General features: G+C 54.7%; 85 protein-coding genes and 7 pseudogenes. 34 read left to right on the forward strand and 58 right to left on the reverse strand.

What is annotated here, in order from left to right; genetic code table 11:
- Positions 1–21 precede the first annotated feature (21 nt).
- The 31 genes from ccrud_RS15470 to ccrud_RS15480 all read right to left on the reverse strand — a co-directional run bounded on the left by ccrud_RS15470 (position 22) and on the right by ccrud_RS15480 (position 23093).
- Positions 22–165, reverse strand: coding sequence for a hypothetical protein (locus tag ccrud_RS15470; protein WP_157776042.1), 144 nt, complete (start codon positions 163–165; stop codon positions 22–24).
- Positions 166–212: 47 nt separating this feature from the next.
- Positions 213–392: a hypothetical protein gene (locus tag ccrud_RS15475; protein ID WP_157776043.1), complete on the reverse strand. Its 180-nt coding sequence runs from the start codon at positions 390–392 to the stop codon at positions 213–215.
- 231 nt (positions 393–623) lie between these two features.
- Complete coding sequence (locus tag ccrud_RS14225; protein ID WP_082868842.1) at positions 624–3038, reverse strand: ATP-dependent DNA helicase RecG; 2415 nt, start codon at positions 3036–3038, stop codon at positions 624–626.
- A gap of 60 nt (positions 3039–3098) precedes the next feature.
- A complete protein-coding gene (locus ccrud_RS14230) occupies positions 3099–3488 on the reverse strand; it encodes a hypothetical protein (RefSeq protein ID WP_066570241.1) in 390 nt (129 codons plus the stop codon).
- Positions 3485–4801 (reverse strand): MinD/ParA family ATP-binding protein, encoded by a 1317-nt coding sequence (locus tag ccrud_RS14235; RefSeq protein ID WP_066570244.1) that lies wholly within the window; start codon positions 4799–4801, stop codon positions 3485–3487. The genes ccrud_RS14230 and ccrud_RS14235 overlap by 4 nt, the downstream gene beginning before the upstream one ends.
- On the reverse strand, positions 4794–5234 hold the full coding sequence (locus ccrud_RS14240; RefSeq protein ID WP_066570248.1) for a hypothetical protein: 441 nt from the start codon (positions 5232–5234) through the stop codon (positions 4794–4796). Before ccrud_RS14240 ends, ccrud_RS14235 begins: the two co-directional genes overlap by 8 nt.
- Positions 5234–6406, reverse strand: a complete 1173-nt coding sequence (locus tag ccrud_RS14245; protein WP_066570251.1) for a ParA family protein — start codon at positions 6404–6406, stop codon at positions 5234–5236. Before ccrud_RS14245 ends, ccrud_RS14240 begins: the two co-directional genes overlap by 1 nt.
- Positions 6407–6662: 256 nt before the next feature.
- The gene (locus ccrud_RS14250) at positions 6663–7007 is read right to left on the reverse strand and encodes a hypothetical protein (RefSeq protein WP_066570254.1); all 345 of its coding nucleotides are present in this window, start codon (positions 7005–7007) and stop codon (positions 6663–6665) included.
- A gap of 106 nt (positions 7008–7113) precedes the next feature.
- Positions 7114–7956 (reverse strand): hypothetical protein, encoded by an 843-nt coding sequence (locus ccrud_RS14255; RefSeq protein ID WP_066570258.1) that lies wholly within the window; start codon positions 7954–7956, stop codon positions 7114–7116.
- 168 nt (positions 7957–8124) lie between these two features.
- Positions 8125–9072, reverse strand: coding sequence for a DUF932 domain-containing protein (locus tag ccrud_RS14260; RefSeq protein WP_066570265.1), 948 nt, complete (start codon positions 9070–9072; stop codon positions 8125–8127).
- Positions 9073–9198: 126 nt separating this feature from the next.
- Positions 9199–9852, reverse strand: coding sequence for a hypothetical protein (locus ccrud_RS14265; protein WP_066570269.1), 654 nt, complete (start codon positions 9850–9852; stop codon positions 9199–9201).
- Positions 9853–10174: 322 nt separating this feature from the next.
- Positions 10175–10552 (reverse strand): hypothetical protein, encoded by a 378-nt coding sequence (locus tag ccrud_RS14270; RefSeq protein ID WP_066570273.1) that lies wholly within the window; start codon positions 10550–10552, stop codon positions 10175–10177.
- 75 nt (positions 10553–10627) lie between these two features.
- Positions 10628–11008, reverse strand: a complete 381-nt coding sequence (locus ccrud_RS14275; RefSeq protein WP_066570276.1) for a hypothetical protein — start codon at positions 11006–11008, stop codon at positions 10628–10630.
- Between the two features lie 259 nt (positions 11009–11267).
- Positions 11268–11615: a hypothetical protein gene (locus ccrud_RS14280; protein ID WP_169816490.1), complete on the reverse strand. Its 348-nt coding sequence runs from the start codon at positions 11613–11615 to the stop codon at positions 11268–11270.
- Between the two features lie 103 nt (positions 11616–11718).
- A complete protein-coding gene (locus ccrud_RS14285; RefSeq protein ID WP_066570290.1) occupies positions 11719–12126 on the reverse strand; it encodes a hypothetical protein in 408 nt (135 codons plus the stop codon).
- A 223-nt stretch (positions 12127–12349) separates the two neighbouring features.
- Positions 12350–12892, reverse strand: a complete 543-nt coding sequence (locus ccrud_RS14290; protein ID WP_157776045.1) for a hypothetical protein — start codon at positions 12890–12892, stop codon at positions 12350–12352.
- Between the two features lie 204 nt (positions 12893–13096).
- Entirely contained in the window at positions 13097–14065 is a 969-nt protein-coding gene (locus tag ccrud_RS14295; RefSeq protein WP_066570292.1) for a pentapeptide repeat-containing protein, read from the reverse strand.
- A gap of 231 nt (positions 14066–14296) precedes the next feature.
- A complete protein-coding gene (locus ccrud_RS14300; RefSeq protein WP_066570296.1) occupies positions 14297–15211 on the reverse strand; it encodes a pentapeptide repeat-containing protein in 915 nt (304 codons plus the stop codon).
- Positions 15212–15446: 235 nt separating this feature from the next.
- Positions 15447–15824: a hypothetical protein gene (locus ccrud_RS14305; RefSeq protein ID WP_066570299.1), complete on the reverse strand. Its 378-nt coding sequence runs from the start codon at positions 15822–15824 to the stop codon at positions 15447–15449.
- Complete coding sequence (locus ccrud_RS14310; protein WP_066570305.1) at positions 15817–16338, reverse strand: hypothetical protein; 522 nt, start codon at positions 16336–16338, stop codon at positions 15817–15819. Before ccrud_RS14310 ends, ccrud_RS14305 begins: the two co-directional genes overlap by 8 nt.
- A 192-nt stretch (positions 16339–16530) precedes the next feature.
- Entirely contained in the window at positions 16531–17121 is a 591-nt protein-coding gene (locus ccrud_RS14315; RefSeq protein WP_066570308.1) for a hypothetical protein, read from the reverse strand.
- 549 nt (positions 17122–17670) lie between these two features.
- Complete coding sequence (locus ccrud_RS14320) at positions 17671–17934, reverse strand: hypothetical protein (RefSeq protein WP_066570311.1); 264 nt, start codon at positions 17932–17934, stop codon at positions 17671–17673.
- 9 nt (positions 17935–17943) lie between these two features.
- On the reverse strand, positions 17944–18138 hold the full coding sequence (locus ccrud_RS14325) for a hypothetical protein (RefSeq protein WP_066570315.1): 195 nt from the start codon (positions 18136–18138) through the stop codon (positions 17944–17946).
- Positions 18139–18397: 259 nt separating this feature from the next.
- Positions 18398–18943 (reverse strand): hypothetical protein, encoded by a 546-nt coding sequence (locus ccrud_RS14330; protein ID WP_157776046.1) that lies wholly within the window; start codon positions 18941–18943, stop codon positions 18398–18400.
- Between the two features lie 179 nt (positions 18944–19122).
- The gene (locus tag ccrud_RS14335; protein ID WP_157776047.1) at positions 19123–19770 is read right to left on the reverse strand and encodes a hypothetical protein; all 648 of its coding nucleotides are present in this window, start codon (positions 19768–19770) and stop codon (positions 19123–19125) included.
- A gap of 216 nt (positions 19771–19986) precedes the next feature.
- Complete coding sequence (locus ccrud_RS14340; RefSeq protein WP_066570337.1) at positions 19987–20526, reverse strand: hypothetical protein; 540 nt, start codon at positions 20524–20526, stop codon at positions 19987–19989.
- Between the two features lie 273 nt (positions 20527–20799).
- Entirely contained in the window at positions 20800–21168 is a 369-nt protein-coding gene (locus ccrud_RS14345) for a hypothetical protein (RefSeq protein ID WP_066570339.1), read from the reverse strand.
- Positions 21169–21443: 275 nt separating this feature from the next.
- Positions 21444–21812 (reverse strand): hypothetical protein, encoded by a 369-nt coding sequence (locus tag ccrud_RS14350; RefSeq protein WP_066570342.1) that lies wholly within the window; start codon positions 21810–21812, stop codon positions 21444–21446.
- Positions 21813–22108: 296 nt separating this feature from the next.
- Positions 22109–22348 carry a hypothetical protein gene (locus ccrud_RS14355; protein WP_066570345.1) on the reverse strand — a complete coding sequence of 80 codons (240 nt, stop codon included), beginning with the start codon at positions 22346–22348 and terminating at the stop codon, positions 22109–22111.
- Between the two features lie 218 nt (positions 22349–22566).
- Positions 22567–22860 (reverse strand): hypothetical protein, encoded by a 294-nt coding sequence (locus ccrud_RS14360; RefSeq protein WP_066570347.1) that lies wholly within the window; start codon positions 22858–22860, stop codon positions 22567–22569.
- 71 nt (positions 22861–22931) lie between these two features.
- Complete coding sequence (locus tag ccrud_RS15480) at positions 22932–23093, reverse strand: hypothetical protein (RefSeq protein ID WP_157776048.1); 162 nt, start codon at positions 23091–23093, stop codon at positions 22932–22934.
- A gap of 351 nt (positions 23094–23444) precedes the next feature.
- Between ccrud_RS15480 and ccrud_RS14365 the strand changes: the two genes are divergently transcribed.
- Positions 23445–23648, forward strand: coding sequence for a hypothetical protein (locus ccrud_RS14365; protein ID WP_066570350.1), 204 nt, complete (start codon positions 23445–23447; stop codon positions 23646–23648).
- 172 nt (positions 23649–23820) lie between these two features.
- Here the strand turns inward: ccrud_RS14365 and ccrud_RS14370 are convergent, their stop codons facing one another.
- The 10 genes from ccrud_RS14370 to ccrud_RS14420 all read right to left on the reverse strand — a co-directional run bounded on the left by ccrud_RS14370 (position 23821) and on the right by ccrud_RS14420 (position 30212).
- A complete protein-coding gene (locus ccrud_RS14370) occupies positions 23821–24150 on the reverse strand; it encodes a hypothetical protein (RefSeq protein WP_066570358.1) in 330 nt (109 codons plus the stop codon).
- A gap of 65 nt (positions 24151–24215) precedes the next feature.
- The gene (locus ccrud_RS14375) at positions 24216–24413 is read right to left on the reverse strand and encodes a hypothetical protein (protein WP_066570361.1); all 198 of its coding nucleotides are present in this window, start codon (positions 24411–24413) and stop codon (positions 24216–24218) included.
- A 265-nt stretch (positions 24414–24678) separates the two neighbouring features.
- Positions 24679–25269, reverse strand: a complete 591-nt coding sequence (locus tag ccrud_RS14380) for a hypothetical protein (protein WP_066570364.1) — start codon at positions 25267–25269, stop codon at positions 24679–24681.
- Positions 25270–25340: 71 nt separating this feature from the next.
- A complete protein-coding gene (locus ccrud_RS14385) occupies positions 25341–25619 on the reverse strand; it encodes a hypothetical protein (RefSeq protein ID WP_066570366.1) in 279 nt (92 codons plus the stop codon).
- A gap of 22 nt (positions 25620–25641) precedes the next feature.
- A complete protein-coding gene (locus ccrud_RS14390) occupies positions 25642–25986 on the reverse strand; it encodes a hypothetical protein (protein WP_157776049.1) in 345 nt (114 codons plus the stop codon).
- 273 nt (positions 25987–26259) lie between these two features.
- Positions 26260–26598, reverse strand: coding sequence for a hypothetical protein (locus ccrud_RS14395; RefSeq protein WP_066570383.1), 339 nt, complete (start codon positions 26596–26598; stop codon positions 26260–26262).
- Between the two features lie 240 nt (positions 26599–26838).
- Complete coding sequence (locus ccrud_RS14400) at positions 26839–27330, reverse strand: hypothetical protein (protein ID WP_066570388.1); 492 nt, start codon at positions 27328–27330, stop codon at positions 26839–26841.
- 938 nt (positions 27331–28268) lie between these two features.
- Positions 28269–28565, reverse strand: coding sequence for a hypothetical protein (locus tag ccrud_RS14410; RefSeq protein ID WP_066570399.1), 297 nt, complete (start codon positions 28563–28565; stop codon positions 28269–28271).
- Positions 28558–29085 carry a hypothetical protein gene (locus tag ccrud_RS14415; protein WP_066570408.1) on the reverse strand — a complete coding sequence of 176 codons (528 nt, stop codon included), beginning with the start codon at positions 29083–29085 and terminating at the stop codon, positions 28558–28560. The genes ccrud_RS14410 and ccrud_RS14415 overlap by 8 nt, the downstream gene beginning before the upstream one ends.
- Before the next feature lie 251 nt (positions 29086–29336).
- A complete protein-coding gene (locus tag ccrud_RS14420; protein ID WP_066570411.1) occupies positions 29337–30212 on the reverse strand; it encodes a hypothetical protein in 876 nt (291 codons plus the stop codon).
- Between the two features lie 1931 nt (positions 30213–32143).
- Here ccrud_RS14420 and ccrud_RS14425 point away from each other — a divergent pair.
- From ccrud_RS14425 to ccrud_RS14450, 6 genes are all read left to right on the forward strand, one after another.
- Entirely contained in the window at positions 32144–33418 is a 1275-nt protein-coding gene (locus tag ccrud_RS14425; protein WP_157776050.1) for a hypothetical protein, read from the forward strand.
- 96 nt (positions 33419–33514) lie between these two features.
- The gene (locus tag ccrud_RS14430; RefSeq protein WP_066570416.1) at positions 33515–36001 is read left to right on the forward strand and encodes a type IV secretory system conjugative DNA transfer family protein; all 2487 of its coding nucleotides are present in this window, start codon (positions 33515–33517) and stop codon (positions 35999–36001) included.
- A gap of 136 nt (positions 36002–36137) precedes the next feature.
- Positions 36138–37841: a conjugal transfer protein gene (locus ccrud_RS14435; RefSeq protein ID WP_066570419.1), complete on the forward strand. Its 1704-nt coding sequence runs from the start codon at positions 36138–36140 to the stop codon at positions 37839–37841.
- Between the two features lie 83 nt (positions 37842–37924).
- Complete coding sequence (locus tag ccrud_RS14440) at positions 37925–38233, forward strand: hypothetical protein (RefSeq protein WP_066570426.1); 309 nt, start codon at positions 37925–37927, stop codon at positions 38231–38233.
- Positions 38234–38258: 25 nt separating this feature from the next.
- Complete coding sequence (locus tag ccrud_RS14445) at positions 38259–38798, forward strand: hypothetical protein (protein ID WP_066570429.1); 540 nt, start codon at positions 38259–38261, stop codon at positions 38796–38798.
- Positions 38795–41824, forward strand: coding sequence for an ATP-binding protein (locus ccrud_RS14450; protein WP_066570432.1), 3030 nt, complete (start codon positions 38795–38797; stop codon positions 41822–41824). Before ccrud_RS14445 ends, ccrud_RS14450 begins: the two co-directional genes overlap by 4 nt.
- A 93-nt stretch (positions 41825–41917) precedes the next feature.
- Here the strand turns inward: ccrud_RS14450 and ccrud_RS14455 are convergent, their stop codons facing one another.
- Positions 41918–42244 (reverse strand): helix-turn-helix domain-containing protein, encoded by a 327-nt coding sequence (locus ccrud_RS14455; RefSeq protein ID WP_066570500.1) that lies wholly within the window; start codon positions 42242–42244, stop codon positions 41918–41920.
- A gap of 177 nt (positions 42245–42421) precedes the next feature.
- On the opposite strand from ccrud_RS14455, the gene ccrud_RS14460 reads away from it, so the two are divergent.
- The 7 genes from ccrud_RS14460 (at position 42422) to ccrud_RS14490 (ending at position 51747) form a co-directional block, all read left to right on the forward strand.
- Complete coding sequence (locus ccrud_RS14460; protein WP_066570434.1) at positions 42422–45427, forward strand: hypothetical protein; 3006 nt, start codon at positions 42422–42424, stop codon at positions 45425–45427.
- Positions 45428–45430: 3 nt separating this feature from the next.
- Entirely contained in the window at positions 45431–45943 is a 513-nt protein-coding gene (locus tag ccrud_RS14465; protein WP_066570436.1) for a hypothetical protein, read from the forward strand.
- Positions 45943–46227 (forward strand): hypothetical protein, encoded by a 285-nt coding sequence (locus ccrud_RS14470; RefSeq protein ID WP_066570440.1) that lies wholly within the window; start codon positions 45943–45945, stop codon positions 46225–46227. The genes ccrud_RS14465 and ccrud_RS14470 overlap by 1 nt, the downstream gene beginning before the upstream one ends.
- 65 nt (positions 46228–46292) lie before the next feature.
- Complete coding sequence (locus ccrud_RS14475; protein WP_157776051.1) at positions 46293–46931, forward strand: hypothetical protein; 639 nt, start codon at positions 46293–46295, stop codon at positions 46929–46931.
- On the forward strand, positions 46932–49829 hold the full coding sequence (locus ccrud_RS15835) for a VldE C-terminal domain-containing protein (protein WP_066570448.1): 2898 nt from the start codon (positions 46932–46934) through the stop codon (positions 49827–49829).
- Complete coding sequence (locus ccrud_RS14485; protein ID WP_169816491.1) at positions 49826–50446, forward strand: hypothetical protein; 621 nt, start codon at positions 49826–49828, stop codon at positions 50444–50446. The genes ccrud_RS15835 and ccrud_RS14485 overlap by 4 nt, the downstream gene beginning before the upstream one ends.
- A gap of 41 nt (positions 50447–50487) precedes the next feature.
- Positions 50488–51747: a hypothetical protein gene (locus tag ccrud_RS14490; protein WP_066570455.1), complete on the forward strand. Its 1260-nt coding sequence runs from the start codon at positions 50488–50490 to the stop codon at positions 51745–51747.
- A 52-nt stretch (positions 51748–51799) separates the two neighbouring features.
- Here the strand turns inward: ccrud_RS14490 and ccrud_RS14495 are convergent, their stop codons facing one another.
- Both ccrud_RS14495 and ccrud_RS14500 read right to left on the reverse strand, forming a co-directional pair.
- Positions 51800–52678 (reverse strand): hypothetical protein, encoded by an 879-nt coding sequence (locus tag ccrud_RS14495; RefSeq protein ID WP_066570458.1) that lies wholly within the window; start codon positions 52676–52678, stop codon positions 51800–51802.
- Positions 52679–53184: 506 nt separating this feature from the next.
- Positions 53185–54153, reverse strand: coding sequence for a replication protein RepA (locus ccrud_RS14500; protein ID WP_066570461.1), 969 nt, complete (start codon positions 54151–54153; stop codon positions 53185–53187).
- Positions 54154–54423: 270 nt separating this feature from the next.
- On the opposite strand from ccrud_RS14500, the gene ccrud_RS14505 reads away from it, so the two are divergent.
- Together ccrud_RS14505 and ccrud_RS14510 are read left to right on the forward strand one after the other, a co-directional pair.
- Positions 54424–57285, forward strand: coding sequence for a DNA methyltransferase (locus ccrud_RS14505; protein WP_066570469.1), 2862 nt, complete (start codon positions 54424–54426; stop codon positions 57283–57285).
- 29 nt (positions 57286–57314) lie between these two features.
- On the forward strand, positions 57315–57551 hold the full coding sequence (locus tag ccrud_RS14510; RefSeq protein WP_066570473.1) for a hypothetical protein: 237 nt from the start codon (positions 57315–57317) through the stop codon (positions 57549–57551).
- A gap of 54 nt (positions 57552–57605) precedes the next feature.
- On the opposite strand, the gene ccrud_RS14515 is transcribed toward ccrud_RS14510, so the two are convergent.
- The 4 genes and pseudogenes from ccrud_RS14515 to ccrud_RS14525 form a co-directional block, all read right to left on the reverse strand.
- Positions 57606–57983: a hypothetical protein gene (locus tag ccrud_RS14515; protein ID WP_066570475.1), complete on the reverse strand. Its 378-nt coding sequence runs from the start codon at positions 57981–57983 to the stop codon at positions 57606–57608.
- An 83-nt stretch (positions 57984–58066) separates the two neighbouring features.
- Positions 58067–58261 carry a hypothetical protein gene (locus ccrud_RS15615; RefSeq protein WP_157776052.1) on the reverse strand — a complete coding sequence of 65 codons (195 nt, stop codon included), beginning with the start codon at positions 58259–58261 and terminating at the stop codon, positions 58067–58069.
- A 718-nt stretch (positions 58262–58979) separates the two neighbouring features.
- Positions 58980–60074, reverse strand: coding sequence for an alpha/beta hydrolase (locus tag ccrud_RS14520; protein WP_066570476.1), 1095 nt, complete (start codon positions 60072–60074; stop codon positions 58980–58982).
- Between the two features lie 97 nt (positions 60075–60171).
- Positions 60172–61671: pseudogene (locus tag ccrud_RS14525) on the reverse strand (Tn3 family transposase); the annotation flags it as partial.
- A gap of 85 nt (positions 61672–61756) precedes the next feature.
- On the opposite strand from ccrud_RS14525, the gene ccrud_RS14530 reads away from it, so the two are divergent.
- Positions 61757–62509 (forward strand): IS6 family transposase, encoded by a 753-nt coding sequence (locus ccrud_RS14530; RefSeq protein WP_000602738.1) that lies wholly within the window; start codon positions 61757–61759, stop codon positions 62507–62509.
- A gap of 110 nt (positions 62510–62619) precedes the next feature.
- Here ccrud_RS14530 and ccrud_RS15270 read toward each other — a convergent pair.
- The 3 genes and pseudogenes from ccrud_RS15270 to aac(3)-IVa all read right to left on the reverse strand — a co-directional run.
- Positions 62620–62925: pseudogene (locus tag ccrud_RS15270) on the reverse strand (AAC(3) family N-acetyltransferase); the annotation flags it as partial.
- Between the two features lie 5 nt (positions 62926–62930).
- Positions 62931–63956: an aminoglycoside O-phosphotransferase APH(4)-Ia gene (aph(4)-Ia, locus tag ccrud_RS14535; protein ID WP_000742814.1), complete on the reverse strand. Its 1026-nt coding sequence runs from the start codon at positions 63954–63956 to the stop codon at positions 62931–62933.
- 228 nt (positions 63957–64184) lie between these two features.
- Positions 64185–64961, reverse strand: coding sequence for an aminoglycoside N-acetyltransferase AAC(3)-IVa (gene aac(3)-IVa, locus ccrud_RS14545; RefSeq protein WP_001199192.1), 777 nt, complete (start codon positions 64959–64961; stop codon positions 64185–64187).
- 113 nt (positions 64962–65074) lie between these two features.
- On the opposite strand from aac(3)-IVa, the gene ccrud_RS14550 reads away from it, so the two are divergent.
- Together ccrud_RS14550 and ccrud_RS14555 are read left to right on the forward strand one after the other, a co-directional pair.
- Complete coding sequence (locus ccrud_RS14550; protein WP_001067855.1) at positions 65075–65779, forward strand: IS6-like element IS26 family transposase; 705 nt, start codon at positions 65075–65077, stop codon at positions 65777–65779.
- Positions 65780–65872: 93 nt separating this feature from the next.
- A complete protein-coding gene (locus ccrud_RS14555; RefSeq protein WP_001016278.1) occupies positions 65873–66220 on the forward strand; it encodes a LysR substrate-binding domain-containing protein in 348 nt (115 codons plus the stop codon).
- 136 nt (positions 66221–66356) lie between these two features.
- Here ccrud_RS14555 and aph(3')-Ia read toward each other — a convergent pair whose 3' ends face one another.
- Positions 66357–67172, reverse strand: coding sequence for an aminoglycoside O-phosphotransferase APH(3')-Ia (gene aph(3')-Ia / locus ccrud_RS14560; protein ID WP_000018323.1), 816 nt, complete (start codon positions 67170–67172; stop codon positions 66357–66359).
- 129 nt (positions 67173–67301) lie between these two features.
- Here aph(3')-Ia and ccrud_RS14565 point away from each other — a divergent pair, with 129 nt between their 5' ends.
- From ccrud_RS14565 to ccrud_RS14595, 7 genes and pseudogenes are all read left to right on the forward strand, one after another.
- Positions 67302–68006: an IS6-like element IS26 family transposase gene (locus ccrud_RS14565; protein WP_001067855.1), complete on the forward strand. Its 705-nt coding sequence runs from the start codon at positions 67302–67304 to the stop codon at positions 68004–68006.
- A gap of 53 nt (positions 68007–68059) precedes the next feature.
- Positions 68060–68497 (forward strand): annotated as a pseudogene (locus ccrud_RS14570) (ATP-binding protein); the annotation flags it as partial.
- A gap of 44 nt (positions 68498–68541) precedes the next feature.
- Positions 68542–69111 carry a recombinase family protein gene (locus ccrud_RS14575; RefSeq protein ID WP_050545069.1) on the forward strand — a complete coding sequence of 190 codons (570 nt, stop codon included), beginning with the start codon at positions 68542–68544 and terminating at the stop codon, positions 69109–69111.
- 65 nt (positions 69112–69176) lie between these two features.
- A complete protein-coding gene (gene aph(3'')-Ib, locus ccrud_RS14580) occupies positions 69177–69980 on the forward strand; it encodes an aminoglycoside O-phosphotransferase APH(3'')-Ib (RefSeq protein WP_001082319.1) in 804 nt (267 codons plus the stop codon).
- Positions 69980–70816 (forward strand): aminoglycoside O-phosphotransferase APH(6)-Id, encoded by an 837-nt coding sequence (locus ccrud_RS14585; RefSeq protein ID WP_000480968.1) that lies wholly within the window; start codon positions 69980–69982, stop codon positions 70814–70816. The genes aph(3'')-Ib (ccrud_RS14580) and ccrud_RS14585 overlap by 1 nt, the downstream gene beginning before the upstream one ends.
- Positions 70817–70921: 105 nt before the next feature.
- Positions 70922–71863, forward strand: a pseudogene (locus tag ccrud_RS14590) (IS91-like element ISCR2 family transposase); the annotation flags it as partial.
- 205 nt (positions 71864–72068) lie between these two features.
- The gene (locus tag ccrud_RS14595; protein WP_066570478.1) at positions 72069–72686 is read left to right on the forward strand and encodes a DUF4159 domain-containing protein; all 618 of its coding nucleotides are present in this window, start codon (positions 72069–72071) and stop codon (positions 72684–72686) included.
- A gap of 54 nt (positions 72687–72740) precedes the next feature.
- Here the strand turns inward: ccrud_RS14595 and ccrud_RS14600 are convergent, their stop codons facing one another.
- Both ccrud_RS14600 and ccrud_RS15155 read right to left on the reverse strand, forming a co-directional pair.
- A complete protein-coding gene (locus tag ccrud_RS14600; protein ID WP_066570481.1) occupies positions 72741–73256 on the reverse strand; it encodes a dihydrofolate reductase in 516 nt (171 codons plus the stop codon).
- Positions 73257–73789: 533 nt separating this feature from the next.
- A pseudogene (locus ccrud_RS15155) lies at positions 73790–73915 on the reverse strand (plasmid mobilization protein); the annotation flags it as partial.
- Positions 73916–74244: 329 nt separating this feature from the next.
- Between ccrud_RS15155 and ccrud_RS14610 the strand changes: the two are divergent.
- Positions 74245–74637 carry a TraK family protein gene (locus ccrud_RS14610; protein WP_052928019.1) on the forward strand — a complete coding sequence of 131 codons (393 nt, stop codon included), beginning with the start codon at positions 74245–74247 and terminating at the stop codon, positions 74635–74637.
- A gap of 244 nt (positions 74638–74881) precedes the next feature.
- Positions 74882–76375: an IS91-like element ISCR2 family transposase gene (locus ccrud_RS14615; protein WP_001120888.1), complete on the forward strand. Its 1494-nt coding sequence runs from the start codon at positions 74882–74884 to the stop codon at positions 76373–76375.
- Between the two features lie 235 nt (positions 76376–76610).
- On the opposite strand, the pseudogene ccrud_RS14620 reads toward ccrud_RS14615, so the two are convergent.
- Positions 76611–76853 (reverse strand): annotated as a pseudogene (locus ccrud_RS14620) (phosphoglucosamine mutase); the annotation flags it as partial.
- Between the two features lie 86 nt (positions 76854–76939).
- Positions 76940–77755, reverse strand: a complete 816-nt coding sequence (sul2, locus tag ccrud_RS14625) for a sulfonamide-resistant dihydropteroate synthase Sul2 (RefSeq protein ID WP_001043260.1) — start codon at positions 77753–77755, stop codon at positions 76940–76942.
- A gap of 79 nt (positions 77756–77834) precedes the next feature.
- Between sul2 and ccrud_RS14630 the strand changes: the two genes are divergently transcribed.
- Complete coding sequence (locus tag ccrud_RS14630; RefSeq protein ID WP_066570492.1) at positions 77835–78545, forward strand: IS6 family transposase; 711 nt, start codon at positions 77835–77837, stop codon at positions 78543–78545.
- Positions 78546–78733: 188 nt separating this feature from the next.
- On the opposite strand, the gene ccrud_RS14635 is transcribed toward ccrud_RS14630, so the two are convergent.
- A complete protein-coding gene (locus ccrud_RS14635) occupies positions 78734–79492 on the reverse strand; it encodes a S1 family peptidase (RefSeq protein WP_169003004.1) in 759 nt (252 codons plus the stop codon).
- Between the two features lie 213 nt (positions 79493–79705).
- On the opposite strand from ccrud_RS14635, the pseudogene ccrud_RS15165 reads away from it, so the two are divergent.
- Positions 79706–80263, forward strand: a pseudogene (locus ccrud_RS15165) (transposase zinc-binding domain-containing protein); the annotation flags it as partial.
- A gap of 33 nt (positions 80264–80296) precedes the next feature.
- Here the strand turns inward: ccrud_RS15165 and ccrud_RS14645 are convergent.
- Positions 80297–83182 carry a Tn3 family transposase gene (locus ccrud_RS14645; RefSeq protein WP_001138082.1) on the reverse strand — a complete coding sequence of 962 codons (2886 nt, stop codon included), beginning with the start codon at positions 83180–83182 and terminating at the stop codon, positions 80297–80299.
- Positions 83183–83307: 125 nt separating this feature from the next.
- Between ccrud_RS14645 and ccrud_RS14650 the strand changes: the two genes are divergently transcribed.
- The 4 genes from ccrud_RS14650 to ccrud_RS14670 all read left to right on the forward strand — a co-directional run bounded on the left by ccrud_RS14650 (position 83308) and on the right by ccrud_RS14670 (position 86862).
- On the forward strand, positions 83308–83922 hold the full coding sequence (locus ccrud_RS14650; RefSeq protein WP_000904906.1) for a recombinase family protein: 615 nt from the start codon (positions 83308–83310) through the stop codon (positions 83920–83922).
- A gap of 64 nt (positions 83923–83986) precedes the next feature.
- Positions 83987–85116, forward strand: a protein-coding gene (locus ccrud_RS14660) for an IS3-like element IS1133 family transposase (RefSeq protein WP_085959879.1) whose coding sequence is annotated in 2 segments (ribosomal slippage) — positions 83987–84233 and positions 84233–85116 — 1131 coding nt in all. Because the reading frame shifts where the segments join, the coding sequence is not laid out codon by codon here.
- A 106-nt stretch (positions 85117–85222) separates the two neighbouring features.
- Positions 85223–86026: an aminoglycoside O-phosphotransferase APH(3'')-Ib gene (gene aph(3'')-Ib / locus ccrud_RS14665; RefSeq protein ID WP_001082319.1), complete on the forward strand. Its 804-nt coding sequence runs from the start codon at positions 85223–85225 to the stop codon at positions 86024–86026.
- A complete protein-coding gene (locus ccrud_RS14670; protein ID WP_000480968.1) occupies positions 86026–86862 on the forward strand; it encodes an aminoglycoside O-phosphotransferase APH(6)-Id in 837 nt (278 codons plus the stop codon). The genes aph(3'')-Ib (ccrud_RS14665) and ccrud_RS14670 overlap by 1 nt, the downstream gene beginning before the upstream one ends.
- Positions 86863–86969: the final 107 nt, after the last annotated feature.

Below are 86969 nucleotides of genomic sequence, written 5' to 3' on the forward strand. Positions count from 1 at the left end.
TTGCAAACTGTGTGCCAGGTTTTAGATAGGCAGGAGAGGCAGGATGGAGCCGATGTTGCCGATTAGGGCGAGGACGCCGAGGACACCTACTGCGATGAAGCCGAGGGAGCCGAATGGGCCGTCAAGTGCGGATGATCCTGCGTCTGCGATGGAAGACAGATCCATGGATGATTCTCCTAGAAAAGGTTGATGGGTGGGTGGGGGTTGGTGGATCAGAAGAACTTGTCGAACAGCCAGCCAACCACTGGGTGCTGGGACACCTTGATGATGGTGGAGCCGGTGTTGAGCAGGGAGGAACCGGAATCGAACTCGTTGAGGCCGGTGAATTCCAGGATGGTGGAACCGAAGCCGAGTGCGCTGGAACCGACGCTGGAAAGAAGATCAGTGATCATGTGAAAACTCCTATAGAAAAAGATTTGAGATGGGGTGTGGATAGAAAAAGTGTTCTAGAAGAACGGGTTAAGCGTGGTGAAGATGTTGACTGCGAGACTGATCAGCAACGCCAGGCTGCCGAGAACTGCGCCAGCTATTAGACCCATGGTGCTTCACTCCTTTATGTGAACTCGTAGGTGCGGTGGACGAGAAACAAATTAACATTGGGGTGTTCACAAACTGCCCGATAATTAGGATTTCAGCAGGTAGTCGGCTTGATCGCCTAGTGCGAGTTGTACTTCCACCCGTAATTTCGCGTGACGTGCAAGCGAAGGATCACGTGCCAGCAACGCTTGCGCATCCTCCCGTGCAGCCATATGGATTGCTTCATCCTGAATCAGATCAGCAACGACCAAACCGGATTCTTTACCGGCCTGCGCGGTGGAAATAAGACTTCCAGGGCCACGGATTTCCAGGTCAAGGGCGGAAAGCTTGAATCCATCGTCGGTGCCACACATTGCCTCCATGCGGGCTTGTCCATCACCGACAGCTTCCCCACCAAGCCAGCATTGGCCAGCGAACTTGCCACGACCAACACGACCCCTGAGCTGGTGTAACTGCGCCAAACCAAATTTGCAGGCGTCGAGAACCACCATCACCGTGGCATTGGGAACAGACACTCCTACCTCAATGACAGTGGTGGCCACCAACACGTCCAAATCTCCGGACACGAACGCAGTCATCACAGCGGAGCGGTCTGCAGGCTTTAATTTGCCGTGCACCACCCCAATGCGAAGACCCTGCAACGCACCGTCCCGCAACTCTTCGGCGGTGGATTCTGCAGAGGCGGCCATCTTCGTTTCAGATGCTTGACCTGCAGAGTTCTGCACCAAAGGGCACACCACAAACGCTTGGCGGCCACGAGCGACCTCACCGCGGATTGCCTGCCAGCATTCCGCATCGTCATCATCGGGGGATGCTTCTGGAATCCACTGTGTGACAATGGGGCTTCGCCCAGGTGGCTTTTCATCCAGGATGGAGACATCCATGTCACCAAAAACGGTGATTGCGCTGGTACGGGGAATAGGCGTTGCGGTGGCCTGCAGTGTGTCCGGTGTTTTCCCGCCAGCGCCTTTGGTGGACAATACGGCGCGTTGATCCACACCAAAACGGTGTTGCTCGTCAATAACCACCACACCCAACTGGTGGTAGTCCACGGTGTCCTGCAACAGCGAGTGCGTGCCAACGGCGAGTTTGCAGGTGCCATCAGCAAGGTCGCGGAGCACATCTTTGCGTGGCCGTGGCAACGCTTTGGAAACCAACAGGTCTACTTGGATTCCCATGGGGGTGAGGGCTTCGCTGATTTCCTCAAAATGCTGGCGTGCCAGGATCTCTGATGGTGCGATGATGACGGCCTGGTGGCCACCCTCAACAGACATCAAGGCAGTGGCGATCAAAACGGCTGTTTTACCTGCACCCACATCACCTTGGAGAAGCCGGTTCATGGGGGCTTCGCTGTGGAGGTCTGCGCGAATATCAGCAATGGCGCGGTCTTGGGCGCCGGTCAAAGCGTAGGGAAGGGTGCGACGCCACGCATCGACAAGGGTGCCGGTGCTGCGGTGTTGGATTCCGGATTCTTTCTTCTTTGCGTGGGCGATAACCCCCAACGCTAGTTGGAGTCGGAGGAATTCGTCGTAGACGATGCGTTCACGCCCACGGGTGGCCTGAGCTGCACTTTCTGGGACGTGGATTGCTTGTAAAGCCTCTAGCCGGCCCATGACTTTTCGGCGTTCCAGCATCTCCGTGGGGATCGGATCATCAAGGCGTGGAATACGGCGTAAAGCATCGAGTGCCGCTTTGCGGAGAAGCCACGTGGTGACCTGGTGGGTGGGGGATTGCGGATAAATCGCCAACAAAGGCACGTTGGTGTCGGAAAGGCTTTCCATGATGGGGGAAGACATGGACAGAAAACCATTGAAATCGGTGACATCACCATGCACAAGAACGTTGTCGCCCTGCTTAAAACGGTGTCCCATCCACGTGGCGCGGAAAAACATGCAGCTGACATGGGTGACACCATCTGAAATGGTGAAACGCGCATACGGAGTTTTCGCGTAGTTGACGCGCTTAGAAATAACTTCCCCAATGAAGGTGACAGATTTCTGCCCCGATTGCAGTATTGACATGGGGGTTAGCTCAGAGCGGTCAAGGTAGCGGAGGGGAATTTTCATCAACAAATCCCACACGCTGCAGATGTTGGCTTTATCCAGGTTTTCCCGGTTGCTCTCCCCCACCCCATCCAAATCTGTGAGGGGAACACCACGAAGCGAATCAAGGGCGTAGTCAAACAGGATCGGTTCGCCCTGTGGCGCAAGGATTGAGGCAACGTCGCTGGTCAGCGATGCCGGGGTGGGCTTCGGCGCACCCCCAATGGTGCCAGGTTCTGGGGCGTTGGTGGGAAGCGGTGGAAGCATCGCCATATCGACACCGAGCTGCAGCGCTGTTGGGGCGTAGAAATGCACATCGGTGAGCGCCTGAACCACCAACAGTGGTGGCCAGTTTTCGCGTTTTATACCTTCATCAATAGCGGGGGTGTGGATGCCGTGAGCTGCGAGAATTGTTACAGCGCCACGTAGTCTCACATCATCTACTGGGGACAACTGCATAAAGAAAACTCCTTCGTGGAGATGATGCAACCATCTGCCATCACCACGAAGGAGTGTGAATTATTGCCCCTCTAAAACTGGTGGCAGATTGGCGACATCATCATTGAATTCGCCCTGCACGATTGAGGGAACCATCGGAATCTCTGTATCGTCCGGCTGGGTTGATTCACCAAATTTCATTCCGGCCCACACACTTGCAGCGATCAATATGACCACCACACATGTGGCACCAACCCACCACAATCTTGCTGGAAACTTACCCTTAGACTGTGCACGAACCGGGTGATGGATTGCCCGAGGTTGCGGTGCAGGTTGTGGGGTGGACACCGCTGTCTCGTCTTCGAAAGGGTTAGCGGATTCCACCACCGGTTGGGACGTGGGCGTGTTAGCCTCCCACCACTGGTCTTCTTCATCCCACTCAGTCCAACCAACGCGCTTACCTTCGGTCACCGGCCACCCTCCATGAATCCAGCGGAGTTCACAATCGCGGCACCCAACTTGATGGCAGCATCACGGGTTTCTGGGGAAATTTCATCCAACGTGAAGGCGCGACCACCCTCAAACATTTGGTCGTAGGGCAGGGAAATCGCTTCCCTAGCCACGGAGGAGAAAAACTCCATGACCTGGCCTGTATCAACATTCGTTTTGGGTGAACGGTGATTGACGACAACCACCATGTCATCGACAAGCGCGGCAAAACGATCACCATAAAGCCCCTGCGAATCCACAAGGTCATTGGCGACCTGTGTGGCTGCTTTCATACCATCGGTGCCTTCGGAAACGAGGACAAGAACGTCTGCTTCCTCCAACACTGATTCCATGAGTTCACTTTTCAGGCCTTGGGCACAGTCGGTGAGGATCACAGGGTAAAACTTGCGCAACACAGTCATCAGTTCGCGGTATTCCTGTCCGCTACTGATCGGTTTTTGCGGCTCCGAGGCCAGCACCTCCAACCCAGACTGGTCTTGGCTGGTGTGGGTACGCACATGGGAGTAACGACTTACCGAATCCAGCTGATCCAGGAGGGAACCTACCGTGCCGTTTTGTTCCCTTTCCACACGATCACCCAGTTCACCGCCCTCTGGGGAAGCATCGACAGCAATAATGCGGTCTTTGCGGTGCGATGCTAAAACCATGCCAGCAAGGGTGGTGACCAGCGTTTTACCCACACCACCTTTGCGGTTGATCATGACAATGTTGACCGAACCGTTGAGGCTGCGCTGCAAACTGTGGACAGTTTGGGTGGAGCTGGTGTCCTCTTTGAAGAATAGGGAACGCATTTTCTGCGCAAAACTCTTTTTGGGAGCTTTACCAGCCTCGGGGGCTTGCACCGCTGAACGTGGTGCAGGTGTGCGAGGAGCAGGGCGAACCGGAGCGACCGTGGGGGCTTGCGATGCCACCTGAATCGGCTCTGGCTTCGGGGTGGGCTGCGGTGGTGACTGCGGTTCCAACACCAAATTGGCATCAAAAATCAGGTCACCAGGCCCAGATGGCTGTTCCACACGACGCGCTGGCCGTGGGGATGACGCTACGGGAGCGTCACCGGCGAACTGGCGGCCACCGGATTTGTCGGGGTTGATCGGTGGTGTCCACTCCCCTGGTTCGTCTTGGTCGAAGTCGAATTCGTCTTCCACCTCACTGTCCAGGTCGTAGGCATCATCGAACAGGTTGTCGTCCTGGTCGTTGGTGGCTGCAGTGCGTGGGGTTTGGGGGCCTTTGAATGTGACTTCTTCCTCTGCGAATGGGTCACGAGCATCATTCATCTGAGACCACCACCCCGATTGAGGAAAGCAGTTCGGCGCGACGGCGGCGGTCTTTCCGAGCTTCCGCCACCATCAACTCGTTGAGGTAAAACGCCAGCGCACCACGGATAATCTCGGAGTGATTGAGTCGTACATCCTCCGTGATTTCCAGATCCTCGATGGTGTCTACCAGCGCATCGTGGAGGTCGGCGGGGAGCCTGAATGATGTGGCCACCGGCTTCGGGTTTTTTGGCCTCTTCTTTTTTGGTGGTGGTGGGCTAATCAGCGCAACACCAGCGGGAGCGTCCTGCCACGGGTCGATTTCCTCTGGCAGGACAGCTGGTGCTGACTCCTCCACTGGGGCAGGGTCTGATGCTGAACCAGCATTTTCAGGTATTGCGGTCAGGGGGTCGAGTAACCGATCCGTGTTTGTTTTCCTTTTCCTTTGTGCCATTAGCTTTGCTCCTCCGTTTTGGTGTCCGTGTCGGTGTCTTCGGTGTCATCAAGGTCGTGGGCAAGCCAGTCCGCCTTCCAGTCGATAAAGTCTGGGCCTTCGATAATCGCACGCCATTCATCGGGCATTTCCTGCGCGATTAGTGCTTCACGCATTGCCCCGATGTCATAGTTGACTCGATTTGAGGTTGTCGGGTCGTCTTCCTTGGGCAGCATTTTACTCAGGACAGTCAGTGCCGTTTTCGCCAAGGCTGCGGGAATTGTGCCGACATCTCGACGTTCAATTTGGGTGCGCGTGTAGGTGGAGATGGGGATGGCGAATTCTTGGGAGCGGGCAAAAGCTTTACGGCGCTCAATTCCTGGGGCGATTACCCCTACGCTGTCTCCGAAGGTTTCGTCCAGCCATTTGGCGGATTCTGTGATGATACGGCGCTCACCAGGGGCACGTTTCAAATTCAGTGGGATACTCGTGGGGATCGCGCCCAGGAAATTAATGGGCTTGCCGTGCGCGGATTCCCATGCGCCGATAATCTCGTCAAATTTCGCAAGCTCCTCATGTGCGAGCCATTCTGGGTAAAAAGGGAAAATGACGTGTTCAGCTGCGTGGAGCATGGAAGAAATGAGCGGGGTAAGTCTGATTCCCGGCATGTCGATAATCACCAGATCGGCATTTTCGCGTACCCATTCAGTTTCCAAGGCGTTCATGAGACGCATCTCTTCGATGCCTCCGCTTTCGGAGACCACGGAGGTGAGGTTTTCACGATCCGTTTCTGCAGCTGCGGGTGAGATGAAGATCTTTCCACCGGGGATCGCTGGCCCGCCTTTAAGCCATGGGACATTTGGATCTGGCGTCCATGCCGGGACGGGGTAAAAAGGAGCGTCTTCACCACGCCTTACTGCATCGGCCAGGCTTTTCACCTCCAAAGTCTGTCCAGTTTCTGGGTGAATGTATCGTCCTGCGAAAGTCCCGGTCACGGACGAGAAGCCACTATCCGAGTCTGCTACACAGACTGTGAGGCCTAGTCGTGCGGCTTCGTAGGCGATTGAGCTTGACAGGGTAGTTTTCGAGACCCCTCCTTTGGTATTACCAATTATGAGGGTTCGAGAGCGGACAATCGACGGCTTGCGGGTGACCCGCTCACGTGCAGTGGTTTTCTTTCGTGATGAATTCATGGTGCTCCTTGTGTGGCGAAAGAGTGAGAAAAAATCTTCATGATCGAGATTCTGGTTTTATTCTATCAGGCATGTGTTCACGAACCGGCCTTATTTCCATTAAATATGCTGGTCGTTCACTTTTTAGGTGGTTTTTTGCATTACACGATGTATGACAAATGCCGACATTTGAGAATGAAATGTACCGTAATATGTCATATGTAATATGTATTACATATGACATATTACGGTAATACAAGCGTTTTGCACTAGGTTTCTACGCTGCAAAACGCTCTGCAACCACCTCATTAACACTGTCCTCAACAAGCACGTTGGTGGCACGAGCAACCGCAACCAAATCATCGTCATCAACGGCCATGCGGGGAGCTTCAACGTCCGCCACATCCGCATCATCAACAAGCATGACGGTGTTCCAGTCGGTGGATAAAAACACGGCAAGCATCAAATGAACAAGCGCCAGGGTCGTGAAAAATGAGGTGACAGCAAAAGACGACACCTCAAACGGCGACCAAACGTGGTTCAGTACAGCCATACCAAGAAAAACTGCACCACCCAGAACAGAGTCACGGAAAAGTGGTTGGCGGTTAATGTGAGGCAACATGACAGACCTGCTTTCAAAAAAGAGTTGGGAAACGTGACGCACCCCGTTTGAGGTGATGCACTCACTTTCCCTCCCCCACCTCAACCACTGCCCGAACTCAACGCATTTACAAATCAGACCCAGCAAACAGGCACAACAGGTCACCCATCTCGGTGAGACACGAAATTTCCTTGGTGACAGGCTTGGGGAACAACCCACCATCATCAACAGGCATAACCTCCTCCACAAGCCATTCCGCAGCTACAGCCGTCTCCAAATCATCTGTCGCCAAGCAGCGGGTGGCCACATCTGACAGCAACGCATGAACCATGCGGCGGTATGGCTCGTTGACGGACAGTGCCCACGCCAGCACCGAGCTAAGCTCCCAATCGTGCAACGCGCGAACAATGACCTCCCACTGGGTGAAATTCTCCGGATCATGGATCCATAGTGAAATCGCGTCACACAATTCCATGACGTCATCTTCAATAGAAGAATTCTCGTACACCCACACTGGGCACCAATTGGGTGGGGTGTATTGCTGGGAGAGAGCAAAAATAGCATTGTAGGCCTGGTGGCTGGGGTCGCGGCCTTCCAGTACTGCAGCGACCTCATTGGGGCTGACTGTGACGCCTTCGCGCTGTAGGTCGATGGCGACTCGTGCGATGGTGCGTGCGCTGAATCGGCGTTCCAGTCGGAGGTCTCCCAGGGTGGGGAGGACGACTTCGCAGCCTCCTTCTGGGTGTGCGATGACGATGGTGTTGTCCCAGTCTGGCAGGGCGAAGTCTGGTTGGTAGAAGCCTGCAATGACGTTTACTGATTCTTGGGTTGGCCCATCTGTCCATGACAGTGCGAGGAAGTCGTCGTGGTTGGTGATGGTGAAGTGTGTGTCTGGCCAATAGGAGTTGAGGGCTTCTATTAGTAGGTGCACGGATTCGGAGTGTGACAGCTGGGTGATGGCGATGGTCATGTGGGCCTCTTTGGGGTTTGTAATAAGGTTGAAAAGAGTTTTACATACGCCTGTAAACAAAGTGGTCAGGTTGCCTTTAGTGGTGTTGTTTGTTGGCGGACAGTCCAGGGAAAAAACCTGAAAAAACCCACCCCGCCGAACATGGCGGGGTGGGTTTGTGAGTGGGGGTTAGCTCAACAAGCTAAACGCGCGGGCGCTGGTGCCGGTGCTGTCGCCGTTGAAGTTGCGGTTTGCACGGCCAGTGTCACCGTTGTTCGCCGGGCGATACCAGTCGTTGTATTCGACAATGGCGTTCCACGCTGCCCAGCGGGTGTTTCGCCCCTCCTCCTGGGTGTCGTTCTTCCTGAACAAGTCCATGAGGTCATCGCGCCTACGATTCCACGTGTTGATTCGGCGTGGGCTGTCATCTTCATCAGGGGCGATGTAGAGGGTATCAAGCAGGGCGGAGAAATCACGCTCAGAGAACTTGGAGCTAATCATCTGCTCCGCGTGGGCGCTAAACGCTTTGGCGTATGCGATGGTGTGCTTGAGGGCGTCGCGGGCCTGGTAGAGGGCGTTGTCAGCGTTGCGGGTGTGGCGAATAGACCAGCGCTGTTGTGTGCCGTCAATGTTGGCACGCATACCGTTGGTGCAGACCAGGCGGGTTCCCATGGCTTCACCGACGATGGAACCGGAACCGTCGTGGCTGGTGCGCAACACGAGGTCAAAGTTAATGAGGTCGTGACCACCGACAGCAATTTGGGCTTCTGGCAGGGACATGGTGAGGAACACTTTACGTCCGTGGTCTTGCTCACCTGCATAGGCGAATTTTGCGCCCAGCATCTTCGCGGAATCGGCCAGGGCCAGCGCATCGGCGTTGTTGACGGCGGTGTAGCGGGAACCCACCACGCCAAGGGTGGTGTGGTTGTCGGAGCGCATCAACAGGCGGTGGCCTGGGATTGACGTGGTGGTGACACCATCGTCGGTGAGGAGGGAAATGTTTTCTGCAGGGGTCTCGTTGAGTGTCCATGCAAGGTTGGCGTCGTTGAGGGCGTCGCTCAGGTTGGTGGCGGTGGAGATGTCGGTGCCGAGGACGCGGGGTGCGTAGGGGCGTTGGGTGGGGGAAAGTACAGACACGGTGGCTCCTAAGTGGCGGTGGGGATACCTCTTGTGGTGTCCCGCTGGGGTTGTCTTTGTGACAGCACTGACTTTTCCATTCGCCACTTGTGGGGTGCCCGAAGTTATTGGTGGGTGGTGTGTGGTTTAGCTGGGGTTTTGTGTTGGGGTGTGGCGGACAGTTGGGTCGTGGGGTGCGGGTTGGTTGGGCGTTTCTGGGAGTGCTTCGGGCGTGTGGTTGTCGAAGGGGAGCTGTTCAGGCGTGTGTGCTGGGGTGTTGACCACGGTTTCTTCGGTGTTGGGTGTGTCTGCGTCGATGGTTGGGGTGGCAACCTCGGAGCGTTCCTCTGAGCGTTCCTCTGAGAGGGTGGCGGACAGTGGTTCAACGTCGGCGGCCTCTGGGGTGGTGTTTGGCGTGGTGATCCACCACGGGTTGTCGGGTAGTTCGACAGTGTGGTCGTCTTTGTCGATCCACTTTTTCAGGGTGTTGGGGCTGATTCTGATGGTTTTCGCGGCGTCGCGGGGGTTAACGTCGATGGCTGTGGCTTCCGCAGCGCATGATTTGGTGACTTCATCGGCCAGCTTGGAGGCGATCATCATGGCTTCCCCGATGTTCATGAGGGTGTCGGAGTTGGCAGGGCCGTCCTGGGCCAGTGTGTTGACGGCGTTGAGGATGTCCTGGATTTGTGCGAGCGCTCCGGTGGTGGTGTATTCGAGGAATTCTTGGGTGATTTGTTCCTGAACTTGGGCACGGCGGGAGGAGAATTCGCGGTGGCGTGGGGCGGTGGTGTGTGGGGTCATTATGTCCTGCCTTGGGGGTTGTTTTGTTTGTGTCTACCGTATTCCATGGGTGTGGACGAATTCCGGACAGTTCGGTCTTTACGTCCCTTTTTTCGCGTGTGGTGTCGTATGTATTTTGTATGACATATGACAAATCACGTGGGTGGGTGCTGGCTTGTTGGGCTTGGTGTGGAGACAAGTAAGGTGCGGGGGTTGTGGCAGGGAATGTGTGTTGACCAGGCTGAAAGGCAACGCCCACTGTCGTGAAATATGGTTTCACAACAGTGGGAAATGTATGACGTAATATGTATTTTGTATTACGTCATACATATTACGCAGCGTTTTAGTGGGTGTAGCGCGGGTTAAACGGCTCCGCACCATCAAAATCAAGGGCAAGCAAAACAGCGTTCAAATCATCGGCATAGACCGTAGTTTTACGCGCATGATCAACACCCTTATTCACGGCAACAACGGTGTACGTGTCATCCCCACCCAACGCCACAAACACCTTCATCTTCGCCGGACGTGCAGCACGTTCACCGTTCTTGTTGAAGGGCAGGATTCGCGCGTCAAACATCAACGCAGACATTCCCTCGAAAATGGTGGCAATCAAACCGCTGGCACCCAAAGACATCAACACACCCCGATGAATCTGGCTGTTAATGATGGACGCAACCTCTTGCGCTCGTGCACGGTCTTCGGCGGTGGTAACAGTGGTCATGATGAAAGTCCTTTCGGATTGGGTGCCACCCCCTTGTGGAGTGGCGATAAGAACATGGTCGCAAGTGAGGTGAAACTACTGCCCGGAGTTGGTGCGCTCCCCCACCCAATCCCACGCCTTGTCAGTCAGTTCGTAGATGGCGGTTGGTCGGCCACCAATGGCGCAGCCACCGAAAGGTTCGGCCTCCAAGAAACCGCCGTCAATCATGGCTTGAACAACACTGTCGTTGATGTTGGGGTTGATGACAGCCACGTTGTCCGCATCAAACAGGATGATGTCGTCGCTGTTGATGGTGAGGTCATCGTAGAGTTCCCCGGCGTCCTCCCCCTCTGCCACGTAGAGCTGAACGGCAAGGCGGTTGTTGGTTGTGTATCGCGCAGCGGAAACATCGAGTGCGATGGCTTCGCCGTCGATGGTGGCGGTGACAGTCCAGTTTGGGGTGATGGTGTTGGTCATGTTGGTCTCCTTGGTGTGTCCGCTGTGCCGGTTGCTGTGCGGTTGTTCTGTTTAATACTTTGTCACCTGGCAGGGTGTGGGTGCCCGGAAAATGTGTGTGCGGCGTTGTTGGTTTGTGCAGGTGGTGGCATGGTTTGTTGGCGGACAGTCCGGTCTTTACGTCCGCCCCTGTGGGTGCGTATGACGTATTTTGTACGACGTAATATGTATGACGTAATACAAAATACAAGCCACTCACTGTTTGAAACGCCCACCGAACTCAGGCCAACACCGACTGACACAACCACTCCTGAGCACGAGCGGAAAGCCGGTACACCTCCACCACTTCCCCATCAACAACCTCTTGGGAGGCGGGCGCATCATCGAAAAAACCGGACTCCACAGCAACCCGCGCCACGTCCACAACGATGCCCCCATCGTCTGCCACGAAAAACACCCCACCATCACCAACCGCGTGAAGAAAAATATCCACAGCACGCCCCGGAATATGGACGTGGATAACTGGCAGGCCGTGGGAGTTGGGTAACACCAACGCTTTCAGGCAGGCTTGCCGACCGGCGATGACACCGCACATGTCCCAAAAAGCGTTGTGGGATGGTCTGGACACGATAAAACTCTCATTCATGGTTGTGGGGGATTGTTGGAGCGCCCCAAAAGGGACGTGGTGCGAAAAACGCTTTTCGCACCACGCCACAAAACATCATCACCTGTTAGCGAGCGTGACGCAGCGGGCGTTTCTGGGAGGAAATAAGGCCGTGGGCAGCGTTGAGAAACGCCAGCACCTCACTGTTGTTGAACGACTTTTCCGCAGCGCGTCCAACAAGCGCTTCAAGGACGCGATCAATGCCACCAGGCTGAACACGCTCAAAACGGTGGGAGCCAGCAAGATCACCCAAATGCAGCCCCTCAATGAGGATGCGGGACACGCGGTTGACGGTCTCAGGGGTTAGGGAACGCAGCGGTGCGCTACCTGGCCAGAAGAACAGTCCACTATCTTTGTCCGTCAGTGCGCGGTCAACGGCGGTGGGAATGGCAGTCCACGTTAAAGGCTCAAGTGGGTGGGCGGAGTCGAGAAGGTGGGTTAGAAAAGCGTTGATGTGCCAGCTGGTGATCTTCATTGTTTTCTCCTTTGCGTCTTTCTTTCTGGTGAAGTTGATAAATAAATATTCCCACCCACCGCTGTTGGGGTGCCCGGAAAACATGTTCGCGGCGTTGTTGGTTTGTGCAGGTGGTGGCGTTGTTTGTTGGCGGACAGTCCGGTCTTTACGTCCTCAATAAGGGGAGTGTATGACGTATTTTGTACGACGTAATATGTATTACGTCATACAAAATGCAAACTGGCTAGTTGTGGCACTGGCAGGTGGAACTCCCCTGTAATGCTTCCACCGCCATCTGTGAACCGATACGCAGATCCTCATACTGGGAAACCAGGAACCTCTTCCTCAAATCGTCTACAGCGACCGAAAGTAGAGCCATTCGCCCCACCCTCCCACAGTCCACGGTGAGGGATTCCACCACGGCTCGGCACCAGTACTCCCCTACTGTGGGCGCGGACTCAGCAAGACGATTCATGGATCCAACAAGATCAGCGCCACCGTGGGCGATACGACTTTGAAGGGCATAGAACAGTGCGCTGGTGCGGGCGTGTGGACTGGTGGCACGGTCAGCAATACTGATCCAAAAGTCTTCGCGCACGTTGGCGGCGACTGGAAGGAACTGGGGTGCGAGTTGGGGAATATCCATGCACAACGCAATGAAATCTTTTTCCCCCTCGTTGAGGCTCAGGTTGTAGGTGATGGCGATCCGAAGGTTGAAAACCTGGTTGGCGAATGTGCGCGGAGTCCAGGAGCTGTTGGGGTTGGCGAGTGTGCCGGAAATGTTCATGGCATAAGCATCCCAAGACATACTTACCGATTGCCCGAGGCTGCAAGTGGCAGGCCAGTAATGCGGGGAATTGTCACTGAATTTCATAAAATCCCTGGACAGTCACATGTATGACATATTTTGTACGACGTAATATGTATGACGTATTACAAAATACAAAGGTGGCAGGTCAGCCACAACAGCCAACCCACCACCCATTTCTGTTTACTTGTTAGCCCACTTTTTGGCTGCTTCCCGCGCCTGCTCAAGCGCCTGCGGATGGGTGGCGATATGCAGTTCCATCAAAGCCAGAACACCCTCAAAAATCTTCCCATTCTCAGGCGCGTCCTCAATATCGAATTCGCCCCACTTCCCTTGTGTGATGACTTTCTGCAAATCACTGAGACTGCCAAACCAGCTATCGACACGCGCCTGCCAGCCTCGCGCAGTTGGCTCCAAACCAATTTGGTGTTGGGTCAATCCGGTCACCTGCAAACCGTTCCAGCCCTCCACCCGATCCAGATTGGCACCGGCAAGAATGAGCCTAGGGGCGTATGTGTCGTGCAGATCTGCAAACCGCAACAAAACCTCACTCAAATTAGTGCCATTGAGGTTTGCGCCCTGCAGTCGGGTGCTGTGCATGTTTGAGTCATCCAACTTCGCCTTAGACAGGTTTGCCCCGCGCATGTCAGCGTCGAAAAGGTTTGCTCCGTGCATCTGCGCGCCCTGCAGGTCTGCATTTACAAATCTGCAGCACGTGAACCGTGTTTTATACGCATTCAGATTCTGCATGTTTGCGTCGTTGAACGTTGTGTATAGGCATGATGCGCCAGATAAAACAGCGTTACTCAAATCTGCCCCGTTGAGCTTTGCATCATGAAGGTTAGTTTTTCCTAGCAAAGCGTTACTCAAATTGGCATGAGACAGGTTTGCCCCAGACAGTTGCGCGTACTGCAGGTTCACCTTGGAGAGGTTTGCTTTAGAGAGGTTCGAGTTGGAGAGGTTCACTCCCCCAAGGTTGACTCCACGGAGATCGAGTCCGCTCAAATCAAGACCCGACAGGTTGGGAATCCTCGCTAATTCCCGAGCTTTCGCAAGAGCCTCATTGAGCATTTTGAGGGGAATCTGTTCATCCCCGATGCGGGTTTCCCGGATGATGTTCTCTACGTCTTTGACGGTTTTCTTGGCTGTCATGGCGTGTCCTTTTCTGTGTGCCTTGGTGAATCTTTCATGATCCACAGTCCCATGGCCGCTGAAATGACTGCCCGGTTTTCTGGTAGATAAGAGGAGGAGAAACGGTGTATCCGCAGGTAGATTAGCGGACAGTCTGGACGTAAAGACCGATTTTCCAAAGTGTCATTCAGTAATATGTAGGACGTAATATGTATTACATATTACGTCGTACAAACTACATACCAGCGGTACTTACACCGCCAATCCAAAGCGTATTGTCTTCTTGGTTGTCCATCGCTGAGCTGCTTTCTTAGCCAACTCCACTGAATTCGGGTGCTGGGCGATGTGAGCGTCAATCACATTTAAAGCAACCTGCAGAAGCTCCCTATCCCGCTCAACCTCCGATGGCCCTACTCCCACCCAACCATTTTCTTGCGCGATCATGGTGCGCAGCTCCATAGGACTGCCAAACCAGTCCAAAAAGCGAATTTTCCAACCATCCGCTGTCGGAGTGAGGTCAATTTGATACTTGTACAAGCCGGTCAACTGCAGGCCATCCCAACGATTAACTTGAGCCAAATTCGCCCCAGCGAAAGAAGTGTTGCACATATTGGCCTCATACAGATCCGCATCGAAGAACAAAACACCACCAAAATAGGTGTTGACCAAGTTCGTCAATCCCAGGTTTGTGCATTTCATATTGGCAGCTTCAAACGTCGCATTCGATAGGTTGGCAGCCCACATGTAGGCGTCATAGAAGTCACTGTTGGAGAAGTCGGAGTCGCTTAGGTCTGCCTCCAAGAAGTATGCACAGGTGAAGTCTGCGTAGTCCGCTGTCACCTCCCTCATGGTGGTGTTTCGGAAGTCGGCATACTGGCAGTGTGCAGAAGATAGGGAGACTTTTGTTAGGTTCGCGTGACGCAGGCTGGTGTCGTTCAGCAACGACCCGTTCAGCTTGGAGAAGCGCATGTCAGCTTCCTCGAAGTTTGCCCTGCTCAGGTTGGAGTTAGCGAAATTAGTGTTGCGCAGAGTTGCTTTGCGGAAGTTGAGGCCACTGAGGTCTAGGTCTCTGAGATCTAGGCCTGATAGATCAAGGGTGCGTGAGGATTTTTCAGCGGTGAGGATTGCCTGCTTGACGTCTTCGGCGGTTAACTTCTTTGCAGCCATGGTGTGTCCTTTCGGAGGGGTGTGCTGAACTGGTCTGCTTAAACAATCCCATTGGGGTGTGCACGAATGCCCGATTCGATACGGGTGGTAGTGATGTTTTCCCTGCTAGATAGGCGGACAGTCCACGTGGCTGCAGCCGCGGTGTGGACAGTTGAACGTATGACAAAATACAAAATACATATGACGTAGTACAGGAAAGTGCAGCACCGTTCACCACACTTTCCCCATGCCGCACCTACAGCGAAGTCGTGTCAATCAAATGCGAACCTTGATCGCCGTAATCCTCCAACCCGAGTTCCCAAAAATCCCCGTTGAAGTCCAGCACCGTATCCAACTCACACTCCGAACAGCGAAACACCGTCAAAGACCTCCACAGTGGCCGCGTGCGAAGCTCGTTGTATTTGGCGCGGTGGGCACTTTTGTAGGGGCCAACTTCGCCCTGTTTGCGCAACATAGGTTTGGTACTCCCGCAAGTGCATGTCCGCTTATCTTTCGGCGGTGGGCACACGTGCAGGTCGTAGACCTCCCAATCATCACTCCACGTAACCTTTTTCCCATCCCACATGGGTGGCAAATCGTGTTCACGGAAGTCGAACGACATTTGCTCACTCATGGCGCGGGGTTACATCTTGGTCTTGGGTGACTGTCGTGACCTTACGCATACGCGCTCTATCTGCTGGAATCCCACTGAGCGTCACATTCAAACGCCAGAACAGGTCGATGGCCTTTTTGCTTGGATTGTCTTCCACAACCCTCCACACATCACTGGGGAGTCGGAACTCAACAATCCAGCGGGTTTCTGTGATCCCAGCTGAAACACCGGCGCCGGAGCCAGCCTCCAACTCTGCAATGCGCTGTGCCTGGGCGATGACAGTGTGCGCCAAATCGGGCGACGCTGCCATGAGATTGTGATCTGGGGTGACGTGAAGTTCATCCTCGTGCATCTTGGGGAAGTCTGCGACGGTGGCGTTTCGGCCATCCTCGTCGTCTACTTCCACAATGGACACGCATGGGTATTCAATGGTGGCGGCCCACGGGCCTGGGGTGGCGTCTGCGATCAGGTTTTCGGCTTCTTTGCCGGTGATGATTCGAGGGAAAGCGTTGCGGTCTTCTTCTGAATTGATCATGGTTTAAGACTCGCACTGTGGCGTGCGCAGGTGCTCGAATTTTGTGGGCTGTGGGTGGTTTTTTGCTGGTGAAGTGGTGGACAGTTAGTGGTTGGGCTTTTATGAAAAGCGGTATTTCGTAGCACGTAATATGTATTTTGTATGACATATTACGTGCTACAACCTAAGGGGCGGGTGCGGAGAAACGCGGGGTTAAGCGATCTTTACGTCTTCGAAACTCACCCCATGTTCAGCGCAAAAAGAAGACACAGTGGGATAACCGGAGTCGGCTAGATATTCAGCTACGACAATGGTTACTCCCGGAATCTCACCTGAGTACCCCGTGTCGGTGATGAATTCAATGAAATCTAGGTGGGTTTCAAACTCATGGTCAAGTTCGTTAACAATCTTCAAGCGTGTCTTGTAGTTGGCAAACAGTTCTTTCAGTTCTGGGTTAGCAACATCCAGGACGTAAAAGAAGTCGGTGAGGGGATTAACGACGGGGTAGACGTGCACGTTCAGGCACCTGAGAACCCACTCTTCAATGTCTCTGATGTTTTCATTGTGGAAAAGTTCAAAATCCACTAGCTGATCTGCGGTGGCACGCATGTCCTCAAAAGGCAGGGTCGTTTCGCTCAAGTCGATGGTGGATGACTCGCTGGTCTGCGGGTCGGTGACGGAAAAGACGTTGGCGCTGTCGGCGTTGAAATCCATGCCGTTGCAGACCTTTTTTGCTTCTAAGGCTGCTTCGATGGGGTTGTCGGCGTCAACGTCGATCTGCCAGGTGACAAGGAAATTCTTCATGAGGGTGTCGCTTTCTGAGAAGGGTGAGGCGTTCAACGCTGGGAATTGTTGGCCTGCTGTGTTCTCAGAATGTCATGGCCGCTGTTGCCTGTGCCCGATTTTCGAGCTCACCAACAAGGGGACTTCGGCGCTTTGACCTGTATGTTTACTGAGCTGGGGTGGTTGGACGGTTCAGGTAGGCCTGTCGTACATATGTCGTAATATGTAGTTTGTTATATGTATTTTGTATGACATATTACGTTTGTGGGGCTGGCGATTCACCGGCCAGGAAACAAGAAAAAGGGTGGGGCGCAACCCCAAATGTTGCACCCCACCCAGCGGTTTTCACAGATTGTGCTTGCAAACCATGAACCGTCGTACACCCCATCTCATAGGAGAATGCACACCACCCATAGTGGCAGAGCGCACCCACCTCGGCAAGCACCAAAAGCGCAGATCCACCCGCGCTGCAATTGTGCGCAGGCACCACACACGAAGAACACGGACAGTCTGGACGTAAAGACTTTTAAAACCCCCGGCCACAACGGCCAGGGGAAGCTCACTGGGAGCTTACTGCGCTTCTACGCCATCTTCTTCGGCGTACAGGCTCCAACCCTGCCCAAAGTCGTTCAGCTGCTCCTTGGTGTAGGTGCCATCAGGGTTCAGGGTGTAGCTGTTGACCTCCATGTCATCAATGACTTCCAGCACGTTAATGCTGGCGGTCTGATCTTTGCCGGCCACAATGTCATCGCAGTTGATGTAAGGGGAGTGTAGTGTCTTTAGCTTTTCGGCTTGCTGTTCGGTGAGGTTGATAACGATCTGCAGGTTGCTCATGGTGTGTCCTTAAATGTTGTGGTGCGGGTGGGTGGGATAGGCGTTCGCTGCAATGTTGCAGTTGCGTTGTAGTGCGTCTGCGCGGGTCTTAAACAGTTCGCCGTCAACCGCCCTGAACTGGGTGCGCTCGGGGTTGAAGCGGTGAACGGCAGGGGCGTGTGCCGGGAGGTGGAGGGCGTTGCAGCGGGTGCAGATTTCAGCCATGAGGTTCGTGCTCCTTGGGTTGGGGTGACGGGGAGTGTGTTTCCCTGTCTGTGGTTAACACTTTTCCATCGTGGCTTGGTCACCTGCCCGAACCTGCGGGGTGCGGAAACGGGGAACATGCAGGTCGATTCCTTTTTGGGGCAGGACAGTCCGGACGTAAAGACCTTTTTGGGGGACATGCCGCATACATGGGAAACGGACAGTTCTTGCAGTCACATAAAACCAGTCCCGCACCCGTGGGCGCGGGACTGGGGTGAGTTTAGGCAGCACCCGCCATGACGGGGGCGCGGTAAAGCTTCAACTCTTCCAGCGCCTCCTCAAAGCGTGCCAAGTGGCTAAACGCTGGTGAACGCTGCTCCATAATGGCGGTAAGCACGTCGGTGATGTAGCTGGCGAAGCTTTTCACCCCAAACCGCGCTACGGGCGCACGATCAGCCAGAACCGGCATGAGCACGGAATTAGGGTTAAACACGGTGCGCACAAAGCCGTTGGCTTCTTCGGAGAATGTCACCATCGTGTCGTACTGTTTGCGGTTCTTGTCGTGGGAGAACGTCACACGCACCAAAAGCGCGGAGTCGTTGGTGGCGGTGGCTTCATGCAACCAGTTGAAGTCTACGGTGCGTCCTTCGCTGTTGACGTGCATGGTGCCGTTGGCGAAGCCGTCGAGGGGGAGGGTGCTAGAACAGTCTTTGAGGGTGTGAATGAGGGCGTTGCCGGTCTTGAGGGACTGGTCGGTGTAGCCGGGGGTGTAGTCGAACATGTTCTGGCCTTTCGGGGCTTGGCGTGACTCCCCTTGTGGGATCACTCGGTGTGTCGTTGTGACATGTTTTATATTTCCTTGTGGGGTGGTGTGGGTGCCCAAAAAAGACCCGCACCGATTAATCATTTATGCTGGTTGACGCTGTTTTAGTAACGGACAGTTAGGTCTTTATGTGCGCGCACAACCCCGGCCTGTAGGCCAGTGTGTCCGGGGTTATAGGGTGGTTACGCGCGGGGAGTGTCGCGTTCCTGAATGTGGTCTATGGCGTGTGACAGCACCGCAAACGCCAGTGCGTCCTCAACGGGCGGATAACTTAGGTTGAAGTCGAAAAGGTACTCAAAAACCGCCCTATGGGCGTGGGTGACCTGTGTGAACTGCGGTGAGACCACGAAGCGTTCCAACCCGCGTGCCATGTCGTCGGTGGTGACTTTTACCCCTGGTGCGCCGTCGTAGTGGATGTAAGCGTCGCCGGAGACTGTTTCCTTGTACGTCGTTGGGGTGGCAACGTAACGCAACATGCGGTTGAGGGCTTCATGCGCCCGCTCTTGGTTGATGGTGGTGGTGGAAAACTCCACGGAATGAACCTCCCCAACCTGGATGGTCTGCAGGCCAGTGCGGGTGTGCAGGTCAATAGTGCCGTCGTGGGCGACGTGGCTGACATAGCCGGTAACGTAGCCGTGAACAGCGCCGTCGCTCTTTTTGTGTATGTCGATTTTCACGTGTGGTGCCCACACTGATTCTGCACGGAAACAGTGCGCTGCGTGGGTGAACACCGGCGTGGCCACCTGTCGCCAGAGTTCTTCGTCTAGGCGTTCGGTGGCGTTGTCAAGAAATATTAAACATGTGCTTGAGCGCTGGCTGAAATCTCTCACTGGTGTTCTCCAATTGTGTGGGCGAGTGTCGCGTATTCGGGGCGATCTGGGTTCATTGTCTTCTGCAGGTGGGTGCTTCCGCCCGCGCCTGATCACGAGTTCGGGCGCGTTTGCACTGGTCGTGGTGGGTGGTGGCGGACAGTTCGGGCGGGTTTGTGAAAGAAGTTGGAGACCACAACACCCCTACAGAACGTGTCTGCAGGGGTGTTGGTGTTTCTAGTCGAAGTGAATGCTGAACTGAATAAGCATGGAATCCAGTTCGTCCATGTTGACGTGGGCGTAGTCACGGAGGAGGAAACGCACCTCATTGCTGTCTGCAGGAGTCTTCGTGTCCATGTTGCTCATAGCCCAGCTGTACATGGCGTTAAGTAGTTGGGTGGCGGTGGCGACGGTGGTGTGGTTGATCATGGTGTTCGCCAGGTTGGCTAGATCCTGATCTTCCAGGCTGGCGGGATCAACATCCATGATCTGCAGGCTGGTCACCATGGACATGTGAATGCGGTGGTGTCCGCTGTCGTGGGTGACAACGAAGCTTTTGAAAGATACGCGGGTGACCACACCGCGAATTTCGGCAACCTCGCCGTAGTGGTTGAGGTAGCTTACGATGACGTGCTGAAAGTGAAGGCCAGCGGTTTCGTTGGTTTCCATGAGGAGCTTGAGTGCGGAGGTGAGGTTCTTGATCCAGTGCGCGGACTGAGATTTGGTGTGGGTGGGTCGGGTGAGGCTGAAAACTTCGGTTTCAAGAATGGTCTGCATGTCGTCCTCCGTGTGTTGGTGCGTGTCTTTCTGACATGTCTTATATTTCCTTGTGGGGTGGTGTGGATGCCCGAATGTTGTGTGTGCGGCATTGTGTGTTTATGCAGGTGGGAGCGGGGTTTATTTGCGGACAGTCTGGTCTTTACGTCCGCAAATACGGGCGTGTATGACGTATTTTGTACGACGTACTATGTATGACGTATTACAAAATGCAAAGCAGTGAAACGTGAAAACCCACCGACAAGGGTGGGAGTGTGCGAGTTGTTCTGGCGGTTAAATCACCCACGATTCAGCACAAATGTTGGTGGCAAACGAGAACACTGCAACAGCGATGTTTTCGCTTGGCGTGGCCAAATCAAAGTTCTTTTTGGTGTACGCCATCGCGGATTTTAGATCCTCCGGCTCCTGATCCTCCCAGTGCGTGAGGGTTTCCTCCGCCCACTGATCAGCTGCGGACTCCATTTCCTCCAAGGTGATCTTGTAGCCATGTGGGTTCCTCCACTCTTCCTCAAAGCGGGGAGCGCCGTCCTCCACCCAATCCTCCACAACGATGGTGGTTTCATTGCGGGTGACACGGTAGCGACCTGCAACCAATTCTGGTGCTTCGGCCAGTAGGTCTTCGATAAATCCTTGAGCGGTCATGGCTTCCCCCCTTTGGGTCTGTGCAAGTCCTTGTTGCTTGCGTTGATGTATCTAGAATCCCAAGTGGCAGGTGGTGGGTGCCCGGAAAGTTAGACGGTCGGGTTTGGTGTTTGTGCAGGTTGGCGCGTCTGTTGGGAGCGGACAGTCTGGTCTTTACGTGCGCTCCTGCGGGTGCATATGACGTATTTTGTACGACGAAATATGTATGACGTAATACAAAATACAAAGCGGGGGAACATGAAAAACCCACCTCCAAAGGTGGGTTCACCAACGGTCTAGATTGGCCAAGTATCGGTGCAGATTTCTGTCGCAAACCCGAACACCGATAGGGCGATGTTTCCACTGGGGCGCACAAAATCAAAGTTCTTTTTGGTGTACGCCATCGCGGACTTCAAATCCTCCGGCTCCTGATCCTCCCAATTTTTGAGCGCTTCCTCTGCCCACTGGTCGGCTGCAGCTTCCATATCCTCCAAAGTGACCCTGTGGCCGTGGGGATTCTCCCAATCGTTGGGGCTTCGGTAGGTGCGGTTGCCTACCCAGTCTTTGATGACAACAGTGTCACCTTCGCGGTTGACGATGTAGTAGTCTTCCACCCACTCGGGAATGTCTTTCAGCAAATCTTCGATGAAGCCTTGAGCGGTCATGGTTTCTCCTTAGATACGTGCGGTGCAAGTCTGTGTTGCTTGCGTTGATGTATCTAGAATCCCAAGGGGTAGGTGGTGGGTGCCCGGAAAATTGTGCGGGCTAGTTTCCTGTTTGTGCAGGTGCGGGGGCTGTTTGTTGGCGGACAGTCTAGTCTTTACGTCCGCACCTGTGAGTGTGTATGACGTATTTTGTACGACGTAATATGTATGACGTAATGCAAAATACAAAGGTGGGGGAACGTGAAAACCCACCCTTGGAGGTGGGTTCAGTGGTTTCACGGGCCTGGCGCTGCGGATTACTTTTTCTTGCCATCCAGAACGTCGTGGATGCTTTGGCGGCTACTGTAGTGCGATGCTGCGGTGATGTCTTTCAGGGGCGCTCCTGCGAGGCGCGCTTCGCGGATTGCTGCGTGATGCTCTGCGATGGCGTCCTGGATTTTCTGGGCGGTAAATGCGACATTTTCCAGGGGAAGAATAGTCACGTCTGTGACTGATTGGCGGACTGTTTCAAGCCCCAATTCTGCGTCTCGATCCATATCTAGCTTTCCATATCTAGCCCTGCGGGGATGGTGGTGACGATACTGTCGATAGTGGGCGGGTGGTCGATAAAAATAGCTTACGTCCATTTTGTAGACGTGTCTAATGTTTGGATCAGCTGGGCGATGTATTTTGTATGACGTACTACAAAATATGTACTACGTCATACAAAATACAACACCCTGACCAGGCACATTACAAAACCCGGCAACCATTCCTACACATCAGTGTTAACGGCAACAGCGGTGATGAAGTGGTTGGCGTCGAAAAACGCGACCCCGCCAATCACGTCCCGCGCTGCATTAGACAACGTTGCCATAATTTCGGAGGCCAGTTCGGGGGAAACTTTGATGTCATCCGAGAGGTAATCTTTTACAGCGTCGCGGACATCATCCACCATGCCTGTTGCCGTGCGGATTGCTGCGTACTCCGCGTGGTAGCCCCACTGTTTTTCCTGCTTCGCCTCGTAGAGGTCGCAAGCTGTGTTGAATGCTTCGTGTGTGTTGTTCATGGCGTTTTTCCTTCACTTAATGGGTGGATCGTGGGGCGCGCCTGCACACCGCGCCCCTGCGGTGTGGTGGCCTAGAAAAGGGCGTCGATGTTGTCTGCGGTGACGACGGTGAAGTCGGGGGAGCGTCGAATGGATGCCATGATGGCGGTGTCTTCGCTGACTTTCCCACCGTTTGCGTCGTGCCATGCGCCGTCCTGGAAGTTGTATGCGGCGGAGGTGGTGTTGATGGTCATTGTCATGCCTTTCGGGAGTGTGTGGTGGGTTCCTGTTGTGCTTACAACTAAAACCATACGTCCAAAAACTAGACATGTCCAGTTTTTGGACAAAGTATTTTTTGGGAGTGGCTTGACCTGCGGTTTTAAAGGATTAAGTTTCCCCTTTTGCGCTATCTCGCCTCACTGTGGGCTGGGGGAACGCTAAAAAGTCCTGATTTTGGAGTAAAAACTCACGCACCCCAAGAAGCTGCACGGTTTTGATATTAAATAGTGTCATCTATTTTTAGTTTGATATTAGATAGTGTCATCTATTTTTAGGTGCGGAAAGAAATTTTATAAACAAATGTAAAAATTAAATAAGGACAAAGAATGAACAATATTTTTGGATCAACCCCACCGCTAGATTTCTCAATGCAGGCACTCATGCTCTTGGTCGCTGTACTTGCACTTCTGGTCGATGTCGCTGGCCCTACATCCCCCACACACCAGGCGGAGCCACAGGTCATCATCGTTCTGGAGCAGGCGGAGCCTGCACCCACAGTCCCCGTGGAGCCTGCCTTCGTGCAGGTGTAAAAACAGTGCAGGCAAACCAATGATTGCCTGCGCTTCCACTTCACTAAACATGCCCATCATCCCACTGCGGGGTGATGGGTTTCGTCGCCCCTTTCCATGTCAGGACAGTCCTTCTCGGAAAACAAAAAAACACCCCACGGCAGCGTCGGGTGTGAAACAGCGGATCAGGCTTTTAAGAAAAATCCCTCAAACTAATCTCATAAACAGTGGGCAGCGCCTCCCCATAACCGGCATAAACCGAGTTGAGGTATTCAGCCCCATTGCGATACGCAGCAATTCGGCGCTCATGCCCATAGCCAAAAGCGTGCTCAATCAAATCGCCCCTGTTTGGCATGATCCCCTGCACATGCGCACGAATGGACTGTGCGACCAGCGGGCGGATCGAGCCAAACACCTCCCGAATGTAGTGGCCATCAGCAAACGCGCCAAGCACCTGCTTGCGGTCGGTGGATCCAAACTGATCAACATCAAGGATGATTTCAACGGGGGATGCGGTGGTCATAACAGTCTCCTTATTGAGAGGGGTGGGGTTGTGCGCGTTATGTCAGTCGCGCCCCTGATAAATGGTTAGAGGTTGAGTGTTCTGCAGTCGATGCACTGGTGGGCACCAACGGTGTGGCGGTAGTGGGCTTCACTGCCGCAGTCGATGCAGGTTTTTATGCCGCGCCCGCTGTTTTCTTCGGCTATGAGGCGGGCTTCGTGGGGGTTTCCGCCGTGGTAGTCGTTGGCGAGTGCGTGGCGTGTCCAGAAGTTTTCGGTGCCCATGGTGGTCTCCTTGGTGTGGGGTGCCTGTGTTGCTTACAGTAAACACTATACGTCCAAAAATTAGACATGTCCAGTTTTTGGACGAACCTTTGGGTATGTCCCGTGGCAACTAGCGCCTCTGTCGCGAGGGGAACTGTGCTTACCCATGTCGTACATAGGTTGTCGTACAAAATATGTGCTACATCGACGTCGAAGGACTCTGGACAGTCCGGTCGTAAAGACCGAAAAAGGTGCCCAACCACAACTTGGTTGAACACCACTTGAACTACGCTGCTGCAGCCTGCTCCTGGTAGGAAATAACCACCTCACCCATGGCATCCCCGATAAGCAATGTCCGCACGTCAACCGTAGAAGGATCATGCTCACCCGCAGGCTGGTTAACGCTAATAGCGATATGGAAGTCACCGTTTTCTGTAACCAGGTCACCTCGATCCACGAGACAGTTGCGAATTCGACCATTCACTGCGTAGTTGGATGGACGAACCTGAATAGACCACTCACCGTTGTTGTAGTAGGTCAGGAAAGGCCAATGATGGTCTACATGTGATCCCTTCCACTTGTAGGTCACAGTGGCGTCAATGCCGTGTTCGGCGTGGGTGAACGTCTCCACGTGCTCCACAGTGGACAGCGTGAACGTGGGACGAAGCGGCCCTAAATGCCACAGCTTCACAGCTGCGTTCGCAAACTCTGGTGCGGAAATCTCGTTTGGGCTGTCGTAATCGTGTTCGTGGGAGTCGGTGAGCTGCAATGCAACATCATCCAAACTGTCGTTGGTTAACGCCCATCCCCAGCTATCAAGGAAGTCTGTGATGGCGTCTTTAACGGCTGCTACACGGGAATCACTGGTGCTGGTCATGGCTTAATCCTTATCTGGTGGGCGTCTATGTGAGGGGGCGTTTACCCGCGCCCCCTGGCGGGTGGGGGGTGTTACTGGTTAACAGCTTCGCGCACAGATTCAAAGTCGTGCTCGGTTGCCCAATCAAAGTGGAGGTGCGGCTCACCGGTTACGCGGTCGTTGACAATGCCACAACGGCTGATGGTGAGGTGGGGCTGGTCACTGTTGCTGTCTCGGTAGGAGAGGTGGGAGGTCATGCGACCGTCTTCAACAGTGATTTCCCGTGAGGCGTCCATGATTTCGTGGTCGATGATGTATTCGACGGCCAGCTTGGTTGGGGATGGCTTGAGGTTGGTGATTGCGGTGGTCATGGTGGGTTCCTGTCTGTTGGGGTTAAACGGTGTCGATGTCAATGTTTAGTAGGTCGGAGATTTCGGGTGCTGCGTGTTGGTAGGCACCTCCCCAGCGGGTGGTGTTGGCGATGGTGGTGGCGATGGTTTCATAGTGGGCGTCGTCGATGACGACGTTGATGACTGTTCGGAGGTAGTCGTTGATTGGGGTGGTGGTTGCCTCGATTTTGTTGAGGGTGTGGGTGGGGAAGTGGGTGGTCATTGCGGTGGCGAATTGTGTGATGACCTTGGCGTTGGTGGAGGCGGGGATGATGTTCTCCTGACTGTGTGGGGGTGCGTTGTTTCCTTCGCTACAAAACAATTTACGCGCTTCAAGTATCGAACGCAACCACAAGCGCGGTGGTATGAATCACACAGTTGGTGTGTGGTGGGAACGCCGCCAACACCCGGACAGTCCGCACATAAAGACCCCACAACCAACAAAAAACGACACAACCTCGAATATCGAAGTTGCGCCGCTTTCAAGTGAAGGCTTTAGCCCCCAATCGCTCAGTCCGACACCGTAGCCGCCAACGCCTAGCCTTCAACCTCACCAGACGGGACGCTGGCGGAACGGTGCTTCACGCTGCGCCAAGGTGTATTCAAGGTCGAACTTCTTCACCTAGGTCACCTCCGTCAACAAGATGTGTTTGGGGGAAATATCCCAGGTAATCGACGCCACGCTGATGATCGTCTCCGGGGTAAGCGAAGGCAGATCCGCTGCAGTCGGTGAATCCTCCAACCCAGCAAACGAGTCAAAAACGCCCAGGTTGTAGCCCCAAGTGTCGGCGTTGTTGATCAGCGTGACATAGAGGTCTTCGAGGTTTCCTCCCAAAGCTTCCGCGCGGCCTTTAGCGTCATGGGCGCGTACAGCGTCAAGGGAATACACGACAGGGGTGGAAGGGTCGTGTTTGCCAGCTACATGGCCAGGCGGGGTTGCGGTGTTGTCGGTCTGGGGCATTGTGCGTGTTCTCCTAGATTGGGTTTGGGTGGATCTGAGTGTAGGAGGCGGGTGTGCACTAATGCCCGGCGTTTTCCAAAGCGTGGCCACACAAAACCCACTGGGGTGGGTCGGAGCATGTAGACAAGGCAGAAACACCCCTACAACTGCGGACAGTCCGCACATAAAGACCCCACAACCAACAAAAACGACGCACCCTCGAAAACATCGAAAGTGCGCCGTTTCGTCTTACCCAAAGCGCTAGATACCTAGCTTTGCTTCCAACTCTTTCTTCATCTTGAACAGCTCCCCAACACGAGAAACATTGCTGTCAGAAAACTTGGCGACCATCTTTTTACGGATCGACGGGTGAACATGACCCCGCGTTGCAGCCGTATCACCAGCCACAGCACCCGTTCGGCGCTCAATTTCCTCATTCACCTTGTCAAGACGCTCACGCCACTGATCACCGTGGAGGGCGAGCGCGTCCTCCTGCTTCTTCCTACGCTGCTCAATACGTGCTTTACGCTGCGCGTGTGCTTTTTCCTGCCTGTTGGCTGCAACAGTGTTGTGTCGTTTGCAGAGGTAACCTTCGTGGCGTGCTTTACGGCAGGGTGCGCCCTTAGACTCCACCCAGGCCACACAGTTTTCACCCCACCTATCAGAGGTACCTACAGCGACATGTGATGCGCGGGCAACATCTAAAACATCTTGGGTGAGGGAGGTGGGTGCGGTGGCGGTTGGCTGCGACATGGCTTCAAGTTCCAATCTAGAAAAGCTTCGGTTGCTGTGGACGTTTCTCAATTTATGAGGGGGTTAACGTCCACTGCCCGAAGCTTGTCTTAGAACTGTTGGGTGATGGCGCTCAGTTTTTCGGCTGCGTCATCTTCGGAGACAACTGCAAAACCGTCTTTGGAAGAAAACTTTGTCTGCGATGGCATGAATGTCCATGACGTGTCTCCTTAAACGTGCTGGTTGATGGCGGTGGGATGTACGGACAGTCGGGACGTAAAGACCCGCTGGAAGCATTGTTCCAGCGGGTTAATCTTTAAGCCCACCAATGGAACATGAGGTATCCCGCTGCGCCGAGAGAGAATGCGGCCAGAACGAACCATATGGCTGGTCGAGAGGGGTGTGGGTTTGTGGGGTCTCCTTGGGTGATTTTGGCTCTTGCTGCGCTCCATATTCCGGCAAAAAGAAGACTTGCCCCAACTGCGAATAGAAGAATTACGCCTGCGATCTGAAAGGACAAACCAATGACTTCCTGGGTTTGGTTAATCATATTTCCTGCGTATGCGTTGATGGTCGTGTGTGGCATATTGTCCCTTTCCGTTGATTTTCATTCTGCGAATTACATGGATGAAAGTTAGGACTAAGTTTATGTCATAAATCTGCTACAAACCATGGGAGTGGGCTGCCCATTTCTTCAATGTTTGCCCACATAAAAGGCCTTTTTGGGGGTGGGGGATTGGGGTAGATTTTACGCCAAAAATAAATGACAACAGAAAATGTAAGCAAAATATGCAACTGCTGCAATAAAAGGACTTCGGACAGTCCGCACTTTGCGTCCCCGGCGCGTTGGTGTGGCGTCGTATGTGTGCGGGGGCGTGGCTCTGGGTTGGGTGTTCTGCAAGCAGTTTGTAGGCCTGTAACGGCCTGTAACGCCCTGTGTGTGAGTGTCTGTGGCGTGTTTAGCGCGTTGGTGGGCGTCTACCGCATATAAATGCTTCTACGGTGCCAATGAGTTCACCCACGGTGGGGAAGATCTGTGGTGTGGCGTTGGGGTGTGCGGTGGCGAGCGTGCCGTGGGGGCGGACAACATAGTCGTGGCCACCACTGTGGGTGGCGGGTTGGGTGGTGATGGTAATGCCAGCGCCGTTGGGGTGTGTGATGGCAACGGTGTTACCGATCAGTTCGTAGTGGCAACGCCACGTTTTGGCACTGGATGCGAGGCGGTGCAGTGCTTGGGTGGGTAGCGGGTTAGTCATCGGTGGCCTTGATGGTGGCGGTGATGTTGGCGGTGATGTTGAGGGGTTTTCCTTGGGGTGTGTGGTTGGCGGGGCTAAACGGTGGGTTCCAGGTGCCGGTGGCCATGTGGGGTGCCCAGTGGGAGCCGTAGAAGTCGAGGTGGGTAACACCAAGTTCGTCGGCGTTGTGTTGGAGGAAAAGGGAGACCTGTTCGGCCAGGTCGATGCCCCAGCGGGAATCGTCGCACACGGTGACCTCAATGCCGTTGGTGGTGGGTTGGATAATGCCGAATGCTTCGACCTCTGGGTAGGTGTAGGCGAGGGTGTTGACGGCGCGGAGAACTTCTGGGGTGAGCTGGTGCTCAATGTCGCCCAGCGAGTAGTTGGTGACGGTGTTGAGGGTGGTGTCATCAGGCAGGGCGCGGACGACGGCGACAGTGGGGTTGAGGGTGGTGTCAAAGGTGGGTGCGGTGCAGGCGGTGACACTCATGAGCGCGGTGGCGATGATCCCGGCGCGGGTGAGTGTGTGGGTGTTGTTCACGTGGGGAACTCCTGGCGGGTGGGGGGACTGTTTGTTGGTGGAAACAGTTTCGCAAGGTGGTGTTCACGATTGCCCGGAGTTGGATGGGGAGCTACATGGTGTGTGGTGTGGGGGTTGTGGACAGTCCGCACTTTGCGTCCCCGGAAAGAGTGTGGAACCCACCTCGTTGCGTGCTACGGACAGTCCGTACGCAAAGACCTTTATATTCGACTAGGAAACTACCCGGTGTGGGGGATGGCCAAAGTGGTGGGTTAGGTCAGTTCTTCGATGATGGCGGCCACGGCGCTGACACTAGTGCCGGGGTGGGTGGTGGCAACGTTTTCCAGCGCGGTAATCACTGTGTGTCCACCCATGCGAACAGTGTCGGCAACACGGGTGTGAATCATGTCGGGATCAAGTGGGTCGCCTGCGTCGAGGATAGCGGTGATTCGGGTGCTGTCAGCTATGTCGGTGATGTAGTCTGCGACGGCGATTAGAACATCGGGGTGGGCGATCCAGGCTTGTGTCGTTTCCGATAGCTGCAGGAGTTGGCTTGTGGTGATCCACGGGAGTGTTCCGCCACCTGGCATGGCTATCGCATGGGTGGTGAACGCACCCAGCTTGGGGGCATTAGGCCAATGCGGGTGGGTGACCCAGGGAATGCGGTCAGGGTCGTGGAGGTGGGGTGTGTGGGTTAGCCAGGTGGCCAGCCTGTTGATGGCGGATTGGCGGGTGGTTTCACCCAGTTGGGGCAGGATTGTCGGCCAGGGGACATGCAACTGTCTGCACAAAGCAATACCGGAGGGGACGGCTGCGCGGGCGTGCTGCGCTTCGCGTTGGGCGCGCTGCTCATTGGCCCACATGTTGCTTAGGTAAGCCAAGGCGGTGTCGGAGTCTGTGGTGGGGACGTGGCCGGAATGTTTTTTGAAACGTTTGTAGGCTGCGTTGCGTTGAACACCACCAATGCGCTGGCAGATGATTGCCCAGGGGATTTCTGCTTCACGTGCCATGGCAATCGCTGCAGAAACTTCGAGGGCTGCATATTCTTCGGCGGTGTTGGCGGAGGCTTCCTGCTGGCGGGCGTGGTTGAGGCTGTGCACTGCTTTGAGGGTGGCGCGTTCGCGGGGGGTGAGTGTTTGTTGAGCCATGGCGGTTGGGGTCTCCGATCAAAAGTTATCCACAATGTATCCTATCGGTGTTAGGATACACTACCCCTGAGCTGGGGGAACAGCCCCGCCGTCACGCGCAGTGACAGCCCCCCGGCGACTGAGGGGAGCCTAGCGGCGGGGAGCGACCCCCCCTCCCCCAAAAGAAAAAGAAAAACACCACCGCCACAGGCGGAAAAACACACCCCAAAAAAGACAAAAAAGAAAAAGAAAAAAGAGAAAAGAAAACCTCTCGTCATCTTCCCCCGCCCCCAAGGGGCGGTAAACGCTGGTGCGCGTCGTGGCGCTGCGAGGGCCGTGGCGGACTGCCGTAGTGAGCTGTTGTGGGTGTTGGCTGAGGGTGTGTTTGTTCGTGTGGTTGATGGTGGGTGTGTAGTTGACTGCGCGCGGCCACACACGCCTACGGCAGGACTGCGAACGCGGACTAGAGGATGTGTGTGTCACGGGGGCGAACCATAGTGCGCGCCGGGCTTTTCTTTTCAGGGCATCTGATGGTGCCCTCCCGGCGCGCGGCCACACACGCCTATGATGCGACTGGTGGAGCGAGTTGCGGATGTGTGTGTCACGGGGCTTGCGTGTGTGGGAGTGAAGCTAAGTCGGTTGGGGGTATCTGATAGTGCGTGGGCAGGGGGTTTGCTCTGGGGGTTTCTTCGGTGGTTTTCTTCCCCCGGCGAGGTGGTTGTTTTTGGTGGTGTGGTGGGGTCACCGACTGGTGGTTTGCCGGGGTTTCCCCCATGGGGAAGCTTCGGGAAGTAAACCACCAAAAAAAGGGGCACCCCTCCCGGCGCGGCCACACACGCCAACGATGCGACTAGTGACGCGACACTGGGATGTGTGTGTCACGGGAGTTCGGTGGGTGGGGTCTTCGCGTTGGTTGGTTGAGGGCATCTAAAAGTGCCAGTGGGGGCGCGGCCACACACGCCTACGATGCGACTGGTGGAGCGAGTTGCGGATGTGTGTGTCACCAGGCTTCTCTTGGGGGCGATTGGGCAAGTCTTTTTAGGGCATCTAAAAGTGCCAGTGGGGGCGCGGCCACACACGCCAACGGCGGGTCTGGTGACGCGACACAAGGATGTATAAACCACGGGGCAAACCACAGTGCGCGCCGGGGTTCCCTTTTCCAGGGCAACTGGTTGGCAGGGGGTGGGGACGCCACCACACACGCCAACGAAAAGACCGGCAAAGCGCACCACTGGTGTGCACGTGTTGGGGCCTACACAAGTGCCACCACAGAACCCAGTTCGAGGGCACCAAGCAAGCCACACAGCGGGGGAAGAAAACTTCAAAAGCAGACTACAAAGCAGACTACAAAGCAGACTGCCGAAGCCACCCCCCAAGCAGCAACCACCGCACCGCCCCCTGTGGTGGGAAAAAGTGATCAAGGCCTGCTCCTTTTCACGCAGCGAAGCAAGGGGAAAGAGCGCCGCACGATCACGCCCACCACACTGGCGGTTTCGACTCACCCACGGCGGTGCGCCCGGACACGAATGTCACCCAGAGGAAAGGAGGATTCAAGCGAGCGCCGAAACCACCTTTTCACTGAGACATGAGGGTCAGCACCACCACAGGGAGACGAAACCCCAGACCCGACCCCACACGCTAAGCCAAGAAGCACCGCAGCGAAGCAAGGAACAGCGCGACGAAGGAATAGCCCAGGGGGAGGGTGGTCGGCTCTGTCGTATGTATTTTGAAGTGTGTATGACATGTGCTGTGACCTGGTGTTATACGGTTTCAAGGGGGGTGGTTGGCTCTACCTATGCCCGGCATAGCGTGTAGCATACTTCGTTGTAGACCCCGTGGCATACCTCACGCGCCTGTTTGACTGGTGGTTTTTTGGTGTGCGTACAGGGGGTTGGTGAACAGCTTTTGGTTATGCTGTGTGACTGTTACAGCAATGTTGAAAGGTGGCTGAGTTGGCTAGGATTGTGAGCCTGTCAGAGCAGGTGCGAGCACAGACCCCGTTGATACCGTCGAAGAGCGTGGGCGAACGGTTGCGCAGGCAGAGAAATCAAGGCTCAGAAGCGGGCAAAAAAGTGGGTGACGGGTGGGTGCGCACACCCGCCGACGATCTGTTTCTTGAGATGTCCACACGCCTGGGTGTCATCACTGTTTCACAGGCTCACCGATACATCTATCCCACCCTGAAACCAGAGACTGTTCGCAAGCGAATTTCCATGATGGAACAAGCTGGTTTGGTGAAGAAAATCGACACCCTCGCATGGGCTGGCGTTGTCGTCTATCCCACCGTTGCGGGGCGTCGCGCTGTGCTTGATGAAGACTCGCCACTTCTTGCGATGGAACCGCCCTCCGAATCGACCATGTTGCACCGGCTGTTGGTCACCGAGGAAGCCCTCAAACTGGTTGCCCAAAACGTCGAAATCATTACTGAACGTGAAGCCCGCTTGTATGAGATGGGCATGACACCAGAGAAGATCGAAGACCGCGACGTGTTCCTCGCCAGCAAAGGTGTGCGCCGAAGCGTGGACGGCTCCCGTGGTGTTGTCCCCACACACCAAAGCACCGAGCACGGCACCGTGGATCGCTACCTCATTGTTCCCACCCCAGGTGCGGAATCCCAATACAGAATCCCTGATCTTTTTGAGGTCACCGCCCACGGGGAACTTCGCGCCATCGAAATCGAAATCACACCCAAACGCCCCGCCCGTTTCAGAGCAATTCTTGCCGCCTATCGTGAAGCCTGCGTCGGCCACAACCCCGTCCCCCATGGTGTGAAAAAAACACTCAAAGAAACCGGCCCCATCCTCCGCCAACTCGCAGGTGTGCGTTGGATCGCCACCGACCCAGTTATGGCCATGCTTCGCGGCTACCCCGACGGCATCAATCCTTTCAGCGGAAAAGAAGACATCGGCATGGTGCGACCCCTATGGAACAGCCAAATCGACACACACCTTTTCTTCTCACATCCCTCCACCTGGAACCTCGACCGAAAAGCCTACCCACTCTCCACCGCACCACTCGACGTTTCCCACGACCCCGGCCTAGAATACGCACTCCACCAAGCAGTCCTCCCCGCCAATTTCAGATCCACCATCCGCGAATGGAGAAAATGGCGAAAAATCTGGCAACAAGAAACCGCCAACGACACCAACCCCACCGACTTCACCCAATGGCTCCGCGCGCCGGGAACGTTGGCGAGGGTGCAGCAAATGGGTGGGCGAACCAGCTAAACCCACCCCACCTGTTTGTGTGTGAAAAAGTTTGTGCACACCTCCCTGCGACAATCGGTGCAGCAATGATTGTTTATGGAAAGGTGTGTGCGCACAATGGGACTTTTCGGCTCGTCAAAAGCTGATGACACCGACAGTAAAAAGTCAGAGAAAAAATCTGGTGGAATCGTCCTCCCCCTCACTGTTGCCGGGGTGGCAGCCATGGCGTTGGAACCCCTTGTCCTCCCCATCTTTGTGACGTTAGTGATTGTGGGTGAGCGTCGAAAAATTAGACTGTCCCGCTGGTGGTTGGCTACTGGTGTTGGCACCATCATTGCGTTGGCTGCATCAGGTCTGAATTTTTCCCGGTTGGGAAGTTGGTTCCTCTCCGCGCCTGCAGCGTTGTGGGGTAGTCGGATTCCGGACTCACTTGATGTTCCAGTTTTACCCACCATTGCAGCGATGTCGTCTGACACATCCACCGCATTGTTGTGGTTGCAGCATTGTCTTGTGGCAGCACCGACCGCGCTGTTTGGTATGTCGTTGTGGTGGTGGTGGCGTTCCTATGCACTCCAAATTTTGGGTGAAAACGAGGGTGCGAAATATTCGAATCGACGCCCCGTTGGGTGGTTGGATCGACGCCGCATTAAACGTAATGAGATTGCCGTGCGCTCAGGGGACTGGTCACAGAAAAACCCTGGGGGTATTGCTCTAGGAATCGGCACCTATGGTGATGTTGCCAGCACTGTTGTCGATGATGTGAAAAAAGCTGTTGCGGTGGTGGGCACCTCCCGTTCCGGTAAAACTCGTTTGGCTAATTCGATTGCAGCGCAGCAAGTTCACGAAATGCAGGGTGGGCACATCACCATCTGTTACAAGGGTGCTGATGATGTGGCACGCGCCAAGGCTGAACTCGCCCACGAAATGGGTGTTCCGTTTCTTCACTTCAAGTTGATGCCACCAACTGGTGGTGGGTATAAAGCTCCGCATCCTTATGCCCCGAATCGGCCAGCGCACTACGATCCGTTCCAGCACGGCAACGGCGCATCAAAAGCAGCGATGCTGTTGAATTCTGTTCCCCGAGACGGTGACGCTGCAGTCTACGAACGTAAAGCATCGGAGGCAGTGAAACTGGCCTACGACATTGCAGCGCTCACCGGTTTTGATAAGCAGAAAACGGAGACTGGTGCACCTGTGAGTGGTCTTGCCGTGTTGGCTCGACTCCTCGACCCGGACACTCTGGTCAAAATGGGTCTGTCTGTCACAGTGGAGCAGGTGCGTGGTGCCCACCCGTATCTGTCTCAGGCAGCCGCAGAGTCAAAAGTGGGTGCCATTCACAGCCGTATCGAGGCATTCAAAATTGAGTTGGGTCGTTCCAGTTCCACACTGTCTGGCGCATTGGAGGATGTGCGTTCCACGGTAGCGTCCTACGTCAACGACTCGGCTGCAGGTTCGTTCCTCTCACCTGGTTCCATCCCGTCGTTGCGGATTGATTTGGTGCGCGCGATTTTGCGCAACGAAATCATTGTTTTCTCCCTCCCGGCGCAGGAATATCCGGAGATGGCGTCGATGATTGGCACGATGGTGTTGTTGGATCTGCAAAACGCGGTGGCCACCCTTCGAGACAAGCGAAACATCATTGCCGAACGCTACGACAATGAGGGTGAACAGCGCCCCGGTGGCCCTGATGGAACGCCCTGGAATCCGTTGGTGGTGCAGTTGGAGGAAATTGGTTCGGTGAAGTCCACGGCAGCTGCAGAAGCCATGCTGGGGCTGTTTAACAAGTCTGCCGATGTGGGCATTAGGCCTATCCTGTCTACCCAGTCACTGTCAGATATTGAGGCAGTTGATGGCAGTGGTGTGTGGCTTCGCCAGCTCACCGCGCAGCTGGATCATTTGATTACTTTTCAGCTCTCAGAGTCGCATGATTCGGAGAAGGTGGCAGCGTTTTCCGGCATGGTGGAAAAGAAGCTTCCCACGGAGTCGAATTCGGTGGAAAACAACCGCACAGGCCTGTTTAGAAGCGCCACAGCGGTCAACGATCTACGGTCGCAGCCCCAGGAGCTTAACCGTATCCCTGTGGGTGAGGCGTTGGGTTTGGATCGGTCTTTGGGGCAGCTGTTGTGGGTGTCGAAGGTGCCTAAACTGTCGGCGGTGCACACCACCGGCAAGGAAGGCCCCAACAACTGGTTTGAGGCGTTGCAAATCGCCCCAGTCTATGAGAAGCCACAGGACTGGAATCCGTTTGATGATGCTGACATGGTTGCCCAATACCGTGAGGATCGAGACGATTCTTTTAAAGCATTGTTGAAAGATTTGGAGGAGGATGCGGTTCTTCACCAGGTGCTGGATGATGACGAAGAAAGCGTCGATATTGAGCAAGGTGTGATCACCCCGAAGCCGTCGTCACTCACCCCAATCCCGGCCCCGCAGGAGCCGTCCACACCGCATGATCCGATGCCGGTGGACAGTGCCGCAGAGTTCCATCCCACCGATGAGGACATCCCAGCCCACCTTGACTCACACGACGATCCCTACAGTGATCCGTATGGCGGTTCCACCATTGAAACCTTTGATGATGGCAAGGATAACGATCTATGGTGATCACCTCGTAGCCATCTAAAACAACCCCCGCCCAGACCCGCCGAATCGTGGTTTTTCCACCACGTCGGCGGGTTTCGTGCACACCCACCGTTTACGGTGTCCCACATACGTTTGACAACGATGTTGAGGACAACACATGAGCACACCAACAATTGATGGCCTTTTCTGCGAGGAAGACCTTGTTCTGCCGCAAGGATTTCGCCCCTACACCCCACCTGGGGTCGATAAACCTATCAAAATCCCCACCAGGATCAAGGCTTTCCGCCCACTCCATGAAAAATCAATAAACCAGCTGAAACCCATTTTCGATACGTTTTTCGAGGAAACCCGCGCTGCAGCCGCCAAGAAAAACAGTATCCTCATTCAGCCATCCATCCCCGCAGAACCCGCACCAGCGTTCCCACACGCACCCATGCCCGTCGATGACCCCACCGACAAGGTAGCTCCTGGCGTGGATGACGTGTTCATCGTGGTCGATGATCGACGCCAATTCCTCAACCTGCAGGAACACGACGCCGATAAAGGCATCTACGTCGCCCTAGACGGCTCCCACGACGGCGCACAACCGCTGTTAGCTAAAGAAGGCAGCAAAACCCCCATCTACACCGATGCGGACGGCTTTGAACTGCCGGAAAAGCCCACCATGTTAAAGAAACTGGGCAGCAAACTCGGCAACAGCGATCACCTAGCCGGCAAAGAAGATGACTTCATTGTCTACACCAAAGAGGGCATCCCGATCGGCAACTTCGACACTGTAGCCGTGGGGCGACCACCAGCGGAGGGGCGCAGCAAACGCGGTGTCCGTGCGCTCGGTATTGCCACTGTGGCGTTGGGTGCGGTTCTTCTCACCGGTTTTGTTGGCGGCACGTTTATTGGCCGGTCGGCGGTTCCTGCAGCTGGGCAGATCACCGCCACCGAAGCGCAGGCTTATAACCTCAACCAGTTCCCTGTGGATGCGGGTGCATCGTTTGCCCAGCACTATCTCACGTTGTGTCTCACCCACCCCCAATATCGTGAAGATATTGAGACTCGTGAAGAAATGATGGCCGGTATGGCAGCCAGTGGTGTGGCAGAAAACTGTGGCTGGGAACAAGGTGGTGCGGTTACCGCTCCGACTTCTGTGGTGTTTAACGGCGATGTGGAGGAGCGACACGAGTACACCAGCGGAAAAGTCGCCTACCTAGGATTTTTCGTGACCATGAGCGATGGACGCCACTTCACAGCCACCGTCCCTGTGTGGGCAGGAGACAACGGTGAGGGACGCAGCGCCTACTCCATCGTCGGTTCTGTGGGAATGACAGCCGCGACCGCGCTGGCAGGTTCCCCAGAAATGTCGAGCGGACTCTACCAAGACCGCACGCTGGCATCGCAGCTGACCCCAACGCTGGAAACGTTCTTCAAAGCGTGGGCAGACAGCAACACCCAGGAGCTTGATGCGTTGGTGGCGACTTCTGCCACTGGTGATGTGCGTGTTGGTTTGGATGGCACGGTTCAGCAACCAGCGGTCAACAGCGTCACTGTGTACCCGAGTATTGCTCCCACGGAGATTTCTGGCAGTACCGCGACCTACAACTACGTCGATGGTGATTCTGTTACTGCGATGGTTAATTTGACGTGGACAGTGAAAGACGAGGCTGGTGGGTATCAACAGCCGGTGGGTTATCGCGTGAAAATGACCAGGGAAGCCGGTAAATGGGTGGTTTCTGGGATTCAATCGGGCGCTGTTGTTGCTGATGGTTCCTCGAATGGTTCTGGTGCTGCACAACAGTCTGTGGGTGCCACGGTTTCAGGTGGGTTTGGGGATGTTTCCAATGCGGAGGGCGCTGGAACTGCAGGTTAAAAACATTGTGCGCAGTTTGTGAACACCCCTCGTGCATACTGCATGAGTATTTCTTCCCAACCTCTTCAATCTAGGAGTTTTTCATGAGTTTTAAGGAATTCATTCTCGCCCAGGAAGTCAACGTCAGCCCTGGCGGATCAGGCGGATCAGGCGGTGTGACCCCCATTGTTGATGTTGCCAACACCTTGACCGCAGATGTTCGAACAATTGCGGTTTCCATTGCGATGTTTTTCTTTGTCATTGCATGTATTTACGGATTTTTCACGTACAAAAACGGTATCACCAGAACAGCTGGCATCATCTTGGGAATTTTGATTCTTGTCATGGTTCTTGCTGGTGGCACTGCGTTGATTACGTGGGCAGTGGACTGGGCAAACTCTCTTACTAGTTAAGAAAGTAATTCTGTTAGGAGTTTTAATGCAGTACCTCGATTACACATCACTGGTTAACCACAGGGAGCGCATGTGGAATATCGAAGGCACCTCACTTGCGAAGTTGGGTGGTCTAGATATTCCAGCGTTGTTCACCGCACTGGGTCTTGCGATACCTGCCACTGTGATTGTTGGTGCTGTATTTCTTCTACTAGGAATTCCGTTACCTTTCCTTTTCATTGCTTTACCTGCCATCGCGGTTGTTTTGTATTCACTTTTCACACGAGAAACCGTAAAAAATACCCCAAAAGAGCTACTGCTTCGATTCGTGGCACGCACCGCACAACCCAAGCGCTACATCTCAGGCATGGATGCAGGAAATCAGCCCACAGAAATGACCTGGCAAGTCATTTTGTGGCGTCCCGAGTGGGCGAATATTCGTATCGGCAGCCCACGCAGGTACACCAGCTACGACCCCGCACCAATCAGTGAGGAAAACCGCAGCATCATCGACCCGACAGACGCCGGTGAACTAATGGGCTGGAAACGATTTATCAGCGTAGAAGACGAAAGGAATATGGCATGACCAGCGTAGATGTAGATACAGACAAGGAACAGGGAAAGCTTTCCTGGCTGAAAAAAAAGAAGAAACAACCCCGCACCAAAGTCGATGCACGGCGAATTGATTACCGCTACGCAGAGGACGGCCCCTTCTTCTTTATTAAAGGTCAAGGCGTGTGGACAGGCGTTATTTTGGGCACAACCAGTGACGACTTCGCCTCCGAACTTGAGTTGGAACAACAGGTATTCCGCAGCAATGAGCTACGTTCCGCCTTGTCCGCGCACTTCTCCAACCACTTCGGTGAGGAAGAAGTTACCTGCCATGACATCACTCGCCACGTTCCTGTTGATATTTCACGCTGGGAAAACCAGTATCTCAATAATTGCTGGAACCCGAGCGAACTGTTCACCACCCTTATCCAAGACAAAGTAAGCCCCTTCCTTTCGGAATCCACCCCAGAACGTCGCCAATACCTCCTTATCAGGCTTGGCGACTTCAAAGCGCCCGTGCAATTAGATCCACTGTCGCTCATTTTGGGAACATCCGCAGCGGTCAGCGAAGAAGTCTTCAACACCCGCGACCTGCAACCTTTTAGGGATAAAGCATCCAGCGTCCACACCCTGTTGAGTAGCTATGGTGCCGCACCAATGGAGCGCGTCGATTTGGCATGGATCATCCGCAAAGTGTTCCACGGTCACTTCCCTGCAGAAAACAGGACGATGGTGGAGCGCACCCGCCCGTGGCGTGGTGGCTATTTTGACGAAATCGCCCGCTCCCACTTCCACACCCTGGGTGACTGTGTACGGATTGATAACCCACACCCAGACAACGGCTTGGGTAAATTTTCCTACACAACAACTGTGACTGTCGATTTCAACGCTATTGGTGTGGACTATCAGTACTCCCATGCCTGGGGAAAGCTTCTGCGTACCCTACAGCGCCCCGTGGACGTGTCCTGGCGGTCAAAAATTGTGTCGTCTAAAGAATGGTCACGGCGCATTAAAAAAGCATTCAACCGCCTCAACACGGAAAGCACCGAACGGAACAAGGCAGGTGCCACGGAAAATGAACGCTTTGACACGAAAGTCGCTTTGGCAAGGCAGGCGCACGACTCGCAGATCGACAACCCAAAGCCGGTGATTGTCAGCCAGCTTCGTCTAACTTTTTCCGCGCCAACCGAAGAAGAACTCACCGACATTATGGGCCAACTGCAGCTCCTATTTGGTGAGGAAGTAAAAGTTGAACGACGCTCAGACTGCCAAGGTTTCCTTCTTGAAGAGCAACTGCCTGGCGATATGACACCACCAAAAAATGGCTTCCTAGGACTAGGCAACTCCCTTATTTCTGGTTTGACAGGTGGTTTGCGAGGTGATGAACGGTGGACAGACATTGATGCGCTGTCGTTTGCACGCCTAGATTCTTCCCCATCTGTGGGGGATGAAACAGAATACAAAACAAATGGCAGCACATTGGGGTGGCGTGGCGGCCCCATTGGCTACACGCTGTCCAACGGCTCCCTCGTGCACTTTGACCCCATGGTGCAAATGGCCCGCAACTCAGGTGCGGGAATCGCCATTTTGGGTTCCTCTGGTGGTGGTAAAAGCTCCCTGTCGCTGGCGTTGTTCTTCTGGGCATCAGAGGCCGGTGCCCAAACCATCGTCCTCGACCCCAAAAACGACTTTGAAGCGTTCGTGTACTACCTGTCCTTCGGAAACCAGGTCAACGAGGATGGTTTTGCTGATGAAGCACGCGCAGGAACGCTTGGAACGCCCAACAGCCAGTTCCAGCCGTGTAACCCACGTTTCTGGGATGAAACATCTGTCATCTCCCTAGGTGATGGTGCACCAGGAATGCTTGACCCGTGGGGACTATCCGATAGCTATTCCGAGGGTGAGGCACACGCCCGCAACGTCGTGGAACTAATTTTGAACGCTGACCAGATGAAACTAGTTGATGTGGCTTTCCAGAAAATGCGTGAAGTACACGAAAAAGGCCTTAACACCGCACCTCCATCCCTGGCGGAGCTTGGCTCACACTTGGCGCAAGAAATTGAACACTACGAAACCATCTCCCAAAAAGAAGATGTTTCCGCAGGTGACTCCATGATTGCGCGTGACCGTGTACAGGATCTTCGCCGTGTTTCAGACGCACTTGATCGTGCAGCTGCCCGCCAATATGGCCGACTTATGTTTGCCCAAAGCCACACAACGAAGCCTTTTTCCATCGGAAACCAGCGTCGAATTGTGATCACACTGTTTGGTTTGAGAATGCCAGCGGAGGGCACCAGCGTGGACGAATGGGAGGATTCCACGAAGGACGCTGCAGCTGCAATGCTGTTGGTCATTGGTGAGTTGTCTCGACTGTTTACGAAGACGGCTGATGAATACTCCACGTGGCAGCAACGTCGTGGCCGTCGTCCCCGCATTTTGTTCATTGATGAAGGGTATTTCATTACGGCGTTTAAAGCTGGGCGAACCATGTTGGATGTTTTTCTCCGTCAAGGCCGTTCACGCTACTTTTCCTGCGTGTTTATCAGTCAGCAAGCGAAAGACTTGAACAAAATTAGCGAAAACGCCACCGACAGTGATGATGCTTCAACAAACCAGTTCCCGGTGATTTTCGTGTTCCGTCAAAACGGTATGTCGGAGGCCCGCGACGCCATGCGTATTTTGCGACCCAAATTCGCGGAACAAAACACCGGTGGTGTGCTCAACCAGGCGGCACAAACCTTGCTGAAACCTAATGAGGGTGGCCAGTTGGAAACCGGTATGGCTGTCATGCGTGACGTTGACGCTCGTGTGAGTGTCATCCAGGTTGATCGTGTGTTTAGAGAGCTGGCGGACGCTGCAGAAACTAACGCTCAGATCCGTAACGCATCTCAGTCGGTGAATCCTTCTGCGGACGGCTCCGAGTGGACAATTGATACCTCCACCCGAGACATGTTGCGTACTGGTGTTGTGGCCACGGAGGTGGGTGAAATCCGCCAAACCCTCAACGCGAACACCTACGAGTACGGGGAATATGAGTATCTAACGGAAATGGCGGAATAGCTTAGAATTTCCTGTTCACCTGGGGCCGACCATTGATTATGGTCGGCCCCAGTGGTGTCTCTCGGCACCGCTGTTTGAAAAGCATTGAAGGTTTTAAAGTAAAGCGCCTTTTTCGTTATAGACCTTCATGTGAACACCAACTTTGACACCGATGTTCACGAGTGCATCCAGGGAAAACTTGGAAATTTTTCCGTTCACAAGGTCGGATACCCGAGGCTGCGTGAGGTCAAGTTTTTCCCCTGCAACTTTCTGCGACCAGCCAAATTCATCCAGATGCTCATTGATGTGTAGAAGTAGTTGTGAGCGAAGTCGAAGATTCTCGGCCTCACCAGGGGTATCCGAAAGGAAATCCCAGACGTTTCCGGAACGATCCTTAGCGCTCACTTTCGGCTCCTTACTGATTTCTTCTGGCGCAACCATGCCCCAATTATATTGATTTCGATATAACTTGTTGAACTTTAAGCTTCCCAATGAGGTTCCTGCTTTCACGTTCTCGAAGCTCAAGCACTCCTCCGTATTCTTGGCACCCATTTTCGTGCACACCCCAGTGACATACTGTGCAAACGAAAATTCATTCCAGAAAGAGGTGCGTGCAGAATGTCCGTTGACCTGCTTGAATGCCCACCCAAGGACGATGTGCCGGACGCGCAGACTTCGGATGTGGCCTCAAAGCGTTTTCAAAGGCTGTGGAGGTGGTTCATCTCGCCCACAGTGCAAACCAAAATCGTGACCTGGGGTGCGATAGCACTTAGTTTGGGGCTGGTAAGAGCCGCATCCAGCACCGCCGTGGTTGTTATTGTGAGCGCTATTTGTGCCACGGTGTGGCTGTTGGGGAAGTGGGCTAAGAAGCATCCACAGGCTGCAGGAACGATCTTTCCCGTGGGGCTGATGATCGCGGTAGCCACGATGGCTTCTTTGGTGATGGCACCGGTATATATCGCAGATGGTGCGGTGGAGTTGGCTGCAGGGTTTGTCCTGGCACCGATTGTTGTTGCGGTGGCCACGTGGTTGTTTCCCTCCTATGGGACGCATCGTGGATGGACGACGTTTCTTGCACTGATCCCGGCGTGGGTTGGGTTCGCCGCGACTGTTACCCACCCCGGCTTGGTGAGTGTTGCTGCCTGCGTGTCCACGGTCGGTGGTGTTCTTGTTGCTTGGGTGCGTAGTCGCCTGGGGAAGAGAACCACTGGTGTTGTTTCAACACCGCGGACTCGCCGTAAGCGGATTGTTCGCGGCGTGGCCATGGCTGGTGTTGTGGTGACCATGGTGACGATGGGTTCGTTGGCTGCGGGGCCGAAAGCGGAGGCTGGTTGGTTTTCCAACATTGGTGACAAGATGTTGTGTGGCATTGTTGCACCGTCGTTAGGGTCTGAGCCAGTGGGTACTGGCCCTGAACAAGTCATTGCGTCCTACAACAACACTGGGTTGGGAGCTACAGATGGCTCAGAAGCCCCGTACCTTGATCGGGAACTGGACTTCAATTCCACGAATCTAGATGCTTACACATTGTATGAAATTGCTGGTCTGCGAGGAATTTCTTATGTGAACTGGGTGAAAGACGACGCTGGCGAAAATACTGGCTGTGCTTTCACCCCCTGGATTTCCATCATGGCTGGAAATGCGCTCAACATGATTGCCCATTTTGGCCTACAGATCACTATCTTTCTCATGGAATTTTCCCAGGTTAAAGACCCTTTCCGATTCCTGTATGAGCCGTTAAGCCCAATTGTTGGCAACATTGTCCTTATATCGCTGGCGTTCATGGGCATCGCATTCATTATCGGCATCATCATCGGCCTGTACCGCCTTGTGCGGAGAGGATCTTTGGCACAAGCACTGCAGGGTGCTTCTGGTGCCACCATTGCAGCGATGATTTGCGCGTTGTTCTACGGCGGTGTGGGCGCGGGCGCAATCTGGGAAGCTCCGAAGGGAAGCGGTTTCTACACCCTCATGTCCACCCTGGATGAATACGCTGCAACGTTGAGCGCAGAGATTTCTAGCAGTCTTCTCAGTTATGTTCCACAGGCTGATAGCGGAATGTGCAACTACCCAACTGGTGGTGACAACACGAGTTTGCGTTATGCGAGCTGTATTCTTGCCGAATCAATGGCCTACTATCCGTGGGCGCTTGGCCAGTTTGGCCCTGCAGGCGCGGATGTTATTACACCAGTCAACGATCCGAACTTGAAACCAACCGAGGGTGGGAACGTAGCGGATAAAAACGAGCTGGGGTTGCCGTGCTACAACAATTACCAAGGATGCGGTGACATTCGTAGCTACTTGATCGCCCAGGTGGGTGGCCCAAGTGCTGACATTCAGGCTTGTTTGCGTGAATCAAATTATGACGAGGAAGCCAACGATGTAGACAATTTTGATGCGCTAACTAGCTGTGAGCCGTACCATGCGGTTGCTAACGATCTGACGCTTCGTGGCACCAGCGACAGCGATTTGATGCTGTCCTCCTACCGAGGCTCAGGTGGATCAAGTGCTCATGCCACCCAGGCATTTGTGTCACTCCTATCAATCTTCACCGTGGGACTAGCAATTGCAGCGGTGTCAGCTGCAGCAACATACTGGCATGGACGACTGCTTATGCTGTTTTTCCTCGGCCCATTCCGCTTGCTGGGGGCAGCGTTCACATCGGTTGAAAAGTCTTTCCAGTGGGTTATGTCGGTGATGCAAACAGCTATTGTTCGAGTTTGCTACTCAGTGGCCGTGGCGTTGATGATTGTCATCGTGGCCACTGTTGCTGCAAGTCCTTTGAATGCGGGAATTCAGCTTCTCATTAATGTCGTTCTCATTGGATCCATTTTGAAGGGCATCCGAGCCATCGACCAGTACACATCAGTTGGAACAGATGGTGGTGGCGATTCCTCGCAGGTAACCAGCAAGGCGAATGTGATCTCAGGTTCAGCGATTGGCACAGCAGCTGGAAACCTTGCCACAGGCGCAATAAAGGGTGGCGCTGCGGGAACAGGTCGTGTTGTTGGTGGAGCCGCGAAGAAGACCGGCACTGGTGCCCTGGCCGTTGGTGGCGCGGGTGTGGCTGCAGCGGGATTTGCAACACGACCACTGCAAAACGCTAATGAGCGTAGGCGTGGTCGTGCGGATTCCCGGAGGGAACAGAAGGCCATGGAGGCTGAAGGAAAGCAACAGAAGACGACGACTGAGACATCTTCTGACACACCTACCAAAACGCCTAGCCGTGTCAGAACGACTGTCACCAATGCTGGTGCTGCAGTGGGCCGTTCCTTTAAACGTCCAGATGGTGTTCAGCGTGAACGTGCACACTCCGAACAAGACATCTACCAGCAGGAAGTTAAAAAGGAGAACGGCATTCGCAAAGAGCAGGGAAGAGACATTCTTACCCCTCGTGAGCGTTTCAAAATCCGCAGAAATCTTGGTTCCCTCAATGATGTAGATCTGCATAGCAAGTATGAAAGCGCCGATCAGCGAGCTTCACGTCTAGCGGAAACCGTTAAGAAGAGGGAGGCCGCTGCACAGGGTGACAAGGAGCGCGCCAACAAGCGAAACCCTGATCAGAAGCCAGCGCGGAAACCAGCACGAAAGCCTGTGCGCAAACCCACCGAGAAGAAAGACTAGGCCATGACCGATAGCGAGAAAATCCCCACCGTAGATTTGGGGCGCATAGCACCAGAGCCAACCCAGCCGTCTGGCATGGTTGAACCCACCAATGATGTTGTTGACGTGGAGACAACCCCAGAGGTTGGCAACTTCGTGGAGCAGGACGGCCCTGATTGGGTGGTCTACACCGATCAGTTGTACGTGGAGGTGGATGAAGAGGACTCCACCAATGTGCAGATCACGATGGTGGCCACCACCCCAGATGAAGTGGGTGAGGTGAGCATGGTGTTAACGCCGGAGGCATTGAGGGAGCTACGCAAAGAACTCAACAACGCGGTTACACGCCAAGCAGATGATGAACGCCTTCGCCGTAGGGAAGAATCCACGCGGTGGCAGCGTATGGGGCAAACAATAGTTGATCCTGGTGGTATTCGCTCCCGCTTGGAGGGTGTGGGTGAGATGACAGCGCTATATATTTTCTTGGCGTTTATCGCGGTGACAACCATTTTCATTCTTGTGGGGAAGCTGGTGTGATGGCCGTCGAGAAAATTCGCGGGCGTCTAACCAGAATCCGCCCCATCACACGCCTGGTCTTCGCAGGATACATACTGGCAGCGACATTGTTGGCTCCTGTTGAAGGGTGGGTGGCAGCGGTGGTTAATGTGGGGCAATCAGTGCTGTGTGGCTACCTCGCTTTTGAAAGCGGACGACAAATCTATCTCCGATTTGGCTGGTGGTTGGCGATTCTGTTTTCGCTTTTCGTTGTCGCTGTGTGGGTGCTGATTAAAGGAATCTGGCTGGTTCCAGATGTGATTTAACAAGTTCGTGCACACGGCCTTGCGATACTTCCCCAAACGATTTAAAAAGTTCGAGGGAGCATCGCATGGCCGCACGGGTTGGAACGAAAATTTGGGTAACGCTGTTGGGGGCAGCGCTACTTGTGGCTGGATGCTCACGAAGTGAGGAACCTGAACCGGGGGAAACAACATCGGCGGCGTCGCAGTCTTCGACTTCTGCCACGTCTACGACCAGTACTGGCCCCGCACCAATGCCCACGGTTCGGATGGCGCCAGAAATCCCAGAAGAACTAGGCGAAGACGCTGCAGGGGCTACGGCACAGACTTTCCTTGAGATGTGGGTGCAGTTTTCCCCCTCCAATTTTGACCCCAAGCAGGCGTGGTTTGATTCGTGGGATTCGTGGGCTACCGCAGATTTTCGTCGTGACATGAGGATTTCCGCTGATTCCATGTGGTCATGGACGTGGAATCAGTCTGTGAAGACGTGCTGTGTGGAGTTTCCCACCCCTGTTGAAGTCAACGTCGATGGGGATAAGGCGGTGGCCAAAGTAACGCTCACACGGTGGGTTTTGCCGTTGTTTGCAACAGCTGCAGACATCGAAGCCAATGTGACTGAGCCGGAGGAAAAAACCTACATCGTCACGTTGGAAGGTGGCAGTGGCCAGTTCTTGGTTTCCGATGTTCGTGAAGCCGGTCGGGATGACGCCCTACCGGAGGTTAACTAAATGGGTGATCGCACACAACAACGCTCGCCCCGTAAAGATCCGCTTGCTGAAAATGCCAAGAAAATAGCCATTGGGCTGGTAAAAAAGAAGATTCTTATTGCCAGCATCCCAACTGTTGCTGTCATCGTCGTTGTCGCACTGGTGGCTTTTCTCCTGGTCGTTTTGGTCGGTGTGCTTGCTGGCCTTAAAGGCGCAAACGACATGGTTTTCGAAAACGGTAGTTGCGTTGACGTTGGTACGGCGACGCCACGTGTGGTTGCAAGCGCTGGAACAGGTGGAGCAACACCATCAACTGGTGGTGCCACCGCTGGTCAAGGCCCGTTGGGTATGCCGGTGGATGAAGCACAATCAGATATTTCCTCTGGCTTTGGCCCACGGTGGGGAACACTGCATGATGGTGTGGACTTTGTTGGTGTTGCTGGTGCTGAAACCTACGGAGCACCGATTTACTCGGTTGCTGATGGTGTGGTCACTGCAGCTGGCCCCGCAGATGGCTACGGAAACTGGATTCGCATCATGCACAACGTCGATGGTGAACAGGTGGAAAGCCTTTATGGCCACATGGAGGACGGCAACGTCTTTGTCTCAACAGGTGACACCGTAAAAGGTGGCCAACACATCGGAAACATTGGAAATGCCGGTACATCCACGGGTGCTCACCTGCACTTTGGTGTGTATCCAGGTGGGTGGGGTATTGGTGGCGGTGTAGATCCTGTGCCGTGGCTAAACTCTGGAAAATTCGCAGCCGCAACCAGCGCAGCTGATGCCACAGATGACTCCACGGTGTCCACCAATGCCGCAAGCATCAACGCCGGTGACATGGGGCAGATCGCCCTCGCAGCTGATGTCATCACCACTGCACAATCCGGTGGTGGCACTGTCACCGCAGCTGATTGGGAAAAACTGGCGCAGTGCGAATCAGGTGGAAACTGGGCGATTGATACCGGCAACGGATTCTCAGGTGGTCTGCAGTTCACCGATCAAACCTGGGCAGCGTTCGGCGGAACCGAGTTCGCGCCGAAAGCCTCCCAAGCAGGCCGTGAAGAACAAATGGAAGTCGCCAACCGCGTACTACGCGAACAAGGCTGGGGTGCGTGGCCAGCATGTACCCAGAAATTGAGTGAACTACAAAGCCTCCAACCAGCACCGGAAGGAACCTTCCTGCAAGTCCCCAACACTTCCGGAACTAGCACCGGCGCAGGCCAGTCTCTACCTGGCTTTGACGGCGGAAACGAACAGGGTCTACAGGTCGAGTCGGTGCGAATCTTGCGCAACGTCCACAACCAATTCCCCGAAATCACCACCATTGGTGGCTGGCGTCCCAACGATCCCTACCCGGATCACCCTTCGGGTCGTGCAGTCGATGTCATGATCGACAACTACAGCACCCCAGAGGGAGCCGCTGTAGGTGACGCCGTGGCACGATTCCTGCAGGAAAACGCTGCAGAATTTGGTATCGAGTACATGATTTGGAAGCAAGCGTCGTGGTATCAGGGCAATCCGCTTGACCAGTGGCAGCCCATGGAGGATCGCGGAAGCGACACTCAAAACCACTACGACCACGTGCACGTTACAGTCACCGATGGTGGTGGTTACCCCACGGATGCGACTGTGTACGCCTCTGTGGGAGGCGCACGCAGTGTGGGCACCTCAACTACTACTGGCGGAACATCTACGGCAGCTGCAGCCGCCAATTCAGCTACCGCCAAATCCGACTTGCCAGGCTTGGCACCCTACACAGCCACCACGGAACAGTTGAGTATGCAGCTCAACGTCGAGCAACAATCCAACGTCAAGGGCATCATCTCTTCTGTGAAGGAATCACGCCTACCGGAGGAGCAACAGCCTCGTGCTGCAGTGCTGGCAGCGATGCTGGCAGGCCAACAATCCAACTTTGTGTCCCTATCTGGTCTTGATGATCCCAACAGGGTCGGTATCTTCGCGGAGGCCCCACGTCGCAGTAAGCCTCGTTCACGCCTTCTTGACCCCAAGATCGTTTCAGGTGACTTCTACCGCGCTTTGAAAGAGACTTACGGCGACGATGATTCTTGGCTCACCAAACCTGCAGCCGATGTTCTAGTTGAGGTTTATCCGGAGCGTAAATCCCTACAAGTAGAGCTGGCGAAGTGGGAATCCATTTCCACAGATTCTGTCGCCATTTTGTGGAACACACGGGGAGCTCAGAAAGGCGCGACCCTGCCCAGCGTGTTTGAAGACATCGAACCGTGCGCGGTCGGCGCTCACCCACGTTCAGGAACCGCATCACCAGGTGCCGCACTAGATGTCGGATCAGTACCCGCCGAGTACGTGAAATGGTTGGAAATTGGAGCCATGGAATGCGAGGCAATGACCGCGCCAGTGCTGGCAGCACAGTCCTATCACGAAGGTGGCTTCCAGGCGCACGAGTACCGCGACGTGGGCGGTGGCCAAATGGTTGGTGGACGCACCCAGTTCCTCGCTGAAACGTGGGCAGCCTACGGCTACGCAGTTGACGATCAGGGACAACCGACCGGCCCAGCCGGTGGTGGTGACCCCAACTCCGTTGCCGACGCAACGATGGCACAAGCCCGCTACAACTGCGCAAACGCCGACATAATCCAAGGCTGGATTGACGACGGTTCTGTCACCGGTGACATTACAGCGCTCACATTGGGAGCCTACCTCGCAGGCCCCGGAGCGATTCAGGGTGCGGGTGGTATTGGTGCTGGTGTGGCGGATATTAATGGTTCTACGCCGAAGTCGTATTCGGATACGATTTTGGCGCTTGCTGAGTCGTATACGGATTTGGGTGCGAGTGTGAATGTGTCGGGTGGTGTCAGTGGTGGCGAGGATAAAGATGCAGATACAAGTGCAGGTTCAGACGTTGATGTTGATGTTGATGTAGGGGAGTCGGAGTGATGAAGGTTTTTTCAAGGATTGCTGTGGGTGTTGTGGTGGCTTCTGTGGTGTTGGTGGGGTGTTCTTCTGATGGGGAGGAGGTTCAGGAAACGCCGGTGGAGACGGTGGTGCCGTCAACGACTACGGAACGCCCGCAAGATAAGTACACCGATGTGGAGAGCTTGCCGAATGTGGAGAACACGTCGGTAAATAGGGCTGATCCGACTGATGTTGCCTACAATTTCGTTCTCCTATCTACGACGTTTATTCCTGGTGATGTGTTTAATCCGCAGGCAGCGTCTGAGCGAGGTTTTCCACTGGCGACACAGCGTTATCAGCAAGATCATGCCCCGGTGGGTAATGAGGGCGTTGCGCGGATTAGGGGTTGGTGGAATCAGAAGACTTCTGATGATGATCCGGTGTTGGTGGTGGATTCTTTTGTGGAGGTGATGGTGAAACCCACCCCTGTTGGCCCAGAAGAAACCTCCGTTGTTCGCCACATTCGTTCCACCCAAACCCCTGTCACCGCTAGTGGCCGCAAACTGCCTGCGCGGGTGCAGGATGCGGAGTTGGTGGTGGTGAAAGTGGAGGATGGGTGGCTGGTGGATGAAGCGACCTATACGGCGGTGGGTGGTTAAGGCTCGGGCATTGGTGAACACTGGGGAGTTAGTGTGCCTGTATGACTACACCACGATTGTTAGACGCCACCCAGACTTCCTATGACCGTTCTTTAAGCCTTCTTGAGAAGCTTCGGTGTGCCACCAAGCCACGCGCCATTCGTTTTCTTCCCAAGAAGTGGAAGTACGCTATTTTGGCTGCGATGATAGTCCTTCCTGTGCTGGTCGGGTTCTTGACTTTCAACGTCCATGTATTACTGTTTGTACTTTTTGTCGCGTCATATTTAAGTGGAATTTTTCTAGCCAACGGTGAACCACTCTTCTATTCGGATCACCCCGTTCGAAAATTCGCAGTACATAGCTATCCCGCTGTGTGGTTGTCACCGATAGCTACAGGTGTTTCCACTGGAATTCTGATGGCTGGCGGGTCTCCTGCAGTATTCTTGTCGCCTTTTATAGGTTTCACACTTGCGTGGTTGTGGCAGATTTCTCCATGGTTTGTCCCCATGGTTAAGCACGGTTGTGCATTAGCTGGCTGGAATTCCGCGTCGGCACTGTACACACGTGTCGTTAGGCATGACCATGAGGATCTGTCCTCACGCCTGCTCCTTTGCAACACCGATCCAGCTGCTTACAGTCAAGTGCGTTCAGAGGTGCAGAGCCAGTTGGAGTCTCTACAACCAGAGTGGGAAATCAACGACGGGCTGGGAGTATTCACCAACATCGTTGTTGGCCCAGGTGGTGTTGTCGCGGTTGCGGTCGCTGACCTGCAAGATCGTGAGGCTGTTGGAACAGGTGCCGTCTTTGATGAACAAAGCGATATTGATCTGTTGAAAGGATTCACCACTGTTCGTGAGATTTACGGCCACCTTGTTCATAACAGTGATACTTTTGAACTCGCCAAGACCCTCCCAAACAACACCATGGAGGAGCATGAATGGCGTGAAGCTTCCATCAGCAACATGCAGGTACAGCTAATGGTAAACGCGATGTTGGTGGATTCAGAGCTGGAATTAGCCCATGGCGAAAGCTTCGAAAGTTTGTTGCCGTCCATGGTTATTCACAGTGCTAACATCCTGGCGGAAAAGCTGGGTATGCCTGGAACCCAGGCCCCAACGATCCTCATGGTCGCCCACGGCCTGAAAATAGATAGGAAATGGGGTCGAGTCAGCCTTCATGATTTGAACGGCTGTTGGGCGGGTTCTGTGATTGTGTGCCACCCAGATTACGTTGCTGAATGTCTTGAATCTTTGCCTGGCGTCTTCAACTCTTTTGAAGCTGTTCGTGGCGCACAGCACGCAACTGAGCTGTTGCTTCGCTAATTATCTTCCCAGAGTTAAACCCCCAAGACGATGATGGTCTTGGGGGTTTAACTTATGGCCTAGGCTTGCTATAGATTTCGAAGTCAGCTTTTGAGTCAAAGCCAGACCGTGCCAGTCCAATTGAAAACACGTAGGCGAGAGCTTCCGCTGCACTGCGTTCCGTGTCGGTTCTTTGTTCGTCGTCGGTGGTGACCACGGCAAAACCACCTGCATCTGCAGTATTATCCAGGGTCTCCATGTCTGAATCGTCTTGATAAGATTTCAGTGGAATATGTATGGACAGTGCCGATGTTTCCGCAGGATTGCTCAGCTCCATGACGACAGTGGGACTCTTCAAAATGATTTGGGAGTTTTCTGTCATGTCGTTTGTGTTTGCATACTGCATCGCATCATCAACAAGATCAGAAACGCCAGCCAAAGGCGAAATGTCCCCATTAGTTTCCATGGTTCGCTGCGCAAAGAATGCGTCGCTCGAAATCCTCTTGTCTTGCAGATTTAGCTCACCAGGTAGCGCTTCCACGAGGATTGTGGCGTTGTTGAGGTCTCCACCGTTTGTTCCAGAGATCCCCAAGCCGGTCACTGTTATCTCGCAGGTTTTGTGCCCACGTGGGGAAGTGGGGCCTTCCTGAAAAGCAATGTCGAACCCTTCATAATCACCATCATGAGTTTCAGTGAAGTAGTTGACGGTATCCTCCGCAAACACCTCATAACCAGGTGAACATCCCTGCTCCGCCATGAGAGGAATTTCCTTTGAACTTTGCCAGCTTGGCGGATTAACCAATGATGCACGCTTTGGTGCAGCTTCGCTGGTGGTGGTTTCTGTGGGTGCTGTTTCCTCGGTGGAGTTGGTGCCGCAGGCGGCTAGGGAAATGCCGGTTGCGAGTGCGATGGTGGCAGCGAGGGTGCGCCGTGGGATGGAGGGTGTGTGCAAAGTGGGCGGGCCTTTCAACTGCCGAGGGTGGGTGTATTACGTGTTATGTAATACACCTTACTTTGTGGGTGTTCATTCCTGCCCGAAAGGGACGCGATGGGGAACGGTGGGGTTGTGTCTATGTCGGTGGTTTGTGTGTGGTGGAGATTCTTGTCGATGCGTTTTTTCGTGGTTGATTGGTGTGTTTGATGTGATTTGTGTGCGTTAAAAATGCTTGTTGCATAGCGGTAAAATTAAAGGTTGTAGAGGTTAACTAAAGGCTCTATATAGGGTGTTTCGTAGAAACGCGCTTTAACCTGCTGAAAGGCCGAAAGTCGTGAGACCGTTTATTCGTGGAAATGAGACCGTTTATTCGTACCCGTGAGACCGTTTATTCGTGGAAATGAGACCGTTTATTCGTACCCGTGAGACCGTTTATTCGTGGAAATGAGACCGTTTATTCGTACCGGTTTTGGACACGAAAAAGCTCCCCGCCGTTTGGCAGGGAGTAAAAAGAGGGGGAGTGTTTAGAAGGGTGCTTCATCATCGGTGGGCTTATTTAGGAGTCTGTTCCCAATTTTCCTTGGAACAGATGGCTCCCCAGGATCAAGTCGCAAGCCGTATTTGGTCACGCTGATGGTGGCCTCGGGCCATGCTTCCAGAATGCGATCCAATGCCCTAGCAATTTTCTTTTTAAAATCCAGCTTCCCGCGCACAGTGTCTGGGTAGTTTGCCCCAAGCTGACCCCGCAGCTGATCCCACGTGACGATCGTTGGATGCTTGAGATAGTTAATCCGATATGACGCCCAAGCGTAGAGATCGAAACACAGCGGACTGCGTTTTACATGCGCGACAATCCGGTTACTCAGGGGCACTGCAGCGTCCACCAGATCAGTGTAGAAACGCCTCGAAAGGGTAATCTCAAGTTCCGCGAACGGCTCGGTAGGCTCCTGTTTATCCCACCAGTAGTGGGCGTCATCTGCGAGAAGGGTGTTGCGGATTGTGCGGAAAGAGCGGGGCATGTCCTCGGCGTCTGTGGTGCCTGTCATCTCCACACTAATAACAGTCTGGGTGAGTGCAATAAGCTGCTTCCGGACGCCGGTGATACTTCCAGTTGGCCCACCGGAGGCATCTTTTACACCCACCTCACGGAGGAATTGGGCCAGTGAATCGCCCAGTGGGATGACACGGGCTTCATCGAGTGGAAGATTTCTGCGAATGATTGCTTCGCGGGTGATCCAGCACATGATGAGGCGCGGGTAGACCCCGTAGGGCAGGAAGTCGGGGGCGAACATTTTGGTGCAAACATCACCGTTGACCAAGCTGACACTGTTTCCGGATCTTGCGGAGTGTGGGAATGTTGCCTGGATCAGTGTGCGAGAAGTGTAGCTGTATTCGCGGAAAAATCCGGATTCAATTTCGGCTAGACGTGACTCAATTGCCAGAATGTGTTCTGGGGTTCCCGAATTATCGGGGTTTGGGATAGACTTATCCATAAATCCTCACGTCCTATTAACGTTGGGGTCGCCGCCCGGACTGTTTGCCGCAGTGCCGGGCTTCATAATTTTTAGTTTCTATCTAGCGTACCAGTGGGGCCTGGTCGCATCGTGCATGTATATCTTTACTGTCTTCAAAAATCGGTGCTCGGACGTTGGTGGCGGTGAGGTTTTACGTGTGGGTTTAAAAGTGGAGTTCGGGTGTAAAACCGCAGGTAAGACGGGGGTAGTAAGTCTAATAAAAACTGGTGGGCTAGTTAAACTCACCCAATGACCTCGTTTACGTCCCAGCGTTTAGATCGCTCCGAAATACGCCACAACCTTGATCAATTCAAACATCACTGGCGCTCCCGCCTCAATAGTTGGAAAGCTGCAGACGAAGGAGCCATCGAAAAGAAGTACGCCCAATCATTCTGGGCTGACTTTTTAGACTGCTTCGGGATCAGCGCCGCCCGAATGGATCTGTTTGAACAAGACGCCAAACGTGGATCCACGGGAAACACCGGCTACATCGACTTGTTTTGGCCTGGTGTGGTCATCGGTGAGGCGAAAAAACCAGGTGTTGATCTACAAATCGCCGTAGATCAGGCCAGGGATTACCTGCAGGGTGGCAGCGTATCCGATGTTGAACAGCCCCGATACATTCTTGCCAGCGATTTTGAGCACTTCCGGCTGCTTCGCCTAGGCGACCCGGAGCAACGCTTCGACGTGCTATTTCCACTGGCAGAGGTGACAGATCACCTCGACCAGTTGAGGTTTTTGGCTGGCCATGACGATTCCATGACTCGAAGGGAGGAAGAAATTGCCTCCCTGAAAGCGTCGAAAATTATGGCTGCGCTGTTTACCGCGATGGCGGGTGATGTTGACGAAGAAGTGTCCGACGCCGCGCCCACCAATCCGGAGGACGAAGACGAGGACGTGCAACGCACCTCAATTTTCCTCACACGCTTGCTGTTTCTCCTATTTGGAGATGATGCAGGCCTCTGGGAAAGTGACACTTTTTATCGTTTTGTGCTGGAAAACACCACCAGTGAAAACCTGGGAAGCCAACTCGACGCACTCTTCGACGTACTCAACACACCAGAACACCGACGTAGGCGAGTACCTGAATCCATGGCCTCATTCCCCTACGTCAACGGCGCACTGTTCGACCGTGCGGGGGAAATGCGAACCACCACATTTTTCAGCCCAGACATGCGAAACGCCCTGCTAGATGCCTGCAGATTCCGGTGGACAGACATTTCCCCAGCAATTTTTGGAAGCCTTTTCCAACTGGTGAAATCCAAGGAGGCACGTCGCAACGACGGCGAACACTACACCTCTGAGAAAAACATCCTCAAAACCATCGAACCACTGTTTCTTGACGAACTACGTGAACAAGCCACTAAACTAATCGCCAGGACAACAGGAACCACAAAGAAGCAGCTAGAAGACCTCCGCGCATTCCGCGATAGTCTAGCCACCAACCTTTACATTGACGGAGCTTGCGGTAGCGGAAACTTCCTTATCGTCGCCTACCGCGAACTCCGAAAAATCGAGACAGCAATCATTGTTGCTATCCGTGAACGTGAGGGAAGTGCCAGCATGGCCCTGGATATTACGTGGGAGCAAAAGCTCAGTATCGGCCAGTTTCACGGCATTGAAATCAACTGGTGGCCAGCAAAAATCGCTGAAACAGCAATGTTTCTCGTAGACCACCAAGCCAACCGCGAACTCGCAGACCAGGTGGGTCTAGCCCCCGAACGTCTCCCCATCGCCATCACCGCGCACATCCACCACGGCAACGCCCTACAGATGGACTGGCCAACACTATTTCCCAAAGTCAACGGACAGACCTACGTGTTTGGAAACCCACCGTTCCTCGGCCAGTACACCAAAACCTCTGAACAAACAGCGGATATGAAACGTGTATGGGGTGAAGACTACGACGGGTACTTGGATTATGTCACTGGGTGGCACGCCCAAGCTATGACTTTGCTTTCCCAGCGACAGGGCGAGTTTGCCTATGTTACGACGAATTCTATTGCTCAAGGCCAGCCAGTTCCTGCGTTGTTTGGCCCGCTGATCAGGGAGGGGTGGAGGATTAAGTTTGCTCACCGGACGTTTTCTTGGGATTCCGAAGCGCCAGGAAAAGCGGCTGTGCACTGTGTCATCGTTGGATTTACCCGTGATCGTGGTGTGAAACAACGCCTCTGGGATTACCCCAAGGTAAACGGAGACCCCGTGGAACTGCCTGTCGATAGGGGCATTAATTCTTATCTCATTGATGGGTTAAATCTTCTGGTTTCTAAACGCTCCACAGTGCTGTCCCCCCAACTTGGCAAGGTCACTAAAGGATCTCAACCAACTGATGGTGGGCATTTAATTGTTGAACCAGCGGACTATGAAGAAGTTACTACTGACCCTGTGGCAGCAAAATATGTACGCCCCTTCCGTGGAGCACGAGAATTCCTTCACAACACAGATCGCTGGTGCCTATGGCTAGAAGACCTTGATCCAGCCGATTTGGGACGATCATCGTTACTGAAAAAGCGAGTCGAGGCTGTCCGTGAAATGAGGTTGCAAAGCAAAAAGAAAGCCACCCAGGAACAAGCTTCTACCCCGCACTTATTCTCAGAGCGACGCCAGCCCGAAGTTCCTTACTTGTGTATCCCTAGTGTGGTGAGTGAATCACGCAGATACTTCATTGCAGCACGGTATGAAGCAGACACCATCAGTTCAAACCTGGTGTTTAACACGCCAGATGAAGACGGTCTCCAGTTCGCGTTAATTTCCTCGTCGATGTTTATCACTTGGCAACGCACTGTCGGCGGTCGCATGAAGTCAGACCTTCGTTTTGCCAACACGCTCACCTGGAATACCTTCCCTGTTCCAGCATTGGACGAGAAAGAAAAACAGCGAATCATCAATGCTGGCGCGAAAGTTCTTGCAGCGCGTGAACTGTATCCTGATCGCTCGTTGGCTGAGCATTACAATCCTCTGGCTATGTCGCCGGATCTGATTAAAGCGCATGATGTGTTGGATCGTGAGGTGGATAAGGCGTTTGGGGCACCGCGTAAATTAACGACCGAACGCCAGCGCCAGGAGCTGTTGTTCGCCAATTATGTGCGGTTAACAGGTGGAACCGTCTAGGGGGCTTTATATGTGGGAGACTCGGGGTTATGAAACCGATTGAAGATTTTCTCGTAGCTCACAAAGTTCGTCTTTTTGATCCTGCAAGCGCTGGTTTAAGCGGTGGTGAAGATGCTCAGGCGCACATCGTGGAGACCCTCGTGGCGTACTGGGATCGGTTAGATGGCAGCCAGCAACGTGGCATTGTTGATGCGTTGTCGGCGTCAACTAGGCAAACCGAAGATGCAGAAGCGTGGGCACGTAGTCGCATGGCCCCACCTGCTTAAAGCTGGTGTGATGCCCTCCCCTTGTGCTTGTGCGCTCGGGGGAGGGCATTTGTTTTAGCTGTTGCTGCTTCGTAGCGCTTCTCGCACGCGCTCACGCCATGCTAGGGCTTGTGCGTTGGTGGTTGGGGATAGTTCGTTGAGGACTGCTTGGCTGGCGTCCACGTATTCGTGTGGGTCTGATTCTTCCACCAGTGTTTTGGTGTAGAGCTTTCCGTCTCGCACGAGGCCTAGAACGATGGAGGCGGTGACGCCGTATCGACCGCAGATAGCGTAGTAGCCGACCATGTTGTAGTCGAAGGGGGTTTCGGCGGGGATGTCCACGATGTTGTGGGCGTCGATCATGGTGTAGCCGTAGATGGCTTTGACGTGGTTGTGGAGGATGTCGTGGTTTCTGAGTAGTGGTGCCTTGGGGTTGATGATCAGGGTTCCCATGGGTGGTTCCTTCCAGTGGTTCGGATTGAGTGTTTGTAGTGTGTCAATCCGTCGTGGGAGGGTGCCCGAGGGTGGGAGGTGGGTTAGGTGGGTGGCTGTAGGAGTGTTTGGCCTGGTGTTGCGTGGATGACTGCCCAGCAGGTGGTGCATGTCCAGGTTCTGTGGCCGATGGTTGTGGAGGAGTCCCAGCCGGGGAGGTAGGTTCCTGGCTGGTTCCAGGGGTGGTTGTTTGGACAGTGTGTGGGGTGTTGTTCTGTCCAAGTGTTGATTGTGCTCATGTTTTTCAAGGGTAGTGGGCATGAGAAAACCCCACACCCGAGCAGTAGGTGTGGGGTTTGGGGTCTGTCTTAGGAAGACAGTGCGTGGAAGATCTTTTCTGTCAGTCCGCCGAGGAGTCCGAAAGTGGAGCCGATGATTGGGAGCTGTTCGTAGAAGCCGAAGAATACGTCGATGAAGTGCATGTGTGCAGTCTTTCTTTAGGAGCTGATGATGGAGGAGATTGGGGCGAGGTCTGGGAGGGCTTCCGCGATGAATGGGAGGGAGCCGAAGAGCCAGATGGCGTAAGCGATGATCATTGTGATCCCTTTCTTGGTTGGGGTCTACAGGGTGCCTGTACCGGTAACTTTTGGGGAGTTTGGCGGCTGGCGGTGATGTAGGTGTTGCCCAACGCGTTTGTGTTGACGGATATGCAGTTTCAGTGTGTTTTTCTGTTGCTGCATGTTTGCAAGCGATTTTCATGGTAACTAATAAATTGCCTCTACCATAGCGTTTGCCCAAAAATGCCCCTATTGGGGGGTACCCACTATTGACTTTTGAAACAATTGGGAAACGCCAACTAGCAGGGCGGGTTTTTAACTGTTTTTCAACAACCAGCCAAAAACTCAATCCCTGCCTAAAACACTTTTTTCAAAGCGCGCACAACACTAACCCACGGGTGTTCACAAACTGTCGATTAACGACAATGCCAGCACCCACCCGGTACGAAAAGGTGGGTTTTTATTGGTTGAATGCGCGTTCAAATGTTGGCCAGGAGTCGCGTAGGTCTTGTTGCCACCAGGCCCATGAGTGGGTTCCGACAGGCCGGAGGTTCCAGTCCACGGGGATTTGTAGGGTGTCCATGTGGGTTTTGAGGTTGTGGGTGCAGGCGTTGGTGGCTGCTTCAATGGCGGCTCCGCCGAGGTGGATGTCGGCCATTTCTGTGGCGAGTTGTTCGGGGGTCATGTTGCGAAAACGTTGGTTGGTGGGCATGTCGAGGTCGCCTGGGATGCCGGTGCCGTTAGAGATGTAGAGTTCTGTGCCTTTGAGGTTTTCGGCGTTGATGTAGGCGTCGTTTTCGCGGTTGCGTTCGCTGCCTCGTGATCCCCAGATCAGGGTGGTGTCTATGTTGAGTCCGCCGTTGAGGAGTGTGAGGTTGGCTGCCATGTTTCCTGCGGGGTCTGAGGTTTGGGCGCATCCGGAGTAGGAGGCTGCAGCGTCGTAGAATCCTGGGTGGCGTGAGGGGAAGAGTAGGGAGGCTGTGGCGGACATGGACATGCCTGCAATGGCGCGTTGGCCGTTGGTGTTGAGGTAGTTTTCGATGGGTTGGGGGAGTTCTTTGGTGAGAAAGGTTTCCCAGAGTTGTTTTCCGCCGAGTTCGGAGGGTTCTTCTATCCAGTCCACGTAGTAGGAGTATTTGCCTTCCATGGGGATGACGACGTTGATGTTTTTGTCGCGGTAGAAGTCGATTACGTCGGTTTGCATGACCCAGTTGCCTTCGTTTTCGCCTCCGTCTCCGCCGTTGAGGAGGTAGATGATGGGGCGTGGGCCTGTGGTGTTGTCTGCGTGGATGACGACGAGGGGGATGGATCGTGCCATGGAGGGGGAGTATGCCCAGATTTCTTCGACGTTTTTGCCGGCTATCTGGGCTGTTTGAATGGTGTCGCGCCAGACTGGTGGTTGGGTGTCGGTGTTGTGGGGGTTTGCTTCGAGGGTTGCTACAGGTGTGGTGCCGCGAATGTCGTCTGGGGTGAGTTCGGCGGTGTTAGCAGTTGGGGTGAGGGTGGTGAGTGCGAGGGTGGTGGCTAGGACTGCAGGCAGGAGGCGTGTTTTCATGAAAAACACGTTAAAGGTGGGGTGTTCACTGATGCCCGGAGAGAAAACCCACCTTTGGGTAGTTGGGGTCGTTTGCGGGAGGGGGCGGAATCCTACGCTAAGGCTTTGGCCAGCGATATTCTCCGGTGAGATTGATGTGTTCCCATCCGAGCGGCGAAACATGGGCCAAGAGATCGGGCGATAGCAGCTTTCCATCGCGTTTCTGGTTTGCAACGACCTCGCCGAGCTTCATGGTGTTCCAGAAGATGATGATGGCGGCGAGCAGATTCATGCCGGCGATGCGGTAATGCTGGCCTTCGGCGGAACGGTCGCGGATTTCACCGCGGCGGTGGAAGCTGATTGCCCGCTTCAGCGCATGATGAGCTTCGCCTTTGTTGAGCCCGATCTGGGCACGCCGTTGGAGTTCGGCATCCAGAATCCAGTCGATCATGAACAGGGTGCGCTCGACGCGACCGACTTCCCGCAGGGCTGTCGCGAGCTCGTTCTGCCGCGGATAGGAGGCGAGTTTCCGCAGAATCTGGCTTGGCGCGACGGTCCCGGCAGCAATGGTGGCGGCGATGCGCAGGATGTCGGGCCAATTGCGCTCGATCATGGCTTGGTTGACCTTTCCGCCGATCAACGCTCGCAGGTGCGCCGGGGCGGCCGACGGATTGAACGCGTAGAGCCGTTTGGATGGCAGGTCGCGGATGCGCGGAGCGAACCGGTAGCCGAGAATGGCACATGCGGCAAAGACGTGATCGGTGAAGCCGCCCGTGTCGGTGAACTGCTCGCGGATATGGCGTCCAGCATCGTTCATCAGCAGGCCATCGAGGATGTAAGGCGCTTCGCTTGCCGTTGCAGGAATCACCTGGGTTGCGAACGGCGCATATTGGTCGGAGACGTGGCTATAGGCTTTCAGGCCCGGGGTATTGCCATATTTCGCGTTGACCAGGTTCATGGCCTCACCTTGCTCTGTAGCGACGAAGAACTGTCCGTCGCTCGAAGCCGACGTGCCCATGCCCCAGAACCGGGCCATGGGTAACGCTGCCTGTGCCTCGACCACCATGGCCAGCGCCCGGTCATAGGCTTCGCCCTCGACATGCCACCGTCCAATGCGGATCAATTCCCAGAAGGTGTGGGTGTTTGTCGCATCCGCCATTTTGCGCAAGCCGAGGTTGATCCCTTCCGCCAAGATAACGTTCATTAGCCCGATCCGGTCAGCGCAGGGTGCTCCTGTGCGCAGATGGGTGAACGCTTCGGTGAAGCCGGTCGCCGCATCCACCTCCAGCAGGAGATCGGTGATGCGCGTGGGCGGGATCTGCTTGTAGAGATCGAGCACCAGATCTTCGGCGCCTGTCGGCGCGGCGGCTTCGAGTTTCTCGATATGCAGAACGCCGTTTTCAATCGACCCGCCCGGGATCGTGCCTGCGCGAGCGGCACGGCCAAGCTCGCGCAACCGCATGTCGAGGCGAGCTTGCCGGTCTGCCAGCCATTCCTCCGGCCGCAATGGCACAGCGAGACGACCGCCTTCCGCGATGGATTGTGCCGGAACGAGTGCGTGTTTCAGATCGCCATAGCGCCGGGACCTAGTAAGCCAGACATCTCCGGAGCGGAACGCATGGCCTTGTCGCAAATTCTTCAGGTTAACTCGATGTTGACCATGGGGAGAGAAGTTGCCGCTCCTGATATTGCGGAGCGAGCCGATGATTTTGAATACCATTGCCGAAAAGCTGAAGCGCCAGTCGAAGGATGATTTCAAGGGCAGGCATTTCGAGGCCTGGCTGATTGTACAGGCGGTTGCCTGGTACTTGCGCTACCCGCTCAGCTATCGTGACTTGGAAGAGATGTTTCGCGAGCGGGGCTTCGAGGTCGATCATAGCACGATCAACCGCTGGGTATTGGCTTATGCACCTGTCATCGAGAAACGGCTGCGGCAGTTTCGTCGACCCCATTGCGGCTCGGTCCGGATTGATGAGACCTATGTCAAGATCCGCGGCAAATGGCGCTATCTGTACCGAGCCATCGATAAGCATGGCAATCCGGTGGATTTCCTGCTGACCGCTAAGCGCGATCTCGACGCTGCCAAGCGGTTCTTCCGAAAGATGCTTAAAGATGAACCCTTGTTGTCGCCGAACAGGATTGGGACGGACGGGGCCAACACCTTCCCGTCAACGATCAAAACGTCGGTTGATGATGGGCTTCTCCATCCCGATCCCGTGCATTATGTGACCAAACATCTCCAGCAGGGGATTGAGAGCGACCATTTCCGGGTGAAGAAGAACATGCCGAAGATCGGCGGTTTCCAATCCTTTAACACGGCGCGGCGAACCATCGCGGGTTTCGAGGCGATGCTGTGGCTGCGGAAGGGCTTTGGCTTTTCAGGCGGCTGGACCGTCAATGACCAGAATGATTTGCTTGCGCGCCTCTTCGGACTGCAAAAGGTTAACAAAGCATGAAAATACCGGCCTTGGCTGGGTGATAGCTGCCTCCAAAAGTGTTTGCGACACGCCCGGAACAATTCAGCCACTGCACCCATGTTCCGAGTTGGTGTGGTTTGCGGATCGTATGCCGGCATCTCGTTGCGCAAGATCTGCACCCAATCGGCAGGCACGGGCGGCGATCTCCAATCTGCGGGATCAGTCAGATCACCCGAGTGCGTGGGCATGACAATCGTGCCCTGGGGACCAACACAATCCAGAAGGGCCTGAATCACTGCGACCGGCCCTCCCGCGACCCAGCCGAGCGAGCTTAGCGAACTGTGGACGAGAACTGTGCCACCAAGCGTAAGGCCGTTCTCTCGCATTTGCCTTGCTAGGCTCGCGCGAGTTGCTGGCTGAGGCGTTCTCGAAATCAGCTCTTGTTCGGTCGGCATCTACTCTATTCCTTTGCCCTCGGACGAGTGCTGGGGCGTCGGTTTCCACTATCGGCGAGTACTTCTACACAGCCATCGGTCCAGACGGCCGCGCTTCTGCGGGCGATTTGTGTACGCCCGACAGTCCCGGCTCCGGATCGGACGATTGCGTCGCATCGACCCTGCGCCCAAGCTGCATCATCGAAATTGCCGTCAACCAAGCTCTGATAGAGTTGGTCAAGACCAATGCGGAGCATATACGCCCGGAGCCGCGGCGATCCTGCAAGCTCCGGATGCCTCCGCTCGAAGTAGCGCGTCTGCTGCTCCATACAAGCCAACCACGGCCTCCAGAAGAAGATGTTGGCGACCTCGTATTGGGAATCCCCGAACATCGCCTCGCTCCAGTCAATGACCGCTGTTATGCGGCCATTGTCCGTCAGGACATTGTTGGAGCCGAAATCCGCGTGCACGAGGTGCCGGACTTCGGGGCAGTCCTCGGCCCAAAGCATCAGCTCATCGAGAGCCTGCGCGACGGACGCACTGACGGTGTCGTCCATCACAGTTTGCCAGTGATACACATGGGGATCAGCAATCGCGCATATGAAATCACGCCATGTAGTGTATTGACCGATTCCTTGCGGTCCGAATGGGCCGAACCCGCTCGTCTGGCTAAGATCGGCCGCAGCGATCGCATCCATGGCCTCCGCGACCGGCTGCAGAACAGCGGGCAGTTCGGTTTCAGGCAGGTCTTGCAACGTGACACCCTGTGCACGGCGGGAGATGCAATAGGTCAGGCTCTCGCTGAATTCCCCAATGTCAAGCACTTCCGGAATCGGGAGCGCGGCCGATGCAAAGTGCCGATAAACATAACGATCTTTGTAGAAACCATCGGCGCAGCTATTTACCCGCAGGACATATCCACGCCCTCCTACATCGAAGCTGAAAGCACGAGATTCTTCGCCCTCCGAGAGCTGCATCAGGTCGGAGACGCTGTCGAACTTTTCGATCAGAAACTTCTCGACAGACGTCGCGGTGAGTTCAGGCTTTTTCATATCTCATTGCCCCCGGACGAGCGTCTGCTCCGCCATTCGCCGTCCGCCGTGCCAATCGGATCAGCCGTCCAAATGCGGGATTTTCGTTAGTCGGAGGCCAAACGGCATTGAGCGTCAGCATATCATCAGCGAGCTGAAGAAAGACAATCCCCGATCCGCTCCACGTGTTGCCCCAGCAATCAGCGCGACCTTGCCCCTCCAACGTCATCTCGTTCTCCGCTCATGAGCTCAGCCAATCGACTGGCGAGCGGCATCGCATTCTTCGCATCCCGCCTCTGGCGGATGCAGGAAGATCAACGGATCTCGGCCCAGTTGACCCAGGGCTGTCGCCACAATGTCGCGGGAGCGGATCAACCGAGCAAAGGCATGACCGACTGGACCTTCCTTCTGAAGGCTCTTCTCCTTGAGCCACCTGTCCGCCAAGGCAAAGCGCTCACAGCAGTGGTCATTCTCGAGATAATCGACGCGTACCAACTTGCCATCCTGAAGAATGGTGCAGTGTCTCGGCACCCCATAGGGAACCTTTGCCATCAACTCGGCAAGATGCAGCGTCGTGTTGGCATCGTGTCCCACGCCGAGGAGAAGTACCTGCCCATCGAGTTCATGGACACGGGCGACCGGGCTTGCAGGCGAGTGAGGTGGCAGGGGCAATGGATCAGAGATGATCTGCTCTGCCTGTGGCCCCGCTGCCGCAAAGGCAAATGGATGGGCGCTGCGCTTTACATTTGGCAGGCGCCAGAATGTGTCAGAGACAACTCCAAGGTCCGGTGTAACGGGCGACGTGGCAGGATCGAACGGCTCGTCGTCCAGACCTGACCACGAGGGCATGACGAGCGTCCCTCCCGGACCCAGCGCAGCACGCAGGGCCTCGATCAGTCCAAGTGGCCCATCTTCGAGGGGCCGGACGCTACGGAAGGAGCTGTGGACCAGCAGCACACCGCCGGGGGTAACCCCAAGGTTGAGAAGCTGACCGATGAGCTCGGCTTTTCGCCATTCGTATTGCACGACATTGCACTCCACCGCTGATGACATCAGTCGATCATAGCACGATCAACGGCACTGTTGCAAATAGTCGGTGGTGATAAACTTATCATCCCCTTTTGCTGATGGAGCTGCACATGAACCCATTCAAAGGCCGGCATTTTCAGCGTGACATCATTCTGTGGGCCGTACGCTGGTACTGCAAATACGGCATCAGTTACCGTGAGCTGCAGGAGATGCTGGCTGAACGCGGAGTGAATGTCGATCACTCCACGATTTACCGCTGGGTTCAGCGTTATGCGCCTGAAATGGAAAAACGGCTGCGCTGGTACTGGCGTAACCCTTCCGATCTTTGCCCGTGGCACATGGATGAAACCTACGTGAAGGTCAATGGCCGCTGGGCGTATCTGTACCGGGCCGTCGACAGCCGGGGCCGCACTGTCGATTTTTATCTCTCCTCCCGTCGTAACAGCAAAGCTGCATACCGGTTTCTGGGTAAAATCCTCAACAACGTGAAGAAGTGGCAGATCCCGCGATTCATCAACACGGATAAAGCGCCCGCCTATGGTCGCGCGCTTGCTCTGCTCAAACGCGAAGGCCGGTGCCCGTCTGACGTTGAACACCGACAGATTAAGTACCGGAACAACGTGATTGAATGCGATCATGGCAAACTGAAACGGATAATCGGCGCCACGCTGGGATTTAAATCCATGAAGACGGCTTACGCCACCATCAAAGGTATTGAGGTGATGCGTGCACTACGCAAAGGCCAGGCCTCAGCATTTTATTATGGTGATCCCCTGGGCGAAATGCGCCTGGTAAGCAGAGTTTTTGAAATGTAAGGCCTTTGAATAAGACAAAAGGCTGCCTCATCGCTAACTTTGCAACAGTGCCATTTTAAGCGTTATGCTAAGCCCAGGAAGCCGCAGGATCTTTTGAACCACAACTGCATTAACGTCCGCTATTCTGATACGAGTGGATTGTACGCCTGGGAATTCGAGAAAGATGCTCAGAAATTCAGTCTGAAAGTCAAAGGGCAATATATTGCGAACAGCACGATTCATCAGCTCGATGCAGCATTAGACGGGCTGGGGATTGCCTATATTCCCGAGTATGTTGCAGATGGATATATCAAAAGCGGCAAGCTGATTGCTGTTCTGACCGAGTGGTGTCCATATTTTGACGGCTACCATATTTATTATCCTCACCGCCGACAGGATTCTCCTGCGTTTATGGCTTTTCTGCAAGTTTTGCGTGACAGGTACAATAATGGAATAAGATAAATTTATGAGTAAAGGATTATGTCCACGATAAGCACCTGGGTCGATTCCTGGGAGGCGGCCATGAGGGTAGGGAAGCGCCGTCCCGTCAAGTCAGCGTAATGCTCTGCCAGTGTTACAACCAATTAACCAATTCTGATTAGAAAAACTCATCGAGCATCAAATGAAACTGCAATTTATTCATATCAGGATTATCAATACCATATTTTTGAAAAAGCCGTTTCTGTAATGAAGGAGAAAACTCACCGAGGCAGTTCCATAGGATGGCAAGATCCTGGTATCGGTCTGCGATTCCGACTCGTCCAACATCAATACAACCTATTAATTTCCCCTCGTCAAAAATAAGGTTATCAAGTGAGAAATCACCATGAGTGACGACTGAATCCGGTGAGAATGGCAAAAGCTTATGCATTTCTTTCCAGACTTGTTCAACAGGCCAGCCATTACGCTCGTCATCAAAATCACTCGCATCAACCAAACCGTTATTCATTCGTGATTGCGCCTGAGCGAGACGAAATGCGCGATCGCTGTTAAAAGGACAATTACAAACAGGAATCGAATGCAACCGGCGCAGGAACGCTGCCAGCGCATCAACAATATTTTCACCTGAATCAGGATATTCTTCTAATACCTGGAATGCTGTTTTCCCGGGGATCGCAGTGGTGAGTAACCATGCATCATCAGGAGTACGGATAAAATGCTTGATGGTCGGAAGAGGCATAAATGCCGTCAGCCAGTTTAGTCTGACCATCTCATCTGTAACATCATTGGCAACGCTACCTTTGCCATGTTTCAGAAACAACTCTGGCGCATCGGGCTTCCCATACAATCGATAGATTGTCGCACCTGATTGCCCGACATTATCGCGAGCCCATCTATACCCATATAAATCAGCATCCAGGTTGGAATTTAATCGCGGCCTCGAGCAAGACGTTTCCCGTTGAATATGGCTCATAACACCCCTTGTATTACTGTTTATGTAAGCAGACAGTTTTATTGTTCATGATGATATATTTTTATCGGCACTGTTGCAAATAGTCGGTGGTGATAAACTTATCATCCCCTTTTGCTGATGGAGCTGCACATGAACCCATTCAAAGGCCGGCATTTTCAGCGTGACATCATTCTGTGGGCCGTACGCTGGTACTGCAAATACGGCATCAGTTACCGTGAGCTGCAGGAGATGCTGGCTGAACGCGGAGTGAATGTCGATCACTCCACGATTTACCGCTGGGTTCAGCGTTATGCGCCTGAAATGGAAAAACGGCTGCGCTGGTACTGGCGTAACCCTTCCGATCTTTGCCCGTGGCACATGGATGAAACCTACGTGAAGGTCAATGGCCGCTGGGCGTATCTGTACCGGGCCGTCGACAGCCGGGGCCGCACTGTCGATTTTTATCTCTCCTCCCGTCGTAACAGCAAAGCTGCATACCGGTTTCTGGGTAAAATCCTCAACAACGTGAAGAAGTGGCAGATCCCGCGATTCATCAACACGGATAAAGCGCCCGCCTATGGTCGCGCGCTTGCTCTGCTCAAACGCGAAGGCCGGTGCCCGTCTGACGTTGAACACCGACAGATTAAGTACCGGAACAACGTGATTGAATGCGATCATGGCAAACTGAAACGGATAATCGGCGCCACGCTGGGATTTAAATCCATGAAGACGGCTTACGCCACCATCAAAGGTATTGAGGTGATGCGTGCACTACGCAAAGGCCAGGCCTCAGCATTTTATTATGGTGATCCCCTGGGCGAAATGCGCCTGGTAAGCAGAGTTTTTGAAATGTAAGGCCTTTGAATAAGACAAAAGGCTGCCTCATCGCTAACTTTGCAACAGTGCCCCTGGCGATGGCACTGGGTTACAAGGCGACGCAAGCCGGCATCAAGACGCGCTTCACGACTGCGGCCGACCTGATGCTGGCGTTGACGACGGCGCATACCCAGAACAATCTGAAGGCGGTGATGCACCGCGCGATCAAGGCATATCGGCTCTTGATCATCGACGAGATAGGTTACTTGCCGATGAACCGGGAACAGGCAAACCTGTTCTTCCAGGTGATCGCAGCCTTGTATGAACGCAGCAGCCTGATCGTGACCAGCAACCTGCCGTTCGGGCAATGGGACACGACCTTCGCGCAGGATACGACGCTGACCGCGGCCCTGCTCGACCGGCTGCTGCACCATGCGCACATCGTGCCGATTGCCGGGGAAAGCTATCGGCTGAAGCACCAGCGACAGGCCGGGATGATGAGGGGGAGCGATGTTGCAGAAATTGGCTGAACACGGACGGTGTTCAGCGACGGCGGTGTATCAGTTTTAAATCGCTGGCACGAAAAAATCTGTATCAGTTTTCAATCGCCGTTGACAAACGGGACAATATCTATGATGATCTTGCTTCCGGCGGTCGTGATGATCGCCCTGGCTTGACTGCCTGCCTCAAGTCATTGCGTGACGGCGATGTGCTGGTGGTCTGGAAGCTCGATCGCCTCGGACGATCGCTTGCCCATCTGGTCAACACGGTGAAGGAGCTGTCAGACCGCAAGATCGGCCTGCGGGTTCTGACTGGAAAGGGCGCTCAGATCGACACCACGACTGCGTCCGGTCGCATGGTGTTCGGAATCTTCGCCACCTTGGCCGAGTTCGAGCGGGATCTGATCCGAGAGCGCACCATGGCGGGTCTCGCCTCCGCGAGAGCGCGCGGTCGCAAGGGCGGACGAAAATTCGCGCTCACCAAAGCTCAGGTGCGTCTCGCGCAAGCCGCCATGGCCCAGCGCGATACTTCAGTTTCCGATCTCTGCAAGGAACTCGGCATCGAGCGCGTCACTCTCTACCGATATGTCGGTCCCAAAGGCGAGCTCAGAGACCATGGAAAGCATGTTCTCGGACTTACGTAGCAACTCGTTTCTTTTCGCAGGTTGAGCCACCTCCGCGCTTCATCAGAAAACTGAAGGAACCTCCATTGAATCGAACTAATATTTTTTTTGGTGAATCGCATTCTGACTGGTTGCCTGTCAGAGGCGGAGAATCTGGTGATTTTGTTTTTCGACGTGGTGACGGGCATGCCTTCGCGAAAATCGCACCTGCTTCCCGCCGCGGTGAGCTCGCTGGAGAGCGTGACCGCCTCATTTGGCTCAAAGGTCGAGGTGTGGCTTGCCCCGAGGTGATCAACTGGCAGGAGGAACAGGAGGGTGCATGCTTGGTGATAACGGCAATTCCGGGAGTACCGGCGGCTGATCTGTCTGGAGCGGATTTGCTCAAAGCGTGGCCGTCAATGGGGCAGCAACTTGGCGCTGTTCACAGCCTATCGGTTGATCAATGTCCGTTTGAGCGCAGGCTGTCGCGAATGTTCGGACGCGCCGTTGATGTGGTGTCCCGCAATGCCGTCAATCCCGACTTCTTACCGGACGAGGACAAGAGTACGCCGCAGCTCGATCTTTTGGCTCGTGTCGAACGAGAGCTACCGGTGCGGCTCGACCAAGAGCGCACCGATATGGTTGTTTGCCATGGTGATCCCTGCATGCCGAACTTCATGGTGGACCCTAAAACTCTTCAATGCACGGGTCTGATCGACCTTGGGCGGCTCGGAACAGCAGATCGCTATGCCGATTTGGCACTCATGATTGCTAACGCCGAAGAGAACTGGGCAGCGCCAGATGAAGCAGAGCGCGCCTTCGCTGTCCTATTCAATGTATTGGGGATCGAAGCCCCCGACCGCGAACGCCTTGCCTTCTATCTGCGATTGGACCCTCTGACTTGGGGTTGATGTTCATGCCGCCTGTTTTTCCTGCTCATTGGCACGTTTCGCAACCTGTTCTCATTGCGGACACCTTTTCCAGCCTCGTTTGGAAAGTTTCATTGCCAGACGGGACTCCTGCAATCGTCAAGGGATTGAAACCTATAGAAGACATTGCTGATGAACTGCGCGGGGCCGACTATCTGGTATGGCGCAATGGGAGGGGAGCAGTCCGGTTGCTCGGTCGTGAGAACAATCTGATGTTGCTCGAATATGCCGGGGAGCGAATGCTCTCTCACATCGTTGCCGAGCACGGCGACTACCAGGCGACCGAAATTGCAGCGGAACTAATGGCGAAGCTGTATGCCGCATCTGAGGAACCCCTGCCTTCTGCCCTTCTCCCGATCCGGGATCGCTTTGCAGCTTTGTTTCAGCGGGCGCGCGATGATCAAAACGCAGGTTGTCAAACTGACTACGTCCACGCGGCGATTATAGCCGATCAAATGATGAGCAATGCCTCGGAACTGCGTGGGCTACATGGCGATCTGCATCATGAAAACATCATGTTCTCCAGTCGCGGCTGGCTGGTGATAGATCCCGTCGGTCTGGTCGGTGAAGTGGGCTTTGGCGCCGCCAATATGTTCTACGATCCGGCTGACAGAGACGACCTTTGTCTCGATCCTAGACGCATTGCACAGATGGCGGACGCATTCTCTCGTGCGCTGGACGTCGATCCGCGTCGCCTGCTCGACCAGGCGTACGCTTATGGGTGCCTTTCCGCAGCTTGGAACGCGGATGGAGAAGAGGAGCAACGCGATCTAGCTATCGCGGCCGCGATCAAGCAGGTGCGACAGACGTCATACTAGATATCAAGCGACTTCTCCTATCCCCTGGGAACACATCAATCTTACCGGAGAATATCGTTGGCCAAAGCCTTAGCGTAGGATTTCGCCCTCTCCCGCAAACGACCCCTGAATGTTCACTTCCACATGCTGTTTCTCGACGGTGTGTATGTCGAGCAATCCCACGGCTCAGCGCGTTTCCGCTGGGTCAAGGCGCCGACCAGCCCAGAGCTCACCCAGCTGACGCACACCATCGCCCACCGGGTGGGTCGCTATCTGGAACGGCAAGGCCTGCTGGAACGGGATGTCGAAAACAGCTATCTGGCCTCGGATGCGGTGGATGACGACCCGATGACACCCCTGCTGGGGCACTCGATCACTTACCGTATCGCTGTCGGTTCACAGGCGGGGCGAAAGGTGTTCACTTTGCAAACTCTGCCGACCAGTGGTGATCCGTTCGGTGACGGGATTGGCAAGGTAGCCGGGTCCAGCCTGCACGCCGGCGTGGCGGCCAGGGCCGATGAACGCAAGAAGCTCGAACGGCTGTGCCGGTACATCAGCCGCCCGGCGGTATCCGAGAAGCGGCTGTCGTTAACACGAGGCGGCAACGTGCGCTACCAGCTCAAGACGCCGTACCGGGACGGCACCACGCACGTCATTTTCGAACCATTGGATTTCATTGCAAGGCTGGCCGCCCTGGTACCGAAGCCCAGAGTCAACCTAACCCGCTTCCACGGGGTGTTCGCACCCAACAGTCGGCACCGGGCGTTGGTCACGCCGGCAAAACGGGGCAGGGGCAACAAGGTCAGGGTGGCTGATGAACCGGCAACACCAGCACAACGGCGAGCGTCGATGACATGGGCGCAACGGCTCAAGCGTGTTTTCAATATCGACATCGAGACCTGCAGCGGCTGCGGCGGCGCCATGAAAGTCATCGCCTGCATTGAAGACCCTATAGTGATCAAGCAGATCCTTGATCACCTGAAGCACAAAGCCGAAACCAGCGGGACCAGGGCGTTACCCGAAAGCCGGGCGCCACCGGCTGAGCTGCTCCTGGGTCTGTTTGACTGACGAGCCTGAAGGCCAACGATACCAATCAAAATGCTGCGTTCACAGCGCCGCGGCAGGGATCCGCCGTGCTGGTTGTCGGAAAAGGAGCCGCTAGTGGGAAAGAGGAGGGTAAATTTTCAGCGTTGCTGGCTCCCCGTCAGCCGGATTGGGTTGCATCGCAGGGGTGTCGAAAGAGTCAACTGCGGTCCAAAGCTGTTGGACTTGGGTGAAAAGGGCGTTTATTCTTCCTATACGTCCGTATCAGTTTGCTGTTTTGAAATACAACGGCGGCGGTGACTATTACGCCAATCCTACCTCTGTACCGAATTTAGTGAAATTCTGCAATGAGCAGCTGAACATGAATATTTCTCCGGATGTTCCGTATGTGGACGTCGGAAGTCCGGATCTGTTCCTGTACCCGTTTGTTCACATGACGGGACACGGAAATGTGGTCTTTTCCGCTCAGGAAGCGGAGAACCTGAGAACTTATCTGATGGGTGGTGGTTTCCTTCACATTGACGATAATTACGGGATGGATCAGTTTATTCGGGTGGAAATTAAAAAGCTGTTTCCCAATCACGAATTGGTAGAACTGCCTTATAACCATGCGATCTTCAATCAGAAGTACAAATTCAACGGGTTGCCTAAAATTCACGAGCATGATAATAAGCGGGCACAGGCATTTGCGATTATCGAAAACGGAAAAGTAGTTTTACTATATACCTATGAAACCGACCTGGGAGACGGGTGGGAAGATCAGGCAGTACATAATAATTCACAGGAAAAACGCAGGCAGGCACTACAAATGGGAGCAAATATCGTAATGTATGCGTTTACAGAATAAAGCAAAGTTGCTCATTCAAAAAAACAGGCTTTATACACCGGATACAACAGAAAATTAATCTATCGCTGAATCGTTTTTTGTGTACTTCACTATTTTAAATCCGGCTTCGTGTTTTTCATCGGCAGGGTGTTGACAGACTTCTTCTTTCTTCCATTCCGATTCATTCAGTTGTGGGAAAAACGTATCAGCATCATAGCTCTTATCAACATGAGTAATGTACATTTCACTGACAACATTCAGTGCCTGTTTATAAATTTCTCCGCCACCGATAATAAATACGGTACGATCGGTTTCATTTTTATAATGCTCCAGGCATTCTTCCAAGGAATGGAAAAGCAGGCAACCGGGAGCGGCATATGATGTATTTCGTGTAAGCACGGCATTTTCCCGGTTGGGAAGCGGACGAAACCGTTCGGGAATGGATTCGTAATTTTTACGCCCCAGCACAACAATGTTTCCGGTGGTCGTTTCTCTGAAAAAGCGCATATCTGCCGGGAGGTGCCACATCAGATCATTGTTTTTTCCAATGCCCCCTTCCCTGTCCATTGCTACGATTAACGAAATTTTCATTTTACTTCTGTTATTCCAAACCGGTTAACGTGAACAATCTTTGTTTCGGTTTTATTGAGAACAATGGCATCAATTACCTTCTTATTTCCTTCCGCAGCCACCAGCGAATCCGAATAACCGATCAGGTAATGGATCTTCCCGTTCAGATCATTCACTTTGTAAACAATTGCCATGTGCGGAAGTTCCTCCTTCAGGTGTTTTAACTCAGCCTCTTTTACCTTTACGGCATAATATCCTTTCATGATCCGCTCAACTGCAGCGTCTCTGTCCATGCGGTACTCTCTGATGTTTTTCCCGTGTTTTTCCATCAGCTGGCGACTGTCTGCAAAAAACAAATCTCTGGCAGCCCGATCTGCACTGCTGAAAAACGTGCTGTCCAGTTCGTCGTATCCATAGTCGGGAAGTACATAGTAATGCTTGAAAGGTCCTTCTACTGCCGTATGTACATAAGCGAGTATGTAGTCGGCATCTTTTAAAACAACCTTACCCGCTTTTCGTTCAATGGTGCTACGCAGGATCATTCCTCCGTTTTTATAGCGATCCGTACTCAAGCCAGCCGCTTGTGCGTTGGCCTCAATGGCGGCCCGCTCTTCCGGCAGGCAATACACCTTGATCGGCGTGCTGCTTTTTCTCGTTACCTTCTGCTCTGTCGCCTCCATCTTTGGCGTCCTCCTGGTTCTCTTATTCCGGCGTCCGCCGATGGCCCCGCAGGGCAGGATTCCCGTTGAGCGCCGCAGGTGCGAATAAGGGGAAGTGAAGAGGAACACCATGCTTGCATGGTGGGCCTACTTCACACATCCTGCCCGCTTCACCACCACTTTAACATCACTACCATTTACCGGCTATAACCCGTTTTATCGACAAACACAAGCCGATTCCACGCATAAGGCGTGCAATCTGGCTTTAGTCGCCTTACAATCGCTTTAATAGCGATAGAATCGGCATTAAATCGCGGATAAATCGACATATAAAAGGCGGTAGAATCGGCATGACTAAACGGCTTACAGAGCGCATTGCAGCGCAAATGCAGACCCAAAAGCCCACCCGTTCAGGACAGAATCGGGCGGCTTTCCTGGCCCAGCGCGACGACATAAAAGAGGCTTTGACCGATGGCTGGCCGGTAAAAGCCATCTGGAAAACGCTGCACGATGAAGGGAAAATCAGCTTCGGATATGATGCTTTTATCAGCTATGTGAACAGTCTGATTCGGTCGCCAGGCGAGCCTGAAAAGGCCACCGCAAGACCGCCGGCATCCTCCCAACCGGCCCCCAAGAAAGCCACCCCAGCGACACCCAAACCAGTACCATCAGCCAGCCATAAGCCGGGGGAGATTCCCAGCTTCAACTTCAACCCCAGCCCGAACAAAGCGGACTTGATTTGACGCCCCAAGGGGCGGATTGGACGCCAAGAGGGAAGGCATAGCCCGCCCCTCAAGTGTCAATGAACCCCTGGAAATCGACCCCGAAAACAGCCCCCTTCATAGAGGCGGCCTATTAACATTTGAGTGGGAGTGACGGGCACTGGCTGGCAATGTCTAGCAACGGCAGGCATTTCGGCTGAGGGTAAAAGAACTTTCCGCTAAGCGATAGACTGTATGTAAACACAGTATTGCAAGGACGCGGAACATGCCTCATGTGGCGGCCAGGACGGCCAGCCGGGATCGGGATACTGGTCGTTACCAGAGCCACCGACCCGAGCAAACCCTTCTCTATCAGATCGTTGACGAGTATTACCCGGCATTCGCTGCGCTTATGGCAGAGCAGGGAAAGGAATTGCCGGGCTATGTGCAACGGGAATTTGAAGAATTTCTCCAATGCGGGCGGCTGGAGCATGGCTTTCTACGGGTTCGCTGCGAGTCTTGCCACGCCGAGCACCTGGTCGCTTTCAGCTGTAAGCGTCGCGGTTTCTGCCCGAGCTGTGGGGCGCGGCGGATGGCCGAAAGTGCCGCCTTGCTGGTTGATGAAGTACTGCCTGAACAACCCATGCGTCAGTGGGTGTTGAGCTTCCCGTTTCAGCTGCGTTTCCTGTTTGCCAGCCGGCCCGAGATCATGGGGTGGGTGCTGGGCATCGTTTACCGCGTCATTGCCACGCACCTGGTCAAGAAAGCGGGCCATACCCACCAAGTGGCCAAGACGGGCGCGGTCACCCTGATCCAGCGTTTTGGATCGGCGCTCAATCTGAATGTTCACTTCCACATGCTGTTTCTCGACGGTGTGTATGTCGAGCAATCCCACGGCTCAGCGCGTTTCCGCTGGGTCAAGGCGCCGACCAGCCCAGAGCTCACCCAGCTGACGCACACCATCGCCCACCGGGTGGGTCGCTATCTGGAACGGCAAGGCCTGCTGGAACGGGATGTCGAAAACAGCTATCTGGCCTCGGATGCGGTGGATGACGACCCGATGACACCCCTGCTGGGGCACTCGATCACTTACCGTATCGCTGTCGGTTCACAGGCGGGGCGAAAGGTGTTCACTTTGCAAACTCTGCCGACCAGTGGTGATCCGTTCGGTGACGGGATTGGCAAGGTAGCCGGGTCCAGCCTGCACGCCGGCGTGGCGGCCAGGGCCGATGAACGCAAGAAGCTCGAACGGCTGTGCCGGTACATCAGCCGCCCGGCGGTATCCGAGAAGCGGCTGTCGTTAACACGAGGCGGCAACGTGCGCTACCAGCTCAAGACGCCGTACCGGGACGGCACCACGCACGTCATTTTCGAACCATTGGATTTCATTGCAAGGCTGGCCGCCCTGGTACCGAAGCCCAGAGTCAACCTAACCCGCTTCCACGGGGTGTTCGCACCCAACAGTCGGCACCGGGCGTTGGTCACGCCGGCAAAACGGGGCAGGGGCAACAAGGTCAGGGTGGCTGATGAACCGGCAACACCAGCACAACGGCGAGCGTCGATGACATGGGCGCAACGGCTCAAGCGTGTTTTCAATATCGACATCGAGACCTGCAGCGGCTGCGGCGGCGCCATGAAAGTCATCGCCTGCATTGAAGACCCTATAGTGATCAAGCAGATCCTTGATCACCTGAAGCACAAAGCCGAAACCAGCGGGACCAGGGCGTTACCCGAAAGCCGGGCGCCACCGGCTGAGCTGCTCCTGGGTCTGTTTGACTGACGAGCCTGAAGGCCAACGATACCAATCAAAATGCTGCGTTCACAGCGCCGCGGCAGGGATCCGCCGTGCTGGTTGTCGGAAAAGGAGCCGCTAGTGGGAAAGAGGAGGGTAAATTTTCAGCGTTGCTGGCTCCCCGTCAGCCGGATTGGGTTGCATCGCAGGGGTGTCGAAAGAGTCAACTGCGGTCCAAAGCTGTTGGACTTGGGTGAAAAGGGCGTTTATTCTTCCTATACGTTGTCGGCAGCGGGCCAAAAAGGAATACGTCCATGCCCATCGAGGTGAAACCGGCTGTGAGCGCGGGTTCAAGCATATAGCCCGACAGGCGCGTATCCTTGCCGATCACGACACGATGGCGGTGGTCACCGCGACGAAAGACACGGCCAGCCGCCATGCCGACGCGCAAGGCGGTTTCCGCCGTCATCGCGCCTTCGTTGGCTTTGCCACGAATACCGTCTGTGCCGAAATATTTGCGCACCATAAGGTCGATTATCCTGTCGTCGGGTCGCCCTCAAAGGGGACATGCCTGCTGAACCGCGAATATAGAGAAATATCCCGAATGTGCAGTTAACGAATTCTTGCGGTTTCTTTCAGCGCCGCCAATACCGCCAGCCCGTCGCGCAAGGGGCGCGGCTCGTGTGTGCGGATGAAGTCAGCTCCACCTGCGGCGGCGGCAAGCTCTGCAGCGAGTGTCGCGGCCCCGACATCCCCCGGACCACGGCCTGTGAGCGCGCGCAGAAAGGATTTGCGCGAAACAGACAGAAGCACCGGCAAATCGAAGCGCAGCCGCAATTCATCGAACCGCGCCAGCACCGAGAGCGAGGTTTCGGGAGCAGCCCCCAGAAAAAACCCCATGCCGGGATCAAGGACAAGGCGGTTGCGTTTGATACCGGCACCCGTCAGCGCCGCGATGCGCGCGTCAAAGAACGCCGCAATGTGATCCATGATGTCGCCAGCGGGTGCCTCGCGCCGATCTGCCTGCCCGTCTTGCACCGAATGCATAACGACGAGTTTGGCAGATGATTTCGCCAATTGCGGATAGAACGCAGCGTCTGGAAAACCGCGAATATCATTGAGATAGGCCACACCACGCGACAAGGCATAGGCTTGCGTCGCGGGTTGATAACTGTCGAGCGAGACGGGAATGCCATCTGCCTTGAGCGCGTCCAGCACCGGCGCGATACGCGCGATTTCTGTGTCGGACGAAACAGGCGCGGCGTCGGGATTGCTGGATGCCGGACCGAGGTCGATCACATCTGCCCCCTCGGCCATCAGCTTACGCGCCTGCGCAATGGCTGCGTCTGGCGCCAGATACCGGCCTCCATCGGAGAAACTGTCCGAGGTTATGTTGACGATGCCGAAAATGATGAGCGATTTATTCATGGGGGCTTCTATAATAATAATAATCGGTGCTGTTGCAAAGTTGGGGCAGTAGGAAGACCGGCGTGGAATAATCAGGGCCATGGGCATCTTCTCCGGTCGTCATTTCCCTCGTGAAATCATCCTGTGGGCGGTGCGGTGGTACTGCCGATACGGTGTGAGCTACCGCGACCTCGAAGAGATGATGACCGAGCGTGGCGTGCCGGTCGATCACACCACGATCTACCGCTGGGTCCAGAAATATGCTCCTGAGCTGGATAAGAAGACCCGGTGGTATCGGCAAGTTCCTGACTGGCAGGCCAGGTCCTGGCGGGTGGACGAGACCTATATCCGGGTCGGCGGGACGTGGTGCTACCTCTATCGGGCGATCACCGCTGGTGGAAACACCCTGGATTTTTATCTCTCGCCGAAGCGGAATGTGGCTGCAGCCAAGCGTTTCCTGGCCAAGACCCTGCGGTCGAACACAACAGCCGGCTTTCCCCGGGTGATCAACACCGACAAGGCACCCTCACTCGCCAGGGCAATCTCTGAGCTGAAGGCGGAAGGCGTCTGCCCATCGACGGTAGAGCATCGTCGGGTGAAATACCTCAACAACGTCATCGAAGGCGATCATGGCCGGTTGAAACGGATCCTGGGGCCAAAAGGGGCCTTTAAGAACAGGGCGTCTGCCTATCGGACGTTGAAAGGGATGGAAGCGATGCACTCGTTACGAAAAGGCCAGGGGACGATGTTTGCCTACGGGCAGTCGAACCCGGACGCGGTGATCGTCAGTCGGGTGTTCGAGGCTGCCTGAGAACGCTGGCACGCAGCGAGCCTGAGAGGATGAAGACTGGGTCGTCACGGCTCTCCGGCCAACTTTGCAACAGCACCCGAATTTTCATAGTGATTTACTCCAGTTTTTTAATGTTTTTTTTCTTCATGCGCCGCCCTTCGGCGCTTGGTAATTGACCTGGGCAAAATTTGCCCGGCCTTGGGGTAGCGTTACTTGGCCAGCTGGCCAGCAACGGTTAAAGCTCGGTCAATCGGCACTGTTTGCGTATAACTGCCGCTGCCATAGCTAACCAATGAAACCGCTTCACCGTGCGTATTCACGACCACGCCGCCGGAATTACCGCCCACGACTGAAGCCGTTACAAGCATGAAATCATTAGGGGATAGCATCTTTGCATCGAGGCCGTGCCAGGCAACAATGCCGACACCGACAGCAAAGCCGTAACCGGACGGCGAGCCTATGGCCATAACGTCCTGGCCCGGCCTGGGTAGAGTGTTGGCCACCTTAATCGGTGGCAATGGGTCGCCTTCAAACTCAAGCAAAGCAACGTCCTGCGTTACATCAGCACCGACAACATGAGCCGCCCGCCATTCACCGCCCGCTGTACGGATTCGCAAGGCTTCTTGCCTGTCCACACAATGCGCCGCTGTTAGCACTCGGTTGCCTTCGATGACGAAACCGCCGCATATAGTTTGATGCTGTCGCTTTGCGTCTTGTTTTGCCCAGCCTTTTTGCCAGGCGCGGTAGTGCGTCAATGCTGCTGTGGCAGCGTTTTGTTGAACGCCAGGAATAAGCCAGGCCGGACTGTTTTCAGCAAAGCCGTAGGGCTGCTCGATTGCTGACAAAGCAATAACAGACGGCATTGTATTTTCAGCCAGTGTTGGCCAATCCGGTGCAAGGTAGGGTCTGGTATCGGGTGGCAGTGTGCCGCGCTGGACGCTCTGGCCGCTGATTGAATTGTCGGACAATATGCGCTGCTCACGCCGATAGTCTTGTATTCGTTCTTCTGTGCTATCCAGGGCACGAGCATTTGCAGCGGTCGTACCCAACGCATAACTGGCCAGGAGTGACGGGCACTGGCTGGCAATGTCTAGCAACGGCAGGCATTTCGGCTGAGGGTAAAAGAACTTTCCGCTAAGCGATAGACTGTATGTAAACACAGTATTGCAAGGACGCGGAACATGCCTCATGTGGCGGCCAGGACGGCCAGCCGGGATCGGGATACTGGTCGTTACCAGAGCCACCGACCCGAGCAAACCCTTCTCTATCAGATCGTTGACGAGTATTACCCGGCATTCGCTGCGCTTATGGCAGAGCAGGGAAAGGAATTGCCGGGCTATGTGCAACGGGAATTTGAAGAATTTCTCCAATGCGGGCGGCTGGAGCATGGCTTTCTACGGGTTCGCTGCGAGTCTTGCCACGCCGAGCACCTGGTCGCTTTCAGCTGTAAGCGTCGCGGTTTCTGCCCGAGCTGTGGGGCGCGGCGGATGGCCGAAAGTGCCGCCTTGCTGGTTGATGAAGTACTGCCTGAACAACCCATGCGTCAGTGGGTGTTGAGCTTCCCGTTTCAGCTGCGTTTCCTGTTTGCCAGCCGGCCCGAGATCATGGGGTGGGTGCTGGGCATCGTTTACCGCGTCATTGCCACGCACCTGGTCAAGAAAGCGGGCCATACCCACCAAGTGGCCAAGACGGGCGCGGTCACCCTGATCCAGCGTTTTGGATCGGCGCTCAATCTGAATGGGGTCGTTTGCGGGAGGGGGCGGAATCCTACGCTAAGGCTTTGGCCAGCGATATTCTCCGGTGAGATTGATGTGTTCCCATCCGAGCGGCGAAACATGGGCCAAGAGATCGGGCGATAGCAGCTTTCCATCGCGTTTCTGGTTTGCAACGACCTCGCCGAGCTTCATGGTGTTCCAGAAGATGATGATGGCGGCGAGCAGATTCATGCCGGCGATGCGGTAATGCTGGCCTTCGGCGGAACGGTCGCGGATTTCACCGCGGCGGTGGAAGCTGATTGCCCGCTTCAGCGCATGATGAGCTTCGCCTTTGTTGAGCCCGATCTGGGCACGCCGTTGGAGTTCGGCATCCAGAATCCAGTCGATCATGAACAGGGTGCGCTCGACGCGACCGACTTCCCGCAGGGCTGTCGCGAGCTCGTTCTGCCGCGGATAGGAGGCGAGTTTCCGCAGAATCTGGCTTGGCGCGACGGTCCCGGCAGCAATGGTGGCGGCGATGCGCAGGATGTCGGGCCAATTGCGCTCGATCATGGCTTGGTTGACCTTTCCGCCGATCAACGCTCGCAGGTGCGCCGGGGCGGCCGACGGATTGAACGCGTAGAGCCGTTTGGATGGCAGGTCGCGGATGCGCGGAGCGAACCGGTAGCCGAGAATGGCACATGCGGCAAAGACGTGATCGGTGAAGCCGCCCGTGTCGGTGAACTGCTCGCGGATATGGCGTCCAGCATCGTTCATCAGCAGGCCATCGAGGATGTAAGGCGCTTCGCTTGCCGTTGCAGGAATCACCTGGGTTGCGAACGGCGCATATTGGTCGGAGACGTGGCTATAGGCTTTCAGGCCCGGGGTATTGCCATATTTCGCGTTGACCAGGTTCATGGCCTCACCTTGCTCTGTAGCGACGAAGAACTGTCCGTCGCTCGAAGCCGACGTGCCCATGCCCCAGAACCGGGCCATGGGTAACGCTGCCTGTGCCTCGACCACCATGGCCAGCGCCCGGTCATAGGCTTCGCCCTCGACATGCCACCGTCCAATGCGGATCAATTCCCAGAAGGTGTGGGTGTTTGTCGCATCCGCCATTTTGCGCAAGCCGAGGTTGATCCCTTCCGCCAAGATAACGTTCATTAGCCCGATCCGGTCAGCGCAGGGTGCTCCTGTGCGCAGATGGGTGAACGCTTCGGTGAAGCCGGTCGCCGCATCCACCTCCAGCAGGAGATCGGTGATGCGCGTGGGCGGGATCTGCTTGTAGAGATCGAGCACCAGATCTTCGGCGCCTGTCGGCGCGGCGGCTTCGAGTTTCTCGATATGCAGAACGCCGTTTTCAATCGACCCGCCCGGGATCGTGCCTGCGCGAGCGGCACGGCCAAGCTCGCGCAACCGCATGTCGAGGCGAGCTTGCCGGTCTGCCAGCCATTCCTCCGGCCGCAATGGCACAGCGAGACGACCGCCTTCCGCGATGGATTGTGCCGGAACGAGTGCGTGTTTCAGATCGCCATAGCGCCGGGACCTAGTAAGCCAGACATCTCCGGAGCGGAACGCATCGCGCAGATGGAACAGCACCGCGATCTCCCATAGGCGAGCGTCGCCAGCCCTCTGGGCCCGAAGGTGGCGATGCCATTTCGAGCTGGGCCGCAAGAAGCTGGTCATCGCGGCATCGTTCAAACCGGTACGAAGGGCCGTCACCGCTTCCAGAAGCGGCAGTGCAACGGGCGCAGCTCGCAGATCGAGCAGGCGCAACATGCGTGGAGCGTATCGGCGGAAGCGGTGATAACCGTCGAGCACATGATTGAGCGGATCGTCGGCCATGGTGGCGGTCAGCCTGGTTGCCATTGCAACAAGGGTTTTTAAGCCGTCCCACCCTGACCCACTCGCGATGACATCGCCCAGCGGCTGGCCATCATCCTGTGCATCGACCAGGGCGCCCCCGATCTCGGCGAAGGATTTCAGGGTGTCACGCACCACCCCCGCTTCGTCTGCGACCTTTGCATGGCAAATACGCTCCGAAGCACGGTAGAGACGGCCGACGATCCGGTCGTGGGTTTCGACCACTGCGTCGGCCAACATCGCCTGCCATTCCGAGACGCAAACAGCCAAGATCGCAAGCCGCCTGTCCTCCGGGAGATCGCGCATGCCGTCGGCATAATACCGTTCACCCTGCCTGCGCAGACGAGTCACCCGATGGGCAGGAACGCCGGCAAGCAGATCCTCGGGGAGATCGATGCGTTGCAGATATTCGAGCCGGTCGAGCAGCCGGTTGGCCGACGAAGAGTTCGAGCCAGGCTCGAACTGGCGCAGCCACACAAAACGGGTCACCCGATCATCAGCCGTCTCCTCGAGCAATGCCAGCAACTGTTCTCGGATCGACATAGGCAGCCGACTGGCGATCCTCGTCTCGATGCGTCGCTCGGCATCGACGAGAGCCGCGGCACAAAGCCGCTCGATCGTGGATGTCGCGGGAAGGACAGTGCGGGTGCGTCGGCACTCGGCTACGAAGCGACGGGCGATATCCTCGTTCGACACCGCCATCTCGGCTTCTCGGAACAACCATTCCTTCAGCTCGCTCGCACCACGTCCGGAGAAGGTGCGGAAGCCGTAGAGCCCCCGTAACTCGGCAAGATGCTCGTGCCGTGTTTCCTCGCGGGCAGCATAGTCTACGAGATCGTCGGCACCCAGGCCAAGCTGCGCTCCGATAAATTCGATGACCTCTGCAGGGATCAGTTCGCCTGGAGCCAGCACCCGGCCGGGATAGCGCAGGACACACAATTGCAGGGCGAAGCCGAACCTGTTGTGAGCGCGCCGACGCAGCCTGATATGCCCAAGGTCTTCATCACTCAGCGTATAGTGCTTGAGCAAATCCGTCTGTGAAGTCGGCAAGCGCAACAGCGCGTCTTTCTGCCGATCGGTTAGAGTGACGCGACGCGGCATACATGTTCCTTTTTCAAAATCTGATAGCGTTCAAGACGCTTTGTTTATGAAGCTGGTTGAGATACATTTCCAGAGGTCAATGCAATCGTGGCCGAAGCGCCGCCTCAAACCAACGTTTGTGATACATGCTGATCGGATATGCCCGCGTCTCCAAAGCCGATGGCTCGCAGTCTCTCGACCTGCAGCACGACGCCTTGCGCGCCGCAGGTGTCGAACGGGACAATATCTATGATGATCTTGCTTCCGGCGGTCGTGATGATCGCCCTGGCTTGACTGCCTGCCTCAAGTCATTGCGTGACGGCGATGTGCTGGTGGTCTGGAAGCTCGATCGCCTCGGACGATCGCTTGCCCATCTGGTCAACACGGTGAAGGAGCTGTCAGACCGCAAGATCGGCCTGCGGGTTCTGACTGGAAAGGGCGCTCAGATCGACACCACGACTGCGTCCGGTCGCATGGTGTTCGGAATCTTCGCCACCTTGGCCGAGTTCGAGCGGGATCTGATCCGAGAGCGCACCATGGCGGGTCTCGCCTCCGCGAGAGCGCGCGGTCGCAAGGGCGGACGAAAATTCGCGCTCACCAAAGCTCAGGTGCGTCTCGCGCAAGCCGCCATGGCCCAGCGCGATACTTCAGTTTCCGATCTCTGCAAGGAACTCGGCATCGAGCGCGTCACTCTCTACCGATATGTCGGTCCCAAAGGCGAGCTCAGAGACCATGGAAAGCATGTTCTCGGACTTACGTAGTGGACTTGCCTCGGTTTCGTTCCGGTCTTTTTGAGAGCATTATTTGTTATCAAGGAGACCATATATGTCATTAAAGCATAGTGATGAATTTAAGCGTGATGCAGTTCGCATAGCACTCACTAGTGGCTTAACACGCCGTCAAGTTGCGTCAGATTTAAGTATTGGGCTTTCCACGCTTGGGAAATGGATCGCATCAATTTCCGATGAAACTAAAATTCCTACCCAAGACACTGATCTTCTGCGTGAGAATGAACGTTTACGCAAAGAGAACCGTATCCTTCGGGAGGAGAGGGAGATATTAAAAAAGGCAGCAATATTTTTCGCAGTACAAAAGCTGTGAGATTTCAGTTTATTACGGATTACCGTGGCTCTCTCTCACGTTCACGCATATGTCGTTTGATGGGCGTAACAGATCGTGGTTTACGTGCATGGAAACGCCGTCCTCCATCACTGCGCCAGCGTCGTGATCTTATACTTCTAGCGCATATACGTGAGCAGCATCGGTTGTGTTTGGGGAGCTATGGTAGGCCGCGTATGACAGAAGAGTTGAAAGCGCTGGGCCTGCAGGTTGGGCAGCGTCGGGTTGGACGTTTGATGCGCCAGAATAACATTACAGTTGTTCGAACGCGTAAATTCAAACGGACAACGGATAGTCATCATACCTTCAACATTGCACCGAACCTATTAAAACAAGACTTTAGCGCAAGCGCACCCAACCAGAAATGGGCAGGCGATATCACTTATGTTTGGACCAGAGAAGGATGGGTCTATCTTGCTGTTATCCTTGACCTGTATTCCCGTCGCGTGATTGGCTGGGCAACAGGTGATCGATTAAAGCAGGATCTTGCATTAAGGGCACTGAATATGGCGTTGGCTTTACGCAAACCACCACCGGGTTGTATTCAACACACAGACCGTGGGAGCCAATATTGCGCTCATGAATATCAAAAGCTACTGCTCAAACATCAATTGCTGCCGTCCATGAGCGGGAAAGGCAATTGTTTTGATAACTCCGCAGTAGAAAGCTTCTTTAAATCATTAAAGGCTGAGTTGATTTGGCGCAGACACTGGCAAACAAGGCGAGATATTGAGATTGCAATCTTCGAATATATAAATGGCTTTTATAATCCACGCCGAAGACATTCAACACTCGGCTGGAAATCGCCGGTGGCATTTGAGAAAAAAGCCGCTTAAAATGAGAGATAGACCGGAACACAACCGGTGCAAGTCCATAGCAACTCGTTTCTTTTCGCAGGTTGAGCCACCTCCGCGCTTCATCAGAAAACTGAAGGAACCTCCATTGAATCGAACTAATATTTTTTTTGGTGAATCGCATTCTGACTGGTTGCCTGTCAGAGGCGGAGAATCTGGTGATTTTGTTTTTCGACGTGGTGACGGGCATGCCTTCGCGAAAATCGCACCTGCTTCCCGCCGCGGTGAGCTCGCTGGAGAGCGTGACCGCCTCATTTGGCTCAAAGGTCGAGGTGTGGCTTGCCCCGAGGTGATCAACTGGCAGGAGGAACAGGAGGGTGCATGCTTGGTGATAACGGCAATTCCGGGAGTACCGGCGGCTGATCTGTCTGGAGCGGATTTGCTCAAAGCGTGGCCGTCAATGGGGCAGCAACTTGGCGCTGTTCACAGCCTATCGGTTGATCAATGTCCGTTTGAGCGCAGGCTGTCGCGAATGTTCGGACGCGCCGTTGATGTGGTGTCCCGCAATGCCGTCAATCCCGACTTCTTACCGGACGAGGACAAGAGTACGCCGCAGCTCGATCTTTTGGCTCGTGTCGAACGAGAGCTACCGGTGCGGCTCGACCAAGAGCGCACCGATATGGTTGTTTGCCATGGTGATCCCTGCATGCCGAACTTCATGGTGGACCCTAAAACTCTTCAATGCACGGGTCTGATCGACCTTGGGCGGCTCGGAACAGCAGATCGCTATGCCGATTTGGCACTCATGATTGCTAACGCCGAAGAGAACTGGGCAGCGCCAGATGAAGCAGAGCGCGCCTTCGCTGTCCTATTCAATGTATTGGGGATCGAAGCCCCCGACCGCGAACGCCTTGCCTTCTATCTGCGATTGGACCCTCTGACTTGGGGTTGATGTTCATGCCGCCTGTTTTTCCTGCTCATTGGCACGTTTCGCAACCTGTTCTCATTGCGGACACCTTTTCCAGCCTCGTTTGGAAAGTTTCATTGCCAGACGGGACTCCTGCAATCGTCAAGGGATTGAAACCTATAGAAGACATTGCTGATGAACTGCGCGGGGCCGACTATCTGGTATGGCGCAATGGGAGGGGAGCAGTCCGGTTGCTCGGTCGTGAGAACAATCTGATGTTGCTCGAATATGCCGGGGAGCGAATGCTCTCTCACATCGTTGCCGAGCACGGCGACTACCAGGCGACCGAAATTGCAGCGGAACTAATGGCGAAGCTGTATGCCGCATCTGAGGAACCCCTGCCTTCTGCCCTTCTCCCGATCCGGGATCGCTTTGCAGCTTTGTTTCAGCGGGCGCGCGATGATCAAAACGCAGGTTGTCAAACTGACTACGTCCACGCGGCGATTATAGCCGATCAAATGATGAGCAATGCCTCGGAACTGCGTGGGCTACATGGCGATCTGCATCATGAAAACATCATGTTCTCCAGTCGCGGCTGGCTGGTGATAGATCCCGTCGGTCTGGTCGGTGAAGTGGGCTTTGGCGCCGCCAATATGTTCTACGATCCGGCTGACAGAGACGACCTTTGTCTCGATCCTAGACGCATTGCACAGATGGCGGACGCATTCTCTCGTGCGCTGGACGTCGATCCGCGTCGCCTGCTCGACCAGGCGTACGCTTATGGGTGCCTTTCCGCAGCTTGGAACGCGGATGGAGAAGAGGAGCAACGCGATCTAGCTATCGCGGCCGCGATCAAGCAGGTGCGACAGACGTCATACTAGATATCAAGCGACTTCTCCTATCCCCTGGGAACACATCAATCTTACCGGAGAATATCGTTGGCCAAAGCCTTAGCGTAGGATTTCGCCCTCTCCCGCAAACGACCCCT

Source organism: Corynebacterium crudilactis (assembly GCF_001643015.1).
GTDB lineage: Bacteria > Actinomycetota > Actinomycetes > Mycobacteriales > Mycobacteriaceae > Corynebacterium > Corynebacterium crudilactis.

Excerpts from the sequence above, each read along its gene's own strand:
- ccrud_RS14490 (WP_066570455.1), top strand. The coding sequence starts at position 50,488 with ATGACTACACCACGATTGTTAGACGCCACCCAGACTTCCTATGACCGT.
- ccrud_RS14325 (WP_066570315.1), bottom strand. The coding sequence starts at position 18,138 with ATGGCTGAAATCTGCACCCGCTGCAACGCCCTCCACCTCCCGGCACAC.
- ccrud_RS14310 (WP_066570305.1), bottom strand. The coding sequence starts at position 16,338 with ATGATCAATTCAGAAGAAGACCGCAACGCTTTCCCTCGAATCATCACC.
- ccrud_RS14500 (WP_066570461.1), bottom strand. The coding sequence starts at position 54,153 with ATGGATAAGTCTATCCCAAACCCCGATAATTCGGGAACCCCAGAACAC.
- ccrud_RS14295 (WP_066570292.1), bottom strand. The coding sequence starts at position 14,065 with ATGACAGCCAAGAAAACCGTCAAAGACGTAGAGAACATCATCCGGGAA.
- ccrud_RS14530 (WP_000602738.1), top strand. The coding sequence starts at position 61,757 with ATGATTTTGAATACCATTGCCGAAAAGCTGAAGCGCCAGTCGAAGGAT.
- ccrud_RS14305 (WP_066570299.1), bottom strand. The coding sequence starts at position 15,824 with ATGAGTGAGCAAATGTCGTTCGACTTCCGTGAACACGATTTGCCACCC.
- ccrud_RS14435 (WP_066570419.1), top strand. The coding sequence starts at position 36,138 with ATGAGCACACCAACAATTGATGGCCTTTTCTGCGAGGAAGACCTTGTT.
- ccrud_RS14465 (WP_066570436.1), top strand. The coding sequence starts at position 45,431 with ATGACCGATAGCGAGAAAATCCCCACCGTAGATTTGGGGCGCATAGCA.
- ccrud_RS14650 (WP_000904906.1), top strand. The coding sequence starts at position 83,308 with ATGCTGATCGGATATGCCCGCGTCTCCAAAGCCGATGGCTCGCAGTCT.
- sul2 (WP_001043260.1), bottom strand. The coding sequence starts at position 77,755 with ATGAATAAATCGCTCATCATTTTCGGCATCGTCAACATAACCTCGGAC.
- ccrud_RS14610 (WP_052928019.1), top strand. The coding sequence starts at position 74,245 with ATGACTAAACGGCTTACAGAGCGCATTGCAGCGCAAATGCAGACCCAA.
- ccrud_RS14355 (WP_066570345.1), bottom strand. The coding sequence starts at position 22,348 with ATGGATCGAGACGCAGAATTGGGGCTTGAAACAGTCCGCCAATCAGTC.
- ccrud_RS14250 (WP_066570254.1), bottom strand. The coding sequence starts at position 7,007 with ATGTTGCCTCACATTAACCGCCAACCACTTTTCCGTGACTCTGTTCTG.
- ccrud_RS14290 (WP_157776045.1), bottom strand. The coding sequence starts at position 12,892 with ATGAACATTTCCGGCACACTCGCCAACCCCAACAGCTCCTGGACTCCG.
- ccrud_RS14245 (WP_066570251.1), bottom strand. The coding sequence starts at position 6,406 with ATGAATTCATCACGAAAGAAAACCACTGCACGTGAGCGGGTCACCCGC.
- ccrud_RS14255 (WP_066570258.1), bottom strand. The coding sequence starts at position 7,956 with ATGACCATCGCCATCACCCAGCTGTCACACTCCGAATCCGTGCACCTA.
- ccrud_RS14450 (WP_066570432.1), top strand. The coding sequence starts at position 38,795 with ATGACCAGCGTAGATGTAGATACAGACAAGGAACAGGGAAAGCTTTCC.
- ccrud_RS15480 (WP_157776048.1), bottom strand. The coding sequence starts at position 23,093 with ATGACCATCAACACCACCTCCGCCGCATACAACTTCCAGGACGGCGCA.
- ccrud_RS14315 (WP_066570308.1), bottom strand. The coding sequence starts at position 17,121 with ATGAAGAATTTCCTTGTCACCTGGCAGATCGACGTTGACGCCGACAAC.
- ccrud_RS14400 (WP_066570388.1), bottom strand. The coding sequence starts at position 27,330 with ATGTCGCAGCCAACCGCCACCGCACCCACCTCCCTCACCCAAGATGTT.
- ccrud_RS14365 (WP_066570350.1), top strand. The coding sequence starts at position 23,445 with ATGAACAATATTTTTGGATCAACCCCACCGCTAGATTTCTCAATGCAG.
- ccrud_RS14550 (WP_001067855.1), top strand. The coding sequence starts at position 65,075 with ATGAACCCATTCAAAGGCCGGCATTTTCAGCGTGACATCATTCTGTGG.
- ccrud_RS14385 (WP_066570366.1), bottom strand. The coding sequence starts at position 25,619 with ATGACCACCGCAATCACCAACCTCAAGCCATCCCCAACCAAGCTGGCC.
- ccrud_RS14320 (WP_066570311.1), bottom strand. The coding sequence starts at position 17,934 with ATGAGCAACCTGCAGATCGTTATCAACCTCACCGAACAGCAAGCCGAA.
- ccrud_RS14445 (WP_066570429.1), top strand. The coding sequence starts at position 38,259 with ATGCAGTACCTCGATTACACATCACTGGTTAACCACAGGGAGCGCATG.
- ccrud_RS14270 (WP_066570273.1), bottom strand. The coding sequence starts at position 10,552 with ATGACCACTGTTACCACCGCCGAAGACCGTGCACGAGCGCAAGAGGTT.
- ccrud_RS15615 (WP_157776052.1), bottom strand. The coding sequence starts at position 58,261 with ATGAGCACAATCAACACTTGGACAGAACAACACCCCACACACTGTCCA.
- ccrud_RS15470 (WP_157776042.1), bottom strand. The coding sequence starts at position 165 with ATGGATCTGTCTTCCATCGCAGACGCAGGATCATCCGCACTTGACGGC.
- ccrud_RS14470 (WP_066570440.1), top strand. The coding sequence starts at position 45,943 with ATGGCCGTCGAGAAAATTCGCGGGCGTCTAACCAGAATCCGCCCCATC.
- ccrud_RS14460 (WP_066570434.1), top strand. The coding sequence starts at position 42,422 with ATGTCCGTTGACCTGCTTGAATGCCCACCCAAGGACGATGTGCCGGAC.
- ccrud_RS14375 (WP_066570361.1), bottom strand. The coding sequence starts at position 24,413 with ATGGGCACCGAAAACTTCTGGACACGCCACGCACTCGCCAACGACTAC.
- ccrud_RS14455 (WP_066570500.1), bottom strand. The coding sequence starts at position 42,244 with ATGGTTGCGCCAGAAGAAATCAGTAAGGAGCCGAAAGTGAGCGCTAAG.
- ccrud_RS14585 (WP_000480968.1), top strand. The coding sequence starts at position 69,980 with ATGTTCATGCCGCCTGTTTTTCCTGCTCATTGGCACGTTTCGCAACCT.
- ccrud_RS14370 (WP_066570358.1), bottom strand. The coding sequence starts at position 24,150 with ATGACCACCGCATCCCCCGTTGAAATCATCCTTGATGTTGATCAGTTT.
- ccrud_RS14515 (WP_066570475.1), bottom strand. The coding sequence starts at position 57,983 with ATGGGAACCCTGATCATCAACCCCAAGGCACCACTACTCAGAAACCAC.
- ccrud_RS14520 (WP_066570476.1), bottom strand. The coding sequence starts at position 60,074 with ATGAAAACACGCCTCCTGCCTGCAGTCCTAGCCACCACCCTCGCACTC.
- ccrud_RS14615 (WP_001120888.1), top strand. The coding sequence starts at position 74,882 with ATGCCTCATGTGGCGGCCAGGACGGCCAGCCGGGATCGGGATACTGGT.
- ccrud_RS14285 (WP_066570290.1), bottom strand. The coding sequence starts at position 12,126 with ATGAAGATCACCAGCTGGCACATCAACGCTTTTCTAACCCACCTTCTC.
- ccrud_RS14360 (WP_066570347.1), bottom strand. The coding sequence starts at position 22,860 with ATGAACAACACACACGAAGCATTCAACACAGCTTGCGACCTCTACGAG.
- ccrud_RS14475 (WP_157776051.1), top strand. The coding sequence starts at position 46,293 with ATGGCCGCACGGGTTGGAACGAAAATTTGGGTAACGCTGTTGGGGGCA.
- ccrud_RS14670 (WP_000480968.1), top strand. The coding sequence starts at position 86,026 with ATGTTCATGCCGCCTGTTTTTCCTGCTCATTGGCACGTTTCGCAACCT.
- ccrud_RS14265 (WP_066570269.1), bottom strand. The coding sequence starts at position 9,852 with ATGACCCCACACACCACCGCCCCACGCCACCGCGAATTCTCCTCCCGC.
- ccrud_RS14505 (WP_066570469.1), top strand. The coding sequence starts at position 54,424 with ATGACCTCGTTTACGTCCCAGCGTTTAGATCGCTCCGAAATACGCCAC.
- ccrud_RS14240 (WP_066570248.1), bottom strand. The coding sequence starts at position 5,234 with ATGGCACAAAGGAAAAGGAAAACAAACACGGATCGGTTACTCGACCCC.
- ccrud_RS14300 (WP_066570296.1), bottom strand. The coding sequence starts at position 15,211 with ATGGCTGCAAAGAAGTTAACCGCCGAAGACGTCAAGCAGGCAATCCTC.
- ccrud_RS14345 (WP_066570339.1), bottom strand. The coding sequence starts at position 21,168 with ATGACCGCTCAAGGATTTATCGAAGACCTACTGGCCGAAGCACCAGAA.
- ccrud_RS14340 (WP_066570337.1), bottom strand. The coding sequence starts at position 20,526 with ATGCAGACCATTCTTGAAACCGAAGTTTTCAGCCTCACCCGACCCACC.
- ccrud_RS14420 (WP_066570411.1), bottom strand. The coding sequence starts at position 30,212 with ATGGCTCAACAAACACTCACCCCCCGCGAACGCGCCACCCTCAAAGCA.
- ccrud_RS14430 (WP_066570416.1), top strand. The coding sequence starts at position 33,515 with ATGGGACTTTTCGGCTCGTCAAAAGCTGATGACACCGACAGTAAAAAG.
- ccrud_RS14350 (WP_066570342.1), bottom strand. The coding sequence starts at position 21,812 with ATGACCGCTCAAGGCTTCATCGAAGATTTGCTGAAAGACATTCCCGAG.
- ccrud_RS15475 (WP_157776043.1), bottom strand. The coding sequence starts at position 392 with ATGATCACTGATCTTCTTTCCAGCGTCGGTTCCAGCGCACTCGGCTTC.
- ccrud_RS14410 (WP_066570399.1), bottom strand. The coding sequence starts at position 28,565 with ATGACTAACCCGCTACCCACCCAAGCACTGCACCGCCTCGCATCCAGT.
- ccrud_RS14235 (WP_066570244.1), bottom strand. The coding sequence starts at position 4,801 with ATGAATGATGCTCGTGACCCATTCGCAGAGGAAGAAGTCACATTCAAA.
- ccrud_RS14510 (WP_066570473.1), top strand. The coding sequence starts at position 57,315 with ATGAAACCGATTGAAGATTTTCTCGTAGCTCACAAAGTTCGTCTTTTT.
- ccrud_RS14380 (WP_066570364.1), bottom strand. The coding sequence starts at position 25,269 with ATGACCAGCACCAGTGATTCCCGTGTAGCAGCCGTTAAAGACGCCATC.
- ccrud_RS15835 (WP_066570448.1), top strand. The coding sequence starts at position 46,932 with ATGGGTGATCGCACACAACAACGCTCGCCCCGTAAAGATCCGCTTGCT.
- ccrud_RS14630 (WP_066570492.1), top strand. The coding sequence starts at position 77,835 with ATGGGCATCTTCTCCGGTCGTCATTTCCCTCGTGAAATCATCCTGTGG.
- ccrud_RS14565 (WP_001067855.1), top strand. The coding sequence starts at position 67,302 with ATGAACCCATTCAAAGGCCGGCATTTTCAGCGTGACATCATTCTGTGG.
- ccrud_RS14600 (WP_066570481.1), bottom strand. The coding sequence starts at position 73,256 with ATGAAAATTTCGTTAATCGTAGCAATGGACAGGGAAGGGGGCATTGGA.
- ccrud_RS14275 (WP_066570276.1), bottom strand. The coding sequence starts at position 11,008 with ATGACCAACACCATCACCCCAAACTGGACTGTCACCGCCACCATCGAC.
- ccrud_RS14645 (WP_001138082.1), bottom strand. The coding sequence starts at position 83,182 with ATGCCGCGTCGCGTCACTCTAACCGATCGGCAGAAAGACGCGCTGTTG.
- ccrud_RS14440 (WP_066570426.1), top strand. The coding sequence starts at position 37,925 with ATGAGTTTTAAGGAATTCATTCTCGCCCAGGAAGTCAACGTCAGCCCT.
- ccrud_RS14395 (WP_066570383.1), bottom strand. The coding sequence starts at position 26,598 with ATGCCCCAGACCGACAACACCGCAACCCCGCCTGGCCATGTAGCTGGC.
- ccrud_RS14225 (WP_082868842.1), bottom strand. The coding sequence starts at position 3,038 with ATGCAGTTGTCCCCAGTAGATGATGTGAGACTACGTGGCGCTGTAACA.